Raw genomic sequence first — 112700 nt, 5'->3', positions numbered from 1 at the left:
ACACCTGCGTCCGGTGGAAGTTCATGAACGACCGCGAGGCCGTGGGCCCGCGCTGCCCCTGGTAGCGGGAGCCGTACCGCTCGCTGCCGTACGGGAATTCGGACGGCGAGCTCAGCCGGAACATGCACAGCTGGCCGATCTTCATCCCCGGCCACAGCTTGATGGGCAGGGTGGCGAGATTCGACAGCTCAAGGGTGACGTGCCCCGAGAACCCCGGGTCGATGAAGCCCGCGGTGGAGTGCGTGACCAGCCCGAGTCGCCCGAGGCTGGACTTGCCCTCCAGCCGGGAGGCGAGGTCGTCCGGCAGCGTGATGACCTCGTAGCTCGACGCGAGGACGAACTCCCCGGGGTGCAGGATGAACGCCTCGTCCCCCTCGGGCTCGACCTCGCGCGTGAGGTCCAGCTGCTCGACGGCGGGGTCGATATGCGGATAGCGGTGGTTCTCGAACACCCGGAAGTAGCGGTCCAGCCGCACATCGATGCTCGAGGGCTGCACCATGGATTCGTCGTACGGGTCGATGCGGACCCGTCCGGCGTCGATCTCGGCCCGGATGTCCTTGTCAGAGAGAAGCACGCCCCGAGGATACGCAGAGCACGCGGGCCCGCCCCAATCGGACAGCCCCGCGCGCTCCTGTGACCGCCGCCTTCTTACGGCTTGGCCGACTGCGAGTGCGGCACCGAGTGCGACTCCGGCTGCGACTCCGGCCGCGGTGGCGACTCCACGGGCACGACGCTGCGAAGCCGCGCACAGCGCGGACACCGGATGAGCCGCCCGGGCCCGATCCGGCCGGCGCCGAGCTGCTGCATCGGGAACGTAGTGGTGGTGAACACGTGCCCGTCGGCACAGCGGACGACGGTGCGCTCCATCAAGTCCATCGGGTCCCTTCCCCAACGAAATGCGGATGAACGACCACATTAGGGGATGTACGGGACACGGCCACACGCGGCACTCCGCCTTCCAACGGTACGCCTCAACTCCCGCGCCCCGCAGCGGTATCCGGGCCCGGAACAGCGCGAAGGCCCCGCGGCGAAATGCACCGGGGGCCAGCGATGAGGTACAGTGTGCGACGATGCGGTGCCGGTCGACGGCTCGCCGCGCGGGTGTAGTTTAATGGTAGAACATGAGCTTCCCAAGCTCAGAGCGCGAGTTCGATTCTCGTCACCCGCTCCATGCAGAAGGCCCAGGTCATAGACCCGGGCCTTTCTTGTTGTCTGGACCTGTCTAAGCGTCCCGTGCCACATCCGTGCCAGATGCTTGGTCATCCACTGCATGACGCCGCTGCCGGACGAGCCTGTCGAGGCCGGCCGCGACCTCCCGCTGACGCTCGACGTCCGAGTGCTGATAGATCAGCGCGGCCCGCTCGGTCGACTGTCCGGCCCGCACCATCGTGTCCTTGAGCGTCGCACCGGAGCGGGTCGTCAGGGTGTGTCCGGTGTGACGAAGGTCGTAGAAGCGGAAGCCGTCGGGGAGACCCACCTTCGTACGCCACATCGGGCTATTGCGGGCAGGTCCAGAGACTGCCCGATTCGCGACCAGCGTACGGGCCCCGATCTCTCGCCCCATGGCAGCTCCAGCCCAAAGCCGCTCCCGCCGACCTCATCGGGCCCGTGTGCGATCGTCACGCCTCCCAGGTACGTTGAGCCGTCAGCCGAGGGGGAACGCTCGCGAGGGAGCGCCCCGCAACGCGTGGCTGCGGGGCGCCGATCCACTTTCACAACGGGCCCTAGTGGGGTTTAGTCGACCGTCTGCCCGTTGTGCACACCGCCTCTGCAGGTCGGGAGCGGGGCCGTCGACCGATCGATCGTTCCGCCGCCGTCCGTGCACTCACCCGGCGTGACGCTGGCCGGGATGACGCTGCCGGCGGTGGCGGTCGCGGTGGCGGCGCCTGTGAGGCCGAGTCCGGCGAGGGCTGCCGTGGCGAAGACTGTGGCGAGGATTCGTCGAATGCGCATTTGGTTCGCCTTTCACAGATTGCCTCGGTTGGGGCACTAACCAGCTTGATCTTCACCCATATGGGTGGCACGTCATGTTGGGCCATTCGGGTGACAGTGTTGTCGGGTGCGGGGTCGGTGACGCGACCCGTCAGAGCGGATGGAAGCCCGTGCCACATCCGTGCCGGAAAGAGCGGATCCCAGCGGTCAAGAGCAGTCAAGCGCGACGCCTCGCGATTAATCACCAGAGGCCGTTTGCGCTGGTCAGCGTCAACCCCCTCCGTGACGGCCCGGTGATTCCCAAGCTCAGAGCGCGAGTTCGATTCTCGTCACCCGCTCCACGAGAAAGCCCCAGGTCAGCGACCTGGGGCTTCTTTATTGTCTAGACCTATTCGGGAGTCCCGCACCACTTGCGCACCACCTCGACGACGACAAGGTCACGCGCGCTCGGCCGCCCTCACGTCACGCAGGCGGAGACAAGAATGCGTACATGGCCTGGCCGTCAGCCTTCTCACCCTCGTCGGGTAGTTGACGCCACGCGGCATGCTGCGGATCGTGCAGAGCTTTCGCGAACGCGAGCTTCTTACGGTCGCCCTTGTCAAGCTGATCTCTGAGTTGCAGCGGGTTGGCAGGCAACGAGAGCAAGAACGCCAGATCGCGGTAGTGCCGCTCCGGTGAAGTGGTCTTGATGCTCACCGCTGCAGCCTTCGCCACGATCGCCCCCAACAGGCTGGGGCGACGGATCCGGCTGGTCCGCAGCCCCAGTTGCACACTCACGGACTCGGTTCTCTGCGCAGCCTGCCGGCCGCCCGGCACCTCCAGCGTACGGCCGGGCGGCGTCGTTGTGAGGTCTGCACGGGGGCCGAGGTTGTCGGGCGCCAACAGATCCACCACCAACCGCTGCGGCTCCACACCACGCTGATAGCGGTGCAGCAGGTTGCCCTGCGGCGACATGCCGGCAGGGGCGAATCCGAGCCGTTCCAGCGCCGCAACCAAACGGCGCAAGCTCTGCTGGTCCGACTGCACGTCAGCCAGGACATCCAGGTCGGCGCTCGCCGCCGGCGGGGTCCGACCGTGCTCCAGGCCGTGCAGGAGCACCATCTGCCCACCGATCAGCGACCAGGCATCCGGCACCTGCCCCGAAAGGTCGAACAGCACGCCCCACAACTCCACCAGCGGACCGGTGAACAGGTCCGACTCCAGTCGCACGTCGGGCAATTCAGCCGCCATGATCACACCCTCCGAGGCTGTGCGTAGCGAGTCAGCAGAGGCTCAAGCAACCCAGCTGCGGCAGCGTCGGCTCGGCCCTCGTGGCGGTCCAGCAAGTCGGCCGCCACTACTGACGCGGGGGCGTGGCGGCCCTGCCCAGGCGCTTCAGACCTTGAGGTCAGGAACGACCACATCTCCGCCGGGGGAATTCGGACCGCGACATTGCCCCGCTCTTCATCACGGACCATGCCGAACTCAGCTTCCAGCTTGTCGACCCTGTCGGGATGTACGTAGATCTCCGCACGACCGAGAGCAATGTAGTCCGCCCCCGCCTGCGCCGCGGCGCTCACTCCCCCCCTCACCACATCCTGAGCAGCGAGCAGAACCGGCAGTACGCCTGAATGAACGCGGTACGAGCGAACCTCGGCGCGGGCGGCAAGAAGCTCCTGGAGCAGGGCCGGAGCTAGCTGCCCGTGGGCAAGGAGATTCCGCAACCGCATCCTCACCCGGGACTTCTCGGCATCGGACAGACTCACCGGCTGATGGCCGTCCAGCACCGCCAGAACGCCCCATGCATTGCGGGCCGACAGCGGTCTCCGTGAACGAGGGCCCCGGTCCTTGCGATCCCGGACACTGTCCCCGGCAACCAGCCAACGACCACCGACTCGCTGCCCTTGGAGCTTCCCGTCATGCAGCAACTGACGGACACGGGAATCATCCACCCCGAGCAGGGCCGCAGCCTCTTTCACCGACAGCAGTTCCATGACCATCTCCTTGCGCCTCCTCTCACGCAATCAGGAGGGAACACGCAAGCAGTCTCCTACCCAGATTCCCTTGCGTCAAGCCTCACGCAGTCAGGAGGCAAGACGCAACCATCGAGGCAGGGACGTGCCGCGCGACCCAGACCAACGGACGCGTGCCCCATCCGTGCCCTTCGAGCGGCGAACAGCGGTCAATACGGGTACGGGCGAACCCTCGAGGCAGCTCTTTCGGCAGACTGTTTCCGCAGGTCAGATGCCATATGGGCGGCCTGCACGTCATAGATTCCCAAGCTTATAGCGCGGGTTCGATTCCCGTCATCCGCTCTTCTACGGAGCCCCAGGTCAGCGGCCTGGGGCTTTCGTGTCACCTAAGGCTTGTCCCGTAAATGATCTTGGGTGGGTGCGGGCGTGGCTGGTGGCCGGTCCGGCCGCCCGCCTATCCGGCGAGGTTGAGGTTGTGGAGGCGGGCGATTCCGAGCATGGCGTGGTGGACGCCATCGCCCTTGAGGCGGCAGTCGCGGAGGATCTTCCAGGTCTTCATGCGGGCAAAAACGTGCTCCACGCGGGCGCGAACCTGTTTGTGGGACTTGTTGTGGGCCTGCTTCCAGTCAGGCAGTTCTTCACCTTTGCGCCGACGGTGTGGCATGACGAGTCCGGTGCCCGGATAGCCGCCGTCGGCGATCGTCATGGCCTTGCCGACGGCGGCCTTCGCGCCGGACTCCTCCCACGCCCTGCAGTCGTTGCGGTTGCCGGGCAAGGGCCGGCCGACCACGACGACCAGGCGGGTATCGGCGTCGATGACGACCTGGTGGTTCGTGGAGTACCGGTAGTTCTTGGACTGCTCGGCGATGCTGTGGTCGCGGGTGGGCACCAGGGTGCCGTCCACGATGAGCACGGTGTCCTTGCGGAACCGTTTGCGGGGCTGGAGCGCCAGCGACGGGCCGAGGTGGTCGATGATGCGGTCCGCCGCGGACTTCGATACACCGAAGAGCGGAGCGAGTTGGCGCATTGTCAGGTTCGTGCGCCAGTAGGCCGCGACGAGCAGAACCCGGTCCTCCAGCGGAAGTCCCCACGGGCGGCCCTTACGGACCGGATCTGCACCTTCGCGGCGCAGTGCGGTCACCAACCTGCCGAAGGAACGCGGGCTCAGCCCGGTGAACGGGGCTATCCAGGACGGCTCCGACGCCGTGATCACACCAGACACCCGAAGATCATCTCACCCGTGACCAGCAGTTACGGGACAAGTCTTAGACCTCTCAGGGTCGGCTTCGGCGTCCATCGCTCGCCCGCCGAAGCGCGCGCAGCGCGCTCACCTCTGCACTTCGCTGACCCAGGCCGTGAGCCCTGTCAGGAATCCCGCCTTCTCATCCGGCGACAGCCCCTCCAGCGCGCGTAGCAGCGGCTCGGTCCGCCGAACGATGAAGGCTTCGAGCGGCAGGCGGTATTCCGCGGCCAAGGACACCAGGACGCGGCGGCGGTTCGTCGGATCCTCGGCCCGATCCACGATGCCGGCCCGGCTCAGCGCTCCGACCAGTTCACTGGCAGTGGACAGTGACACCTGAAGCCGTCGGGCGACCTCACTGACGGCCAGCGGCCGTCCGGCCAGCAACTGGGGCAGTACGGCGCCGTGGCGCGGCGTCAGGCCATGCGCCTCCATGACACCCCGCAAAGGCTCCGGCATCAGATCCCGCACGACCGAACCCCGGAAGAACGGCTCCAACAACGGCACAAGACCAGCGACTTCAAGCTCATCCGGGGTCGGCTTCCGTGACGCCTTCACGGCGTTCTCGCTCTGCGGCATGCTACAAGTGTATATGGTTCTGATTTCCAAACCATTGGGCAACCCGAAGGGTCTTCGATGTCGTCGATCAGCTACAGCGATGCACTCAATGACGCCCTGGAACGCATGGACGATCTGGGGTACGAGCGAGGACAGGGGGTGGATCTCGCCAACCACGGCCCAATGGGCGCCGAGGCACTCGCCCTGCTCGGACAAGTGGACGAAGTCGCCCGGTGGGTAGGGCGCTACCGGAAGGCGATGGAACACCACGAGCCTCCCGCCGCCCGCTTCGCCCTGGACCCCGCGGACGAGTCCTCGTGGCGTCCCGCCCTCGGCGTCTTCCGGCGGGCCGGGGACTGGGAGCGGCTCTTCGTCCGCGAACTGGCCGAGGCGCACTGGCGCGAGGTGCTCGTGCGCTGGTGGCCCCGCCTGCTTCCGGGGCTGTTCGCCGGCCTCACGCACGGGGTCATCCGCACCGCGCACGCCGTACGCGGCCTGTACGCGACCGGCGACGGAACCACAGCGCTCCAGCTGAAGGAACTGGCCCGGGGCCTGGCCTACTGGGCGGCCCGCTACAGCGAACTCCCCGGCCGCCCTCGACTGCACGGCCCCCACGAGCTGCCCGAGGCGGTCGCCACACTGCCCCGCGTACCGCTCGACGGCCCGATGGGTCCGGGTACCGCCCGCCACCGCCTGGACACGCTCGCCGAACTCCCCGGATACAGCCAGTCCTTGGAGACACTGGCCCCGCAGCAGGCACCCCGGCTGCTGAGCGAGATGACAGTCCAGTTCGCCGATGTCTACCTCGGCCACCCCGAGGTGTACCCCGTCCCACTGATCCACGGCGTCACGGCCCCCGCCGCCGTCCGCCTCATACTCCCGCATCTACCGCACGAGCTGTACGAGCCGACGCTGGCCCGGCTCTGGCAGGTGCAGTCGGCGTTCCTGTTCGCCTTCACCTCGGACCGGCGCGACGAGGGAACGGCGGCCTGGCCGTCGGAGATACCGGATCTGCCCCCGCTGGACGAGCTGGGCGCCCGCGCCGCCGAGCACGGCGACGAGCACGTCATCAAGTTCACCGAAGCGTGCCTGCGCGAATACGCCCTGCGGCCCGACCCGCGCTATCCGGCCGCCGCCTTCGCCGCACAGCGGCGCATCACCCGCCTCGACGCCGGCGGCGGGGTCAAGGGAGCCGCTTCATGATGCATGGACTGCCCTGCCTGTCGGCCGGCGAAGGACCGCCGTTGATCGTCCTGCTCTTCACCCCGGAAGCGGCCGTCCCCACGGGCGCGAGCCGTCGGCTCACCCTGCGGATGCTGCGACCCTTCTCCGAGCGGTTCACCACTCACCTCCTCATACGCCCGCCCGGCCTGCCGCCGACGACGACAATGACCCAGCTCGCCGCAGTGCACGCCGACGCGATCCGGGAGACCTTCAGCGGGCCGGTGAACGTGTTGGGCCTGTCCACCGGTGGATCGCTCGCCCTCCAGCTCGCCGCCGACCATCCCGGGCTGGTCGACCGTCTCGTCCTGGGCGGTACGGCCTGCACCCTCGGCCCGGTCGGCAGGCGCGCCCAGCGCCGCTACATCGAGCGCGCGCGGCAAGGCAAGCGGCCGAGCCCTGCACTGGCCGAGATGCTCACTGGTTCGACGATCGGCCGGACGGCACTCAAGGGCCTGCTCTGGCTCATGGACGGCAGCCGCGAACACCTCGACGCCGCCACCATGCTGGGCGCCGAGGACGGCTTCGACCTGCGCAGTCGTTTGCACGAGATCAAGGCGCCCACGCTGCTTCTCCAGGGCGGGAAGGACATCGTCTACCCACTCGACCTGGCCCGGCAGACCGTCCAGGGCATTCCAGACGCCCGGCTCGTCGTCTACCAGGACCGCAGCCATAGCGGAACCTTCACGGACAAGCGGTTCTCCGCCGACGCCCTGGACTTCCTGCGGAACGATCAGCCTTGAGGCCTTGAGTTCCAGTCACCAGAGCCCGGGCTTCCTGGCGTGCCACTACGTGCCAGTCGGACCGGTAAGGAGCGGTCAACAAGGGTTCCTCAGGGACCGCTCACACGAGGCCACCAGGGGACGTTTTCCCAGGTCAGTGGCCACGCGGACCTCAAGTGCCGGGTGATTCCCAAGCTCAGAGCGCGAGTTCGATTCTCGTCACCCGCTCCATACAAAAGCCCCAGGCCAGCGGCCCGGGGCTTTGTTGTTGTCTAGACCTCCCGTGGGGCGGCGTGCCCTCCGCGTGCCCCAAGTCGCCAGAATCCGCGCCCGAAGGGCATGAGGCAACCCGGATTCAGCGGCCGAAAGCCGCGTCACCCTGTTTTGGGGTCTCGCGCTGCGCCTGAGTCGGCCGGTACCGGCACGTCCTTCATCCCTGGTTTTCCGGGATGCTCCGGACTCTTCTCCGCCGGGTTCGCCCCGGTCTTCTTCTGCTGCTCGCCCGCCAACCGCTGCTCGCAGTAGACCGGTATTGCCTCCCGGTTGCCCGCCGCCTCCTCAAGCCGGGTTGCCGCCGCGTCCCCGGGTGCCTTACCCCGCCCCTCCACTGCCGCCAGGTAGACGCGACAGTGCGCCACGGTGTCCTGCGCCATGCCCGGGCGCTCCCTCGGGGATTCGTACGAAGCCGACGGGGAGGGCCTCGACGGGCGCTGTGGTCCCCGCCCCCAGCGCCCGTCACGAACCGATTCCTCGCCCGCGCCGGGTACCGTGGGCGCGCTCTGCCTGGGCCTCGGCTCCGCGCCACCGCCGAACGGCAACGAGATGGCACCGTCCCCCGCCGCAACCGCGACCCCGCCGAGCGCCGCCGCCGTGACGACACCCGCCAGCAGCGCCTTGAGTGCCCGTACCCAGCGACGCTCACCGTCAGGTCGCCAGTCGTCCCGTCTGCGCCGCCACCGCAGCGGCGCCGCGTGCACACCTTCCTCACGCGCCGTGCGGAAAGCACGGAGCGCCTTCTCCTCGGCAGCCGGACTGAGAGCGCAGGGCCGGCTCGCCGCGTCGAACAGCGCCTCCAGCTCAGGGGGACGGGGATTTTCCCGTTCGGGATTCATGTCTCATCCTTCAGCGTGCGCTGTGCCCCAGGCGTCACACCGCCCACTCCAGCCCGGGTGAATTGCCCCGCCAGTCCCTTCAGTCCCCGGTATGCCGCAGTGCGAACGGCCCCGGGGCGCTTGCCCAGCACCCGCGCGCTCGCCGGCCCGTCGAGCCCGACGACCACGCGCAGCAGTACAGCCTCCGCCTGGTCGCGCGGCAGACTGCCGATCAGCTCGAGAGCCTGTTCCGTGGAGAGCTTCTCCAGGACCGCGGCGGCCGTGTCGTGTCCGCCCGGCATTTCCAGCATGTCCAGTTCCAGCAATGATGTACGCGGTCGCCGTTTCTGCCTGCGCAGATGGTCCAGGGCACGGTGACGGGCGATCGTCGCCGTCCAACCCCGGAAACCCGCGCCGTCGCCACGGAAGCGGCCCAGGTCGCGCGAGATCTCCAGCCAGGCTTCGGAGGTCACGTCCTCGGCGTCGTCGCCGACCAGCCCTCGGACGTAGCCAATCAGGCCCGGCTGCACCAGCCGATACGCGATAGCGAACCCTTCGTCGTCCCCCTGCTGAGCTCGCTCAACAGCAGCGCCGAGCTCCGCGTCGTACGCCCCCACACTTCCCTCTCCGTACCAACGCCCCGTCCAACCTGCCCCTCCATCTCTGCGTTCGGAGGCGCAGAAACGTCACTGGCGAAGCGTCACCGTCCGCAGGTGGTCCTCGGGTCGGCGGTCCTGCCCGCCGTGCGAGATCGCCGCCGGTCTCGTCATCGTCGGCCGCGTTGCAGAGGACGGGCGGTGTTGGCGAAGTCGAAGCCCTTGGCACTGTGGGACGGATACAAAGTCCACCTCACCGAGACCTGCGGGCCCGGCAGTCCGAACCTGGTCACGAACGTGGCCACCATGTCGCCACCGTCCACGACAGCGTGACGGTCCCTGAGATCCATGACTCGCTGGCTGAACGGGACTGCCTGCCCGGTGAGCACTGGGTCGATGCCGGATACCCCACCGCCGGCCAGGTCGTGACCGCCCGCCGGGACCACGGCATCGACCTGCACGGGCCGATGGCTGCCAGCACCGCAGCCGGGGCTGACGGCCCCTTCGGGCAGGACGCGTTCACCATCGACTGGGACCGCGAACGGGTGACCTGCCCCCACGGTGTCACCAGCACCCAGTGGCACCACCGGAACTCGCAGCAGGGCCTGCCCGTCATCCGGGTCCGTTTCAACCCGGCTGACTGCCGCACCTGCCCCCACCTGCGTGACTGCGTCAACTCACCCACAGCCCAGCGCCGCGAGCTCAACCTGCGGCACCGCGACGAACACGAAGTCGTCCAGGCAGCCCGGACCGAGCAGCGGACCGACGCCTGGAAAGACCGCTACAAGATCCGCGCCGGAGTCGAAGGAACCATCTCCCAGGGCGTTGGGCGCTGCGGCCTGCGCCGATCCCGCTACCGCGGCCTCGCCAAGACCAGCCTCCAGCACCAGCTCACCGGCGCCGCGATCAACCTCGCCCGCATCGACGCCCACCTCACCGACACACCCCGGGCCCGCACCCGCACCAGCCACTTCGCAGCACTTCGCCCCGCCGACCAAATGATCGACGGGGCGAATTAGCCAGGACCCCAACTAACCAACATCATCCGGCTGGTTCGGGGCCTTTGGTGGGGTGCTCAGGGTGGCTACTTGGTGATCGTCACCGTCGCCTGGGTCGTTGCGGACATGTGCTGGCCGTCGCCCTTGTAGGTGGCGGTGTAGGTGATGTCACCCGTCTCGCGCGGGCGTTGCGTGATCGTGAACTCGCCCGTCGCCGTGGAGACGGGGAAGGTGCCGACCGGAGTACCGGTCGGGTGTTCCGCGTCCGTGCGCGTCACTTCCACCGTCGTGCCGGCTGGGAAGGGCTCCGCTGCCCACAGCTGTCCGGTGACGGTCAGGTCCTTGCCCTTGTGGGAGGTTGCGGGGGCCTGGAGGCTGAGGATGGTGTCCAGTTTGCCGGCGTCCGGGAGGACATGGAGCGTGGGGGCACTGCCGTAGGAGAAGCCGGTGATTGCGAACAGGCGGTTCTCGTCCGGGGCCCAGGCGAGGCCGTCGCGCTGGAGGTCGTTCACGACGTACTCGCGAAATGCCGGCCAGGTGGAGCCCGGGCGGTAGGTCTTTACGAAGTCGCCCTCTGCGCCCGTCGCCACTGTTCCGTCGGCCGCCACGGCCACCGCGTTCGGGAATTGCCAGCTCGAGTGGTAGCCGTTCGACGACAGGTCCGACAGGCGGACGACCTGGTGGTCGGACGGGTTGTTCGCCGCGACGACGATGTTCTGGCCGTCCGCCGTCACCGCGAAGTCGTTGAGGTACGAGATCGACGGCGACGAAATGAAGGAGCGCTCGGTGCGCTTCTGCAGGCCGCCGGCCGCCGTGTCGTAGACCGCCAGGGAGGCCGGGCTGACGCCCTCCTCGCCCGCCACCAGGACGTTCGGGTCGGCAGGGGACGATGCCAGGGCCGGGGCGTAGTGCCAGTACCGACCGCTCGGGACAAGCGTCGCCGCCGGGGCCGAAGAGGCCACGTCGAGCGAGCCGATGCCGCCGGTGCTGTCGACCGTGTAGCCGAACCACAGCTTGCCGCCCGCCATCGCCAGGCTCTGGGGCGAGGTGTCCGCTCCGGTCGGGTAGCGGTCGGTCTCGGTGAGGGTGACGGTGTCGATCTCGGCGATCGCGCCGACCGTCGACAGGGCCACGTACAGTTTGCTGGAATCCGCCGAGAGCACGAGGCCCGCGGCCCCCTCCTCGGCGGTGATCTGCTGGACGACCGCGCCCGTGTAGTCGGTGACGACGATGCTGCCGCCAGTCGGGTCGCTGACGAACACCCGATCGTGCACTCCGTCGACGACGATGTCCCGGAACGAGGCGCTGGGCAGCGCCACGCTCGTCTCCTCGGCCGTGGCCGTCCCTGCTCCCGCCCCGATCAGGGGCAGCGAGCCGATCAGTGCCGCGGCCAACGCGACGGCGGTGCGTTTGTGGATGCGCAAGTGAACAGAACCTCCTCGAATGGGGACGGCCGTTTTCGACCACCCGGTAGAAGAGCGCTGGGCGGTGGACATGTGTCACTGGGAGGTCGCCGACACCTCGCGCGCCGTAGCTTGATCTTTAGGTTCCTCGTCGGTTCCGCCGCGTCGAGGCATGCACGGATCAGATGCTCCCCCCGTCACTTCCGCGCCAGATCGGGCGGGGAGCCACGGGGAACAGCAGTAGCCGGCAGTGGCCACAGGCCGCGTCCGTCCATGTCGTCCTGCCGCCGGTCAGAGCCCGACCCGTCCCACCTCGCTCCTGAAGCGGGTGTCGACCTGCCTGGCTCGCCTCCAAGAGCGTTGCCCTCAGGGGCGGTGGGCCATGTGCGGGCCACCGAGGCGTCATCGGAGATCAGTTGCAGCGAATGTGCAGGTCAGCGATCCAGCGCACCTTCGGTGCGCGCCGGGGGCGTGGTAAATGCCGTGGCGTGCGCCGGAGGTGCTTCTGTCTGCCCTGACGTGGGCTGATGCCGGTCCGGGATGCTGGAGCGGTTCGTTCCGGCCGAAACCGATGCCTCTGTGATGCCGGTGAGCTCGCAGGTCAGCGTGGTGCTGGGGACCGTCCACGGGAACCGTGGAGTGTTGCTGCGAAGCACGTGCGTCAGAATTCCTGATCCACCCTGGTCCTCCCGGAACGGCGTACGACGGGTCCGTCCGCCAGGGAGGGAGCAAGGCCGTGGACGTACTGCACGAACGCTGCGCCGGCCTCGACATCAGCAAGAAGGACGCCAAGGTCTGCGTCCGCACCCCGAGTACGAAGCGGCGGGGGTCCTTCACGACCGAGACCACGACGTGGGGATCAACGACGAACGCGGTCCTGGATCTGCGGGACCATCTGCTCGCCGCACAGGTGACGCTGGTAGTGATCGAGGCGACCAGTGACTACTGGAAGCCCTTCTACTACGTGCTGACCGAGGGCCTGGACGTGGTCCTGGTCAACGCGCGGCAGGTCAAGAACCTACCCGGCCGCAAGACGGACGTCTCGGACGCGGCCTGGCTGGCCCAGCTCGGCGCCCACGGCCTGGTCAGGCCCTCCTTCGTGCCGCCCGAGCCGGTCCGCGAACTGCGCGACCTGACCCGGGCCCGGACCACCGCCACCCGTGAACGCGGCCGTGTGGTCCAGCGGCTGGAGAAACTCCTGGAGGACACCGGCATCAAACTCTCCGCGGTCGCCTCCGACATCATGGGCGTCTCCGGCCGGGCCATGCTCGAAGCCCTCATCCGCGGCGAAGCCGACCCGCGGGTCCTCGCGGACCTGGCCAAACGCAAGCTCCGCAACAAGATCCCCGAACTCACCGAGGCCCTGACCGGACGGTTCCGCGAGCACCACGCGTTCCTGGCCCGACTGTATCTGGATCAGTACGACCAGCTCACCACGATGATCGACCAGCTCACCGGACGCATCGAGGAGGCGATGGCCCCCTTTCGTGGCGCCCTCGACCTCCTCGACACCATCCCCGGCATCAACCAGGCCACCGCCGAAGTGATCATCGCGGAGACCGGCGGGGACATGACCCGGTTCGCCTCCGCCAAACACCTCGCGTCCTGGGCCGGGGTCTGCCCCGGCCACCACGAGTCCGCCGGCCGTACCAAGAACACGAAGGTCCGGCCCGGCAACCCCTATCTCAAAGGCGCCCTCGGCCTCGCGGCATTCGGCGCTGTGAGAACCAAGGACACCTACCTGCAGGCCCGTTACAAGCGGCTGACCGCCCGCCGCGGCCCGCTCCGGGCACTGGTCGCCGTCGAGCACTCGATCATCACCGCGATCTGGCACATGCTCACCGACAACGTCGCCTACCAGGAACTCGGCGGCACCTACTTCACCCAACGCGACCCCGAACGCGCCACCCGCCGAGCCATCACCCAGCTCAACCAGCTCGGCTACACCGTCACCCTCAACCCGAGGGAGAACGCAGCCTGACCGACAGCCCCGAACACCCGGCAGCCCTCCACGGCCACCGGGCACCCAGTCCTGCCCACACCCACCCTGACCTGCTGCTATTTACGCGTCAGAGGATCGAACGTTCGCGGATGCAGGCGGTCTTGAAAGCCGTTCCTGTGGCGCTGGCGACCTGGCCCCTTCCCATGTGGCCAGGCTGATGTGTCCCTGCATTACTCGTTAGCCGTGCATCGCGGTGCTGTAGACGTACAGGGCGATCACACCGGCGACGCAGGCGAGGATCACCCATGAGCCGAAACTGGTGTGTTTCCCACTGCCTTTGGGCCGCGCGGCCTTCCCGGACTGATCGGGCCGCCCGGGCACTGCCCGTCCCGGAGCGACCCGCACCACATCGGCCGCCGCCTCGGCGAGCAGGCGCCGGCAGGTCGCGGCGAGCACGTCTGTACCAGCGGAGAGGGGCACCACGGCCTCCGAACGCGCCGGAGCGGTGGTGCCGCCGTCCAGGATGCGCCCCGCGCGTACAAGGACCTCGTCCCGGCTGCCCGCCGGAGCGAGGCTGATCCACCGCCGTACATGCTCACCCCGGATGACCACACCGCCGGACCGCTCCCGGTACACGGTGTGTTCCCGCCACAATATCTCCGCCAACTCCTTGGCGGTGCTGCTCAGTTGTACGCCCACAACCCCTCCCCCTCCGCCTCGCGGCGAATCGAACAAGCATCGCACTCTCGTGGCAGGCGCAGAGAGGGGGCCAGCAGCCCCCACCGCGACGGCCCCCTGCGCCGGCCAAGACCGTGCAGGCCCCCGACCCCACCCGGATCGCGACCGTACCGGGCCCGACCAGAACCATCCGGGAGCGCACATGCGTACGTCTGTCACAGCAGGTGAGGGCCGACATCTCCCTTGATCGCCCGGCGATTCCCAAGCTCAGGCGGCAACGTCGGAGGACAACACGGCCTCAACGAAGTCCGCCGGCGGCAAGTAGTCGTGCACCTCGACGTAGTGGGCGATCAGCTCGGGGGCCGCGTACGCGACGCCGTTGCCCTCTACTCGAATCTCGGCACTTCCCCTGGGACCGTCGACACGCGCTCCAACTCGTCGCGCAGGACACCAAGGGCAGAAGTGGTAGCCGCGGGTCTGCTGGGCGCGATGCGCGCGGGTCATCCCGTTCAACGTCTCCACCAGCCCTGGCGGAGCAGTTGCCTGTGGGTACGTTTCGCCACGGTCGAGCCAGCCCACGTTCAGCAGTGGGACGCCGCGTGATTCCCGCTCCATAGAAAAGCCCCAGGTCAGGGACAGGATCCCCCACCCCAGGCCTTTGTGTTGTCCAGTCCGGTTCAGGTGTCGCGCACCACTTCCTCACCACTTGGGCCCTCTTCCGGCTGGTCAGAGCCCTTCTTCCGCGCGGCGGGGCCATCTTGTCCAGCCCACTCGCTACCTCCTTCTGACTCTCGCGGTCTGAGTGCTGTCGATCAGCGCGGCGGCGAGCAACTCCCGCATGCGTTCCGTGTCCTGCGGCGCGCTCAAGCCGCGCTTGGGCAGTATCAGCACTCCGGCGCCCCATACATCTGGGGTGAGCAGCACGAAGACCCGGCGACCCTCGATGCAGCGCCCGTAGAACTCCCAACCTGTGTGGTTCGTATGGCGTTCGGACACAGTGCCGATCCCTGATTGGTCGACCGTGACGCGATGTTCGCCCAGGTGCCTGGCGTATCCGAGCAAGCCCAGAGCCATCAGCCAGCGGCACGCGATCATGATGACGATGACGGTCACAGTGAACTGCAACAGCCCCAGGGCAGGGGAGTCGATGCCCTTGGCCGCAACGTTGATCGCGATCACCAGGGCAAGGAAGATGCCCACGACCCGCAGGACGCGATAACCCCACCGGCCAACCGGACTGTGCCGCAGCTGAAGTTTCAACCCGTCGGCTATCTCCCGCAGTGTCACCGTGTACGTGAACTGCACGGATACGTCGGCGGTCATGCGTCCTCCCCAGGGCTGATGGACAAGGGATCGTACTGGGAGGCGATCAACGGCTACGCATCCCACCGCAGCCAGATGGCACATCTCGGTGGACTCGTGCCCGATGCCTTGCCGTCGGGCACGTCCACGGCCTTCTCCCGCTCGGCGCGCCGGCCGCTGTCGTATGCCGAGGTCAGGCAGACGTCACGTCACCTCTTCGACTACTGATCCAGTGCCTTCGCCCGGCCTCTTCGCGGCCAAGAAACGCATGCACACACGCTGTCGGGCGCGCGGTCAGCCCCCGAAGGACCCGCCGGAACGGCACGTGCAGCGTCGACCGATCGGCGACGGGCTGAGCCGCCAGCGCCGCCAGCATTCCGACACATGGGGCCTGCCGGACGGCGAACTTGATCGACCTGTTCGCGGCGCTCCCGCTGCGGGGGAGCTCTCGGCCTGATGGACCGTGCGTCGGGTTCGGCGGCTCAGGACAGCGGTGTCCTGTGACACTGAACCTTGAGCGTGTGTCATCGAAGTGTGAGCCGGCCACGGCGGCATGGAGTACTCCGCCGTGGCCTTGGTGTCGCTATCGGGGTGCCCTTCTTGCCCCTGGCTATCCCGCCAGTGCTGCAAGTCCACCCAGGACTCGGGCCGCTGGCGCCGGGTCGACCAGCCACTTCAGGTGGCTGCCCTCCAGGGTGCGGACGTCGTACGGGTTGTCCGGCGTCAGCGCGTTGCCCTCGCTGATCAGCCGGTCCTGTATGGCGAGCGGCAGGCTCGTGTCGTCGGCCAGGCGGACGTAGGTCTTCGGGATGCGGCCCCAGGTCTCGGCCTGTGCCCGGTCGGTGGAGGTGCCGGCGTCCAGGTTCTCGTCGGGCTGGAAGGTGTTCAGGAAGGTCAGGAACTCCTCGTCGGTGCCGTCAGCCAGGAAGGCCGCCTTGAAGGCTGCGAGGGCGTCCGGATTCGCGGTTCGGAAGTTGACGCGGAGCAGGCCGAGTTCGGCCGGGTTCCCGGCCAGCGCCAGGCCCAGGGAAGCGGCGTCAACCGTAGCCATCTCCGGCTCGGCGTAGTAGTCGCTGACGTCGAGATCGACAGGGCACCAAGCCGAGACGTAGACGATGCGGTCGATCAGGTCCGGCCGTACGTTGGCTGCGGCGGTGGCCGCGATGCCGCCGCGGCTGTGGGAGACCAGGATCACCGGCCCGTTCTGCTTGGCCCTTTCGAGGATCCCGATCAGGTGCGCGGCATTGTCGGCGAGCGTGACGCCCTTGATCGAGCCGGGTGCCGTGGCGAGCCCTCCGAGATCTTGTGGCGCCTGGTAGGCGCGCGTGTAGGTCGCCTGGAATCCATGGCCGGGCAGGTCGACGGCGACCGAGCGGTGCCCGAGGAGCCCGAGTTCGGCCTGGAGTGGCGCGAATGAGAAGGAGTTCGAAAAGGCTCCGTGAACCAGTACGAACGTCGGTTGCATCTGTCTACTCACTTTCTGACGTCCTGTGGCATCGGCGGCACGCGTGTCGCTGGTCCCGGCCCGCAGCCACCTGCTCGAACCGGACGTCGCAGCAGGACCAGAGCGAGCGTCGTCACCGCGACGCCGCCTTCAAAGGAGCCAAGGCCAAACGCCCCCATAGCCGGATCCGCGTATGCACCCGCGAGCTCCCCCACCGCCACCCCCGACACACAGGCACCCCGTGTCACTCGAAATTCGATGGCACAAACCTAATGATCACCAAGGTGCGGTGGCAATGATCAAGGTTCGATGACATAGGACAAGCGGTCGAGGCACTGGCAGCGCCCATCCTCGCGCCTGAAATCGAACATCACGGACCGAACCGCGTTCACGCGACCCCAGAGCGGCAGGACCGCCCCGCCGGGCGGGACGCGGCCGAACCTACCCCGCCCAACGTGGTCACGGAGTGGGTCCGAGGCCTGTCTGCAGCCGTCGGCGGTCGGGCCGGCCGACGGCGTCCGCGTCGGTCAGCGGGTGCGGAGACTGCTGGTGTACACGTCCGTACGGTTCTGTGGTGCGCCGGAGTGGGTCTCGGTGAGCACCGCCCGTACTCCCTTGCCGTCTGCCACCAGGCCTTGGTAGTCGCCGAGGAAGTAGCCCCCGGCGAACGGCGCCTGCAGCCAGTCGAAGACCCGCGAGATCCGTCGTTCGGTCCGGAGCTTCGGGTTTCCGTGCTGCAGCGTGGCCAGTTGGTAGGCGGTGGGCAGGGTGGTGGTGTTGCCGGGCTTGAGGAAGCGCAGGTCGTAGTAAGTGAGCGCGACCGTACCCCGCTCGGCGACCGCGATCGACGGTGAGAAGGCCGGAACGCCCTTGGGGCTGATCAGCTCCGGGGTCCCCCAGGTGCGTCCGCCGTCGGTGGACCGCACAAGCTGGACGGAGTCGAACTTTCCACCGGAGAAGTCCGAGCCCTCGTAGGCCATGTACAGCGTGCCTGTCTTGGGGTCGACGGCCGGGCTCGGCAGGGTGGCCGCGGCGCGCAGCAGTTTGGTGGGGTCGTTCGGGTCGACCTCCGGTACGGAGGTGTCCCGGGCCACGGTGACCGGGGCGCTCCAGGTCTCTCCGGCGTCGGTCGAGGTGACCACCTCGTAGCGGGCTTCGACGACGGTGCTCAGGTCGTCGAAGTAGGTGATCCGGTCGAAGAAGTCGTACAGGGTGCCGGTGCGCCGGTCGGCGACGATCAGATGGCCGATGGTCTGGGTGTTGGGCACGGTGCTGGTGTCGACGAACGGCCGGGCCTTGCTCCAGGTGCGGCCGCCGTCGCGGGTGAGGGAGATGTAGCCGGGACCGTCGAGGGAGCTGGGACCGGGTGGGTCGTTGTCGAGGCGGTTCCAGACCTGGTAGGCGGTGCCCTTGCGGATCGGGTCGGCGGTGAGTGAGGGCTTGTCGTTGAAAAACGGCTGCTCGTCGACGTGCGTGGTGGTGAGGTTCTGCCAAGTGCGGCCGCCGTCGCGGGACGTGACTGCCAGGAGGGCGCTGCGCGTGCTCTTCGTGAAGTCGACGCCCACCCCGCCGGCGTAGACCGTGCCGTCCGGTCCGGTGCTCACCCAGGGGTCGGAGGCCCGTTCGTAGTCCGCGCCGCCGGGGGCGCACAGGCTGAACGGCAGCGTGCTCCGGTGGAAGGTGTGGCCGTCCGTGGTCCAGCCGGCCGCCAGGCCACGGGCGCCGCCGTCGTTCCAGCGGTCCTGCTGGAACACGGTGACCACGCGCTTGGGGTCGCGCGGATCGACGGACAGGTACGGCTCGACCTCGGTGGCCGGGTAGACGATGCTGTCGGGGGACCTCGCTCCGATGGTGCACTTCGCGTACGGGTCGCCGTGGGACACCTTGACCAGTGGTGTGCCGTCGGGGTTCCGGCCTGCTGCGGCGGGAGTCGCGCCGGTGACCGTGACGAGCAGGAGCGCGGCGGTGGTGACGGCGGTCAGGGGCAGGAAGACGCGCATGCGGGATCTCCTCCGGGCCTGTCGGCCGGGGCACGGGACCGCCGTCATCGGGGCGGCCTGGGGCGCGGAGGCGTACCGGAACGCGAGGGTGGGGCGACTCCGCTTGGTCCTTTTCGGCGTTGCAGCCGGTGCCCTTGATGGGCCGAACGACGGAGTCATCCCCGGGCCGTCGAGGAGCACGGCGGAGCCGACCGGCGGGTGCACCGTGCCGGTCGGCTCCTTGGTCGTGCTGTTACGGCGCCGTCTCGTAGGTCCCCGGAGAGGGCCGTGGGCCGCGTGCCGGTTGACGATGCCGGCGGGGTCGGCCTTGGCTCAGACGGGTTGGTGGAGCGGGATGACCTGCTGGACCTCTTCCACGGTGAGGACGAGTCAGGGCATCGGCAAAGGGCCAACTCAATGCGGACAGCGGTGCGATCATCGCCCGCGCCAGAAGGAAGACTCCATCACCGTCGGCACATCCAGGCTCGAGGCCGGCGGGACTGCTCGTTCTTCTGCGCCTGTTCGAGACCTGCCGAGTGTCAACAACGCTCGTGATCAATACAGCTGGGAAATCCGAATTCAATACAGCCAGGAAATGCGAACGACCTCGTCGGTCACTGTATGACGACATGGCCGAGGCCGTTCAGGACGGCGGCGAGCGCGGTGTTGAGGACGGCACGGACCGTCTCGAAGCGGTGACGGCCTTGGCTTCGAGACGGTCGGCGTCCACCATCGCGAGTGCCGCGGTGTCGAGACGGGCACGGGCAATCCACCCAACGGTGGACCGGGGGCCGTCACCCCATACGCACCGCGCCGGGTGCACCGGCCGGACTGGTTGCCCAGCCGTGCGCCGACCGGTCAAGTGATCGCCGGCGTGGTCCCGTCAGGCAGCGCACAGGCGTAGCCGGCGTAGGGGCGTGAAACGATCTGTCCGCCGGCGGCCGTGCAGTCGTCTCTGGAGATGTTCGGAGACGAGGCGGCCCCGGCGCCGACAGCGCCGACGGCGCTCACGCCGGCAAGGGTTGCCGCGGCCAGGGCGAGGCCCAGGATTCTTCGCATGCGCACGGCTTCCTCCTCCTCTCAGGCGCCTTCGTTCGGCCTTCGGGAAGGACAAGTCTCAAGACGACGGCGCCCTCTTACTCAGCATGGGCGCTCCGCATGAGGCCCGCGAGGCGAGGCTGGGCGCCGCGCCCGGGCGGTGACTGCCCGGCCCAGGAGAGGCATGACGTCACCGACCTCGACCGGCCGCATCGGTACGCCGCGTGCGCGTCGGTAGAAGCGGGGCGACGTCGATGTCCTTGGCGTCGAGGCTGCCCACCGGGGCCGCGTTGTGTCCGGGCAGGCCGGGGGTTGAGGAGGAGACGGGCCGTACCTGCCTCCGACCGGTGCCGGCGGGCGGCTGCCGCGCGCGGTCCTCTAACGCGGTTCGTGGGCCGCCGCCCGGCAGGCACCGGTCGCGGCGCCGCCCGCCACTCCGGCCCCGGTCAGCCCGGTCACACAACTCTGCAGGTCTCCGACCACGCCACGGCTGCAGGCCGCTGTGACGGAGTCGGAAGCGGTGGCACCGGCCAGTTCGGCCATCTGTGTGCAGGCGGGGATGTCCGCCCGGACCGCGGGAGCGGCGAGGACTGCACCGCCGAGGGTGAGGGTCAGGCCGGTGAGGGCACCGGCGATACGGGTCGACGTGCGCATGGGACGCACCTGCCTTCCGGGTTGGTCGCGCGGTCCTGGTCCCGGCGGGCCGGATCCACGCGGTAAGGCCGCCTGGCGACGCTCGGTGAGTGGTGCCCCCGGCCGGCGGGCTCACAAACTGACCGCACGATTCTGCGTCGCTTCCAGAGCCGCACCGGGACATGGTCGCCAGGCCAAGAGAGGGCCGCGGACCGGATGGGACGCACTCGGACCTCCACTCGCGGGCCCCTCACTCCAGCGTCGCATCCTCTCCCCCGCCCGTCCTGGGCACCCGGGGGGCGGCCGCGCTGAGTAACTGCGATTGTGCGAAGCGCGGTAGCCGGCCCGTCCGGCCGACCCCTGACCCGGCAAGCCATGCTCAAGCGGGTCCATCAGCGTGCGACTGCACTGCGTCGGCTCATGCCGCAGTTGCTCAGTGCCGAGGGCCAGCGGCTCATTGCCCGTTGTCGTCAAAGGTGAGCCGGCATGGGCGCACCTCGACCTCGTTCACCTCACAGGCCATCTCGTTGGGCATGTCGCCAAGTTGCTGCGGTGATCGTTGAGCGGCTGGTGCCGGATGTGCTGTGGGAGTTGTTCCAGCGGGTGGTACCGGAGTCGCCGACCCGACCGCAAGGCGGAGGCCGGCGTCGGCATGGTGACCGGGAGGTGCTGGCTGCGATCGTGTTCATGGCCACGTCAGGCTGCACCTGGCAGCAGCTGCCGTCCGCCTCGTTCGGGCCGTCGGCTACGACTACAACCACTTGCAACGATGGTTACGCAGCCGCGGAATCACGCCTCGGATCGCCCGCAAGGGCACAGTCTCCAGCGAACGGCTGGGCAAGCACCGCTGGACCGTCGAACGCACCATGGCCTGGCTCGCCGGATGCCGACGTCTCCACCGCCGCGACGAACGCAAGGCCAGCCACTTCCTGGCCTTCACCGGCATCGCCTGCACCCTCATCTGTTATGGACGACTCGCCCAAGCAGACGACTTCTACGATGCGTCGGCGTAGGCGAGATGGGCGCCGCAGACGGTGCAGCGGAAAAGCATGGCGGTCGCCCCCTCGCCCAGGTTGGCCAGGAAGTGCTCAAGCTGGTTTTCGTCGTGCCAACCGTCGATGCGCATGTCGGCCCGCAGCTGGTCGAGGGCTTCGGGATGCGCCGCCAGCTCGGTGTACCCGACATCGCCTACGAAGGCGGCCGCGTCCTGGCAATGGACGAGCCAGCGCGGATCCTGCCAGGCGTGGAAGCCAGGGGTGCGGCGGGTGACCTCATGCAAGACGTCCTCGCTGACACCGTCGAGTCCGTAGGAGTCGGTGAATTCACCCGCGAAGCGTTCAGCAGCGCTCCCGTCCGCGATGCACCATGGACAGAATCGTCCGCTGACGTCCTGGGCGGTGTAGAAGGTGGCCGTGTAGATCCAGCCCGTGTTGCGCTGGCAGCAGGCGCACGTCTCGGGGGCCGCCCGGACGGACCCACTTGCGAGGGGGTCTGGATGATAACGAAAAAAGGGCAGGTCGGCACTCATCGCCGGTTCCCGGCCTGCGCCCTGATGGCCATGCCTACTGATCTCATGGAGAGCAGTCTGTCCAGGAGCAGGTCCCTGATCAAGCGCGGTGTCGGACTCCTCCTGGCCCAGGCAATTGAGACAGCTTGTAAGGGCGCGTTTCCGCAGGTCAACACGGCTCTTAGCATGGGGCCGGTTGCGGACGCTGCCCCCTCCGGAACAACGAAGAGACCACCCATCCGCCGGGGTGGTCTCTTCGTTCGAGGGCCTGTCCGACGGGTCGCGTCACCGACCCCGCGCCCGACAGCACTGTCACCCGAATGGCCCAACATGACGTGCCACCCACATGGGTTAAGACCAAGCTGACTAGTGCCCCAACCGAGGCAATCCGTGAAAGGGAAACCCAATGCGCATTCGACGAATCCTCGCCGCAGTCTTCGCCACGGCAGCCCTCGCCGGACTCGGCCTCACAGGCGTCGCCGCCACCGCCACCGCCACCGCACAGGGTGCCCCATCCTACGTCACCCCTTCTGAGTGCAAGCAGGGTGGCGGAACGGCCGACCTGACGGACAACCTCTGCAAGGGCGGTACGCACGACGGGGAGAAGATCGACTAAACCCCACAAGGCGCCCCGCAGCCACGCGCCGCGGGGCGCTCCCGCGCGAGCGTAGCCGGGAGAGTCGCAGGGACTGTGCCGACCCGTCGGGCGCGCTAGGTCCGAGTCGGCCCGGAAGTACGCGGCGGGCGGGAGCTCCCGAACACCGTCGCGCGCGAGCGCAGCAAGCTGCCAAGGTTTGCGCGGCCGTAGGCCGCACCTTCTTACTGAGGCAAGAAGCCGGGGGTTCCTTGCCCAAGCTCGCGGAGGCGAGCGAGGTAGTCCTGAGCGGCAGGCTCGGCCGCGTATCGGTTCCTCATCTTGGCTGCCGAATCGACTATGAGGTCTGGCGCAGTCGCGGGAGCCTCACATGTACGTGAAGTAGCGGTCGTACCAGACCGGAGGCAGGTTCTCCTCATTCCCCTCATCGTCGTCCCCACCGTGCTCGGCCGCCAAGGCCGCCAGGAGCGGCTCGGCGTACATCTGTTCAAGGACAGACGGGCCGTCATACGGCTTCAGGAGCAGCTCGATCGGGACGAAGACGCAGCCCAACTCCGTGCAGACGCGGTCGAGCCAGGTCAGGAACTCCTGGTAAGGCCCTCCTCGGAACCGGGCATGCCCTCACCGTCGCCCGTTCCGGCGGTGATGAAGCCGCCGAAGTTGCTCAGCAGTACCCACAACGGCCGGTCGAGGCCTGACACGTCCGCGGGGACCGTGATGCCGCCGTACGTACTGGAGTCCTGGGACAGGGCACTTGAGCAGGCCGGCCCGAAGCGTTCCTCAAGTGCGTGTACGAGCCCCGCGAAGCGGTCTCGTGAGGTGACCAGTTCGAAGGTCGGGGGCCGTTCCAGGTGGTGGGGATCGTCGTGCTCCCTCAGGAGCGCCCGAATTTCGTCAGTGGGAAGCATGGCCATGCCCTTTCATGCCCTGGGATCTCCGGAAACTGGCTGTATCCCACGTGATCGCGCTCCCTGGAAGTACGAGATGCGCCCATCGCGCACGCGCAAGGTTGGTTGTCCGACGAAGACCGACCCGAGCCCCTCTGCACTGGATGTGCACCAGAACAGGCGGCAATCTGCGGTCAACGCCGGTCAGCGCATGCGGAATCCGAAGTCTCGGCACATCGACGTACGCCCAGGTCAGAGGGGCCATGCCGCACAGACGATCAGTGATTCCCCTACCCTGCCCCCGCGCCAGCTGGTCAAGCCCGGCAGCGAGCTCTTTCTGACGCTCCAGATCCGAGTGCTGGTAGATCAACGCGGCACGCTCCGTCGACCGTCTGGCGAGAAATACCAGGTGGCGACCGCCCTGGCAGCTCCTACCGGAGTCGCGTCCCGGTGCTGCCAGGCTGAGTACGACGAGCTGCACAGACTTGTTGCAACCCAGCCTTCGCAGCTGAGAATGTGCTTATAGAGACATGAACAGAGGCACCGGAATCAGATCTCGCCCACTGAACTGCCCTAAGGCTTGTCCCGTAAACGATCTTGGGTGGGTGCGGGCGTGGCTGGTGGCCGGTCCGGCCGCCCGCCTATCCGGCGAGGTTGAGGTTGTGGAGGCGGGCGATTCCGAGCATGGCGTGGTGGACGCCATCGCCCTTGAGGCGGCAGTCGCGGAGGATCTTCCAGGTCTTCATGCGGGCAAAAACGTGCTCCACGCGGGCGCGAACCTGTTTGTGGGACTTGTTGTGGGCCTGCTTCCAGTCAGGCAGTTCTTCACCTTTGCGCCGACGGTGTGGCATGACGAGTCCGGTGCCCGGATAGCCGCCGTCGGCGATCGTCATGGCCTTGCCGACGGCGGCCTTCGCGCCGGACTCCTCCCACGCCCTGCAGTCGTTGCGGTTGCCGGGCAAGGGCCGGCCGACCACGACGACCAGGCGGGTATCGGCGTCGATGACGACCTGGTGGTTCGTGGAGTACCGGTAGTTCTTGGACTGCTCGGCGATGCTGTGGTCGCGGGTGGGCACCAGGGTGCCGTCCACGATGAGCACGGTGTCCTTGCGGAACCGTTTGCGGGGCTGGAGCGCCAGCGACGGGCCGAGGTGGTCGATGATGCGGTCCGCCGCGGACTTCGATACACCGAAGAGCGGAGCGAGTTGGCGCATTGTCAGGTTCGTGCGCCAGTAGGCCGCGACGAGCAGAACCCGGTCCTCCAGCGGAAGTCCCCACGGGCGGCCCTTACGGACCGGATCTGCACCTTCGCGGCGCAGTGCGGTCACCAACCTGCCGAAGGAACGCGGGCTCAGCCCGGTGAACGGGGCTATCCAGGACGGCTCCGACGCCGTGATCACACCAGACACCCGAAGATCATCTCACCCGTGACCAGCAGTTACGGGACAAGTCTTAGGCTGACCCTGCCAGTTGACAAGCCAGCAAGGGGGACGGATGGCAGGCGCACGCGGATTGCCGCCGGACGAGGTCCTGGTCCAGCGACTGCGTGACGGTGACGAGCAAATGTTCGCCCTGGTACTGGACACCTGGTCAAGTGGCATGCTCCGGCTGGCCATGTCGTTCGTGTCGACCAAGGCCTCTGCAGAGGAGGCCGTCCAGGACACATGGCTGGCGGTCATCAAGGGGATCTGCGACTTCGAGGGCCGTTCGTCCCTGAAGACATGGGTGTACCGGATCCTGGTCAACACGGCCAAGGCGCGCGGCACGAAGGAGAGCAGGACCATTCCCTTCGCCAGCCTGCTGCCGGAGGAGGAAGGGCCAACAGTGGACGTCTCGCGGTTCCGCGCCCCCGGCGAGCGATTCGCCGGACACTGGGCCGTCGGGCAGGAACCGCGTCCCTGGCACGTTCCCGAGGACTACGTGCTGCGCGGCGAAGTCCGCGAGGTAATCGCGAAGGCACTCAACGAGCTCCCGCCCCGCCTCCGCACGGTGATCACGCTTCGCGATGTCGCAGGATACGGCTCGGAGGAAGTATGTTCCCTGCTGGAGATCTCGCCGGGAAACCAACGCGTCCTCCTTCATCGGGCCAGGGCCGTCCTGCGCCGTAAGTTGGAGGATTACTTGTCCGGTGCCCATGACGTCGCCAGCGGGAGGGAACGACCGTGAACTGCGTTGACTTCGTGGAGCTGGTGACCGAGTTCCTCGAGGGCGCCTTGCCCGAAGAGGACGAGCGGCGCTTCATCGAGCACCTGGCGGAATGCTCCGGGTGCGAGAGCTACCTCGATCAATTCCGTCAGACGATCGCCACGGCGGGCAAGCTGGCCCCGGACAACATCTCACCAGATGCCAGGCAGCAGTTGCTCACCGCTTTCAGGGACTGGCAGCAGCGCTGATCCCCGTGCACCTCTGGCGCACGGCAGGCAGCAGTCGTGACCAGCGCGTGGTGGTCAGATACCGCCTGACCACTGCGCTCGAAGTTGTGAGCCTCGGCATCCGGCCAGGTGCGGCGAGCTGACTGTGCAGGACAACCTGCGTCTTGGTGCATGGCGCAGGGGGCGAGTGCCATCCGAGCCGTATCCACCAGGCGCCGGCCGACCTTCGCGAGCTGCGCCGCAGGCGAGCCTCGGCCCTTTCCGGCGGAATGCAGCATCTGGTCGCGCCAGGGCGGGACTGATGTCCGTTCCCCAGCTGATCGCGATCGACCAGGTGGCTCTGCCGTCGCCCCTGCCGGCAAGCCGGTTCGTCGTGGGCGCCCGGGTCACCGGGCTGGTCAACTCGCCGCGCTCGTCGGCGTCCCCTGCTGCGCCTGTGGGGCTACAGCCTGACCTTCGCCGCGCCGGCCATCCAGCCCATTCTCTTCTCGCTGATCATCCAGGGTGTGCCGCCGCTCAATCGGGCGGTGTGGGCCGCGACAAGCCGGCCGTCTTCGGTCTGACAGCCGACTGGCGCGCCTGGTCGGCGGGATCTACGCCGTCTACGGGGCGATCCTCATCCCCGCCGCTCCGCGTTTCCTGCCCGGCGGACTTGTAACGCTCGAGAGGCGCGTCGGCTCTGAACGTCTGAACCGGGCGCTGGAGCCCCCAATCTCGCATGGCCTTCGCCCTCGTTCCCCCCTGGGCGGAGGCCATGCGACTACCGGAGATATCCATGACTCTGCTCAGAAGACTCTTGTTCGGCATCATCGCCGGACTGCCCGGTGGCGCGCTCGTGGCGGTCGTGACGAACCCGCCGTGGATCCCGTGGGCGGCGCACACGGCGGTGCTGGGAGCCGTGCTCGGCCTCCTCTTCGGCGAGCACAGGCAGAGCAACGGCTCGTCCTTCTCCGTCGGTCTGCTCATCGGCCTGCTCGACTGGGTGACCTGGACACTCACCCTCGCTCCCGCGCTGGAGGGGAAGACGCCGTCATGGACGATCGCGGTGGCCGTATCGCGCTTCCCCGAACTCGTGGGCGCCGCCCTGTCCGGCGCGATCGCCGGGCTCGCCTTCCACGTCCTTTCGGCCTGGCGCCCGCCTCGGCCGGCGCCCCCGCGGGCCAAACCCCACGTGGTGATCGTCGGTGGTGGTTTCGGTGGGGTGGGAGCCGCGCGCGAACTGGACCGGCGGGTCGGCCGCGGGCTCGACGCTCACGTGACGCTGATAAGCGACTCGAACTTCCTGCTGTTCACCCCGCTGCTGGTCGGCGTCGCCTCGAGCACGGTGGAGGCCAGGCACGTGAGCGCCCCGGTGCGTGTCGGGCTCGACCACGCCTCCTTCCTGCACGGGCGGGTGGTCTCGATCGACACGCAGACGCGCAATGCGTACGTCTCCGTCGGCAAGGAGGGGATGATCCGCGTGCCGTACGACGAGCTGGTCCTGGCAGTTGGCGCGGTGCCGCACTTCTTCGACCTGCCGGGAGTGGGCGAGCACGCCTTCCCGATGAAGTCCGTCGAGGACGCCACCGGGCTGCGCAACCAGGTGCTGAGCGCGCTGGAGCGGGCCGACCTCGAACCGGACCCGGCCGAGCAGGCCAGGCTGCTGACGTTCGTGGTGGCAGGCGGCGGATTCGCCGGGACGGAACTGGTGGCCGAACTGTTCGACCTGGTGCATGACGTGCTCCACTTCTATCCGCGTCTGCACGGGTTGCGCCCCAGGTTCGTGATCGTGCACGCGGGTGAGCGGCTGCTGCCGGAGCTGTCGCCGAAGCTCGGCTCCTACGCTCAGCGCAAGCTTCACAGTCGCGGCATCGAGTTTCGCCTCGGCGCGCGCGTGACCAGGGCCACCGCCGAGGACATCACGCTCGACTCCGGCGAGACCGTCGCCACCCGCACCCTGGCCTGGACGGCGGGCAACCGGCCGAACCCACTGGTGCAGCAGGTCATGCATGGGCCCCTGGTCGTGGATCCCACCATGGAGGTCCCGGGCATGCCCGGCCTGTGGGCGCTGGGCGACTGCGCGAGGATCCCCGACCCGGCGGGCGGGGCCTACCCTCCGACCGCGCAGCACGCGATCCGTGAGGGCAGGGCAGCAGCGAGGAACATCGCTGCGGTCCTCGTCGGACGCCGTCCCGTCCCGTTCCGCTTCGGCGGGCTCGGTGTGCTGGTCTCGCTCGGGCACCGCACGGCAGCCGGCGAGATAGGCGGGCGGCGAGTCTCCGGTTTCCTCGCCTGGGTCCTGTGGCGCTCGGTCTACCTGAGCAAACTGCCCAGTGCGGAGAAACGGCTGCGCGTGCTCGCCGACTGGACCCTCGACCTGGTCTTCCCCAGGGACATCGCTCTCTCGACCAAGGATGATCGTCATGCGTAACGCTGGATTCGGAGCCGTCGCCGGGCTCGCGGGAGGGCTGGTCTTCGGCGGGGTGATGGTGCTGATCGGGTTCCTGCCCACCGTTGCGGCGATCGTCAGAACCGACTCGTCTGTCGTGGGCTTCGCCGTCCACATGCTGCTCGCGGCGATCATCGGGAGCATCTTCGGCGTGCTCGTGGCGCGGCAGCGCGAGTTGCTGTTCTGGGGGCTCGCGTACGGCGTCCTGTGGTGGTTCCTCGGGCCGTTGACGCTGCTGCCGATCCTGCTGGGCAGGCCGGTGGCCTGGGACGTGGCAACGGCACAGGCGCTGATCCCCAGCCTGCTCGGCCACCTGGCTTACGGAGCGGTCACGGCCGCCGTCCTCGCCCTGCTGTCGCGCAGGGAGCGGCAGTTCAGGCCCGGTCTCGTGGTGCGCGCGTCGGTCGCCGGGCTGCTCGCCGCCGCGGCGCTCGGGCTCGACTGGAACGGGCTGATCGTCGGGGGGCTGATCGGCGCCTCCTACGCGGTGGTCTTCGGCGACCCCGAGGAGGGCACCGGCCCCGCCCTGATCCGCGGCGCCGCCTTCGGCTTCGCCTGGTGGGTGCTCGCCGCGGTGACGATCTCGCCGCTGCTGGACGGCCGCGGGCTGCAGTGGGCGCCGACCGCGGTGCGGGCCGCCGTGGCATCGCTGCCCGGATATCTGCTGCTCGGTGCCGGTACGGCCCTGCTCACCTGCTGGCTGGGCGGCCTGTCGCGGGCGGTGTTCTCCGATGATGTACGGCACACCCTGGAGGGACGCCTCGCCGGTGGGCGGGTGATCTCGATCTGGCACGGCGTCATCGCCGGGCTGGCCGGCGGCGTGATCTTCACCGGTGTCATGGTCGCCGTGGGATACCTGCCGGTCGTCGCCGCCCTGGTCGGCTCCCAGTCCACGATCGTGGGCCTCGTCATCCACCTGCTGATCTCCCAGGTCGTCGGCGTCACCTACGCGGTCTTCTTCCGCCGTCGCAGCTTCGACCCGGCCTCGGGGATCGGCTGGGGTGTGTCCTACGGCTTCCTCTGGTGGGTCCTGGGCAACCTGACGCTGCTTCCCGTGCTGCTCGGCGCCGCACCCAGGTGGAGCGCCGCCGAGCTGGCCGTGTCCTTCCCCTCCCTGGTCGGCCACCTCGCCTACGGCGCCGTGCTCGGCCTGCTGTACCAGCGGCTGGAGGAGCGGGTCAGCCCGTGGCACCGGACCCGCAGTGAGGCGACCGCGCTGCGGGCGGCCGCGCGTCACGAGCAGACGCTGAGCGCGGCCCCCGCGCTGTGGAGCCTGATCACTTGCGTGGCCTTGCTCATCCCCGTCCTGGTGCCCTAGTCGTCCGGGCTGAAAGGACCTGGAAAGCCGGGGAGCGGGTGGCGACGCCCACCCGCTCCCGTTCCTCCCGCGCGACCTGGGTCCGTCAGCTGCGCTGCTTCAGCTCGGCCGCGCCGAACGACACACTGAAGCGTTCGCACCAGATCGTCACCGTGGAGTACGTGTTCAGGTCGGTGCCTCGCGGGATCGCGTAGTTCTGGTTGCCCTCGTTGCCCTTGAGTTCGCCGAGGTCGACGTGCTTGCCGTCGTCGAGGTTGCCGCCGCCGTCCTGCTTGACCGGCTGGTCGCTGAGCCACACGTGCAGGGCCGGACCGTCGGAGGTGCGCAGGTTCGTCAGGCGCAGCGTCGCGTTCCCGTCTTCGAGCTGCTGGATCTCCACTGAGCCGCTGGTCTCGTGCTCGTGGGTGGTGAAAGTACCGTTCGCCAACGGCCTGGCCGCTGACCCCTGCTGGTTGGTGGCCACCGGTGCCGCCTCATCCACGCGGACCGTGGTGAACAGCCGCCAGGGCTGGAAGAGGTAGAGCCCGACGGCCGCCGCAAGGACGACCACCATGGTGCTGATCCACAGGACAGGGCGCTTGGTTCGGGACATGAGGATTCCGTTTCTGTTGGGTATGCACACCGACTCGGTGGCCGGGGCGTGGCGCTGAGGCCACCGTCGGCGATGGCCTCGACGTCGTGGCCACATCGCCCTCAGAGACGGAAAGACCGGCGAACGTTACACGTAACGTCGGCCGCCCTCCTCGACGTCCCGCAGGACGCGGGCGGCGAGTCGGGAGTGGTCACGGTGGCGGAGACCGGCATGGGGACGTTCCAGCAGTCGGTCACGTTGGGCCGGCTCGGCCGCAAGCACCTCGATGGCGTACGGGCGCGCAGCGGCCCTGCCGGTTCGCCGAGTTGGCGCTTCCTGCCGGAAGGGCGGCTCGACGACGGCACGCACAACGGCTGGGCGAGCACGCCGTCCGGCTCGTGGCGGAGCAGGTGAACGCTCGGGGCGGGTGACGATGGAGGTCCGCCCGCCCCGCGCCACCGTCCCCGGCTCCACCACCAGCACGTCGAGTCGAGGAGATGGCGGGGCAGGTTCTCCTTGCAGTACTGGCCCTGTCCGAAGCGATACGGCTGTCTGCCGACTCACGGGACCGACTCGGGGCGGTAGCCCCGAGTCGGTCCGAACATTGCTTACCGCCAGCTCCAGTTGACGGCTCCGTAGGTTCCCCTGGTGGTGATGTCGATGCCCCGCTTGTCGTCGTAACTGAACCCGGCGAAAAGATGGCTGCGGCTGGAGGGCCACTGCAGCCCCTGGACCGCGTAGAGCTTGACCGGCTCGTTGGAACTCGTGGCCACATGCGTGGTGGTGCACTTTCCGGCCAGCACGCGGAACGCGTAGCCGCCCCTGTTCGGGAACTCCACGATGGTGTCGTAGCCGCGGCCGTAGTTGCAGAGACGGAACTGCTGGGGGGTGCCTGCCTGGGCGGTGGCGGCCGGGACGAGTGCGGCGGTCGCTGCGATCACGGTGGAGGCTGCGATCCTGGCGGACCACTTCTTGAGTGTGCTCTTCTGCATCGTCTTCCTTTGTCGGGTCAACGCTGACGTGTTGGACTACATGGCTGGCTCCTGCGCCGACGATTCCTTGCGGTGACGCTGCCGCGCCCTGCGGGATTCCCGTCGCCGCCGGGGGCGAGGATCACGGCGTCCGCTGTGCTGCCGACCGGAGTTCTTGATCGGAACGCCGAAGTCTGGCGGGCCGACGACCGTCAGCACTGCTGAGCGGGGCGCGGCCGCTCAGGTTCGACAGAGCGCATGGCCTTCTCGCGGCGCAGCTCATCGGCCTCGTCGCGGACGCTGTCGAGCCTGACCTCAAGCATGCCGACACGCTCGCGGTAGCGCTCCAGCTCGGCCCGGACGAATTCGGCGTCTGCCACCTGGCGGGCCGTCTCTTCGCGGATCGCAGCGGTCTCCTCGGCGAACTTCTGCTCCGCGGCTTCGAGCGCGGCGATGGCCATCTCGGCAGCCTCCTCAGCGAGCGTGGTGCGCTGCTCGGCGGCCAGGATGCGCTGCGCGGAGGCGCGGGTGACGGTCTCGATCCTGGCCTCGGCCGCCGCGGAGTCCGTGATGATCGCCAACTCCTCGATATAACCGGGCAGGTCGGTGGCGAGCTGGTTGACGTGGGTGACGAGCTGGTTGATGAGCGCGACGAGGGCGTCGCGTGACTGGGCGGCAGGGGCGTCGTCGACAACCGACATTTCCATCATTGCCGTTATTTCGTTGTGCACGGCCTCCGCAGGCGTCTGCTCGAATCCATCGGCGGCGGGAGCCTGTCCGAGCTCCTGGGGCACCACTTCGGCGCCGGGGACCTGCCCGAGCGCACTGGGCGCCGCACCAACACCGGAGGCCTGCCCGAAGGCGGCGGGCGACGACGGCTCGACGACCGACGCCTGGGCCCCCTTCGCATCGTCCTTGGCCGCCTTCTTGGCCTCGGCTGCCGCGCGCTTGTCCTCCTTGCGCTGCATCCGCTTCGCGCGGAACTTCTTGAACGCGCCGAGCGCGTTGTGGTCGGGGTGCGGGCAATAGCGGGGCGCCGGACCCTGCACGCCGGGTGCGGGCGGCTCGGGCGGATTGGTACAGCCCGGATAGGCGCAGGTGGGGACGGTCTCGACGGTTGCGACGGTCATTTTCGGCCTTTCGTTGCTGACTTAGCGATATTCCGGATTCTCGAAGTCGAACCGGCACCCGGCGTCCCACTGCGACCGCTGGTTCCCGTGCGCCGGAACGCCACCGGCGTCCTTGAGCAGCCGGGCCAGATGCAACAGGTTCCATGTCATGAACGTGGTGTTCCTGTTGGTGAAGTCGTTGGTGGGACCGCCGGAGCCCTGATCGAGATAGGAAGGGCCTGGCCCGGCCTCTCCCATCCAGCCCGCGTCCGCCTGCGGCGGGATCGTGTATCCCAGGTGCTGCAGGCTGTACAGGACGTTCATGGCGCAGTGCTTGACGCCGTCCTCGTTGCCGGTGATCAGGCAGCCGCCCACACGCCCGTAGTAGGCGTACTGACCGGCATCGTTGAGCAGGCCCGAGCAGGCGTAGAGCCGCTCGATGACCAGCTTGGTGACCGAGCTGTTGTCACCCAGCCAGATCGGCCCGGCGATGACGAGGATGTCGGCGGCCATCACCCGCTGGTAGATCGACGGCCACGCGTCGCGCTCCCAGCCGTGCTCGGTCATGTCCGGCCACACCCCGGTGGCGATCTCATGATCGATCGCCCGCACGTGCTCGACCTGAACGCCCTGCTTCTCCATGATCCGCGAGCTGAGGTCGATCAGGCCCTGCGTGTGGCTGCGCTCCGGGCTCTTCTTCAGCGTGCAGTTCAGGAACAGCGCACGCAGGTCGTCATGGCTCATACCCCTCAGTGCGGCCGGCGCGTCAAGCGTTACAAGTAGCTCTCAACCGTTCGCGCCCGGCGCCGGCCGGGCCGGGCACCGCCCGCGCCCGCCGTAGACCCGGGCCTTCTTGTTGTCTGGACCAGCTGGGCGTCTCCTGCCCGGTGCGTGCCCGATACCTTGTCGTCTGCCTTGTTGGCAGCCTTCTCGCAGCTGCCCCGTACAGCTGCGAGTACCGCAATCACCTTCGATCACGGCCGGTAGTGTCCCCCGGGGCTCGTAGCAGCCGGTATGGACGTCGCCGACCGATCCGGCCAGAGCTACGGATCAGAAGTTCCCCGTGCCGCATCCGCGCCAGATCGGGCCGGGACTCACGGGGAACGGGGTCGCCGGCGAGGGCTCTGGCCAGCAGACCCCGGAGTCGGCATCCCGCAGGTCAGGCCCCAACTCGCCCCACCTCGCTCCCAAAAGCGGGTGACGCAGGTTTCCGCCCCAGCGAGCCTTCGCCTGATGTGCGCAGGCGTCCGCAGGCGTCCGCAGTCGGCTCCAGGAGGAGCCGTGCAGGAAGACAACAGCAGCGACCGCATCGGGGGGCACTGTGAGTAGGAGGCGGTACGTAGCCAGAGGCGTACCGGGCGGCTGCCGCATCTGGGACAACAGAGGGCGTCGGTGGTGGGGCGACCACTACGAACTATGCCCTGACGACCTCCTCAGCGAGCTGAACGGTGATGCAAACCAGGAGAAGATCACCGCGCTTCTCAAGCGGGACAGGGCCCAGAAGCGATAGGCGCCGGCTGGTACGGCCGGTTCGGGGGACCTGGCTGTCACAGCACCGCCCCATGACCTTGTTCCGGCCCGTGCCGGATGCGTACCAGAACGAGGGGACAACCGCGGTCAGTAGCGACCGTGACACCGGGAGCCGGCCAGAGGTTCAGTGGGGTCGGTGACGTCAAGCGCCGCCAACCGGCTGACCTCCGAGGCGGGTCGCGGATCAGCCCCCCGGGACCGCAGGGACGATACGGCCATGACATCCCGGGCAGGCACCCCTGAGATTTCGACGACGCCGCGACTCGTCCTGCTGACACTCGCCGCGGGGCAGTTCCTGATGGCGCTCGACAGCTCTGTCATGAACGTCTCGATCGCGACGGTGGCCGACGACGTCGGAACAACGGTGACCGGGATCCAGGGTGCGATCACGGCCTACACGCTCGTGATGGCGATGTTCATGATCCCTGGCGGCAAGGTCGGCGCGATCATCGGCCGTAAGCGTGCGTTCATGATCGGCTGCGCCATCTACGGCTGCGGGTCACTGACGACGTCGCTCGCCCCGAACCTGCCGGTGCTGCTGTTGGGCTGGTCGTTCCTGGAGGGGGTCGGGGCGGCGCTCATCCTGCCGGCGATCGTGGCGCTCGTTGCCGGCAACTTCGCTGTGGAGCGCCGGCCCGCCGCGTACGGGCTCGTGGCGGCCGCCGGGGCCGTGGCGATCGCGGTGGGGCCGCTCATCGGGGGTGTCGCGACGACGTACTTCTCCTGGCGCTGGGTGTTCGCCGGTGAGGTCGTCATCGTGGTCGGCATCCTGCTGCTCGCCCGCCGCATCGCCGACGCTCCACGCGACGAACGCCACCGCCTCGATCTCGTCGGTGCCGCGCTCTCCGCCCTCGGGCTCGGGATCTTCGTCTACGGCGTACTCCGCTCGGACGAATGGGGCTGGTTCCGGCCGAAGCCCGACGCGCCCGCCTGGCTCGGGATCTCTTTGGTCGTGTGGCTGATGCTGGTGGGTCTGCTTCTGATCTGGCTCTTCCTGCGCTGGGAGGCGCGCGTGGTGGAGCAGCGCAAGGAGCCCCTCGTAGACCCGGCACTTCTGCAGAACAAGCAGCTCACCGGCGGCTTGACGATGTTCTTCTTCCAGTACCTCGTGCAAATGGGCGTGTTCTTTGTCGTACCGCTCTACCTCTCGGTCGCACTCGGCCTGTCCGCGCTCACAACCGGCGCACGCATCCTGCCGCTCTCGCTGACACTGCTCGCCGCCGCGATCCTGATCCCGAGGTTTTTGCCGGACATCTCGCCGCGGCGCGTGGTGCGGCTCGGGATCCTCGCGCTGCTCGTGGGTGCGGTGGTACTGATGGCCGCGCTCGACACGGACGCCGGTGCGGAGATCGTCACCATCCCGCTCTTGTTGATCGGGCTCGGCATGGGAGCTCTGGCGTCCCAGCTCGGGTCGGTCACCGTGTCCGCAGTGCCGGAGGAACAGAGCGCAGAAGTCGGCGGCGTCCAGAACGCGGTCACCAACCTCGGCGCCTCGATCGGCACGGCACTCGCCGGGTCGATCCTCATCGCTGCCCTGACCACGTCGTTCCTGACCACAATCGAAAAAGATCCGGCGATTCCGGCTGAGGTAATAAGCCAGGCGACCGTCGAACTCCAAAGCGGCGTGCCCTTCCTGTCGGACGCCCAGCTCAAGGCCGCCCTCGAGGAGGCGGGCACGAGCACAGACGTCACCCGAGCCGCGCTCGACGCGAACGCGGCAGCCAGGCTCGACGGCCTGCGCGCCGCACTCGCCATCCTCGCCCTCGCCACCGTCCTCGCGATGTTCTTCACCCACCGGATCCCGACGACCCAGCCCCGCTCGCCCCAGCCCCGCTCGACCGAGCCATAGCCGCGGCGACCCGGTGCCCGAGGAACACCCGGACAGCGGGAGGCCCTCCGCACGACGAAGCGGCCGCGGCTGGCCGCGGCGGGTCATTGCGGGTACCAGACCTCCTCGATGTTCTCCTGGGTGTCCTCCGGCCGGGAGACCTTGAACACCGACACCATCAGCGTCTCGTTCGCCAGCGGCATGTACAGGCCGCAGGCGATCAGATCGAGGTACTCGCCCCAGTTCAAGCCGTCCGGGTCGTCGAAGTCCAGGCCCTCCGCGCCGGGCCTTTCCGGGTCGATCCCGCACGCCCGCAAAGCCTCCGCCGGATTCCCGCTGACGATCATCTCGTCCCACCCGTCCGCGCTCACGTCCGGCACTCCGGGGACATGGACCAGGTACTTGCCGTAGGTGAGGGAGAAGTCCATCTCGCACGCGCCGATGATGCGGGCATCGGGGTGGGCCTTGACCTGCCCGTCGAAGACCGGGTCGAGGTTGCAGGAGCCGGCGCCGTCCTCCCCGAACGCGGGGTCGGTGATCTGCACGACGCCGCCCCAGCAGCCCACGGTGACGTAGTCCAGATCATCGAAGGTCGTCGGCGACCGGACGTCCAGGCGCGACATCGGGGCCAGCTCCTCCACGCCGGCCACCGTGGGCAGCTCGCGCACGATCGCGCGGGCGCGGGCCTGGTCGTGCGCGGGGGCCCGGTCGATGGTGCGGTAGGTGTAGCCGGCCGGGGACGGGGGGTGTACGCGGGTGATCTGAGTGATGCTGTGGCGGCATCTGGTGGCACGGTCGAGGCTCATGAGGGGCGAGCTTAGGGCAGGGCGCCATCAGGCAACGATCAGCGCGACATCGGCCAACTCCATTGCTTCAGAAAGGAGTTGAGGCACCAGTTCCACCACCGCGGACGGAGCTGCATCGTTTCCGTCAGCCCAAACGCCTTGCTCGTGAAACCAGGTGGGAACGGCTATCGCTTCTGGTCGCTCACGGCTGCCGCCACGGTCAGCAAGGTGCCGGCAAGGGGCGGCACAATCATTGCGGCAATCAGCCATCCCGTCACTTCCTGCTCAGGCATGGAGCGCCACAGCACTCCACAGCCGACGAGGAATGAGATGCCGATACACACGTTGAGCACCAACAAGGCCCGTGCGGTTCTGCGTGCCGAGGCGCGGCTACCAGGCCGGTTGACCAGAGAAGGGGGCATCTGCCGACCGGCGAACGGTACCGCGGCCCTGTCCGGCAACTCGTTGCGTGCTGTCATCCGCAGCATCAGCTCCGCGCAGGCGGTGATCAGCACCGTCACCCCCGCGTACAGGAACACCAGCACGAACGCACCGCCGATCGACCGGTCCGCCCAGGCGTCCACGCCATCGATGCCAAAGTGCTTCGGTATCCGGTCCGGCAGGCGCGGGTAGCGGATCGCGCCCCAGATGGCCAGCGTCGCAAGCAGCGCAACGTTGGGAAGTAACCACAGCCGAAAAGGAGGCGAGAGCACCATGGGACTGATTGTCCGACGTGAGGACAAGGCTGGAAAGGGCTGATCAAGACTCCACCGATCCGGCCGAACGTCGTCTCGGAGCTGCGCGTGTGCCCCCGGCGGCCACGCCTTCCCCAGTGCTCCTCCTTTTACGATTGTGCCCGCCAGATGGTGAATTGACGATCAGTTGGGGAACGCGGCGTGCGGTGACGGCGGGGGAAGCGAACGGTGGAGAGCTGATCGGGAAGGTGCTCGGGGGCGTTACCGGGTGACTGCGAGGGTCGGGCGCGGTGGCATGGGAGTGGTGGGCCGGGCGGTGGACGAACTGCTCAACCGGGAGGTCGCCGTCAAGGTCCTGCGGGCCTTCCCCTCCAGAGCGGCCAGCCGGTCCACTGTCAGCGCATGGGTCCGACCCGGCGAGGCCCCTGGACGGACCCGTTCGCGGGTCGAAAGGTCAACGTTGAGCAGGTCCTCCGCGTGCCCCAACTCCCGCAGATGCCCTCACTGGAGAGCCATGACATCGCATCCCACCCTCAAGCTCAGGTGCGTGCCGCTCGGCTGCTGCCGTGAGCCCGGCTGCTAACAAAAGGAACCCGTGCGGTGGTCGACAACCGGCTGCGAACCCAGCAGGAACCGGTCAGCAGCAGGCCGGCGAGCAGCAGTACGCCATGGACGACGAAGGAGGTGTTCATGGCATTGTGCAGCGGCGAGCAGACATATCAGAACGACGAACACGTCTACGACGCCCTGCGGGCCGGCGCCAGCGGGTTCATCCGCAAGCGGGCGCCGGCCCAGCAGATCGCGCACGCCATCCGGCTGGTAGCCGGCGGTGACTCCGTGCTGTTCCCGGACGTCGTGCGCCGCCTGGCCGCAGCCAGGCCCGTACGGCGGGATGCCGCCACCGGCAGGGCCGCCCTGCTCACCGGCCGCGAGATCGAGGTCCTGCGGCTCATGGCGAAGGGGCTCTCCAATCAAGAGGCCGCCACCGACCTGCGGGTGAGCCTGGAGACCGTCAAGACGCACGTGGGCAACGTGCTGACCAAGCTGAGCGCCAACAATCGCACCCAGGCGGTCGTCATGGCCTACGAGCGGGTCTGTTGGGCACCGGGTCAGACGACCAGTAGCGCCGGTCGGCGTCAGTACGTCCACCGCGCGCCGGACCACCGCCCTGCGCAGCGACCTGGACCTGCTTCGTTGCCCGGACTCCCGACGGCTTCCGCGCTGTTCGCGTTCGCGCGCATCGCTGCCCTCACGCGTGCGCCGGATCGAAACGCCCGGTCCACAGATCAGCGTGTCGTCCTGGGCTGTGCTCATCACCGCTAGCGCGGCGCACTGTCGTCGGCCGGGAACGCGGCGCCGTGGCCGGGCACGATCAGGTCCGCGGCGGCAAGTACCCGGAGCCGGGATGCCAGCAGTATCTCGTGGTCCGGGGCCACCGGGTCCTCCACCGGGCCGTTGGGGCGCCACCACAGGTCACCCACGAAGGCCACAACACCCGAGTCCGTGCCTGCCAGCAGGGTGATGTCCTCGCGGCTGTGTCCCGGGGTGCGGATCAGCCTGAGCGAGGGGGTCAGTTCGTAGCCCTCGGCGTCGCGGTCGGTCCACTGGTCGTTCTGGTAGATCGCCTTGTGGTCGTGGACGCGAGCCCGGCCGAAGAGGCCGACGTTCATGGTGTTGTCCGGATGGTGGTGGCTGAGCACCACATCGGTGATGTCATCGGGGCCGATCCCCGACTCCGCGAGCGGGCCGAGGATCCGATCGCGGCCGGCCACCATGCCCGGGTCGACGATCACGTGGCGTTCCCCGTCACTGATGTAGGAGACGGTGGCGGCCACCCCGGGGCCGGTGGAGAGGGTGTAGCCGGTGGTCAGGATCTTGTATGTGGCGCTGCGGCCGAGCGGTGCGTCTGTCATGGCCCCAAGTCTTCCGGGCAGAACCCTCGTTCACGAGTGGCCGCACTGCCACTGATCGCAGGAATCGTGCCACACTGCCCGCATGCCGCCCTTCGTGACCGTCGCCGCCTACGCCCCGCCCGGTGTCGGGATGCTCGGAGCCGGCATCGTCTCCGAGGTGTTCGACGCGCGCGGTCAGGACCTGCCCCGCTTCGACTTCGCCCTGTGCACCGACCGGCCCGGACGGATCCGCAGTGATGTCGGGCTGCCGATCGTGGTCGAGCACGGCCTGGACCGGCTGGCCGCGGCCGACCTGGTGATCGCCCTGCCCTGGGCGGACTTCCGTACACCGCCGGAACCCGCCGTGCTCGGCGCGCTGACCGCCGCACATGAGCGTGGCGCGCTGGTCGCGGGACATTGCGTCGGCGCTTTCGCGCTCGCCGCGGCCGGCCTGCTCGACGGGCGGCGCGCCACCACCCACTGGCGGTTCTCCGGCCTGCTGGCCGACCGCCACCCGGATGTCACCGTCGAACCCGACGCCCTGTACATCGACGAAGGCCCGATTGTCACCGGCGCGGGAGCCGCTGCCGGCTTCGACCTGTGCCTGCACCTCCTGCGGCGGGAGTACGGCGCCGCCACGGCCAACGCCATCGCCCGAGACCTGGTCCTGCCGCCCCACCGCGACGGGGGACAAGCCCAGTACCTGGCCACCCCGGCCCCCGAGGACTGCCATGACGATCGGCTTGCCGACGTGCTCGCCTGGGCCCGCGAGCACCTCCACGAGTCGCTTCCCGTGGCGGAGTTGGCCCGCCGATCCCTGATGAGCAGGCGCTCCTTCGCCCGCCGCTTCGCCGCCTCGACCGGCACTACCCCGCACGCCTGGCTGCTCGGCCTGCGGCTCAGTCGCGCCGAGGAACTCCTGGAGACCACGGACTTCCCTGTCGAGGAGATCGCCCGCCTGGTCGGCTTCGGAAGCGCGGCCGTCCTGCGTTCACAGTTCGTACGGCGTCGGGGAGTGCCGCCCCGCTCCTACCGCCGGTCCTTCACCCGCACGCCGTAGCCGGCGAGTGCATGCCCCGGGCCGACGGCCCGGGGCTTCTTTGTTGTCCGGACCGCGCCAAGCGCCTTGCACCAGATCCGCGCCGGAAGGCGCATCGTCGCTCGCCTTACTGCCCTCTGACGCTCAGAGCTTGCTTCTGACGCTCAGGGCTTGCCGGATCGGGACCGTCTTGCCGCACAGGTGCACTTCGCGAAGCAGGAAGTTGCCCGGAGCCGGGCTCAGGAGACGATGCCGGCCATTGCGCCGCCGCCGGTGGCGACGCCGCCGCGCGGCTTGGGTGCGAGGAAGGGGGGCCTGTCCTGTCGGCACACGGTTCCGGCCGGCGGGAGGGTGCCGTCGATGATGTAGCGGCCCTCGTGGGCCTTGATGCAGCTGCTCGGGTTGATCAGTGCGGTGTGGCCGTACCCGTTGTTGGTGAGCAGGCGGGCGTCGGCCAGTTCTTCGGCCATGGCCTGCGAGTTCGAGTAGGGAGTGGAGGGGTCGTAGGTGGTGCCGACCACCAGGACGGGGTGTGCCGTCGGCTTGTTCCACGGGCCGCGATAGCGGTTGGCCGCTACGGCCGGCCAGTCGGCGCACCCCGAGGTGGCCCAGGTCCAGAAGCGTCCGGCGTCGCCCGCACGGGTGACGCTGGCCTCTTCCATGGCGTGGTAGGCGGCGGGGTCACGCGGATTGGGACTGTCGCTGCAGAGCACCGCACCGGCCTGTTCATCGCCGAGGTACGGATTCGGATTCGGAACCGGTGGTGCGGGTGGGGGCGTGGACGGCTCCGGGGCGCGGCCCTCCCACAGGCTCTGCAGCCTGCCGGCGACGTCCGTCCATCCGGGGTGGACGATGTAGAGGCCGCTCACCACGTCACCGACCGTACGGGCATAGGTCCACTCGCCCACGGGATGCTCCCGGAGCCGCCGCAGCAGCTGGTCGAACTTGTCCCGGGTCGCCTTCGGGCTGCCGGCGGAGAAGGCACACCGGGCGGTGGTGGTGGACCCGCACCGGGCGAGGAACTGGTCCAGGACTGCTGCCGCGCTGCGGTCCGAACCCATGCGCAGGAACGTCGGCAGCCGGGGGGCGTCGTCGGAGGCGTGGTTCGTCCAGGCCTGCGGGTCGATGTTGCTGTCGAGGACCATGGCGCGGACCTTGCCGGGGAACAGGTTGGCGTAGGTGGCGCCCAGGATTGTGCCGTAGGAGATCCCGAGGTAGGTGAGTTGTCGGTCGCCCACCGCCCGACGGAGCTGCTCGAGGTCGAGAGCGGTGTCGGCGGTCGACACATGGCGCAGGAGCTCGGGGTCACGCTGCTGGCAGCGGTGGGCCAGATCCTTGTACGCGGCGATCCAGGCCGTCCGCCCCTTTTCGCCCACCGGGAAGGCGCCGGCCGGTTTGCTCGCATTCCATGCTTCGGCTTCCTCGGGACTCGCGAAGCAGTTCACCGCGGTGCTGTTGCCGATCCCGCGTGGATCCCAGCTGACGATGTCGAACCGCTCCCGCACCTCCTGGGGGAAGGCCTCGTAATTCTGTGGCATCTGCACCGTTCCGGGACCACCGGGTCCGCCGGGGTTGAACAACAGGGTGCCGATGCGCCGTCCGGGGCCGGTCGCCTTGCGTTTCACGACCGCCAGCTCGATGGTGCGACCGCGGGGGTTGCTGTAGTCCAGCGGCACCTTCGCGGTCGCGCAGTCGAACTGACTGCCCTGGACGCAGGCTCTCCACTCCAGCTTCGGGGCGGGCACCGAAGGTGTCGGCGCGCCGCCGGCGGCGGCGAGGTCCTGCCCGGTGAACACGGTCGAGCACATCACCGCCGAGGCTATGACCGTGGCACATCGTCGGCGGCCCGCTATGGGTCCGGGTATGAGCATGCGCTGTCCTTTCACGGCTGAGCGCCCGATCACCCATGCTGTGGTGCTATGGACGTCGGCACGCATCCGTGTCAACAACACTGCGGCCCTACCGGGCGCGCCAGCGGACCGCCGCCGAATGGCCGAGCTCCTCGAGGCGTGTACATCGCCGGCCGGGACCAGCATCGGGTGGATGCCCTCTTCGCTCGGGTGGCCGCAGCCCGGATCACTACCGCCGTCCCCCGTGCATGCCCGATGGGGCAGTGGGCCGCGGTCAACCAGGGGCGTCGACTGCCTGAACGGCAGCCAACGCCGGCAGGTGAGCGATCTCCTGACGAGCAGTCGCCCCGAGCAGTACGCGGCCCCGCCATGGCGTATCCAAGCAGGCGTGTTCAGCGTCAGCGGGTGGTGAGCACCATCCGGAAGCGGGCGGCGCCGGACATCATCTTTTGGTACGCCTGATCGGCCTGGTCCAGCGGCACGGTCTCGATCATGGGGCGGATGCCGTGCAGGACGCTGAACGCCATGGTGTCCTGCACATCCTGCGCGGTGCCGGACGGGTGACCACGGATGATCTTGCCGCTCATGAGCAGTTGGTTCGGGCTGATTCCCAGCGGCCCGGCGTCCGCGCCGATGACCACCAGCTCGCCGCGGGGGCGAAGCCCTTCCACGGTCGCCGTGATGGCGTCGGAATTTGCGGCGGTGGCCAGAACTGCCCTGGCGCCGCCGAGGGACTGCAGAGCGTCTGCGACGGCGGTCCCCGCCGTGCTGTCGATGTAGTGGTGCGCACCGAGCTGGTGGGCGAAGTCGGCCTTGTCGGATCCGCGGGCGATGGCCACTGTCTCGAAGCCCATCGCGACCGCATACTTCACCCCCAGGTGCCCCAAGCCCCCGATGCCGAGTACGGCGACCAGATCGCCCGGCCGTGCGGAGCTGCGTCGCAGCCCGTTGTACGCGGTCACCCCCGCGCAGGCCAAGGGCGCCGCATCGGTCGCCGCCAGTGCGTCGGGGATCCGGGCCAGGGCGTCGGCCGGTGCGATCACCGTCTCGGCGAAACCGCCGTCGTATGCCCATCCGGGAACCTTCAGGTTCTCGCACACGATGAAGTCGCCCTGTCTGCAGGGCGTGCAGTGGCCGCAGCTGCCGCCGAACCAGCCCACCGCCACCCGGTCGCCCACCTGCCAGCCGCTGTATGTTCCCTCGCCGACCTCCTCGATGCGACCGGCGATCTCATGCCCGGGGACCAGCGGAAACCGGATGCCCGGCACCAGGGCGTTCACGAAAATGACGTCGCTGTGGCAGACCCCGCAGGCCTCCACGGCAATCCGTACGTGGCCCGGGCCCGGCTGCGGCACCTGCCGCTCGACAATCTCCAACGGACCGCCCGAGGCGGCGACCTGCGCAACTCGATAGGTACTCATCTGGATCTCTCCGGGGTAGGCGTACAACGGCGCCCCATAACCAGCAGACCAGCTCCGGCCCCACCGCGCGCGCCGAAAGGAGCGGGCGAACCCCCGGCGTCAGACCAGGCACGGGAGACAAGGGTCCTCCAGCACCGCCAACACACCGACGACAGTGACGGCCGTGACGGCTGTGACGGCTGTGCTGACGGCAACACAGGCAGACGACGGCAGCAGTCAGCACCTGGCCGGGGGTGAGGCGGCCGGTCGGCGGCCACAACGGACCGCTGCTCGTCGTCGACACCAAGGGGGCCGGGAGCGCCGAGGGCCCGGCCCGGCGGACCGCCGAGGGTGCGCGGCTCGTCACTCGTTCACCGGAGGCCACCGACGCTCCACCGGCCGAACTCGTCCGCAGCTGACCGCACCGGGTCCCGGCCGCAGCTGACCGCGCCGGGTCCCAGCCGCATCAGCCGGCCGGGACCCGGCGCGCCGCCGGTCCCGGGAACAGCAAAGCGCCGAGGGGTGCACGGGCCGGCGGACGGGGCGCAGGCTGCCCCATGGTCGGCATGCACAGGTCAAGGGCTTGATTCCCCTGGGCGGCTCGAGGAAAGCCCGGGTCAGTCTCTGCCGACCCGGGCTTTCGCTTCACTCCTGCCAGCGGCGGATCAGCAGCACCGCGTTGTGGCCGCCGAAGCCGAACGAGTTGCTCATCGCCACCTCCACGTCCCGGCGCTGCGGGACGTGCGCGACATAGTTCATCTCCTTGTCCAGCGGGTTCTCGCAATTGATCGTGGGCGGCACCATTCCGGTGCCGAGGACGTGGACGGAGGCGATGAGTTCCACCGCCCCGGCTGCCCCGATCATGTGTCCCGTCATGGATTTGGTGGAGCTGACGGGAATCGTGGTGGCGTGCGGCCCGAGGACGTCGCGGATCGCCGCCGTCTCCACTTCGTCGTTGAGCGGAGTGCTTGTGCCGTGCGCGTTGACATAGCCGATCTCCTCCGGCTCGATGCCCGCGTCGTCGATCGCCGCGCGCATCGCCTGCTTCATTCCCTCGCCCCCCTTCCGCGGTGCCGTCCAGTGGTACGCGTCCGAGCTCGCGCCGTAGCCGATGAGTTCGGCGAGGATCGGGGCGCCGCGCCGTACCGCTGCCTCGGCCTCCTCGAGGACGACGATGCCCGCGCCCGCGCTCATCACGAATCCGTCCCGGTCCGTGTCGAACGGCCGTGACGCCTTCTGCGGTTCGTCGACACGTACGGACAGCGCCTTCGCGTTTCCGCTGCCCGCGATGTCGACCCGGGTGATGCAGTCCTCGGCGCCGCCCGTGATGGCCGCGTCGGCGAGGCCGTATCTGATCCATTGGGCGGCCTCGCCGATGGCGTCGGTGCCGGAGGCGCAGGCCGTGCTGAGAGCGCGGGAAGGGCCGCGGGCGCCGGTGAGCATGCTGATTTCGCCTGCCGCGCTGTCCATCGCTCCGGTCACCTGGGAATACGGGGTGATGAAGCGCGGCCCTTTGTCCCGCAGGGTGAGCACCATGCTGTGATTCGTCTGCACGGGACCGTAGCCGCTTCCGACCAGGACGCCCGTACGGTCCGCGGTCCCGCTGTCCAGCCGCAGTCCGGACGATTCCAGCGCCTGCACGGCGGCGCCGACCGCGTACTGCGCGTACGAGTCCATCCTTCTGCTGACCCGGTGCGGCACATAGGCGCTGGGGTCGAATCCCCGGACTTCGCCCGCGATGGAGGTGGGCAGGTCGGAGGCGTCGAAACCCGTGATGGTACGGATGCCGCTGCGTCCTTCGAGAAGCGCCGCCCAGGTCTCCTCTGCGGTGAGGGCGAGCGGGGTGACCGCGCCACAGCCCGTTATGACGACGCGGCGGCGCGCCTTCCTCAGCTCTTCAGGGAGCATCGTCTTTCCTCTCCATCGCGGTCGTTTGCATGGTGGTCTCCGGCGTTGCCGTCAATGCGGAACGGGGGTGTCCGACACCTCGCTGATGCCGGGCGGGACGTCGTCGAGGCCCACCGGTACGTGCACGACGGCAACCCTCCCGGCCGTGCACTCCTTCAGCGCCGTGGAAAGGGCGGATGCCAACTCCCCTTTTCCGGAGACCACGTGCTGGTACACGCCGGGCAGGTGGCCCGGCTCCGGAATCCCCGGTTCGTCACGGACGAAGGAGAACCGCTGCGCGGCGTCCCCGAGCTGGTCGAGCTGCGACTGGAGCCAGCCGTAACCGCCGTTGTGCAGGACGACGTAGAGCACCGCGGCGCCCGCGTCCGCCAAAGTGGCGAGATCGCTGCGGAACAGGCCGAATGCCCCGTCACCGACGAAGGCGGCCACCGTCCGTGCCGGGTCGGCGAGTTTCACGCCCGCGGCAGCCGCCGCGCCGAAGCCCAGGCTCGTCTGCTCCGAGGGCACGACCGAACCGCCGAGCGCGCCGGTGCTGTAGTACGGGAAGAGATAGGACCACATGTCCTGGAGCCCGTTCTCCTGCACCAGCACGTGGTCGGCCGGCAGCACCGCCGTAAGGGCGGCGAGCACCTCCGCGACATGCAGCCGGTCCGAAGCGGCCATGCGCCGCAGCTCGCGGTCCGCCGCCTCGGTCATCTCCCGCCGCGCCTGCGTCACCGCGCCACGCCAGGCGTCATCCCCTCCGGCCCCGGGAAGCAGCCCGGACCAGGCGGCGAGCGTGCCCGCGGCGTCGCCGATCACCCGCGGACCGGCGAACTCGGCGGAGACGTCGGCGGGGTCCGTGTTGACCTGGACGACCGGTGTGTCCGGCGGCAGGGACTCCCAGCCGTAGGTGGCGGTCTCCTCCAGCCTGCTGCCGACGGTGATCACCAGGTCGGTGTCGCGCCAGAGTCCGGCGGTCTCCGGGCGCCGGTAGAGGCCGGAGAGGCCGCAGAACAGCCGGTGGTCCTCGGCCACGGCACCGCGGCCGGAGGCGGTACTGAAAACGGCGGCGCCGATCTGCTCGGCAAAGCGCTCCACCAGCCGGTCCGCGTTACCGTGCCGCATGCCGCCGCCCGCCAGCAGGATGGGGCGGCGGCTCCGCCGGATCGCCTCGAGCGCGTCGCCGCCCGCGTGCGCGGGGTCCACATGACGGAGCGTCTGGGGGAGCCGGGCCCAGGGGCGTCGCCGTACGATCTCGGTCTCGAGGAGGTCGTCGGGGAGTTCGAGATAGACCGGGCCGGGGGCCGGGCCCGTCGCGATGGCCAGCGCCTTCTCCAACGCCGGCGCCAGCCGCTCCGGGTGGTCCACCCGGTAGGCCCACCGCACCAGCGAACCGACCAGTGCCATCTGATCGGCCTCCTGGAATGCCGCGGCACCCCGGCGTGCGGCCGGTGTGCCGGCGGCGAGCAGCAGCACGGGGGCCGCCGAGTACCGCGCCTCCAGGAGGCCGGTGACGGCGTTGGCGGCGGCGGGCCCCTTGCCGACCACGCAGACCGCGGGCCGTCCGGAGGCGAGAGCGTGACCGGTCGCCATGAAGAGCGCGTTGCGCTGGTCCCGGCAGAGCACCATGTTCACGCCGGAGCCGGAACCGGAACCCGAACCCGAACCGGAGCCGGAAGCGTCCAGCGCCCGCAGCAGTTGGACGTCGTCTGCGGGAAGGCCGAATACGGTGTCGATTCCGGACGCGGAGAGAAAGTCGACGACCGCGTGCCACGACCCCGGATAACTCTGCTGCCTGGGCCCGTTCATGGGATCCTTTCGTACGGTGTTCAAGCGGCCCGGGAGGGCCGGATGCGGTGATGAGGTCCTGCCTTCAGCGGCTTCGGAGAAGTGGCCGCCGCAGGCGGCCCGGCTTCGTCAACGGGACTCCTCCGATGCGCGCAGGGCGAGTACGGACGGGAAGTGCTCTGCCACCACATGGGAGAGCAGCAGCGGTTCGGCGATCCGCGTTTTCCCGTAGGCGAGGTAGTTCGCGATGACGCCGCGGCCGCCGAAGGGCCGGTTTCCGTCCTCGTCGTCCAGCAGGGTCCGGTTCACGCAGGTGTGGTGCCGCTGGGCGAGAAGTTCGACGGTTTCCGGGGCGTCGCCGTAGACCATGGCGCCCATGGCGCGCTCGTTGAAGAACGGGGAGGACAGGCGGCGGTGCAGCTGTTCGGTGTCGTCGTACGGGATCACGTTGAAAATGGGTGCGAACATCTCAGGCAGCGAGCCCTTGTCGCTGAACGGACGCACGAGCACGGTGGGTGCGATACGCCGCCGCCGGAAGTCCACCTCGCCGCCGTGCACGATCCATTTGGCGTGACGCCGCAGATGGTCGGCCGCCATCTCCATCGCGCCCTCGTAGTGGACCGGCCCGTACTCGGCCGCCGGGTCGGTGTGTTCGCCGAATCGCAGGGCGTCGAGCAGGCCGGTGAGGCTGTTGAGGAACCCGTCCAGCTCATCGGCGTGTACGAAGAAGACATCCGGCCCGTAGCAGTCCTGCCCGGAGTTGTACATCCGGATGGAGACCGCGCCCTCCGCGGCCTGCAGTGGATCGGCGCCCGGCGCGACGATGTACGGGTTGATGCCCTGTCCGAAGAACACCAGCAACTGGTCGCGCCGCAGCCCCTCCCGTACCTTTTCGCCGTTCTTGTAGGTGCCGGTGAAGACCAGGACGTCCGCGTCACTCGCGGGCCCTTCGACGAATGCGCGCTGGCCGAGGGCGGACAGCGTGACCGGAAGGCCGTGCACCGGTGCCAGATGTTCGTGAAGACGCCTGGTCTGGTCCGCGACCTGGCTCGACGGACGGAAGACGACGTCCTCGGAGTAGAGCGCGGGTATCAGCACGAACAGCGCGTAGGAATAGAGCAGGACGTTGGACGGCATGAAGACGGCGGTTCTGCCGACCCGGCCGGGCCGGTAGGTCTCGATCTCCCGCGCGGCTCCTTCGAGGGTGGCGAGAAAGGAGGCGACATCGGATTCCGCGGCCCGGTGGTTGGAGATCTCGGTGAGAATGCTGAGCAGCGGCGCCGGGTCCTTGGCGACATGTCTGCGTACGGCCTCCAGTGCGTCGAGCCGCCCGGGTATGGGCGTCGTGCGGGAACTGGCGGTGAGATTCATCGGAGTTGCCCCTGCGATCGTGCGGATGAGAATTCCGGCCGGTGCTCCCGGCCCTCCATGTGCTGCCGGTCCTCGAGGTCCTCCATGTCGTCACGGTCCTCGATGTCGTCGCGGTCGTCGAGACCGTCGCGGTCGTCGAGGTCGTCGCGGTCCTCGAGACCGTCGCGGTCCTGCCGGCCGTCCGGGCTCTGCCCGCCTGCCCGGTCCTGCTGCGCCACGCCGCCCGGTGCGGGGGAATCCGCCGGTGCGGAGTGCTGTCCGGCGGCTTTGCCGACTGCCCTTTCGGCCAGCTGTCTCAGGCGGTGGGTGTCGGTCTTCCCGTTGCGGTTAAGGGGGAGTTCGGGAATGACCACGACGACGTTCGGCTGCCCGTGGGACGGCAGGTGCGGTGCCATCGCCCGCCGCCAGTGCCGGGCGTCTTCGCCGGCCTCGTCCTCGACGACGAACACGAGCCGACAGCCGAGACGTTCGTCGTCCACGGGCACGACGCGCACCGGGCGCCCGCACGCCTCGGCGGCTGCGGCGAGTGCTTCGGGGTAGAGGGTGTGGCCGAGCCGGTGCACGGCGCGCTTGCGCCCGATCACATGGACATTGCCCTCCGCGTCGCGGTAGCCCAGGTCACCGGTGCGGTACCGGTCGTCGCCGCGGGGCACCAGGGCACCCTCGGCACTGAGGTAGCCGCTCATCAGGCCGGGCGTGCGCACGGAGATCTCACCGGCCGCGCCGGGCTCCGCCTCCGTGCCGTCCTCGGTGTGTATCCGCAGGTCGACGCCGTCCAGTGGCTTTCCGCAGCCGACCGGGTCGGCCTGGGTGGCGAGCGCGATGTTGCCCGCCTCGGAACTTCCGTAGCCGTCGAGCAGCGGCCGGCCCATGCGCTCCCGGAACTCCCGCGCCAGCCGCTCCCCGAGCGGGGCGCCGCCCACGCAGAACATCCGCACCTTCTCCAGCCCCGCACCGAGCGCGGGCCTGCGCGCCATCAGCTTGAGCAGGCTGTGGTATGTGGAGGGGGCCGCGTCGACGACCGTGACCCCGGCGTCCACGGCGAATTGCACGGCGTGGTCGAGGCGGCTGTGCGGCGGAATCACCAGCGAGCAGCCGGTCATCCACCACAACAGCACGAGGGAGAGCCCGTATTGGTGGGAGAACGGCAGCAGCGGCAGTAGTACGTCGTCCGCCCGGTATTCCATTCGGCGGGCGGTGCTTTCGATATTGCGCAGCACCGAATTCCCGGGACGCACAATCCCCTTGGGCTCGCCCGTCGTGCCCGAGGACCAACAGACGACCGCGTCACGGCGACTGCGCCAGTCCTCCAGCCGTAATCCGCCCGCGCCTTCGTCCGCCGGCGCCCCCTCACTCAGATAGGCGCCGCACAGTTCCTCAACACACAGCGGTACAGGGCCGGTCGAAGACAGGGAACGGAGAGGGTCGCCGGCATCGTGCAGCATCCAGCCCGCCCGGGTGCGGTCCTCGATAGCGGCTTGCTGCGGCGCGGTCCGCCGGCTGTCCACCAGGACGATGGAGGTATCCAGGTGCATCAGCGCCAGCAGTGCCACGACGTGCGGGACCGAATTCTCCGTGCTGAGCAGTACGCGGTCGCCCGGTCGCACGCCGCATGAGCGCAGCGCCCCCGCCGTACGCAGGGCCGCCGTCGAAACCCGGGAGAGCGGGTGGCGGCCTTCTCCCGTGATGATGTCACCGGTCACCGGTGCCTCCGTGACCTTGTGATCCTTCGTTCCCTGTACATATGGCACGGGTCATCTGTGTGCCTTTCTGCGTTCGGTGCGGTGGTGCGCTGGATTCCGGCGCCGGTGCGCGGGACCGGACTCCGATCGATTTGTGCGTGCGAAGACCGACGTCTGTGGGGCGGTGTGCGGCGCGTTACAATCAGTCGACAGCGGTCAGCTCGCCTCGATCGCTGCGTGGACCAGGAGAGGGGTGACCGGGATGGCCAGCCCGGGGCAGCACTACTTTTCGGCGGATCCCGGGGTGACGTCGGAGCGCGGCCTGGTAAAGGTCAAGCTGCCCGATATCGAACTGGACCTCGTCACCGACCGCGGCGTCTTCTCCCACTCCAAGCTCGACGCCGGGACGAAAGTGCTGCTGGATCACGCCCCGCCGCCCAAGGTGCGCGGTGACATTCTGGACATCGGCTGTGGTTACGGCCCCATCGCGCTGACCTTCGCGTCCCGCCGTAAGCGGCTGCCCGTCTGGGCCGTGGATGTGAACGAGCGGGCACTCGGCCTGGTCCGGGAGAACGCGGAAACCGCGAAGCTCGGCAATGTGCGGGCGTGCCTCCCGAATGAGGTGCCGGAGGACGTGCGGTTCGGCGCCATCTATTCCAATCCGCCGATCCGGGTCGGCAAGGCGGAACTGCACTCCATGCTCAAGCACTGGCTCCCCAGGCTGCTGCCCGGCGCCGCCGCCTATCTCGTCGTGCAGAAACACCTCGGCTCGGACTCGTTGGCGAAGTGGCTGACCGCGCAGGGTTTTCCGACGACCCGGCTGGCCTCCGAGCGCGGATACCGCGTACTTGAAGTGCACCATCACCAAACCTCTCCTAGCGGATAAGTGAATGCAGCAGCTCAGAGGTACAGATCTCAAGCGTTTGCACAGGTCCTGGCGACGGCGGAGCTCGTCCCGGGTGGCCCTGCTCCTCGAGTCTGTGCAATCCCCTTTCAACGTCGGTGCGATCGTGCGCACCGCCGCCGCACTGGGCGTCGGACAGCTCTATCTCGTCGGCGCCTCCGCCTCACCCCGCAATGCCAAGGCGCAGAAGACGGCCATGGGGACCGACCGGTATCTGGATGTGCAGACGTTCGGCGAACTCGACGAGGCGGTGGCGAAGGCGCGGGCCGACGGGTACCGGCTGGTCGGACTCGAAATCGCCAGCGAGGCCGTTCCGACGCACGAGACCGACTTCTCGGGCAGCGTCTGCATCGCCGTCGGAAACGAGGACCGCGGGCTGTCGGTCGAATGCCTGGCGGCCTGTGACGCGGTGACCTACATTCCGCAGCTCGGCCGGGTCGGCTCGCTCAATGTGGCCACGGCCGTCGCCGTCTGCTGCTACGAGGTGCGCCGCCAGGAGTGGACTGCCGGGCCCGAGACGGACTGACAGCACACCGGGGCCACCGGCTTCGCATGTCATGCCCACGCCTCCAGGGAATTGTGGAACACCCGGGGGTGCACGACCCGCATGGGCAGCGGGCTTCCCGGGGACTCCTCGAAGCGCCCGGCCGGTACGCTGCCGTCCGCGAACAGCACCATGTTCTGGGCATACCAGGGTTCGACGTCCTCGTTGTCCCAGACCTGGCTGCGGATGACGTCGTGAAGCCGGTATCCCCGCCTGGTGAATTTCTCCGCCCAGTAGTCCAGCCACTGCTCGTTCACATGCCCCACACCGCCCTGCCCGGGGACGGCGGCGGAGAAGAGGATCGTGGGGGCTGCGGCCGTCAGATAGGAGACGAGCTGCTCGGAGCTGCTGTCCGGAAGGTGCTCGGCGACCTCCAGGCAGACCGCGAGATCATGTGACGCGGGGGGCTGCCCCAGGTCGCTGATGTCCAGCGCGGTGAACCGCTCCCGCGGAATGTGCAGACGCTCCACGTCGACCCATGGGCCGTCGAACCCGGAGATACGCCCGGTCCCGTGCCGGGCGAACTCCGCCAGCCACGCCCCGGTGCCGCAGCCGAGGTCCAGCACCGATTCCGGGGCGGCGATCTTGGAGACCATCGGCACGATCACCCGGGCCGAGCTGAGAATTCCCTCCTCGATGTCCGAGTAGAAATCACCGCTGTAGATTTCTTCGTCCTGTGCAAGGCCGGCGGTGTCGGCGGTTTCTTCACTCATTGACCTCATACCTTCCGAGCGGGATCATGCGGAACCATGGTCGGCACCGGGTCCGGTGTCCGTCGAAGGACTACGGCGGGAGTGCCCGCCACGACGGATCCCGGCAGTACGTCCTTGAGCACGGTGGCCCCCGCCCCGGCCACGCTCCACGCGCCCAGCCGGACGCCGGGCAGGACCGCGCAGTTCAGCCCGAGCGTCACGCCGTCCTCCAGCACCGCCCTGCCGCCGAGCCTGGCGCCAGGGGCGAGGGTGCAGTAGGCGCCGAGTACGTCGTCGTGGCTGACCGAGGCGCCGACGTTGATGTGGGTGTGCCGGCCCAGGACGCAGTCCGTGGTCAGCGTGGCGTTGGCGGCCACGTAGCAGCCGGGGCCGAGGACCGCCCGCGGCCCCACCGAGGCCGCCGGGTGCACCACGGTCGCGGGCGTACGCGAGGACCGGCGGGCCATCCGGTCCAGCCGTTCCCGGACCGCGCCGTCCCCGATGCCGATGACGTACCAGGCGTCCAGCATGCCGACCAGCGACGTCGGGCCGAGGAACGGCGCTCTGACCTCCGGTCCCGGCTCGGTGGGGCGGTCGCCGTCGTCCAGGACGCCGAGCAGGTCCCAGGTCGGCCGCACGGCGTTGACCGCGTGGATGGCGTCGATGAGCTCACGGGCGTGCCCTCCGGCACCGAGCAGCACGAGCCGTTCCGGCCTGCTTGCCGTGGTCATACCTGTACCCCCTTCCCGGCCGGGCGGGCCGCCGCGGCCGCGGAGAGCGTCTCGCGGGCCACGCCCACCACGAGTGCGACCGACGTGTCCGGGATGACGCCGCTGACCGGTACGCCGACCATCCGCCCCGCGGTGGCGGCAGCGACCGGCAGCGGCTGTGCGGCGAAGCGGGCGTACGGGGCCGACAGATGCAGCGGCCGGTGATAGGTGCCGGACTCGATCCGGTGGTCGGCCAGCCGGCGGGTGAGCCGTTCCGCCAGGGAAGCGGAGGCTGCCATCAGCGGCACCTCCGCCCACGCCGGTGCCGACGCACCGGAACGGGGCCCGACGAGCTGGAGCCCGGGCACGTCCGCGAGTAGCTCCCCGTACAGCGCGACCGACCGCCGCCGCGCGCTCACCTCGGCGTCCAGCAGCGGAAGCCCGGCCAGCACCTGCGCGGCGTCGGACTCCGGCAGACAGCCGGGGGAGTCCGGGTCCTGGTGCGCGCCGTCCGCCCCGCGGCGTACGAGGCGCCGTAGCGCGGCGGCCCACTCGGGGTCCCGGAGGCCGATCACGCCGCCCGCCCCGCAGCCCAGCGGCGTGCCGGGGCCGAAGCCGAACACCTCCGCGTCGCCGACGGAGCCCGTCCGCACGCCACCGGTCGCCGACCCCAGCGCCGTCCTCGCATCTCCGATCAGGAACGCCCCGTGTGCATCGGCGAGTTCGCGCAGCTCGCTCATGTCGCAGGGAATGCCGTGGACGTGGACCGGCAGCAGGGCCAGCGTCCCCCGGGTCGTCACCGGCTCGGCGGTCGATGCGGTGACGGTCAGCGTCCCCGCGTCGACATCGCAGAACACGGGGGTGAGACCGGAGCGCACCACCGCCTCGGCCGTACTGGGCGGGGCGTAGCTGGGGATCACCACCTCGGTCCTGTCCGGGCAGCGGTCGCGCAGGACGCGCAGTACCAGGCCGAGCCCGGTGTCGCCGTCCGGTACGGCCACCGTCTCGGGGACGCCGAGATAGCGGGCGAGGGCGGATTCGAGCTCCGTCGTACGCGGGAGAGGACGCCGAGCGGCCCCGTGGCCGCCGTGGGCGGTGCCGGGATCCGCCGCGATGGCCTTCGGCGGCGGGGAGAGGCGCAGAACTCCGTCGAAGCTGTCCCCGTAGTAGACGGCCTGGGCGGACGCCGTGCCGACGAACCGCGCGCCGGCCCGGTGCATCGCCAGCCACTTGCCGTGGTCGGCGGCCCGCTTCCCGTCGGTGGGATAGGGCGGCTGCTTCCACTTCGCGCGGTAGGCGACGCTCGGTGTGTAGAGCACGTTCTCGGTGAGAAAGGAGTCGAGCGTGCCGGGGGCATCCCACGGGTGGTAATAGTCGGAATCCGTGCCGGAGTTGACGTCGTGGAGCCGCACCAGGCCGTAGGCGAGGTCGGCACCGGTCTCGGTCAGCATGCGGACACAGTCCGCCAGATGGTTCGGAAGAAAGGCGTCGTCGTCGTCCAGCAGGGCGATGATCTCGCCTTCCGCCAGGTCCTCGGCGCGGTTCCGCGCGGCGGCGCCCGCGATGAACCAGCGCCCGGTGGGACCGAGCCCCGAATAGTCCGGCCTGGGGATCTCCGCGTATCTGATCCGGCTGTCCCCGGTTCCGCAGGCCGCGGCGCGTACGGCGTGGTTGTCCAGGCCGTCGCTGACGACGATCAGCTCCCAGTTCCGGTACGTCTGCTCCAGCACCGAGGGGATCGACCGGTGCGTCATCAGATAGGGCCGGTTGTAACAGGGCATGAGGATGCTGACCAAGGGTTCCGACGCGGTCATACGGGATTCCTCCTTCCCTTCTGGTCGGGCACGGCTTCCTCCCCGGCCTCGTCCGGGGTGGCCTCGGCGCCCGGCGAGATTCTCCGGGCGATGTCCACGAGGCGGGTGAGGTCCTGAATGATGGACGGCAGCTGGTCCAGGCTCTCGGTGTAGGTGCGGACGTAGGAGATGACCGCGAAGATGGTTCCGGCCTGTGCCTCGGGCGAGTTGGTCGCCTGGAAGAACACCAGAACGCACAGCGCGATAACGAAGATCTCCAGCACTCCCCAGTTCTTCGCCTCGGCGTCGGAGAGCTTCACCTCCCACTTCCGCAGCAGGCTGTAGTGCCGGCGAACCGTGGGCTCGGGCTGGGAGGTGAGGATGTGCACCTCCCGCTCCTGCTGGTCGTTCAACTCCTTGTTGAGCCGGTAGGCGCGATGTGAGTACCACCAGTTGACCGCCACGATCGGCACGATCAGCAGAACGCAGTAGAACGCGCTGCGCACGCTGTAGGTGAACAGCATGAACAGCGAGCCCACGATGGCGAGAACCCCCGAGACCATGGCGGGAACATGGGTCTCGGCGAATACCACGAACTCCCGGGACAGCGTCGACCTGGCCACCACGACCGAGTCCGGAAGATTCCGCTTCCGCTGCTCCATGACCACGTCACCGGCGAGCTGCGCGTACATGCCGGTGAAGACGCGGGTGTCGTAGAGATGCCGCACCATCCCTGTCACCGCGTGGAGGGCCCAGATCGACACGAACGGAATGATGCTCGCCTTATCGCCCTTCAGCAGACCGTTGATGGCCACGCCGATGGCGAACGGGTAGAGCAGATTGCAGAGTTCCTCCAGTACGACCAGTGCATACGTCAGACACACCTTGCGGCGGTACTGGCGATAAATGCGGCGCAGTATGCTTGGCTCCGGAACCTCGGGTTCCGTGACGCTCACCGTCTACGTTCCTTTCTGAGCCGCCGGATCCACTGCCCCGCGGAGGCCGGATACCCGGCCTTTTACCGGAATTACGCCGCTGCTCCATCGGGAGCAGATGTGTAGCAGACCCAGCATTCCCAGTAGTCGCGGTCCCAGTCGAACATGCCGGCCCGCTCGAAGACCTTGAGCGCACCGGTGGGGTTGCCGGAATCGACTGTGAAGCCCAGGTGGTCGTACTTCTCGCGTCTGGCGGCCTGGTCCACGGCCGCTGTCAGATGCCTGAAGAATCCCCGCCCCCGCCAACCGGGCGGAGTTCCCAGGTAGTTGATGCGCAGTTCGCGCTGAGTCGATCCGTCGCTCTTCCACTCGTTCGTCTGGGTGAGGACGTACGAGACGATCGCGCCGGTGGGGTCGAGTACGAGGTACGAGAGACCGGGTTGGAACAGGGGGTCATTCTCGAAATCCTGCTGCCACTGCTCCGGCGATACCGCACCGTCCTCCCACTGACCTTTGAAACTGACGTTGTGCACCTCACGGAGTCCCGCCATGTCGGCGGGCCGCAGCGTGCGCAGAGTGAACCCCGGGGGCAGCTCCGGAATCTCCAGCGCAGACACCTCGTCCAGCTGGCAGGACACCTCGTACCACCAGCGGGTGGACTGGAACCCCTGCGCCTCGGCAAGCGACCGCAGATCCGCGTTCTGTTCCGGCGACCACACGATGGCCGACGACCGCCGCCCACTCGAGAGGGCTGCCTGCCGTTCTCGTGCGCGCCCACAGGACCAGCGCATCAGCTGCGTACCGATTCCCCGGCGCCGATGTCCGGGGGCGACGCCGCCTTCCAGAATGACGCGGTGAGCGCCGTTCGAGGTGAGTTTCGCGTGGACGACGGCGAATCCGGCCAGTGCGCCGTCCTCGAAAACGCCGACGGAGTCGGTCACCGGGTCGATCCGGCCGTCCAGGGCGGCGTCCAGGAATTCCTCCGGGTAGAAATTGGCACTCGCCCCGTCGGTCCGCTCGGACTCCTCCAGCAGCTCGTGCCAGGCGGCGGCGTCATCAGCCGTCAGCGACCTGACCCGGTATCGAGGGGGCAAGCGCAGGGCGGGCGTGCTCATGCCGGCCTCTCCTCCTTCCGTCCGGCGCCGGAACCCGCCGGGTGGTGCGCAACGTGCACCAGCCTGTCGAGGCCGGCTTTCACATGGTCCGACTCCCGGTGTACCGGGGTCAGTTGATAACGGTCGGACAGTGGGATCACCAGATCCACCTGGGAGCCGTACCGGATCTGGGAGAAGCGGGCGCCCTGCTGTACCGGGATGTTCTGCTGGAGCCGGAAGGGCGTGATGCAGCTGACGTCGTAGTCGGCGATCTGGAGCATCCGGTAGGTCTCTCCGAGGGCCGGTGCGTACACCCGGTTCACCATGCGCTGGTTGGGGCGCAGATAGCTCGCCTCGGACAGGTCGATCTGCAGGTCGTACAGCAGACGGTTCTCCACATCCAGCATCGGCCGGTTGTACGTGTGGATCGGGGGGAGCTCCCGGTAGGACAGCGTGCCGCGGTACGGGACCCGGTTGACGTGCACGTCGAAGAAGGTCATGAAGATCCCGATGACCAGGCTCTCCCGGTGGTATTCCGGCTCACGCAGCGCGTCCCGGAGACTGTACGACTCACCCTTGATATCGAGGATGGGCTCGTCCGGTTTGACGGTCCGCTGGTAGAGAATGACACCGTCCGCGGGCGAGAAGAAGTACGAGGAATCAACGGTTCGAGGCCGTCGCGGGTCGCGGAAGAAGTAGACGTCGGACAGCCATGCAGGCGACCGGTCATCGAGCCGCAGAACCTCGTTCTCCACCCACTCTTCCAGTGACTGCGCCATGTCCCAACTTCCTGACTGGACTTCACAATGGTGGCTGCGCGGAATGGGGAGTCGCCGCGCAGTGTTCGCCAATACTCAACATCAACCGGTTCTACCGGGCGACCAGGTGCTCCGTCACCACCGATGGCACCTTCCTGCCAGGTCTTTGACATTGGGTTCGGCGCCCGGCCAACGTGATGGCACGGCAGGCGGATGCGCGGATTACGGGGACGAGGCCCGGATCCATTCGGGACCGTCCGCCGGGATCCCGGAACTCGCCGGGGTGAATGCGGACTTCTTCCTCCGCAGCCGACCATGCAAAGGGCGATATGGCGCAGAGCATCGAAGAGTGGGTGGCAGCCGAGGTCAGAGGTCTGAGCGACAAGTCGCCCCAATGGCTGGCGGAGAACCACTTCTTCCGCGACCCGCGACGGCCGCGGTACGTCGATCCGCGGTTCTTCTACGCGCCGGCGGACGGCATCCTCCTCTACCAGCGGAAGGTGAAGCCGGACGAGCAGGTCGTCGACCTCAAGAGCGTCGACTACACGCTGCGGCAGGCGCTGCGGGATCCGGATTATCAGCAGGAGAGCCTGGTCATCGGAATCTTCATGACCTTCTTCGACGTGCACACCAACCGGATCCCGTACGGCGGTTATCTCAAATACCGGCTGCTCGACCCGGTCGCCACCTACAACCTGCCGATGATCGCCATGGAGAACTCGATACTCGACGACCTGCGCATCGATCTGAGCACCGCGGCGTATCTGCGACAGAACCAGCGGATGGTCTCCACGGTTCACTCGCCGCGGCTCGGCGGCAATTACCACATGCTCCAGATCGCCGATTACGACGTGGATTGCATTCTGCCCTACCGGCTCAAACAGAACTCGGCGTACCGGCAGGGGGAGCGGTTCTCGCAGATCAGATACGGCTCACAGGTGGAGCTGGTCGTGCCCCTGTCCGACCGGTACGAGCTGGAGGTTCTGCAACCCGACGGCTGGCATGTCAAGGCCGGGCTCGACCCGCTGATCCGCGTGCACCACAAGGGAACAGACGGCTTCAAGTGATGATGGAGGACATGTGACGGACACAGCAGGCACGTCGACGGCGGTCGAGGCAGCCCCCTCGGAGATCGCCAACCCGAGCCATCTGGAATACCCCGCCTTTCTGGTCAACGCACCGTTCTCGCTCTCGGCAGAGGTGCCCAACAACGTATGGATGGAGGAACTCGCCGAGGGTGATCGTGAGATCAACCGCAGCCGCGCGATGGTGCAGTTCCTGGAGGTCTTCTCGGTACTGAGTGCCGGCGCCCTGGTGTATGTGCTGCCGACGCCGCGCACGACGGGGCTTCAGGACCTGGTCTACACGGCGAACCTGGGAATCGTGCCGACCCATTTGCCGGACGTGCGTGACGTGATCATCTCGAATTTCACCTCCGAACCGCGGCGCGGGGAAACCCAGGTGGGCGTGGACTTCTTCCGCTCCATGGGATACCGACCCGCTGTCTCCCCGTTCAAGTTCGAGGGCGAGGCCGATCTCAAGCATCTGCACGGCAACGTCTACATCGGCGGTTACGGGCAGCGCTCGCAGCGCGAAGCCTACGAGTGGATGGAGCGCGAGTACGACATGCGCGTGGTGAAGGTCGAAATGACCGACGCGCATCTGTACCACCTGGACTGCAGCATTTTCCCCATCACCGAGCATGCCACGCTGGTGCACACCGCCGCGTACAGCAAGGCAGACCTCGCCGAGATGGAGAAGCACACGGAGGTCATCGACGTTCCCGAAGCGGCGGCCTACTCCGGCATCTGCAATTCGGTGCGGTCCGGCAAAACCATCATCAACTCCTCTTGTCTGCACGACCTGAAGGCCGGAACCGATGCCTATCAGGAAGAGAAGCAGAAGCTGGACACGCTGGAGCGGATCGCAGGACAGCAGGGCTTCGAAGTCGTCCTGGTGAACATCGACGAATACTTCAAGAGCGGCGCGCTGCTGTCGTGCATGGTCATGCACCTCAACAGGTTCTCCTACGGGCTTGCGCTGATGTGACGCGCTTTCCGCCGGTGCGGCGCGCGCACCGGGCCGCCCACCACGGAGGAGTTATGGAATCGAACATCAAGCGAAGCAACGGTGAGATGCGATGGCCGTGACTACCACAGCCGCCCTCCCCGACCACAGGGCGCTGCTGAGCGACGCCACCGGGGCGGCGGCCCTTCGGGGCACGGGGCCGCAGCGGGTCCTGGTCGTCGTACCGACCAAGGGCCGCCCGGAACGCGTGCGCCGCCAGGTCGCCGCACTGCCCGCCGGCTACGACGTGGCAGTGCTCGCGACCGCGGCCGAGGACCTTCCCTCCGACCTCCCCGAGCGCTCGGGACTGATGCGGCGGACGGGCCCCTACCCGAACGTGGGCCGGTCCTTCGGCACTCCTCATCCGGACCTGTCGGCCAAGCGCAACATCGGGCTGGCGATGGGGCGATCGGGCGGCTATCAGGCGGTGGTGTTCATCGACGACGACGTCGAGGTGACCGCGGCCGACCTGGAGGCGATGGTGGCCGCGCTCGGCCGCTACACCGTGGTGGCCCGGCCTTCCGTCGGAGTCGCCGACCATTCGATGCTCTACAAGGTGATGGGCCACGCCGGCCTCGTCACCCCGTTCATCTCGGGCAGCTGCCTGGCCACCCGGACGACGTACGACGGCGTCTTCCCGGACATCTACAACGAGGACTGGTTCTTCATGTGGCCCGCGCTGTGCCGCCACGAGATCGGGCGGCTCGGTGATGTGCGTCAGGTGGAGGTCGGTACGGGCCCGGGCGGCACCGGCCGCCGGGCCGCGGCGGAGGAGACCGGAGACGTACTGGCCGAAGGATTCCTCCGGAGCCTGCACGAATTACCCGCCGTGTCCTGGGCGGAGGAGGCGGAGCGGACGGTGCGGACGGAGCAGTACTGGTCCCGCGCCCTGCACCGGCGCCACTTCCTCTACGAACTGGCCTACACGGTCCTCGACAGATTCCCCGGGCCCGACCGTGAGGCGATGACGGACAGCCTGCGGGCCGGACACAACAGCCTGTCGGAGCTGGACGCGCGGGAACTCGCGGACATCGCGGCAGAGCTCTGCGCGGGCCCGGCGCACACATTCGGCGACGGGGACGTCGCGCAGATGGCGGCGAGCGTGATGAGTGAGCGGGTGAGGTCATGAGGATTCTGCTGACGGGCGCGCTCGGCTATATCGGCCAGGTCGTCGGGCCGAGTCTGAGGCGTGCGGGCCACGAGGTGACATCGCTCGACATCGGGCTGTTCCAGGACCGCACGGCCGACGGTGACCACGCCGCGGGCCACCTCTTCCAGGACGTCCGCGACCTCACCGTCACCGATCTGACCGGCTTCGACTGCGTGGTGCACCTTGCCGGCCTGTCCAACGACGCGTGCGCCAACCTCCAGCCGGAGGCCGCCCATTCCGTCAACGAGATAGCCGCGGGCCGGCTGGCCGCCACCGCACAGCAGGCAGGCGTACGGAGTTTCGTCTTCGCTTCGAGCTGCAGTGTGTACGGACGGGCCGAGGTGGCCCGCGCGGAGCACGACGAGCCGTCGCCGCTGAGCCGCTACGCACAGACGAAACTCGGCGCGGAGCGGCGCATTCTGGCCCACCACGGCGCCGGTTTCCAGCCCGTGGTGCTGCGCTTCGGCACGGTGTACGGACCCTCGCCCAGCATGCGCACCGATCTGGTGGTCAACCGCATGGCCGCCTGCGGAGTCTTCGACGGGAAGGTGGTCGTGCACGGCAACGGGCTGCAGCGGCGCCCGATGGTGCACGTACGGGAGATCGCGACGGCCATCGAGGGAATTCTCGCCACGCTCCCGGAGGCCGCCGGGGAGATATTCAACGTGGCCGGCGAGCACGGCGCCGTGCAGATGCGGGACATCGCCGCGCACATGACCGCCCTGCTGGACGTTCCGGTGATCAGCGAGGCAGTCATGACCGACGCCCGCGACTACATCGTGGACAACAGCAAGCTGCGTGCGCTGGGAATCCGCCTGGACGAGGACTTCGGAGCAGCCGTCGCGGCGACCGTGCAGGACATCCGCGGCCGTTTCACGTCCCTGGACGAGGCGTTGGGCGCGCCCCAGAACCGGGCGGCTGCCGTCATGAATCTGGTGGGCGAGGGCGCCGTGGACGCCGGACTGCGGTGGCATGCCCGGAAGCAGTACCGACCGATGAGGGAGACGGTCCGATGACAAGATTCGATTCGCTGGTGAGCGTGCTGCTCAGCAGCTCGGGGCGGCCGCATCTGCTGGCCGAGAGGGCGATACCGTCGGTCCTCGCGCAGAGCTATCCCCACTGGGAACTCATCGTGGTGAGCACGGTTCCCGATGGCGGGCGGACGGCGCGGGTGGTCGCCTCCTTCGGCGATCCGCGTATCCGCTGTCACGAGGCGTTCCCGCAGGAGTCCGGTCCGCCGGACGGCGGGCAGGACGCCGCGGAAGCGCTCGCCGTGAGCAGGCGCCGGGCCGAAGAAGTGGCCAGGGGCGAGGTCCTGGCGCTGCTCGACGAGGACTGCGAGTTCCTGCCGAACCATCTCGACGACTGCATCGCGGCGCTGACGAGCACCGACGCCGACCTGGTGTACGGCAAGGTGCGCACGGTCGACCCGAATCTGGGGCGCCGGGCGGCGGTGTACCTCGACTGGGAGTCCCCTCAGACTCGAGGGCAGTTCAGCGAGGGGCCGGTCTTCTCCGCCTGCTCGGTGGCGTACCGGGCGGCATGGCGGGAGACCGGCGTCCCCGCGGGCACCGACGCCGACCCCGACCACGCGAAGTGGGTCGCCATGCGCGAAGCCGGTGCGCGGTTCACGAGCATCGGCGTGGAACAGGCCATCGACCACGGTGGCAGGAACGCGCGCCGCATCCAGGTCTCCCTGCCGAGCCTGCCTCCCGTCGAGGAACTGCACGCCGCGGTCGACCGGATCGCGGAATCCCATTACGTCTCCAACTTCGGTCCCTACAGCCGTGAGTTGGAGAGCGTCCTCGCGGAGTATCTGGGCGTCGACAACGTCATCGCCACCGCCAGCGGAGACACCGCTCTGGGAATGGCGTTCACCGCGGTGCGGCGTGCCATGCCGGGACGCCGCGAGGTGGTGGTTCCCAGCTACACCTTCCCCTCCACGGTGAACGCGATTCTGCGCGCCGGTCTCGAACCGGTCTTCTGCGATGTCGACCCGCTGTCGCTCGGCCTCACGCCGGAGCTGGCGGAACGCCGGATCGGCCCTGCGACCGCGGCCGTTGTGCCGGTGCATTCGCACGGCATTCCCGCGGACATGCCGGCGCTGGAGAAGCTGGCGGAGCGGCACGGCGTCATGCTGGTCAGCGATGCGGCGGCGGCCCTCGGGGCGAGCATCGACGGCCGCAGGATCGGCTCCTTCGGCGACATCGAGGTATTCAGCCTCAGCGGCACCAAGGTGCTCACCAGCGGTGAGGGCGGCGCCATCGCGTGCCGCAACCCGGAGCTGGCACAGCAGCTGCGGGGGCTGGGGCGGTACGGGCTCGGGGAGAACTACGAGTGCGTCGACGCCGGGGGCGTGAACGGCCGGATGCCCGAACTGGCGGCGGCCATGGCGCTGGCCGGAATGCGATGCCTCGACTCCTGGCTGGCCCGCCGCCGGGATTCGGCGGCGCTCTACCGGAAGCTGCTGGACACGGGGCAGGGACTGCGCGTGGTGGCGCCCGCCGACGCCCGGTCCGAACCCACGTGGAAGGACATCTCCGTGGTGACGCCCTCGGTCGAGGTGACGGAGCAGCTCGCCGCGAGGCTGGCGGCGTACCGGGTGGAGACCCGTCCCTATTACCGGCCGCTGCACCGGATGCGCGCGTACGCACATCTGGCCGCCGAGGACCTGCCCGTCACCGAGCAGATAGCGGACCGGCTGATCAGCGTCCCGATCTCCAATGAGATCCCGGACAGCACGGTGCGCCTCGTCGCCGGAATCCTGCTCACCGAGTTCGGCGAGCTGACCGGACAACACCTCATCTGAATCTGCGGAGGAGTCACATTCCATGGGAGTCCACGTAGGGCTGTACGACGACCACAATTCCGGCTTCGCCGCCGTGGATGAGCAGGGCATCGTCGGATACACCGAGTTCGAACGCATCACCCGCATCAAGAACCAGGAAGGCTGGCTGCCGGAACTGGTCGGCACCTGCTTCGACAGACTGCCGCTGGACCGGCTCGAGTCCGTCACCGCGCCCCGCCCCGAGCTGGTGAAGGAGCTGCTCGGGGAGCGCTACGGCGCGGTGCGCAGCGGCCCGTCCACGATGACGCTGGACGGCCGTACGGTACGCGTCATCCCCCAGCCCGACCTGCACGGCTACTTCCATGTGCTCGCCGCGACCACGTTGCCGCTGGCCGGGCCCGGGATCTATCTCTCGATCGTCTTCGACGCGGAGCAGCCCCGCTTCGGCTGGATCGACCTGCGGAAGCCGCTGGATACGCCGCGTCCCGTGGAACTGACTCCGGTGTCGTCGGAGCGATGGTTCAACGGGGCGGTGTTCGGCGACCTGTTCGGCCGGATCTTCTACGGCTCGGGAGATCTGAGCAACTGCGGCAAGCTCATGGGTCTCTCGGCCTGGGGCTCGGCGAAGCTGAAGCACGTGCAGGAGCTGGAGCGCGTCGCCCAGGAGTCCTTCGACCCCGACGTGGAGACCTGGAACGGATACTGCCTCGGCTCCGCCGACGATGCGCCGGCCGCGATCGAGGAATACCTCGGCGGCTCGCCCCGCAACCACGAGCTCTCCGCGACGCTCGATCTGGCGGCGTCGGCGCAGGAACTCTTCACGCACCACTTCATCGAGGAGGTGAGGGAGGGCGTGGCGCGGACCCGTAAGGCGATACGGGCCGCCGGAATCACCGACGAGCCGGTGGGAGTGATCTACGGCGGCGGCTGCGCCCTGTCCGTGGTGTCCAACCGGGACGTACGGGAGGTCGCCGGGCTGCCGGTGTTCATCCCGCCCTTCGCTCACGACGCCTCACAGTTCGTCGGCGGCGCGGTGTGGGCCGGCCTCAAGTCGGGGATGCGGTGGCCCGGGGGACTCGGCTGGGCCGGAGTACCGGAGCACACCGAGGACCATGTCAGCGTGGCCGCCGCCGTGGAGGCGGGCTACGGGGCCACCCCCGCCACACCCGCGGAGGTCGCCGGGATCATCGCCTCCGGTGGTCTTGTGGCGCTGGCCAGGGGCGGGGCCGAGGCAGGTCCCCGGGCGCTGGGCCACAGGTCGCTGCTGGCCAGGGCGAACGACCCCGCAATGCGCGACCGGCTCAACGACCACGTCAAGAAGCGCGAGTGGTACCGGCCGTTCGCCCCACTGCTGCCTCGCGAGGAGTTCCCGCGCTATTTCGGGGAGGAGGCGTCCCCGGCATCCCGGTACATGCTGGACTCGTACCGCGTCCGGCCGGAGTTCCGGGGCCGGCTGACCTCGGTGACCGGGCCGGACGGTGTCGCCAGGCCGCAGTGCGTCGACCCGGACAGCGACCCGTTCCTGTACGAGGTCTGCCAGGAACTCGGCAGGCTCTGCGGGGACCCCGTGCTGCTGAACACCAGCCTGAACGCACCGGGCCGCACCATCGCCCATGATCTCGGCCAGGTCGTCGAGGACGTGGTCGAACTCGGCCTGGACGCTCTGGTGATCGACGATTCCTTCATCGACCTCAAGGGCCGCATCCGATGAACGCCGCGGACACGCCCGGACCCGATGTCGTCCTCTCCGTCTGCCGGGACGAAGAGGACGTCATCGAAGCCTTCGTCCGGTTCCACCTGGACATGGGCTTCGACGCGGTCTACATCGTGGACAACGGAAGCACCGACCGTACGGTCGAGATTCTCCTGGCACTGGCGGACGAGGGGCTGCCGGTCCACCTGAGGTTCGACCACCGAGTGGGCTACGACCGCTATCTCACCGATCACTACCACTGGGCCGGAGAACACTCCGGCGCGCGCTGGCTGTTCTTCCTGGACTGCGACGAGTACGTGTACTTCCCGCACGGCGCGAAGCACCTGCTGGACCGCATCGACCCCCAGGTCAACCTGATCAGGCTGCCGCAACGGCAGATGTTCCAGGACACACTCGAGGCGGACGGGGGAATCTACTCCTTCCTCGGAACCACGACGTGCTCCATCGGCTTCGGGGACGAACCCAGCAAGGTGGTCAGCCGCTACACCGCCGGCGCCAAGGTGTACGGAGGGAAGCACCGGATCGATGTGCCCGGTGCCTGTGAAACGTCGCCCCCGGACCTCTTCATCCGGCATTTCAAATACCGCAGCGTGCGGCAGGCGCGGACGAAGGAGATCAACCGCGTCGACAGCGAGCAGGTGTTCACCGACGACGACCTGCGGGAGCTGTCCGCCTTCGACCCGACGGAGACCAGGAACTGGATCGAGGAGAGCAGGCAGCTCGCCGCGGCCGAACACTGGCGCACCTGGTTCTCCCCCCAGTGGCCCACCACCTACGACGACGTGCTGGCGCGTTGGGTGAACGCCCGGACCGGCAATCCGACGCCCGCGTTCCCCGGGGGTACGGCGAGCCATCCGGTACCGGAGGAACGGCTGCTGCTGCACGAGACGCTGCGCAGAGCCGTCGGAGCGGACGGAGAACTGCGGCTGCATCTGCGCGGCGGGTCACCCGATTTGCGCGAGCGGCTGAACAGCGAGCCGGCCGTCGTGCTCTGCGACGAGGAGAAGGCCGACGGGATTCTGCTCGCCGCGCCGGATCCGGCAGCGATCGGGGACGTCGTCGCGATCGGCCTGCGGGACCCGCGGGAACGCCGCTGGATCCTCACCGCGGCGCCGCACCCCGAACAGGACGCCCTGGTGGCGGCGGTGCGCCGGGAAAGCATGCACGCCGCGGTCTTCGGCGCCGACTACTACGGGGCGGAACAGATGCGCCAGTGCGGCGCTTTGGAGAACACCGCGGTGCTCAGCGTCGTCCCCCACCCCCACGGACGCGCGGAGAACGGCGTGCTCTCCGGCACCGGCCCTGTGACCGCCGGAAACCGGGTTCCGGAAATTCGGACGCCCGGCCAGGAAGACTGACACGAGGAGAAGACAGCACTGATGGCTGATGAGGAACTGACGACGGTGCAGATCGGCGCGCGCGACATAGCCCTGCGGACCGGCTATTCCGTCCGGGAGAAGGGCATAGGGATCTTCCCCAGCGAGGGCGAGTACCCGGTCTACAACGACGACACCTATGACGCGATGAACGACGACATGTGGTGCGACGCCGCCTACATGGAGGCCATCACGAGGTACGTGCCGGGCCGCATCGTGCTCGACATCGGCACCGGCAGGGACGCCAACTGGGCCGTCGCGGCGGCCCGCGCGGGCGCGAAGAAGGTGTACGCCGTCGAGGTGCTGCCGGAGTGGGCACAGGCCGCGGCGAAGACCGTCGAAGAGGCCGGGCTGAGTGACACCATCACCGTGCTGACCTGCAGTTCGACGGATGTGCAGCTGCCCGAGAAGATCGATGTGTGCGTGTCCGAGATCATCGGCACGATCGGCGGGTCCGAGGGCGCCGCCTCGTCCATCCGGGACGCCCGGCAGCGCTTCATGGAGAACACCGGGATATCCATTCCGCACCGCTGCACCACCGGCATCGCAGGGGCCTCGCTCGCCGCGCACTTCCCGGACGGCATCGTGCTGGACCCGGACGGCGTGGAGACAGTCGAGCGCATCTTCGCCGCGGTCGGGCACCCCTTCGACGTCCGGCTGAGCCTGGACGGGCCGGTCCAGGAGACCCTGGTGACCGAGACGTCCGAAGTGGAGGAACTCGCCTTCAACGGCGACCTGTCCACCGAGGGAGAGGACCGCATCAGCCTCACGGTCACCCGGGACGACCGGCTGACGGGGCTCGTCCTGTGGCCGCTGCTCCTGGCAAGGAAGGACGGGGTGGCTCTGGACGCGATCCGCATGGACACCAGCTGGCTGCCGCTCTATGCCCCGCTGTTCCTCGGCGGCGTCGCGGTACGCCGGGGCGACGTGCTCGAGGCGGTCTTCCGCCGGCAGCTCAGCGACGACCTCCGGCACCCCGACTACCACATCACCGGCACGGTACGGCGGGAGGGAAGGGACGACATCCCGTTCGAGTGGCGGTCGCCCCATCACGCCCCCGCGTTCCGTACCGACGACGCCTACCGGTGGCTCTTCCCCGAGCAGTGACGCGCGGCTCCCGCCCCTCCCCGCGCCGCGGAAGGCGTCCCCGACACGTCAACGACAGGGCACGGGAGCGCGTGCGGGCCGGCCAACTCGGCAGGCCCGCACGCGGTTCCCGGATGCGGCCGCTCCGCGGTGGCCCGTACTGCTCAGCCCAGCCACCCGAGGCGGTGGGCCGCGGCGCCCGCCTGGAACCGGCTCTCGACGCCGAGCTTGCTCATGATGTCCGCGACATGCCGCCGGTAGGTGCGCAGCGAGATGTTGAGCGTTCGTGCTCCCGCGCTGTCGGTCAGACCGCCGCTCATCAGGCGCAGTATTTCCCGGTGCCTGCTCTGGAGCACGGTGGTGGCCGTCGCACTCAGCGGGACGGCGGACTGCCACATGGAGCCGAAGACGGAACGCATGTTGCTGACCACCACGGGGTTGCGGATCAGCATCGTCCCGCCGCGCGGGTTCTGCTGGTCGGCGGGCACCAGGGCGATGCGCCGGTCCAGAATGACAAGCCATCCGGGAACCCGGGCCGACACCCTCACCTCCGCTTCCTCGCATCGCTCCACCGTGTTGTCCTGCGCACCTGGTCTCCTGCTCGGCGTCCGGCTCAGAATGCCTCTGTCGTACAGCAGCCGCGCATGGAAACCGGGCTGCTTCTGGGGGAGGCGTAATCCGCACCGCGGATCGTCGGGACGAATGGTTCCGGGGCGGTCCGGAATCATCATCAGCAGTTCCTGGTCGGCCATCCGGGCATACTTCTCGATCAGTTCGCCCATGCTTTGAGGGAGCCGGGACATATCGCTGCCCAGCAGTGGGCCACGCGGCGTCCGCGAAGTATCCGGTGATGTTTTCGAGCGGCCTTGCAGGGCGCGTACCGGGCTGCGCAGCCCGGTACGTACCGAAGTGGTCACTGCGCGTTCATCGGTGTTTTTCGGGGCGATCGCCGCTTCTCTCGGGATGCCCCGGCGCAGCGAGAATACGGTGGGCGTCGGATCATAGGAGATCAGGAGTGCTGCGAGGATGAGGCCGGTGGTCAACGGCAGTCGTAACAGCATAGTGCGGAGTTCCCCTCATACGCTGCTTAAGTTCAGCGACAACAGGTTGGTAAGCGACGGATGCACGGCCGCCGCGGGCGCACACCGCCCGCAGGGCGATATGCGCCGACGGAACATCGCCACCGTTCCACCGGGCCGGCCGACGGCCGGGACCGGGAGAGAGTGTGACGCGAGGGAATCGGATGCGGAGGGCAGCCGGGGCGGCCCGGCTTCCCGTGGGGTCGGCAGCGGCCACGGCTGTGGCAGAAGTGCGCGGAGGCCGCAGGGCATTGATCAGCCTCCGGATCGGGACCACTTCCGCGAATCAGCGGCGCTTCATCTGTGGCACGTCTTGCCAAGGTGTTTCACCCGGCAGGATTCTGCGGGTCTCAGCGTCGCGGCGAGAGAAACCCGCATGCGCGGCCGTGCTGCTCGGATTCGACATTCTTGCCAAGTTGACATGACTTCCCCCATTGCACAGGCATATGAAAGGGAGAGCGCATTCCAGATCACTCCACGGACCACGGCCCGGAACGCTCCTGTTTCCGTGCGGCGGTGGCAGAATTCTCCGAGAATTGGTCGAATTCCCGTAACAGGCATCATGGCTGGTCAGGCCACGACACCTTCATACGCAGTGCCATAAATACCTTGTGGAACCTCGCGGGTGCACGGCTCGCACAGTCCGGCGCGCCCACGTACAGCGGTGATCCAATCTATAACCCTTTCGGAGCATCTGCAATGCCCGAGGCCGCCGGTAGGCCCTTACTCCTGAATCACCGGGCCTGGGGAACGAGCGATGCGGGACCCCTGGTGGTGAATGTCACACCGCCGATGCCCGTTCCGGGGAATGCAGGGGAAACACTCCCGTAAATAGCAGTTGTCCGTCGCGTAGCCACGGGCTCACGTTCCGATTCCGCCGGGTGTCCTCCGCGTCCGCGGCGCGGCCCGAGGGGCGGGCGCCGATCGACCGCGAACGGTATGTCCCCGTCTCCAGGACCTCGCCGTCACGGCCCATGAGCGGTGCCGGAGGCAGCCGACCGCGGCTCGGGGTGGCGCCGCGCTCGCCGGCTGTTCGTTTCAGCAGCCCGGAGCGGATTTCTCGGCTGCCGGCCCAGGTGATTCCCAAGCTGGGGCTACAGCGCGCACATCGCCGTTCAGGTCGAACATCAGCCACTCGAGCCAGGACGCCGTGACCTTCAAGGAACCCGCCCAGTCGTGCATGGATCTGACGTAGGTGGCGTATCGGATCGCCCAACGGCGCGTCCCCGCGGCCTCCTCGCTGGACCAGCCAAGCGCGTTGAGGGAGCAGAAGACGCGATCATCCAGAATCAAGGCACACTCGCATGTGGCGTCCCGGTCGTCGACGGCAGCAAACCACTTGGTGAAGAAAGAGCGCCTCACCCCGCGCAGGGTGAACTCGGCATACGCCCGGCTCAACTCGCCGGCGCGAACGGCGGCACGTGTCGCCTCCAGCACGTGCGGCAGCCGGGCATCGCCCAGAGCAGCACTGGTGCAGCGCGGTGCCCGCCCGTTGGTTTTGCCCCCGCCCCAGATCATGACCGCGACGAACAGATCGCGCTGAGCGTCCGCCTGACCGTCCGCCTGATCGTCCAGCCCTTGTCGCGCCGCTACAAGGTCGTCGCGGCCGATGAGGCGGTGCCCTGGCGATGAGGTCCTGTCCACCGCCCCGATCCCGAGCACGTGCTCCGCTCCGTGGGTCTCCAGCCAGGGACGCCAAGTCGATGGACGAAAGCGAACAGGAGCCTGCTGACGGCCACGATGCGCCTCGACGAGCGGTCGCAACCGCTCCACCATGTTCCCCTGTGATGCCATGAGAACAGGATGCCGTCCCGGGGCGTCGCACATGCGGTGCAGCAGCGAAGTACAGCAACCCCCGGTACCGGCCGCCGCGGTCGGCGCGCCCGGCCCCGAAGCCGGTGAAGAGCAGGGCGCAAAACCAGTGACCGGGTGGGGTAGTCGGTCAGGTCATCCGGCCCGCCGGAGCCAGGACTGTGGCGAGGGCCGGCCGCGACCGGTGGATATCGGCCGTAGCACGGTGGCCGCGTACGCGGCGGTCGGCAAAGGCGCGGTCACCACATCCGTGCCAGCGCGAACAGCTGGTGGGCAGTGCCCGGATGCTCCAGGCCAAGTGTGCGTACACCACACCACCGGCCGGCCCGATGGGGAAGCCGACCCACTGCAGCCGCCGCGGCACCCGCTGGTGGCGGGTGACATCGGCCAGGAGCCCGTGCTGACCCGCGGCGAGGCCGAGCAGGCAGCCCGCGGGTATGTCGCTCACTCCCCCGGCCTCCGTGTGCACCAGCGCGGGTCGGGATCGCCGGCCGCGCCTTCGGCCATGCCGTCGGCCGCGCGGCGCAGCGCGGCAACGCCCGGGGTGTCGCGGCGCGCGGCCGCCCAGGCCAGCACCGCCGTACACGTCGGCGCGTCGGCCACGTCGACGTAACGGATGCCCGGGCGCGGAAACAGCTCGCGGCAGGCGGACGAGACGAGGCGGATGCCGTGGCCCTGGCTGACCGCCGAGATACTCGACTCGAACGTCGTTGCCCCATGGGAGGTGTACGTGACGGGCGCCCCGTCAGGGCGAGGGTCGGCCGCCCAGAAGTCGCGCCACTCCCGGTGCACGCCGGGTGCGAGCCCGACGACGGGCAGGTCCGCGAGCTCCGCCAGTGTCACCGAGGTGCGGGCGGCCAGCGGGTGGTCGTCCCGGATGCAGACGGCCCGGGGCTCGATGCCCAGCCGCAGGGTCTGAACACCGGGCGGTACGGGCTCGTAGCAGAGCACGGCGTCGACGCGGCCGTCCAGCAGCGCACCGGCCTGCTCGACGAAGTCGACCTCCCGCAGTTCGACGTCCAGGCGTGGATGGCGACGGCGGACCAGGGCGACCAGTTCCGTGATGACGGGAAGAGCGGTGATGTAGCACCCGAGCACCACTTGCCCCGTGACAGCCCGGACCTGGGTGAGCACCCCGCGCTGCAGCTCGTCGGCGGCCTCCACCAGGGAACGCATCGGCGGCAGCAGGGCCTCCCCGGCGGCGGTGAGCTGCACGCGCCTGGTGGAACGCTCCACGAGAACGGCTCCGAGATGCTCCTCCAGCCGTCTGATCTGCCGGCTGAACGCCGGCTGGCTGATGTAGACACGCCTGGCCGCGCGACCGAAGTGCAACTCCTCGGCCAGCACCAGGAACAGCCTCAGCTGATGCACGCTCGGATCGGACAAGCCCGCCTGGTCCATACCCGGCACGGTATCAATCCCGGCCGCCCACGCATCAGTTGTGCCTTCCGTGCCGCCATCATCGCGGTCCAGGATGGATGCGGAACCTTTGGTGAGGGAGTGGACATGCCATCACGTCGTATGTTTCAGGGTGTTCTGACACTGCTCGGGGTGATCTTGATGGGCACCGGCACACCGGACATCATCGTCGGAGTGGCCGCACTGCCCGGAAGCCCGGACGCGAGCACGACCGTCGACAGCAACTACCGCTTCTTCGCCGGAGTCTGGTTCACCCTCGGAATCGTCCTGCTCGCGGCCGTGCGGCGCCCGGAGAGCCACGGCCTGGCCCTGCGCGGGATCTTCGGCGCCGTGTTCGTCGGCGGTGTGGCGCGCGGTGTCTCGTATCTCGCGGTCGGCGCGCCACACGTGATGCACACTGCGTTCATCGGCGTCGAGCTGCTTCTGCCGCCGCTGCTGCTTCTCTGGTACGGCCGCCTGACGCGTACCGCGGTCCCGGCCGTTACGCCGTAGCCGACGCCTCCGGGCGGACGCGGCGGCAGCGGCTTTTCGCCGCAACGCCTCAAGTCGGCTGTCAGTGGCGGCTCAGAACTACCGAACCAGCCTCGCCGGGATCCATTCCGCGACCGCGTTCACAGTCCGCGGTGAAGGAGCACGTGCCCAGTGCGTCCCGCGCCACTGCCGTAATCGGTCCTCGCCTCTGGTTGGTCAGGGAGTCGCCCTGCGCAGCGACAGCGCGAAGGCGCAACTGGTGAGGGTGAGGACGGCGATCGGCGGCGGGGGCAACAGCCGGATGGATATCGCCAGGGCGACCAAGGAGACCGCGAGGGCGATCCATCCGAAGGCGGTGCGGCGCTGGACGAGTGTCGGGGCGTGGCGGATGGCGGCGAGGGCGAGCAGGCCGCAGGCGCCGGCGAAGAGGGCCATGACGATGCTGAAGCCGTTGAAGGCGTCGAGGAGGGTGCGTTCCAGACCCAGCAGGGTGACGGTGGACTCCCGCATCGCGGTGTCGGCATCGCGCTGCTGCGGGGTCTGGGTGGCCAGCGCCGCTGCGGTGGCGAAGGCGAGGTGGCCGATGCCCAGGGCGACGAAGCCGTAGGCGCCGACGGCGAAGGGGCGGACCGAGTCGGCCCGGCGGACGGGGCGGGATGTGTCCGTGCTGTTCACCCTTGCTCCTTAGACGTTGACGTTGACGGGGGCGGGGGCGGAAGACAGCGCCGGCGCCTCCCGGTCCGGACCGGGAGGCGGGGTCCAGCCAAGGACCGTGTCCAGGGCTCTCAGCGACAGTGCCTGCGGCGTGGCCCGTACGGCCAGGTTCCGGATGGACGTGGCGAGCGGGTGGGAGAGCTGGACGAGTTCGCCGATGCGCCGGGAGAGACGGCTGATCCGGTTGGTCCGCCGGTATCTGGCTCTCGTACAGGCGGCGAGCGCGGCCGGTACGTTTTCGGATGCGAGAAGGTGCGCTGCGACGACCGCGTCCTCGATGGCCTGGCAGCCGCCTTGGCCCATGTTGGGCGTCATGGCGTGGGCGGCGTCGCCGAGCAGGACCACCCGGCCGGCGTGGAACCCGGGCAGGGGCGCGGCCAGTTCGCAGAAGTCGTGGTGGAGTACGTCGGCCGGGTCGAGCCGCTCCAACCGGTCCAGCAGCGCGGGTATCGGGTCGTGCCACGCGGAGAAGCGCCGGACCAGTTCCGCGTGGTGGTCGATCGGCCGCCCGCCGGGTTCGGCGGTGGCGGTGGCATAGAGGTAGATGCGGCCGTCGGCGAGTGGAACGACGCCGAACCGCTCGCCTCGCCCCCAGGTCTCGGCGGCCACCTGGGGCGGCAGACCCTCACCGGGCACAACCGCTCGCCATCCGGCCTCACCGGCGCGCCGCAGCCCGGGGTGCTGGGGGAAGAGCTGCCTGCGGAGCGAACTGCGGATGCCGTCCGCCGCCAGTACGACGTCGGCACGCAGGTCGCCCGCCGACGTACGCACGATCGCGCTGTCACCGGCGTCGTCCACGCCGGTCACCGAAACGCCGAGGTGCACGACGTCCGCCGGCAGGGCATCCGCGAGGGCCGCGATCAGGAAGCCGCGGTGCACAGCGCGCGCGGGGAGCCCGTAACGAGCGGACAGCGCGCCGCCGTCGGACCGGCTCAGCCATCTGCCGTCGGGCGTGCGCAGCCCTGCGCCGGGCAGGGCGTCACCCGCCCGCAGCACAGGTCCGAGGCCGATCGAGTCCAGGGCGCGAAGGGCGTTCGGGGCCAGCACGATGCCGGCGCCGATGCCCGTGAACTCGGCGGCCCGTTCGCACACAGTGACGCGCCATCCGCGTCGACGCAGGGCCACCGCGACGGTCAAGCCTCCGATTCCACCTCCGGCCACAACGGCGTGACGAACGCCCATGTCGGCTCTCCTTCTTCCACCCCTCCGCCATCCTCTACATCCGTAGAGGATGTGCTGCACTCTACACATGTAGAGTGGCCGCGTGTCCATCCCCGACCGACAAGACCGCGAAGACGGGCAAGACCGCGAAGATCGGCAAGACCGCCGAACCCTGATCGCCGACGCCGCCATCAGCACCGTGGCCACCGCCGGACTGCGCGGGCTGACCCATCGCGCGGTCGACTCCGCCGCAGGCCTGCCGGCCGGAAGCACGTCCTACTACTTCCGTACGCGCAGCGCTCTGATCAGCGCCTGCTACCTCCGACTGGCCGAGCTCTCCGTCGCCGACGTCGATCGCTGGGAAGCGGGCCGCGGACGACTGGACGTGGAGTCCGCGGCGGACGGGCTGGCCGCGCTGCTGCACCACTGGCTGACGGCGGCGCGCGACCGCCAGCTCGCCCGTTTCGAACTCACCCTGGAGGCAACGCGCCGACCGGAGCTGCGTGCCGACCTGCACACCGCCGGCCTCGCCGCGCGATCCAAGGCCGCCACCCTGCTGGCAGCACTCGGCGCTCCCCATCCAGCACCGGCAGCCGAGCTGCTCGTCGCCTGGACCGACGGCCTGCTGTACGACAGGCTGGCCGGCGCCCTGGCCGAGACCCGCCCGCTTCCCGATGTGACCGAACTGGCCACAGTGGCCCGGCAGATGCTCAAAGCCGCGCTTTCCACCTGATCAGCGACTGCCCTGCGGAGCCTGATCGATGACAGCACGCCGACCGGGGCAACGGTCGCGGTGGAAAACCAATATCTATGGCCGCGAAGTGAGAAATAAGCGCAACGCGCGGTGAGGGTATCTCACACAACGAGCCGAGCGGAATTAGTCACCGTGCGGCGCCGCTCTCGCCGTGCTACTGTCGATCGAAGTTGCAGTTGTGGTTCCCAAAAACTCCAAGTGCCCCACCGGCTTTCCTGCCGTTGGGAGCACTTTTGTATTTCCGGTCATTTCCGGGCGGGGCAATCATCGCGGCGACGCGGAGTCCGCACAGTGCGGACTCCGGGCACTGCCCCAAAGGAGATTTGACATGGCATCTGGCACCGTGAAGTGGTTCAACGCGGAAAAGGGTTTCGGCTTCATCGAGCAGGACGGTGGCGGCGCTGACGTGTTCGCCCACTACTCGAACATCGCCGCCCAGGGCTTCCGCGAGCTGCAGGAAGGCCAGAAGGTGAACTTCGACATCGCGCAGGGCCAGAAGGGCCCGACGGCCGAGAACATCGTTCCCGCCTGACGCTGAAGCGTAGTACGAGCTGGGGCCCGCACCGTGGAGTGCGGGCCCCAGCTCGTTGCGTTTGAGGGGCACTGCCCTCCCCCGCATCCCGCGGCGATTACAGCCGCGGCAAGAACCTCGAAATCCGCAGTCCCCTCGCGCGGCGGACGCCCCACAGCTCCGGATGCATATTCCGTACGAGCTTCCACTCCGGAACCCCAGAAGTCCGGAGATCCGACCCTGACGCCCGGATCACTCTGCGCTTTGAGCGACTGACCCGCTGCTTCTTCTGCCGGCCGGACCGCTTTGGATTCCGGCCGGTTCCGGTTCCGGTTTCGGTATTCGGTATTCGGTATGGATCGTTCTCGCGATTCTCCGTGCTGCTCATCTGCTTTCGGGAATTCCCTGATGCGTGCCGCATCGAGGAAGGTTCCACATGAACCGCACACACACGTACGGCCGCAGGGCCTTCGACGCGCGGGGGCTCAGTGGTCGGAGTAGCTGAAGTCGCCCATGGTCCAGGCGCTGACGTCCTCGATCGCGACGCGGTACATCCCGCCCGTCTCCGGGATCCCCACAGTCCCCTGCAGGATCCGGGCGACATGGAAGTGCAGATGCGTGGGCGGCCCGTCCGTCCGCGTGGAGGCGGTGAAGATGCGGGAGAACTCGCCCAGGTGGGCCGAATCCGTCAGGACCTCCGACACACGCTGCCTCCACACGGCTTCGGGAGCCAGTCGACCGGTGATGACAGCGCCACCGGTGACCACGGTCAGGGACATCTGATTGCTATGCCCGGACTCCACCAGAGCGGCGACGTCAACGAGTAGCTCGTCAGGCTTCGACATGAGAGCCCATTCTATTTCTCTTCAGGGCCCTACCGGGCAGCTTCGCTGATGGGATTTCGGGTGGGGAGGGCGCGGGCCGACGAACTTCCCCGCGCGCCGAAAGCCGCTCACGGCCGGGCGCCGCCGCAATCGGCCGGGCCGAGGGCCATCGGCAGCCCGTTCGGGGACCACCGAACCCGGCCAGGGTCCCCGAAGGAGCACTCGGCAGAGCGCGCCGGTCAGCCGGTGGTCCGCCGGTGGCCGGCGCGCGGCTCGGGCACCGTGCGCAGGCGGCGTGGGCCTCGCGGTGCGCCTGTGTCACGGCGCCGGCCGACGGCCTGCTCGGGCCGGGGCACGCGCCGGTTCGGACGGACGCCCGTCCTTGGCCGCGTTACCGGTGGAGCGAGCACGAGAGCGGTGATGATCGCTGCCACCACGCTGAGGATGATCACGGTACCCACGGACATGTGTCCCGCCTTCCGCAGTGCCTGACGAACTCTCATCACCCAGTGTTACCAATAGTGGACCCGGTAAACACGTTGCGTGATCGAAGGTGTGCGGCCGCGCCCTCGTCACGGCGCGCCGGGGCCGCAGGCACTGGACAGGGACGGGGCTGACGGCCGTACCGGGTGGCCCGCAGTGTTCAGTGGCCGCCACGAGCAGTACCGCAGTACCGGTGAGGCAGGCAGTCGGTTCAGAGGGAGGAACCGAGGAGTTGAGCGCCACCAGGATCGCCCGGACGGAAGAACTGAGCCCGGGTACCGCAGGACCTCGGACAGGCAGGTGGTCTCCGGTCACGTATCCGCGATCCCCGCACTTCCCGTCCCCGTTCGGGCGGGTCTGCGGACACAGGAGGCCGACGCAGTAGCAGGGCCGACAGGTGGTGTAGTAATTCCTTCGGGGCCCTGGTGCCGTACGGCACCAGGGCCCCTCCACGCGTTCCCCGATCTCCGTGTTCCCTCCATGGAGTCCTGGCAGAGGTGCAGATGACAGCAGAGAAGAACCCTTCAGGCCCGCTCGGCGGTCACCTGGACGACGACGACTACCCCGCCTACACGATGGGGCGGGCGGCCGAGATGATCGGCACCAACGCCGGCTTCCTCCGCGCCCTCGGAGAGGCCCGTCTGATCACCCCGCTCCGCTCCCGGGGCGGCCACCGCCGCTACTCCCGGTACCAGCTGCGGATCGCGGCCCGCGCCCGCGAGCTCGTCGACCAGGGCACCCCGGTCGAAGCCGCCTGCCGCATCGTCATCCTTGAGGACCAGCTCGAGGAGGCCCAGCGCATCAACGCCGAATTCCGCCGCGCCGCAGCACAACCGGACGAGAGCTCCGACTGAGCTCGTCAACGCGCAGACCCGGCAGACCGGTTGCACGCAAGCGTTCGCAGAGCCGGCGGGCGAGGGCGGCACGACGCCTCCCCCACCCACCGATCGTCACGCTTCCCTCACCGGTTTCTTCACCGCCCCCTTGTCACGCGCTCGCGGGCGTTCCGAGCAGGGCTGACGCGGTCTGGAGCGGGGTGGGGACAGTGGCTGGGACAACCGGCGGGACAGCACGGCATGTGAAGCCGAGCCGCATCAGCGCCCTGGTCACTTCACTGGCGGTGAAGTCGCGGCGGTCCTGCCTGGTGATCACTTCACCCACTTGCTTGACGGGGTAGTGGCGGCGCCCGATGATCACGGACTCCCCTGTGACGGGTTCGGGCTTGATTCCCTTCATCGACGCCTGTACCTCGCTCTTGACCAGGTCGAAGGGGAAGCGGGCGATGACGCAGCGCATAGTGCCTCAGCAAGGTTGAAGAGGGCCGGAAGAGTTGCCGGCTGGAGGGAGATCAGCGTGCGAGGGCGAGGACGCCCAGGGTGTAGCCGTCCTCGTCGATCACTGGTGAGGCCGCGAGTTTCCGGCTCCTCATGACGCGTTCCGCTTCGTGCACAGAGGTGACGGACGAGGTGAACGGTCCCCGGTCGTGGACGATGTCCCGCAGGCGGGTGCGCTCGGAGTACCAGGAGCCTCTGCGGTACGCGGTGAGCTGGGCCCGGGTGACCAGGCCGGCACACCGACCGTCCTCGTCGCGGACCAGAAGGTGCCCGACGCCGGCGCCGATGAGGACCGACAGAGCCAGATCAACGATCATGTCGTCGCCGACCTGCGGCCCCGGCGAGCCCATGGCGTCGCCGGCCGTCAGACCGGTGCTGTCCGTCTGCCACGGCTGCGCGAGAAACAGCGTCACTGGACACCTTCCGTATTCGGTGGACCAACGCGCCGGGCGCGTCGGCTCTGACTCAGGCGGCGCTGCTGAAAGAGGACCGCTGTGAGGTGGCGGTGCGTGTCTGGGGTGCGGCGTTGTTGCGTCGGGCCTGGGCGGGGCGGCTGCGTCGGCCGCGCGTTGAGGAGGTGCTGCGCTTGGGGCGTTCGGTGACGGGTGCGGTGATGGTGACGGGGATGCCGGTGGGTGCCTGGGCGCCGGTGATGCGGTTGAGTTCGGCCTCGCCGGAGCGGACCTGGGTGGTCTGCGGGGTGATGCCGGCGTCGGCCATCAGGCGTGTCATGTCGCGGCGCTGGTTGGGCAGGACCAGGGTGACGACGCTGCCGGACTCGCCGGCGCGGGCGGTGCGGCCGCCGCGGTGGAGGTAGTCCTTGTGGTCGGTCGGCGGGTCGACGTTGACGACGAGGTCGAGGTTGTCGACGTGGATGCCGCGGGCGGCGACGTTGGTGGCGACCAGGACGGTGACGTGGCCGGTCTTGAACTGGGCCAGGGTGCGGGTGCGCTGGGGCTGGGACTTGCCGCCGTGCAGTGCGGCGGCGCGTACGCCGCTGTTGAGCAGGTCCTGGGTGAGCCGGTCGACGGCGTGCTTGGTGTCCAGGAACATGATCACGCGGCCGTCGCGGGCGGCGATCTCGGTGGTGGTGGCGTGCTTGTCGGCGCCGTGGACGTGCAGTACGTGGTGTTCCATCGTGGTGACCGCGCCGGCGGAGGGGTCGACGGAGTGGACGACGGGGTCGTGCAGGTAGCGGCGGACCAGGAGGTCGACGTTGCGGTCCAGGGTGGCGGAGAACAGCATCCGCTGGCCCTCGGGGCGTACCTGGTCCAGGAGCGCGGTGACCTGGGGCATGAAGCCCATGTCGGCCATCTGGTCGGCCTCGTCCAGGACGGTGATCGCGACCCGGTCCAGGCGGCAGTCGCCGCGCTCGATGAGGTCCTTGAGCCGTCCGGGGGTGGCCACGACGACTTCGGCGCCGCCGCGCAGGGCGCCGGCCTGCCGGCCGATGGACATCCCGCCGACGACGGTGGTCAGCCGCAGCCTCAGCGACCGGGCGTAGGGGGTGAGTGCGTCGGTGACCTGCTGGGCCAGCTCCCGGGTGGGGACAAGGACCAGCGCCAGCGGCTGGCGGGGCTCGGCGCGCTGTCCGGCGGTGCGGGCCAGCAGCGCCAGGCCGAAGGCGAGGGTCTTGCCCGATCCGGTGCGTCCGCGGCCCAGGACGTCACGGCCGGCCAGCGAGTTCGGCAGAGTCGCCGCCTGGATCGGGAACGGCACGGTCACACCCTCGGCGCTGAGCGCCGCCAGCAGCGGGGCGGGCATGTCGAGATCGGCGAACGCCTCGACGGCGGGCAGGCCCGGAGTGATCGTCTTGGGGAGCGCGAACTCGCCCTGCACCGCGGCGGGACGGCGCCCGTAGCCGCCGGAACGGCCCGAACCGGCCGGCCGGCCCGTCGCCTGCGAGCGGAAGCGGCCGTCCCGGCCGGAACCCCCAGAGCCTGCAGAGCCGGCGGAACCGCCCGTACGGGAGCGGGAGTAGCGGTCGTTCGTGCGGGCATTACGGTTCATGCAGAACCTTCCTCGATGCGGCACGTATCGAGGAATTCCCGGCAGCACTGAACAGCGCAGAGAATCGCAAGAACGAGCCGAAGAAAAGACGAAAACGAAGCCGGGCCGACAAGGAAAGAGCTCGGGCCGACGCGTTGAGATGACTGGCATAATCCGGACAGAGCGGCCCGGGGTGCCGAATCAGGGGGCTCTGACGGACCTACGTCCGGAGCCATGGGCGGAGCGTCCGCCATACGGGTGAGACAACAGGGCAATACGCTGGTCGCGCCGCTCGTGAGACCGTCACGGCGCACAGGGCAGGCCCTGGAAGAGCAACGAGCTGGGGCCCGCACGCGATGGTGCGGGCCCCAGCTGCGCCGTACGCCTCAGCGTCAGGCGGGGGTGATGTTCTCCGCCTGCGGGCCCTTCTGGCCCTGCGTGACGTCGAAGTTCACCTTCTGGCCTTCCTGCAGCTCACGGAAGCCCTGGGCGGCGATGTTCGAGTAGTGGGCGAACACGTCAGGACCGCCACCCTCCTGCTCGATGAAACCGAAACCCTTTTCCGCGTTGAACCACTTCACGGTGCCAGTAGCCATGTCATATCTCCTTCGGGGCAGTGCCCAGGGGCCCGCACTGTGCGAGCCCCGAGTCGCCGCGATGATTGCCCCGTCCGGAAAGCAACACCGGAAATACAAAAATGCACCCACCGGCACAGGAAGCCGGTAAATGCACTTGAAGTCTTTGGGAACCACAACTGCAACTGAGACCAACGGTAGCACGACGCAAGCAGCCGAGCGCGGCAAGTAATATCACTCCGCCGGTCAGGCCATAAACCCTCACCGCACATTGCGCTAATTTCTGCGTCTGCGGCCATAGATATCTGCTTGCGCGGAGCGCAGCGTTCTGCGGCACTCCAAGGGGCGGCGGCGTGCGACGACGCCCCTTGGAGTGCCGCCCGCCTGTTTCCCCGGCCGGCGAACACCGTGCTCCGCCCGGGCGGCCCGTGGCCGGCCCGGCGAGCGAGGGTTCGCCGATGCACGGGCGTTCAGGATCCGGTGGTGCCGCCCGCGCCTGCTGTGGGCTTGCGCAGTTCCTCGTTGAGGCGCAGGGCTTCTTCGAGCTGGTCTTCCAGGATGACGATGCGGCAGGCGGCGTCGATCGGCGTGCCGGCGTCGACGAGTTCACGGGCGCGGGCTGCGATCCGCAGCTGGTAGCGCGAGTAGCGGCGGTGACCGCCTTCGGAGCGCAGAGGGGTGATCAGACGGGCTTCGCCGATGGCCCGGAGGAAGCCGGGTGTGGCGCCGATCATCTCGGCGGCGCGGCCCATGGTGTAGGCGGGGTAGTCGTCATCGTCGAATCGATCGCTGGTGCTCGATGGGATTTCTGGGGGCATTTGCACCTCTTCTGGAACGCGTCGAGGGGCCCCGGTGCCGTACGGCACCGGGGCCCCGAGGGGTTTCAACACCATCTATCGGCGCGGGGCGCCGACCTTCGGTTTCCGCATGTCCGCCTGGGAGGTCGGAGAGACGGGGATCGCGGATGCGTGACCGGGGACCACCTTCCATTCCGGGGCCTGCGGTACCCGAGCGAACTGGAACCCCGCTCGGGCGATCCTGATGGCGTCTTCTCCTCTCTTACTCATCTTCTTTCGGGCCGGTACTGCTCTGAACACGGTGCCGCTCGGCGACCCCTGGGGCCGCCCGACCCGGCAACCAGCCGCGGGACCTCCCTGCACTTCCTGGCCCCGCAACTCCACTGCCGTGCCGTGTACTGCTCGCGCCAGTTCGTCTCTGCCGCGCCGTGCTGACTCCGTTGGCTACGTCAGGAACTCTAGCCATGCGAGCACGCAATGTCTACCGCAGCCACGATAGATTCCTCCGAGTCGGGGCGAGAAGTTATCTGCTCTTCACGACATGCGGCGGAGACCCGTGCAATCAGGCCTCACCCTGGAGGAGCGGGTTGGCATGTACGGGCACGAGAGCCCGAATCCACCACGGGCACGAGAGCCCGAATCCACCCGCCCGCCCGCGGCTGATCGCCTTCACTGCCCGTAACGGTCGACGGACTGCGGCCCGCCGCTGTCGGTCGTGCCCTGTCCGGGTCCTGCCCGTGCCTTCCGAGCGGCCGATCACGGTCATCAGCGGCGCCGTCACACTCACCCAGCCACCGTCCCGGGACACGTTTTCGCAGTTCAGCGGCGTCAACGCGGAACCACTTCACGATGCCTGCCGCCAGCAGTCCAGGTCTGCCGTGTGATCGTCCGGCGTACGGTGAACCTCCGGCAGCATTTGGGCGTCTGACACGTCGGAGTACGCCGTGGCCGTGGAGCCGCCACACCGCTCGGGAACGAACGACACTGGCCGCGATGCCGGCACACAGCCGTGTGCAGGCACCATCCGCAACCACCTCCACCGGAAGGACACGGAACGCATGGCGACGTTCGATCCGATCACCCGCCGACTCCGGCAGCTCTTCGCGGTCCTGGACACCGACGAAGACGGATTTGTCACCTGGGACGACCACCAGCGCATCGTGGACAAGTACGCGACCGGCTATGCGTTGACGAAGAGCGACTCCAGGATCAAACCTCTGGAGAAGGCGTACTGGTCGCAATGGCTGGGGCTTCTGGCGCAGACGACCCCCGGGCAGGACCGTCTGTCCCAGGACGAGTTCGTGGCGGCGCACCGCGCCGCGGGCTACGGCACGAACGCGTCCCACCTGCTCGAGGACCTGGCGCAGGCCATCTTCAATGTCCTGGACGCCGACGGCGACAAGCGGATCAGCAGGGACGAGTTCGCCAGGTACCTGGCCTTCTGCGATATCTCCGGCGCTGACGCCGCGCTCGTCTTCCGGCGACTGGACCTGGACGGAGACGCGTTCATCTCCCAGCGGGAGGTCGCCAGGTCGCTGCGCGCATTCCACCTCTACAACGACGACCTCAACACACCGGGCGGCATCTTCCTCGGCGTCTACTGAGCCGATGCCACACGCCCCTGACCGTGGGCGGCCGTCTCCCGGCCAAGGGACGCTACCGGCGCCGAAAGCTGTGCCTGAGGCGTCGGCGTACCATCCGCCGCATCCGCCGCATCGGGCGTGCGGGCCGGCCCGTCGGGTCCGCCGCTTCTCCGTGGCTCAGCGGCACGTCGGGCATCGGACGGCTCGTCCCCTGTGACTCCATCACGCAGACGGGCACGTCTCCAGCGCCTTGAGGCCAGTCGACGCTGATCGTGAATGGCTGTGGCGGCTCACCGGGCAGTTCTGCGTCCAGCCGTACGTTTTCTTTGCCGTGCCCCCGGCGGTACCCGACCACCTTGCCGTCGACCAGGAGCTCGGTCTCGCCCGATGCCGGCCTCAGTTGCACGGTGATCGAATGCCCCTCCCGGTCCAGGTGAAAGCGGTGACCGCCCATGGGGACACCTCCAGTGTTCGGACGGGTGTCTTTCGAGCGTACGCACTCGGGTACCGGTCCCGTGACCTGGCCATGGCGTGATCGGCCCCCCGGAGCTGCGGGCGGCCTCATGGCGGTCATGGTGTCGTGCGCGGTTCGGGATGCGCGGTTCCGGGATGCCTCTTGATCACGGATTCAACCGTGCATTTATGCTGCCGTGAGCATGCCAGATCATCGTGCGGAACACATGCGCACCAATGCCCGCCAGGACGGAACAACGGGGACATGAACAAGTACACAGTGATGGCCGCAGGCCTCGTTCTGTCGCTCGGACTTGTCGCAGGCTGCGGCTCCTCCGACGACTCGGAATCCAACGCGCAGGGCAAGAACGGCAGTTCTGGAGCCCCGGCGAACGACGCGAAGGCCAAGGGTCCGGTCTACGACGGCCCCACGATACCCGGCCTCGCCGCCAAGCAGGCCTGGAGCCTGCCGCCCGCCGACGCCATCGACCTCGGTGACACCCTCCTCTTCATCAAGGACGCCGACGGCGGATACTCAACCGGCGGGCTGTACGAGAACGAGCCCGTCGACGGCACGACGGGCACCCTTCACAGCAGCGACGAACCCGAGTCCCTCACCCTGGAGTTCCGGGACGTGAAGACCGGTGCCGTACGCAAGAACCTGAAGGTGACGGCCACCCGAGTCGCCGCCGCAACCTGGCGCGACGGTGTTCCGGCGCTGGAGGTGCGCACCAGCAGTACGTCGGAGTCCGACGGGCTGAGCGCGGAGAAGACCATCACCACGGTCACCGTCTACGGAAGCGACGGCGCGCAGCTGGGGAAGGCCGAGCACGAGGGCGGCGACTTCCACGTCCACGAGGGGCACATCATCGAGCAGGCCGACCAGGCGAGCCTGCAGCTCACCCCCATCGAAGGCGGCAAGCCCCGCAAGGTCACCTGCACCGGGCTCCAGGCAAGCTGCTCCTTCGATCCGCGCAACAAGGACATCGACGGCGGGCAGGCGCACGCCCCGCTGATCACCGGCAAGTACGCCTTCCACGTGGAGAACGCGTCCACGTACGAGGACGCGCCGGAGCAGCTCGTCATGTCCGACCTCGCCACCGGCCAGAAGGTGTGGAGCACCGCGGACGTCACCCCGCCCCAGGGCGTGGAGCTGAACGACGACAAGGAGCGGACCAGCGGTTCCGTCCGCGTACTCGACGTACGCGACGGCCGGATCCTCACCGCGTGGGGTGCCGGCGCCTTCTCCACGGACACCTGGATCACGGCGACGTACGACCTGACGAGCGGCAAGCAGATCGGCGGCTCCACCAAGTACGCCTACGCCGACAGCCCCAACGACACGATCAACACCGAGGGTTCCTCCGTCATCTCCCCCGACCGCCTGCTGGCCGCGGCCGCGACGGAGAGCGGCACCGCCGTATGGCAGCTCGCCGACGGCAAGGAGGTGTGGGCGCAGCAGGACGGCGAGAACCTGATGACACCGCTGCGCTTCTCGCCGAACGGCGTGCTGTACGGCACCGCGGACGGGGGCGGGGAGGCCGTGCTGGCTGTCGACTCCCGCACGAAGAAGGTGCTCTCCAAGAGCCTTCCCGAGGAGAACGTCCCGCTGTTCTCCCGGCCCTCCGGTTACGGCTACTTCAGCACGGACAAGGGCTTCTTTGTGTTCCCGTCGCAGGCCGGGTAGTCCGGCGCGGGCCGCGTAGTCCCGGGGGCCCGGTCGCGGGAAGGTCTTCACCTCGACCCGGCTCCCGGCACGGCACTGTGCGTTTGGACCCGGTGGCCGGGGCGGGCGGCGCGAAGCCGACCCGCATGCGTCCGGGCACGGCGCAGCCGACGGCAGCCGCTGACCCCGACGTCGAAGCAACGGCCGCCTGTCAACGACAGGCGGCGGCGGTTCCCGTGGGACACGAACAGGGTGGGTGCGTGGCATGGAGCCCGGAACACCTCCACCAAAGCGTTGCCTTCGCCGTGATCAAGGCACGCGACCGTGAACAACGCTCGCGATCAATACACTTCGGGCGTGACAGTGTCGTGCAGGCTCCGTCGGCTCCTTCGCAGCGCCAAGCCCACGACACACGGATGAACGAGGGAAATCACGTGCTGACGCACATACGGGCCGAGACAACGCGACGTTCCGCACGCACCGCCGGAACAGCACTCGCCCTCCTGCTCCTGGCCGCCTGCGGAACCTCCACCGGCCCGAACGGCGACAGCGCCGAAAAGCCGTCGAAGGCCTCGTCGGCCCCCGAGAAGCCGCTGCGCGTCGGGCAGCCGAGCCGGGAGACGGTGGAACTCGACAGCAAGGGGAAGACGGGCAAGTTCACCATCACCCCGCAGCGGGTGGTCGTGGGCAAGGCAGCCGACCTGGACGAACTGGATGATCCGAAGTACAAGGGCTGGGCCCCGGCCTGGGTGTACGTCAACGCCAAGCTCGTCGGAGGGGACGCTCCGATGACAGGTCCGATGGTGATGTCGGATGTCGGCGTCCTCATCGAGGGCGACCTGCCGGTCCAGCAACTGCTCATCCTCGGCCTCGACCTGAGCAGCAAGCCCGCCGACTGCGAGGACGACGATCCCGACGCCCCGTGGCAGAAGGGCGAAGACCACACGAGGTGTGCGCCGTTCCTGGTGCCCGAGGGCAAGACGGTCACGAACGTCACCTACTCCAGGGGCTACTACCAGCCCCCGCTGAAGTGGGCCGTGAAGTAACAGCCAGGCCATGCTGCAGTCCTACTGCTGCCACTGCACAGCTCGGCAGCAGGAAGCAGCGGCCCGGGCCGGCTGACTTCCGCGGCTGCCCGACTGCTGTCGCAGCTTGCCGAGCTGGTACGCCATGCGCCGAAGCCCGTCCCATTCCACAGCTGGCGCTTGACGTCAAGCCCCGAATTCCCGGGGCTGGCCCGCGGCTGATCACGTGGAGAACCTTGAGCCAATGCTTTCCACCCCGATCAGAAGGGACCTCCCCCATGACCACGACCAAGACCTCCGCCCGTCGGCGGACGCTTCTGGCGGTCCTCGGCCTCGCCACCGCTGCCGGTGTGCTTGCCGGGCCGGCCACAGCCGCTCAAGCCCTGCCTCCGCAGCCCGGTGGTGGGCCGGGCGCGGCGACCTGCACGTGGGGAAATAAGAACTACAGCGAGGGCGGCGTCGTCAATAGCGATGGCCGCAAGTACGAGTGCAGGTCGGATGGGCGATGGCATGACGTCGGTCCGGCCGCCAGAAAGGTTTCGGTGAAGAAGCCGCCGATCACACCACCGCGCAAGTGAAACGACGCGACAGCTCGCAGCTTCCGTTCGGCTGTGGGGAGGGGCGCCTCCCCACAGCCGAACGGGCCTCCCCACGGGCACGCCTTCACCTGCTGGCGCAGTTCGGATCGTGAGTTCGATGTCAAGGGCAAGATCATCTCACCCGTGACCAGTAGTTACGGGACAGTCCTCAGTCAGCCTTCACTCGGAATCACTGTCACACGCAAGAACGCCTCGGCATTTGCGATCATGCGAGTGATTTCGATGGGAAGGTGCTCGAACTCCTCCATGACAACGCCATAAGGCTCGACCTGATACAGGTTCCCATCAAGCCCGGCGGCTTCAATGACATATCGATAGCCGACCGGCGACTTTTCGTCGTCGATCAGTTTCCAGCAGCCCCCTCGTCGACGCACCAGCACATCGCCCAGGACCGACACGAGATCCGTGTGGAGCGTGATCCAGTCCGACTGCTCGAACTCGCCCAGCGGCAAACGTGAGACGTAGCTCTGAAGTCCAGGTAGAGCCGCTAGTGTCTCGTGATTCCGTCAGCGTTACTTGATCTTGTATGGCAGGGTCTTCTGGTGTGGAGCTCTCCGTGGAACAGGCCGCCGAGTTGCGGGAGTTGGTGAACAGTCGGGATGTTCCTGCGGACATGGCAACGCGGGGCCGGATCGTGCTGTGGTCGAGTGAGGGGCGTCGGCGCAAGGACATTGCCGAGCTGCTCGGGGTGTCGCTGCCGACCGTGGACCGCTGGAAGATCCGCTATGCCGAGCAGGGCCTGGCCGGGCTGGAAGGTGAGCGTCCTGGTGGCGCGCGGGAGCAGGTGCCGGCGCGGGTGCGGGCCCGGGTGATTGCGCTGACGCGCATGACGCCGCCGGACCGTACGGGGCTTTCGCACTGGTCCACGCGGGAGTTGGCGAAGTATCTGGAGCGGGCCGAGAACATCACCGTGTCCTGGCACTACATTGCGCGCGTCTGGCGGGAGGAGAGCCTGAAGCCGCACCGGTTGGGTACCTTCAAGATTTCCAAAGACCCCGCGTTCGCGGAGAAAGTGGCCGATGTGATCGGCCTGTATCTGGCTCCGCCGGGTGGCGCGGTGGTCCTCTCGATCGACGAGAAGACGCAGATCCAGGCTCTGGACCGGACCCAGCCGGTGCTGCCGGTCGCCTTCGCGGCGAGCGAGCAGCGCACCGCCGACTACGTCCGGCACGGCACCACGAACCTGTTCGCCGCCCTGAACGTGACCACCGGTGAAGTGCTCGGCGAGTGCAGGCCGACCCGGAACGGCAAGGATTTCCTGGCCTTCTTGAAGAAGGCGGTGAAACCGTACGCCGGGAAGGACATCCATGTCGTCCTGGACAACCTCTCGACGCACACCACACCCGAGGTCAAGGAGTGGCTGGTCAAGAACCGGCAAGTCCACTTCCATTTCACTCCCGTCGGTTCTTCGTGGCTGAACCAGATCGAGATCTGGTTCGGAATCCTCACCCGGCAATCCATCCGCCGCGGCACGTTCTCCAGCGTCAACGTCCTGATCAAACAGATCCGCGACTACATCAACTCCTGGAACACGACAGCGAAACCGTTCACCTGGACCGCGACCTCCGGCGAGGTCCTCGCGAAGGTCCGACTCGTCGCGACCAACGTGAAGAAACTCGTCAATAACAACTCGAACTGACATGAACAGAATCACGAGACACTAGTAGTACTTCGTTAGGTTGAGTCGGGTGGGGGGTGTTGTTTCCTCGTGGGTGTTGGTAACTGGCGGTGGCAGGTGGGGCACGCGCCGGTCCAGCACAACAGCAGGTCCTGCAAGGTGTGGAGGACTTGGTAGAAGGTCAGGCCGGCGCTGTTGCTTTTGGGTCGAGGCGGCGGAGGGTGAGGAAGGCGTGGGCGGCGGTGACGAGGGTGGCGTGGTGGTGCCAGCCGCGCCAGGTGCGGCCTTCGAAGTGGTCCAGGCCCAGGCCGTGTTTCATCTCTCGGTAGTCGTGCTCGATACGCCAGCGCATCTTCGCCAGACGGGCCAAGTCTCGCAACGGGGTGTCGGCGGGCAGGCTGGTCAGCCAGTACTCGGTCGGCACCTTCTCTCCGGTGGGCCACTCGCTCAGCAGGGTGGTCGTAGGCAGAACGCCGTCCCAGGCGGTGGAGCCGCCCGCCTGGGCAATCGCAACTCTGCGGGTCGCGACGCCGGCCGGACGCACCGTGTGGACCTTGAACCGCGAGCGCATCGGGCCTTTGGAGCCCTTGCGCCAGGTCGCCTGGCGGTAGCTCCTGCGTCCCTCTGCAGGGGCCAGGGCCTTCAGCGGCAGCGCCGGGGTGCGGTAGCGGGCAGCCGGTTTGCGTCCCCTTCCGCTCCAGACCGGCGCCGTGGGCACTGCATCGTGACGGTGGGCGGATTCGTCGGCCCGCACGGCGACGATGAAGTCCAGACCGCGGTCGCACAGTGCCTGACGGAACGCGGTGTTCTGGCCGTATCCGGCATCCGCAACGATCACCCTGGGCGCCAGGCCCCAGGCGATCGCCTCGTCGATCAGATCCAGAGCCAGGCGCCACTTCTCCCGGTGCCCCACCTCCTCGGGCACCCCTGCCCTGGCCCGGCGCTCAGCATCCTGATCCCACTCGGCCGGGACGAACAGCCGCCACGAGACCGGCACGGAGGCAGTGTCCGACGCGGCATGCAAGCTGACCGCGACCTGGCAGTTCGACTGCTTCCCCAGGGCCCCGCACCACTGCCGGGCCACTGCCACCGACATCTTCCCGTCCTTCGGGAACGACACGTCATCGATCACCCACACCATGGGATCGACGACCGGCACCGTCTTGACGGCAACCGCCCGCAGCACCGCTGCGTGGTCCCACGGCGACTGGTTCACGAACTGCTGCAAGGCTTGCATATCACCATCCGGCAGCCGCTCAGCCATCGGCTGGATCGACTTCCTCCGCCCGTCCAGCATCAACCCACGCAGATAGCAGTCGCCCTTCGCCCGCTGATCCCGGCGCGGCACCGAAGCGAACACCTCAGCCACGAACGCAGCCAACTCGCCCCGCAGTCCCTCAACTTCCCCCAAGTCCACCGCACCACCATGCCCGAACCAACACCACACCCCCAAATCGACCTAACGAAGTACTACTAGTGGGTCAACTTCGAACTGCTCTTGCGTTACACCAACCATCGCGGCGAGGTTGGCCGCGTTGCGTTGCGCCCCCTCAGCCCAGTTCGATACATCCGCGGCCGACCCGCCTGATGTGTTGCTCTGCATGATGCTCAGTCCTCCAGTCCAGTCAGGACTGGTCCACTTCGGCGGAACGCCCCACTGATCCTTCTTTGATGCCGGCCCGTACTCAAGGAACACGATCTTCGCCTCTACCAGTGCCGGGCTGAAGCGCCCGGCGTTCCGCCATGCGCACCGCACCCTCACATGTGCGCGTGAGAGCTGCCCGGGACGATGCGCAGGGGTATGTCTTCCTCGGCACCGATACGGCAGAAGACCTCGCCACCTGGCTACGCACGCGCTCGACTGGACAGAACTCACTATGCGGTCGCGGCGTGCAGACGACGCATGATGGCCATCAGCTCGTCGGGCGGGGCGATGGAGAAGGAACGCGTCTCGTCGTCGATGTGAGTGAGGCAGGACACCGTGCCCTTGTTCCACCAGTACAGCCGCGGCGAGAGCGGTCCCGGATTGTCCTGGTAAGCCCCGAGACCGAAGGCGGACAGGTCATTGACCGCATCGACCACTTCATGGTCCGCCAGCGGGTGGAAGACGAGGTAGTGCCGACTCGGGACGGTGAACAGAGCTCCGTGTTCGGGAAGTTCACGCCCGGTCACGGTGCGGACGAGGTCGTCGAGAACCAGCGCCTTGCTTGCTATGAACATCGACTGGCCCGACACGATGTGCATGCTCGCGCCGCTCTGTGCGCGCGTGACGTCGTACTCGACGGGCTCCTTGATCAGGTTGGCGCGACCGGCGGCCCTCAGTTGTTCAACGCCCGCTCGGGCCACGGCCTGGTCGTCGAGGATCCGCACTGCATCGGGCAGGTCCAGTGCAAGTGTTTCAAGCAGTCCGGGCGCGATGTGCCGGGCGTACTGGAATGAGGGTGCCGCCTCCGGTGGGATGGCGTCCTCGGGGACGAGGCGGAGATAGGTGTCCTGAAGTATCTGGTCGGGGGTGTCCAGCGTCACCCGAGAGGCGCTGTCGAGGGCACTGAAATGCTGGTCCACGAGCTGAGGCCAGACCCGCGCGTCGGCGCGCCGACACATCTCGGCGAGGTTGTGCAGGGCCCTGGTGCCCTGCGGCGCGTGGACGGTGTCACCGGTGACCGTGACCGGTGTGCCGCGGCCGGAGTGGTGAAGGCGTACCAGTTCACGCAGGTGCTCGGCCTGATCGGTCGTCAGCGCGGGGAGGTGGGGGTCGTGCGAGGCAGAGGCTTTGGACCTGAAGAACTTCATGGCTTGGCTCCTTTTCCTGGGTTTGTCAGCCGGCGGGCGGTGGGGTTGCCGCGTCTGGTCGTTGGGTGCCGCGGCCGGCGCAACGCTGGTGGGCAACCGGCGCGATCTCAGAGACGATCTCGAGGATTCCTCCGGTTCCGACGCCCCGTACGGGCAGCGGAGGACGTGAGCCGAATGGTTGGCCTCCCATCGGACCGTGGCGACGCCTCGCGGTCGGGTGTAGCTGCCAAACCAGGCCGCCCGGCTCTTGGAGCGGGGCGCAGCTCTCTCCTAGGGCTTCGCCCGCCAGGGCCAGGGGGTGGCCGGAAGAGGCGTACGAGTTCGTCGATGGCCGTGTTCATCAGGGCACCCCGTCCTCAAGGAGTCCGGGGCACCGCCGGTGGAACGTGTCGCGGGTCCCGCGAACCTGAGGGTGCGACACGCCGACCACACCGTGGGTTCGGCGGTATGGCCCATGTGGGCAAGGAGCGCCCATTCACCTCGCTCCGGGCCTACGCATACGCCTGGGCGCTCGCCCGAACCTGCTGCCGGATTTCACGAGCGCCCTGACGGCGCACCGAAGGCGAAACGGGTGAAATACCGAAATCACGGCAACGAATCGCCCTGTTGATTGCCCGCTCCACACCCATCCTTATGTTCCTATTATCAGGCCTAGTGAGTGAGTTGCGGTACATCACTACCCCGTAGGCATTCACACCGTGGTCCGCCGCTTGCAACAAAGCTTCGCGGAAATCGAAACGAGTACGGGGGTTTGTGGCCTGACCAGAAGTCACCACGGGCGCTCGGAACCCCCATGCCGAGCCACTGAGCTCAGCAGCCACAAGAAAGGTCTGTCCTATGGCTGTGGATGCCACCCTGTCCGCCCCGTCAGGCCGCGGACGAAGACGCACTCGACTCATGAAGCGCCTCCTCCTGCTGCCCGGAGCGGTGTTGCTGGCGGCGGTCACGCTGGTCCCGAGCATCGCTCACGCCGCAGAAGCCCCCGTGGGACTGGGAACCGCCACCAGTTACGCGGTCCTGGCCGGTTCGACAATCACCAATACGAACCCCACCGTCATCAACGGCAACCTGGGGCTCCATCCGGGCACAGCGGTGACCGGCTTTCCGCCCGGCATTGTCAATGGAACGCAGAACGTAAACAACCCCGCCGCCGCACAGGCGAAGTCCGACCTCGTCATCGCCTACAACGACGCGGCAAGCCGGGGACCCGGAACCGCCACTTCAGCCGATATCGGCGGACAAACACTGACGCCCGGCGTCTACACGGCCTCGTCGTCACTGGGAATCACCGGGATGGTGACTCTCGATGGCTTGAACGACCCCGAGGCCGTCTTCATCTTCCAGATCCCCTCGACCTTGATCACGGCTCCGGGGAGCGTCGTGGCCCTCACCAACGGAGCAGCGGCCTGCAACGTGTTCTGGCAGGTGGGCAGCTCCGCAACCCTCGACACGACCACGCAATTCAAGGGCAACATCCTGGCCCTGACGTCCATCACGCTGAACAACAGCGCCGTGATCGAAGGCCGCGCCCTGGCGCGTAACGGCGCGGTCACGATGGACAACAACGTCATTACGAGGGCGGCCTGCGCCGTTGGCCCGCCTGGAGCTGCCGGACCGAGCGGTCCTCCTGGACCGACGGGCAGCCCCGGACCCACCGGGTCTCCTGGACCCGCGGGCTCGCCTGGTCTGCCTGGGGCTCCCGGCCCGGCGGGTAGCCCCGGCGCCCCCGGTTCCCCCGGCGCTCCTGGTCCGAACGGCTCTCCCGGCCCGGCGGGTAGCCCCGGCGCCCCCGGTTCCCCCGGCTCTCCCGGCCCGACGGGTAGCCCCGGCGCCCCCGGCGCCCCCGGCTCTCCCGGCCCGACGGGTAGCCCCGGTTCCCCCGGCGCCCCCGGCGCTCCTGGTCCGACCGGCTCTCCCGGCCCCACCGGTTCCGCCGGACCCACAGGTTCCGCCGGACCTGCCGGCCCCGAGGGAGCTGAGGGACCTGAGGGACCTGAGGGACCTGAGGGACCTGCCGGACCCGCTGGACCTGCCGGACCCGCTGGACCTGCCGGACCTGAAGGGCCCAAGGGACCTCCCGGTGACAAGGGCGAAAAGGGCGACAGCGGCGACAGCGGCGACCACGGTCACGGTCACGGCGACCACGACAAGGGCGACCACGACGAAGGCGACCACGACAAGGGCGACCACGACGAAGGCGACCACGACAAGGGCGACCACGAAGGAGGCCCCCACGAAGGAGGCGACCACGACGAAGGCGACCACGAAGGAGGCCCCCACGAAGGAGGCGACCACGACGAAGGCGACCACGAAGGAGGCCCCCACGAGCAAGGCAACCACCACGGTGATCAAGACGGCGAGGGTGACGGCCGCGCAATCAGCAGCATCAAAGTCGCCGGCGTGAGCGGCACCATCGGCCGGCAGTCGGAGGAGGTGTCGCCAGACCTCGCCGAGGCCAGCGCAAGCAGCGATATCGGCATCATGGCCGCCTCTGCGGCCGCGCTCGTCATCGGAGGCTCGGTCGTCATCGCCATGAGGAGAATCCGGCGAGGTACAACCACTCGACAGGATTAACCATCGCAGGCGTGACCGCCTCATGCCCCTGACCAGTCCGTCTCCAGCGCTCGGCAGGATCGCCGGACCACCTGCCTTCCCGTCACCGGCGGCTGGTCACGCGCCGACGACAGGTAGCTGACGCTCGATCAAGCACATAGGAGGTCCTGGCCGCAGTTCGGCGGCTGAGCCCCTGGACACAACGTCCGGGGGCTCAGCCGCCCTCGCGCAGGCGAACGGTGGCGCCGGCACCCCGGAACCTGCCGTCGCACCCTCCCCATGCCATGTCATCGACCGCGGCAGTCGACATGCATGCCGATGCATCCATCCGATGCCGCGGGCCGTTCATCTCTTCCGTACGGACGGCTGCGCCGCGTGATCCGCCAACTCGCCGGTCAGGCGCGGGTGGAAGCGTTTCAAAGCGGTTCAACGACCTCGAACTGTGGTCGTGTGCACCGGGTTTCGCGGCGCTCGGGCTCCTCACACTGGTGCCGCTGCTGATCGTTGTTTCCGCGGCCGCCCCGGAGCGCGGGCGGGGGTGCGCGCACTGGCTGGGCGACGGCGAGAGCTTGAAGGACACCGGGCCCTGACCGGATATGCATGCCGCCGGCCGCGCAATGGGTTCGGGGGCCGGTGAAAGATGGCCTCGCCGGGGCCGACTGGCCGTTGGGGTTGATATGACGTCGCCGTGGAGGGCTGGAGCCCACGGCCGGCGCCGACCTTCGGCGGCGGACCGCTGGCTAACCTTCTCTGGTGACCACCGAGCTGACGCTGCTATCGCAGGTCTCCTTTCGCGACCAGGAGATCACCGCCCCCCGGCTGCGCGGCCTGCTGGCCCTCCTCGCGGGCGAGCTGCGGACAGGGTGCAGCACCGCTCTCCTGGTGGACGGGCTCTGGCCGGACGAGCAACCGGACAACCCGACCAAGGCGCTGCAGATCCTTGTCTCGCGCGCCCGGGCACGCCTCGGCGCCGACGTGATCGCCAGCACCCCCACCGGCTACCGACTCGCCCTCGGCGAGGACCAGGTAGACAGTTCCGCCGTCCTTCTCCGCGCCTCCGCGGGCGCGGAGCGCTCCCGCGCCGGGGACCACGCGGCGGCGCTTGCGCACGCCGAGGCGGGGCTTGCGTTGTGGGGTGTCGACGGCGCGTTCCGTCAGGACTCCATACCCGGCGACCCGGTGTCCGCGCTGCGTGCCGAGCGGGCACCGACGCATCGGTCGCTCATACGGGTCCGCGCCGTGGCCCTCGCGCGGCTCGGCCGCCGGGCCGAGGCCGTCGAGCCGCTCACCCGCCTGGTGCGGGAGCTGCCGCGGGACGAGGAGGTGCTGCTCGAGCTGGTGCGCTGCGAGGCGGCCACCGCGGGGCCTTCCGCCGCCCTGGCGACGTACGACAGCTATCGCCGAACGCTGCGCGACGAGCTCGGCACCGACCCGGGGCCCGCGCTGCAGGCCGTGCACGAGGAGCTGTTGCGCGGGGAGGCGCCCGCGGTCCGCCGCGGGGTGCCGTACGAGCCCAACCCGCTGCTCGGCCGCGACGCCGACATCGCCGCGGTTGCGGAGCTGCTGCGTACGTCCCGGGTCACCTCCATCGTCGGGCCGGGCGGCCTGGGCAAGACCCGGCTCGCGCACGTGGTGAGCCGCGAGGCGGAGCAGCGGGTGGTGCACCTCGTTGCGCTCGCCGGTCTCACCAGCGACGACGACGTAGCCGGAGAGGTTGCTTCGGTTCTCGGCGTCGGTGAGTCGCTGCGCATGCCGGTGAGCCACTTCGCCATCCCGGCGGATGTCCTCACCTGCATCGCGGGCGCCCTCGGCCCCGGTCCCGCGCTCCTGGTGCTCGACAACTGCGAGCAGGTCGTCCGCGGCGTGGCAGAACTGGTGCAGGCCCTGGTGTCGGTGACCCGCGACCTGCGGGTGCTCACCACCAGCCGGGCCCCTCTCGGCATCTCCTCCGAATCGGTGTATCTGCTGCCGGAGTTGAATCTGCCGACGACCGTCGAGCTGTTCGAGCAGCGGGCGCGGGCCGCCCGACCCGGTGTCGAACTGCCCCCCGAGACGGTGGCCGAGCTCTGCCGCCATCTCGACGGGCTGCCGCTCGCCGCGGAGCTGGCAGCGGCGCGGGTGCGGGTCATGTCGGTCGGCGAGATCGCCCGCAGGCTCGAGGACCGGTTCGCCCTGCTGCGGGGCGGGGCGCGGGACGCACCGCAGCGCCACCGCACTCTGCACGCCGTCGTCGACTGGAGCTGGAACCTCCTGGACCCGCCCGGACAGGCGGCGTTGCGCGCCCTGTCGTTCTTTCCCAGCGGCTTCACGGCGGACGCGGCAGAGCGACTGCTCGGCGACGACGAACTGTTCGCCGGCCCGGCCGGCAGCGACGTCCTGGGGGTCATCGAGGACCTGGTCGACCAGTCGCTGCTCAAGGTCGGTGACACCGCGACCGGCACGCGCTTCGGAATGCTGGAGACCGTACGCGAATTCAGTACGGCCCATCGGGCGGAGGCCGGCGAAGACGCCCGTGTGGCCGGGCAGTTCATGGCGTGGGCACGGGACTTCGGGGTGGCTCACCACGATGCGCCCTTCGGGCCCGACCCGTTTGCCTCGTGGGAGCGGATCAGGGCCGAGCAGGAGAACCTCGTCCAGGCCCTGCGCCTCGGCCTTGCCCGGGGCGACGGCGCCACGGTCGCGGCGACCACCGCGGTGCTCGGGACCCTGTGGACCACCGAGGCCAACTACACCCGCCTCGTCCCGCTCACGGAGGACACCGGACCGCTGCTCTCCCACTTCCGGCCCGGGCCCGGCTTCGTCGAGGTCACCCGGACCGCCGCGGCCGTCTGCACCACGAATCTGTTCCTCGGCGTCGGTCCCGCGGCCGTACGTACCCTCGTCACCCTGCGCCGGCTGCCACCGGCCTCGCCGGACACGCTGATCGGGGCCCTCTCGACCGTGCTGTGCGCCGCACCCGAGCTCCTGGGCCCGGATCACTCGGCGCTGAACGCGCTGTGCGACAGCGACGAGCCCCTGCTCGCCGGCGTCGCCAACTGCATGGCCAGCTTTGTGTGGGAGAGCGAGTACGACCTGGACCGGGCGCTGACGGCGGCCCGCCGCATGATCGCGGCCTTCGAGGACCAGGGCATCCCGTGGATCCAGGTCATGGCCCCCTCACGGATGGGCGAACTCTGCCTCCAGGCGGAGCGGGGGGACGAGGCACTGCCCCACATGAAGTCGGCTCTGAACGTCCTCGACAGGCTCGGGGTGTGGACCGACACGCTCGGCATCCGGTGGGGAATAGTGCTCGCCAACCTGCAGACCGGTGACCTCGACGAGGCGGAGCACTGGCTGGAGCAAGCGGTGCTCAACCAGCCGAAGGAGATGTTGGAGGTCCTCACGCCCCGCCTCGGGGCGCGCGCGGAGATCTCACTCGCGCGTGGCGAGACCGAAGCGGGCCTGCGCCTGTGGCGCCGGTCCGTCGATCAGGTGAGGAACAGCGCGGGCCCGGTCTTCGGCGCCGAACTGGACCTGGAGCCCTGGGCCCTGGAGGTCCAGGCCGCCGCCGTGGTCGCCCACGCACGGCACGGCCGGCTCGACCTCGTCGGGGAGATCACCGGCGTTCTGCAGCACAGGCTTTCCACGCTGCTGACGGGCGGCGCCACCCTGCCGGCCCTGGTGATCTTTCCGGTCTGCGGTGCGCTGCTGCTCGCGCTCGGCATGGTCGACCTCGACCACAGTGTGCGTACGGGCGACGAGCACCGCAGGAGGTCGGGGACGCGGCTTGTCGCCCTGGCGGAACGCTTCCGTTATGCGCGCAACTTCCAGCCCACCATGTCTTCCACCCGGGCCCGGCACACGGCCGAACAGGCCGACAGGGCGGCGTACGCCGACGCGGTGTCGGAGTACGCCGCCCTGGACCGGGACGAACTGCGGGCTGCCGCGCTGACAGTGCTGCAGGAGCGGGAGCAGGCGCAGGTCCCGCTCTGAGGCGGATGCGGGGGGCCGACGGGTGTGGGGCTCTGGGGGGTCTGGGAGCTGGAGCGTCATGCCGGGTTGCCCTACAGACGTACCGGCAACCGGATCAGGTGGAAGCCGTCCCCCGGCCAGTGGCCGAACTCCAGCTCGTCGCGCCCCACAGCGAGCGACAGACCTGGTCGCTGGATGAGCAGCTGATCGAAGACCACACCGGTCATCAGGCGCCCCAGGGTGGCCCCGAGGCAGTAGTGGGGGCCGTGCCCGAAGGCGATATGGCCGTCGCCGCGGCCGAACTCGCGGCCGATGTCCAGCCGTTCGGGGCCGTCGAATTCCTGCGGATCATGGTTCGCGGCGAGCAGGGCGGCCGTCACGGCTTCACCCCGCCTGAGGGGAATCCCGGCGAACTCGAAGTCCTCGGTCGCGTACATCGTGGCCCCGATCCGCACGAGGGTGACCCAGCGCAGCAACTCGGCGACGGCACGCGGCAGTAGCTCCGGTTCCGCGCGCAGCCGTGCCAGCTGGTCCGGATGGTCGAGCAGGGCGAGTACCGCGTGGGCGAAGAAGAGGGCGGGCGGAGTGATGCCGGTGTTGATCAGCAGGAAGACGATCGAGATGATCTCGTCCTCGGTGAGCGGGCCCGGGCCCCCGCCGGAGCCCTCATCGCCGGAGTTTCCCTCGCCGGCCCGGATCAGGGCGGAGATCAGGTCGTCGGTGGGTGCGGAACGGCGTCTCGCTATCAGCTCCTTGGCATGGTCCACGACGCCTGCGAGGCCGGCGATGCTGCGGTCGGGGTCACCGAAGGCGAAGTCATGGATCCATGCGCCCACCTGCCGCCGGTCCGCTTCGTCGACGCCGATGAGCTCGCAGATGAGGGAGGTCGCCAGGGGGTAGGCGAAGTCACCGAGCAGGTCGGCCTCCCTCTTTTCGGCAAGGGCCCGCAGCAGGTCCGCCGTGGTCCGTTCCATGTGCGGGCGCAGCGCGTTGACCCGTCGGGCGGTGAACGTACGTGTGAGGTGGGTGCGCCGGCGGGTGTGCTCGTCGCCGTCGAACAGTGCCAGGCCATCCAGATACTTGATGTATTCCGGCGGGAAGGCATGCGTCACCTCGATCAGCTCGGCCGTGGCGTCGGGCCCCTCCTCCACATCGGGGATCTTGCTGCGGTCCCTGACCAGCCGCCGCTCGCTCAACGCCGCTTTGACGTCGTCGTAGCGGGTGGCCAGCCAGACCGGGGTCTCGAGCCCCGGCAGGGTCACGCGGACGAGCGGGGCCTGCTCCCGCAGCTGTGCGTATCCAGGAACCGGGCTCTCCACGAGCTCGGGCGTGAGGTGGACGACGGACTCGGACATGGCTGTCCCTCCTGGGCTGGTTTCCGGGGCGAGTTGCGGTTCTGGTTCCGAGGCAAGGGGTTCCGGGGCAAGGGGTTCCGGGTCGCGGTTCGGGTTCCGGGTCGCGGTCCCGGGTCGCGGTTCGGGTTCCCCGCTGGGGTCCCGGGCTGGGGTCCCGGTTCCGGGCTATCGGGGGTCGCGGTTGAAGATCTTCTGCGACCAGAGGTAGCCGACCACGGTGAGGGCGAGGCACCAGGCGACGGCGAACAGCCCGTTGTTGCCGATCTCCGTGCCCGTCAGCAGGCCGCGCAGGGTCTCGATGACGGTGGTGAACGGCTGGTACTCGGCGAACCAGCGGATCCAGGACGGCATCGAGTCCACCGGTACGAAGGCGCTGCTGATGAAGGGCAGCAGGAAGGAGAGCGGCAGCACGGCATTGCTCGCCGCCTCGGGGTTCGGGCTCTTCAGGCCGAGGCCGACCGCAAGCCAGGTGAGCGCGATGGCGATCAGAGTCAGGATCCCGGCCGCAGCCAGCCACTCGACGGGCGTCGCGCTGGACCGGAATCCGATGGCGAGAGCGACACCGACCACCAGGGTCAGGCTGACCACCGTCTGGATCACACTGCCGACCACATGGCCGATCAGGACAGAGGCGCGGGAGATCGCCATGGTGCGGAAGCGGGCGACGATCCCTTCAGCCATGTCGGTGCAGACGGCCACCGCTGTCGGCGTCGCCCCCGAGCCCACGGTGATCAGCAGGATTCCGGGTACGACATAGGCGATGTACGCGGCGCGGTCCCCGCCGCCGCCGAGCCCACTGCTCAGCGCGCTGCCGAAGACGTACACGAAGAGCAGCAGCATGATGATCGGCATGGCCACGACGCCGATCGTCATGGAGGGGTAGCGCCTGGCGTGCAGCAGATTGCGCCGCAGCATGGTCGCGGAGTCGCGCAGGGCGTAGGACGGAGTGGTCTTCGAGCTCATCGGGCTTGCACCTTCTCGTTGTCGGGGCGGCCGGTGACCGCGAAGAACACGTCGTCAAGATCGGGGGTGTGCACGGTCAGCTCGTCGACCTGGATCGACGCGGCGTCGAGCACGTCGAGGACGGCCCGCAGTCCGCGTACGCTGCCGTCGTTCGGGACGTGGAGAGTGAGCGCGTCGCTGTCGTGCAGACCCACGCCGAAGGCGCGTACGGCCGCTTCGTATGCGGTGCCGTCGCCGAACCGCAGCCGGACATGACCGCCGGGGATGAGGCGCTTGAGCTCGTCCGGGGTGCCCTGGGCGACCAGCTTCCCCTTGTTGAGGACCGCGATCCGGTCCGCGAGCTGGTCGGCCTCCTCCAGGTACTGCGTCGTCAGGAAGACCGTGACACCGCCGGCCACCAGTTCGCGGATGATCTCCCACATGTTGTGGCGGCTGCGCGGGTCGAGCCCGGTCGTCGGCTCGTCGAGGAAGATCACGCTCGGGGAGCCGACCAGGGTCATCGCGATGTCGAGCCGGCGGCGCATACCGCCGGAGTAGGTGGAGGCGGGCTTCTTGGCCGCGTCGACCAGATCGAACCGCTCGAGCAGCTCGGCGGTGAGGCGCCGGCCCTCGCGGCGGCCCAGGTGGTGCAGGTCCGCCATGAGGATCATGTTCTCCTCGCCGGTGATCATGTTGTCCACCGCCGAGAACTGCCCGGTGACACCGATCTCGGCACGTACCGCCTGGGGGTCCGTGGCCAGATCGAGCCCGGCAACGCTCAGCCGTCCGCTGTCGGCGCTGATCAGCGTGGACAGGATCTGGACCGCGGTGGTCTTGCCGGCGCCGTTGGGGCCGAGCAGCGAGAAGATCGTTCCCTTGGCGACATTCAGATCGATGCCGTCGAGCACGACCTTGTCGCCGTACGACTTGCGCAGCCCGGTGGCCGCGATGGCCTGGGTCGGGGTGAGGCGTTGGTGTGAAGTCATGCCGCAGAGCGTGCGTGCGGTCGGCTTCACCGCGGTTTCACTGCGGTTTCACGCGGTACGGCACCCGTGAACCGGACAGGGAAACCGGCTGCCGGCCCGGCGCTTCCGCAGGCCGCCCGCCCCGCTCCTCCGCCGGCCGGACGGCCTCTGCACTACGCGCATCTGATGCTGGGCAGCACGCTGGAGCGGCAGGGCAGGGCAGGGCCGGGCCGGGCCGGGCCGGGCAGGCGGGGCCGCGGAGGCCGCGCCGCGTCTGCGGATGGCCGCCGCCATGTCCGGCGCCTGAGCGCCGCAGTGCCTGTCCGCTTCAGGTCAGCAGCCAGGCGATCAGCGACAGCGACCCCATCGACAGGAGGGTGGACAGCAGCACCGTGTCCCTGGCCAGATCGGAGTCCAGCCGGTACTCGGACGCGAAGATGAACGCGTTCTGCGCTGTCGGCAGCCCCGCGCACAGCACCACCGCCAGCAGGTCACGCCCGTCGAGGCCGAACGCCCACCGGGCCAGCGCGTAGGCGAGCAGCGGCTGGACCACGATCTTGAGCGCCACCAGCACCCGGCGCTCGGTGCGGCCGTCCGTGGCCGAGCGGCCCTCACAGGCACCGCTCGTACGGGCGCCGCTCGTACGGCCGTTGAGGGACATCCCGAGCGCGAACAGTGCGGCGGGCACGGCCGCGCCGCCCAGCATCTGGACCGGCGCGGTCACCTCGGCCGGCAGCCGCCACCCCATCATCGCCACGGCCACCCCCGCGGCGGACGCGGCGATGATGGGGTTGCGCACCGGAAGCAGCAGAATGCGGCTCCACCGGTCGCGCGCCTCGCGCCGTACGTCGAGGTCTATGAGGATCAGGATCAGCGGCGTGATGAAGAGCGTCTGGAACAGCGCCGCGGCGATCACGAACGAGGTGTCGTGCAGGACGTGCACCGCCACGGGGATGCCCAGATTGGCCGAGTTGACGTACGCGCCCGCCATCGCACCGATCGCCCGGTCGGCCTGCCGTCGCCGGAAGACCCAGCGCCCCAGCGTCAGCCCCAGCCCGAACACCAGGAGCAGGCTCGCGGCGAAGACCGCCACTCCCTCGGTGGCCAGTTCGGACACCCGCGCCCTGGACAGCGTCAGAAACAGCAGCGCCGGCATGGCGAAAGCGAAGGCGAACCGCCCCAGCACCGTCTGCGCCTGGCTTCCGAGCACATGGAAGCGGCCGGCCGCCCAGCCGACTGCGGTGATCGCCCAGATGGGCAGGAAGCCGGAGAGCACGGTCATCGCGCCAGCATGCCTGAGAGCGATCAAGGGGCCGCGGCCACCCCGGGCACACGACAACCAAGGCGGCCTTGCTGTCCGACGTGCCGTCGGGCCCGCTGTCCGGCTCGCTGTCGGGTTTGACGTCCGGTCGTCCGGTCGTCCGGTCGTCCGCGCCTGCCCGGAGACGCCTGCGCTCGGATGTTCGGATGTACGGCGTCAGCCCGGATTCGCTCCGTGGCCGTCTTGGGCGGCGTCCGCTTGGAGTGCGGCCTGCACGATGTTGCGGGCCATGCCGCCGAACACGACCGCATGGAACGGCGACACGCTCCACCAGTAGACATGCCCGAGCAGACCGTGCGGGTGGAACAGCGCCCGCTGCCGGTAACAGGACCGGCCCTGCTCGTCCCGGTCGGAGTACATCTCCAGCCAGGCGAGTCCCGGAAGGCGCATCTCGGCCCGCAACCGCAGCAGCCGCCCCGGTTCGATCTCCTCCACGCGCCAGAAGTCCAGCGAGTCCCCCACCCGCAGTCGTGCGGCGTCCCGGCGGCCCCGGCGGAGTCCGACGCCTCCGACCATCCGGTCGAGCCAGCCTCGTACCGCCCAGGCGAGCGGGAAGGAGTACCAGCCGTTGTCACCGCCGATCCCCTCGATGACCTGCCACAGTGCCTTCGGTGATGCGTCGACGGCGAGCGCGCGCCGGTCGACGTAGAGGCTTCCCCCGGCCCAGTCCGGATCCGACGGCAGGGGATCGCTCGGAGCGCCGGGCAGCGCGGCGGAAGACCAGCGGGTGGTGACCTGAGCGTCGCGTACGCGCTGAAGAGCCAGAGTGAGGGCCTGCTCGAAGCCGATCGGGGCACCAGGCGGATCGGGTACGTACCGAACGATCTCGTGCTCGCGGCAGACGACCTCATGACGCAGCGACTCGGCCAGCGGCCGGGCGAGGGAGGGGGGAACGGGCGTGATCAGGCCGATCCACAGGCTGGAGAGACGGGGTGTCAGCATCGGTACGCGCAGGATGAAGCGGCGGGGCAGGCGGGCCACCACCGCGCACTGCCGCATCATCTGCTCGTACGTCACGACGTCGGGCCCGCCGATGTCGAACGCGCGGTTCACCTCGTCGGGCATCCGTGCACTGCCCACCAGATACCGCAGCACGTCCCTGACGGCGATCGGCTGGATGCGGGTGCCGACCCAGCTCGGGGTGACCATGACCGGCAGCCGCTCGGTGAGGTAGCGCAGCATCTCGAAGGACGCCGAACCGGAGCCGATGATGACGGCGGCGCGGAGCACGGTCGCGGGTACGGCCGAGCGGAGGAAGATCTCGCCGACCTCGGCGCGGGACCGCAGATGGGGGGACAGTTCGCGTTCCGGCACATCGGCCGGGGTCAGTCCGCCCAGGTAGACGATGCGCCGTACGCCTGCTGCGCGAGCCCGATCGGCGAACACCTGAGCCGCCTTCCGGTCGGTTTCCTCGAAGTCGCCCCCTCTCCGCAGGGCGTGCACGAGGTAATAGGCGACATCGATACCGCGCAGAGCGTCGCCGACCGACTCCGGATCGGTCATATCTCCGCGTACCACCTCGGCGCGTCCTGCCCAGGGGTGATCGCGCAGCTTGTCCGGAGACCGGGCCATGCACCGTACGCGGTGGCCGGCGTCCAGCAATTCGGGCACCAGCCGGCCTCCGATGTACCCCGTCGCGCCTGTCACCAGACAGTGCAGGCTGCGTGTGTCCGGGCCGCTCATGGAAGCCTCCGATCCGCGGGAGTACGCCCATGCCACTCTCGCTCCTGTCGAGGGATTCCGCTCATGGGGCGGCCGGATGCCGTGCCGCCCTCCCTGCGCACTTGCCCAGGTGGCAGGGACGGGGGGCCGTCGGTCCTCGGTCGGCTACCCCCGAATATTGAGCGTCATCGAGGAGCCGGTTCCTGTGGGGGGATGGCGACGTGTGTGGCGGTTCTCGGTGGCGCCGAATCGCCAGTTTCTGTCGCCGGCATATCACTTACGAAAGGGCGTCGGGTTACGATTCATTCGCAGCGATTTCGCCGGAATCAGTGAGCAGATAGTGAAATACAATGAAAGCTGCCACTGGGCACATCCTCGCTCCATTCGACGCTCCGTACCTCACCTCCGTATTGAGCAATTCACAGTTCTCCCCAGAGGGGGCAGACATGGCATCACTGGCCGAGCGGAAGGCGTACCGCGAGAAGATCATGCAGGCGCTGTACGAGACCACTGAAGGCAATCGCCTCCTGGGCGTCACCGGGGCCAAGCTGGTTCACGATCTCGGGATCCACGAAGAGGATCTGGCTGCCGCCTGCACTTATCTGGTGGGCGAGGAAATGATCACGGTCGACTGGGAAACGGGCAATACACCCGCCATGGTCTCGCTGACACACCAGGGAATCCGGCGCATGGAGGCCGAAGAAGAGCATGGTTGACGTGACACTCGGGCCGCGTCCGAGCCACCGTCCGAACCTGGCTGCACGCCATCCCGCCGCCCTTTCCGTGGACGACCGGGTCTTCTGCGTGCCGTTCAATCCGTGTCTCGCAACGGTCCGTCGGGCAATCCGCGTCTCGCAACGGTCCGTCGGGCGCCGGTCAGGAGTATCCTGAGGGTACCGAGAACATTTCGTACACCAGCGTTCACGCTCGTGCCGTTCTCGGCGAATTGCAACACCGGGCCGGTGCAGACCGGCCCGGGGCAGGGTCCGCGTCATGACCGCAACCATGCTGTACAAGCCAGCGGCCGGAGACCGGACCTCTTCTCTGCCCCTCCGGATGGCGCTGGCGCCGACCGGCACCGCTCCGGCTCTCATCGACGGTGCATGGTGGCCACGCTCGCGCGACCTGTCGGCGGAACTCCCCGCGCTCACAGCAGTGCTTGACCCACTGTGGGGACGGATCACCCGTGTCACGGTGAACCCGACGTTCTGGCCGGTCATCCCACGGAGAGTGCCCGTCGAAGGGCATGTGGTGCATATCGGCTGGTTCAACGCCGAGCAGGACCCGCACAAACTGTTGCTGCTGTCCTACACCAGCGGCCGCTGGGACCTGCTGGTCATCCCGCCGGAGACAAGTCCGGCCACAGCCGCCCGGCTGATGTCCGCGGCCACTGATCCGGCCAGATGTCTCACCGCGAGCGGCCTGATCCAGGAGGCGGAGTTCTTCCGGGTCGCGGCCGAGGCCGACTGGGACTCGACCCGCGAGACGGTCTGGGACTCCGAAGGCGGGCATGGCGCCCGACCGGCGGTCATCCACCACGTGCCGACTCCGGCGGAAGGAATGTGAAAGGCATGGAGACCTTCGCGACGGTGATCGTGCTGCTGGCGATGATTGCCATCGGCGTTCTCATGATCCAGCTGTTCAGCACGCGGCACGACGATCACATCGTGACCCCGTCCTCCAGCCATTCCCGGCCGGGTAGGGGCGGGTGGCGGCGTCGGCCGTGGCATCGTTCCCAGAAGTGAGTCACCCTGCGCAACCAGTCCCGCAGAGGGGATCAGCGCAGGAGGCCAGAGAAGATCCTCACAGGAGATCGGCATGGCTGCCGATCTCCTGCTTCTCGTGAGGCTCCTGCACGACAGCGAGCAACCACGGACTGGATACGGGTTCAGTCCGGGTCCGACCGATCGCCCCAAGTGTCGTGCTGTGCAACAGATATGCGCACGCGGGACAGGCGCCTGCCGGGAAGTGCCCAGCCCATGAGACCGGCCCATGAGAATGGACGGCTGTCGGCCGCCCATGGGACCCGGGCGAGGACTACTCTGCTGTGCAGACGTCCCAGACCCCGGCGGCATGCTGTTGCTCAGCACAGATGACTGGCGGGTTGCGGATCTTACGTCCGGTTGCCCGGCGCCTCCCCTGGGGGAACCGGGTGGGTCCCGTGCCCTGGTGCACAGGCTGTTGGACCGGCCATTTGCCTACCTCCGCCGAAAGTACGCCCCTGACGGGAGCGCACCAGGAGGGGTCGGAACCGGCTCCTCCGGCTCCCGGCGGGTCTCCTGAACCGAGGCGTCATGCCCCTGCCGCAACTGACTGTCCACCGACACGACAAAGAGAGCCGGGCGTTGATCACCCTGGCCGGAGAGATCGACTTCGAAACGGTGCCGCCTCATGGGCACTGGACCTGGCCCTCGGGAGCCGAACAGCAGCCACCCCGGACAACCTCGCACACCATGCCCGGACGCAGCGATGACCGGTAACCGGTCGGCGCGGATCCAGGTGCTGGTGGCCGAGCAGGCGGCGCTGCGTGGCGCCCGGGTCGGCGTGATGGATGTGTGCACTGCGGCGGTGGCTGCGCTTCCGGTTGGCGGGGCCGGGGTGTCGGCGATGTCCCGCACCGCGGCCAGTCATCCACTGTGCAGCACCGATGACATCAGTGAGCAGCTGGAAGAACTGCAGCTGGCTCTGGGCGAAGGGCCGTGCGTGGATGCCTTCACCCTCGGGTCGACGGTTCTGGCCCCCGATCTGAGGACCGGTGAAGTGCGGGGCCGCTGGCCCGTGTTCGCTCCGGCCGCCACGGACGCCGGGGCGGGCGCCGTGTTCGCGTTTCCCCTGCGGGTCGGGGCGATCAGTCCTGGCGTACTGGATCTGTACGCCGGCGAGCCTGTCGCCCTGGACTCCGAGGAGCTGGCCGATGCCATGGCGTTCGCCGACACCGCGACCCTGGTGCTGCTCGACACCCGGACGGAGGAGTCGGACACTCTCCCCGGCGGAATCTCGCCGGCCGGACGCTTCGACGACCTGGGAGGCAGCCGGGCGGAGATCGACCAGGCCACCGGCATGCTCACGGTTCAGCTCGACGCCGGCATCGAGGAGGCGTTCATCCGGCTGCGGGCCTATGCCTATGCCCATGGACGGCGGCTGGCCGAGGTGGCCGATGACGTGGTCGCACGCCGGCTTCGCTTCCCCCCGGACTCGGATCCGACCGACGACGACGTCTGACGCGCCGTTGCGGGCGCGATGGGCGCGCGGCACCTCCCGCCCCTTCCCGGTGGGACTGGTCTCGACAGAGGGGGCACCATGAATGAACAGTTCCTGGCCAAGACATTCGTCGAACTGGCGGACAACCTCGTCGCCGACTTCGACCTGATCGACTTCCTGCGGCTGCTGACCGACCGCTGCGTCGGCATGCTGGGCGCGAGCGCGGCCGGAGTGCTGCTCGCGGACCGGGACGGCGGACTCCGCGTGATGGCCGCCTCCGACGAGCAGGTACGCCTGCTGGAGCTCTTCCAGCTCCAGAACGACCAAGGCCCCTGCCTGGAGTGCTTCCACACCGGCGCACCGGTCTCCGTCCCCGATCTGCGTACGGAGACCGACCGCTGGCCTCGCTTCGTCGCACAGGCCCGCCACAGCGGGTTCGCGGCGGTCCAGGCCCTGCCCATGCGCCTCCGGGACGACGTCGTCGGCACCCTGAACCTCTTCCGCGCCGCCCCTGGCCCCTTCGACCCGGCCGACACACCCATCGCCCAGGCCCTGGCCGATGTCGCCACCATCAGCCTCCTGCAACAGCGCTCCACCCACCGCAGCAACGTTCTCAACGACCAGCTGCAGACCGCGCTCAACAGCCGCGTGCTGATCGAACAGGCCAAGGGCAAACTCGCCGAACGCCAGGGCATCGACATGGAACAGGCATTCACCGCCCTGCGCGGCTACGCCCGCGCGCACAACCGCCGCCTGTCCGACCTGGCCCGTGCCTTCATCGACGAAACGGAACCCCTGGCCGGTCTCGGCATCTGACCTCATGTCACGGAAATCGCCGGCTGCCCGCGCGAGCGTCAGCGGGCGTTCCCGGACGACCGTCCGGGAACGCCCGCATCACAAAACCGTCCCGTCGGTCACCTGTGATGTTCGCCGTCCCGACGGTCCTGCCGAACCCAGCGGCCCCGGCGCTGTCGGTTGTAGCGGCGGTCCCAACGGTCCTGACGATCCCGGTAGTCCCGGTACTCCCGGTATCCGGAATCGCCGCCGGGGCCCGGTCCCCCGGCACCACCGCGGCCGTAGTGGACGAAACCGAAGACGAGCACGGTGCCGGCCACCCACCAGATGGGGTTGAGGAAGCCAAGGCCGAGCAGGGTCACGATGAGGATGAGAAGCAGGACGAACATGGCGGGCCTCCCGGAGCGGAGCAAATGAATCGCTGCCAGGGACCGGGGCTTCACCGAACAGCGTAGTCCTGCCCCAAGGCTGCGGATAGCGCCCCGCCTCAGCCCGTGAGGCCGGAACTGCCCCGTGTCGGCGGTACGTTGGCAGGGGACGTCCGCCGACAGGGCCACGAAGGCATTCAGGCCGTGGCCACGACCTTCAGGGCGGCGCCTCGCCACCTGGAGGTCACATACGAGCAGCGCAAGGCCCGCGGGGGCCACGCGGCGCCCGGGGGCCTTGCGCTGGGCGTGTCGTGCCCGGATTGCTCTGCAGACGCCGGCGGTTCCCTACGACACGAGCGGCCCCCGCCACGACGGGCCGCTGCTGCGGGGCCTACTTCAGGCCGAGCTCGTTGCAGTCGGCCTTGTACTTGGGGGTGCAGATCTCCTCGACGGTGTAGATACCGTCCGCGATGACGGTCTCCTCGATGTTGTCCTGGGTCAGCGGGATGACCGGGACGAGCACCGAGGGGATCTGCTTGGTGGTCGGGCTGTCGACGTCCGCCTGGGCCATGGCATCGAGCGACATGCCCCTGGCGAGCAGGATGGCCATCTCGGCGGCGGCAGCAGCCTCTGGGGCGTACGGCTTGTAGACGCTCATGAACTGCTCACCGGCGACGATGCGCTGCACAGCGGCGAGTTCGGCGTCCTGGCCGGTGACCGGTGGGATCGGGAACATGCCATCGGCCTTCAGGGCGGTGATGATGCCGCCCGCCATGCCGTCGTTGGCGGAGTAGACACCGATGACCTTGTTGCTGCCGAGCGCGGAGAGCGCATCCCTCATGTTGGCGCCGGCGTTCTCCGGCTTCCAGTCCTTGGTGTCGAACTCCCGGCCGATGTTCACCTTGCCGTCGAGTTCCGCGTGCGCGCCCGCCTTGAACTGTGCGGCGTTCGGGTCGGTGCTGGCACCGTTCATCATCACGATCTGGCCGTCCTTGGCCTTGTCGCCGAGGGCCTCCAGCAGCGCCTTGCCCTGGACGTGGCCGACCTCCTTGTTGTCGAAGGAGGTATAGGCAGAGATCGGGCCCTCGGCGAGGCGGTCGAAGGCGACGACGGGGATCCCCGCCTCCTCGGCCTTCTTGACGCCGACGGCTATGGCCTTGGCGTCGACCGCATCCACGATCAGCGCCTCGACCTTCTTGTCGATCATGTCGTCGAGCTGCTGTGCCTGCAGGGTGGCGTCCTGGTTCGCGTTGGCGTAGACGACCGTGCCCTTGCCGTTCGTCAGCATGCTGATCTTCTTTTCGATGACCGGCTTGTCGAACTTCTCATAGCGAGCGGCCTGGTTCTCCGGAAGGAGCAGACCGACGGTGATGTCGTCGCCCATCTTCACGCCCGAGTCCTGGGCACTGATACAGCCGGCGAGCGAGAAAGCCATCGCGGGAACAGCGGCCGCAACGGCAGCGCGACGCAGATGTGCGTTCATCGGTAGAAATCAGCCTCCCTGACAGGCCACGCCAATGCGGCCGAAGTGGCTGGAAGTCAAACCTGCCACGCGAAAAGCGTCAAGAAGTACGAAATTAACGAGATGACAACGGGTCCTGTTCGTTAGTTAAGTGAAGGGAGACGGATGGTCAGGAGGGTGCAAGAAGCATCGAATGACTCATTTCGGGAGCACGGGGGCACGGGAGCCGGGGTGACTGCCCAAATAGCCTGTTTCCCGCCCCATTGGACAGGAATCGCCTGTGCTCGGACAATTGAAGTGTCGGCGAGCAGTGACCTCGGCGGCGCCTGTGTCGTCGGCCGCGTAGACCCGCGCCGCGCAAGGAGGCGCCATGACCATCCGTATCGCCACCTTCAACGCCGAGAATCTCTTCCGCCGACCCCGTGTTTTCGCCCTCGAGGACTCGTCGGAGCGGCGGAAGACGCTGGAGGACTTCGCGATTCTGGTCTCCCTCCTCGACCACGAGACCTACACGGCCGAGGACAAAGAGAAGATCGTCGAAATACTCCGGAAGTACGACGTCCCCAACTCCCAGTCGAAAACCCGGCTGATCCTCGTGAACGAGACCCGCGGGGGCGCCAAACTCTTCCGCATCAAGCGGGGCGGCGCAATCGAGATCATCGCCAAGGGGCGGTCCCACTGGGTCGGTTGGGCCGAGATGGTCCGTGACGACCTCAACTGGGAGGCCGTCCAGAACACCGCCCTCGTGATCGCCGAGGTCGACGCCGACGTGCTGCTCACGGTCGAGGTCGAGGACCGGCTCGCCCTGCACCGCTTCAACGAGCAGGTGCTGGGCGACCTGATGGGCGCGAAACGGTATCCGTTCAACATGCTGATCGACGGCAACGACAGCCGCGGGATCGACCTCGGGCTGTTCAGCCGCCACCCCATCGCCTCCGTACGGTCGCACATCTTCGACACCGAATCCGGCCTGCCGGTCTTCAGCCGGGACTGCCCGGAGTTCGAGGTCGAGCTCACGGGCGGTAAGCCGCTGTGGATTCTGGGCAACCACTTCAAGAGCAAGGGGTTCGGCAGGCCCGCCGTCAGCGCCAACAGGCGCAAGGCCCAGGCCAAGCGGGTCAAGGAGATCTACAGGACCGCCCTCGAGCGTTCCGCGAGCGTCGTGGTCGCCGGAGATCTCAACGACACCCCGGACAGCGAGCCGCTCGGGTTCCTGCTCGGCGCCGGCCTGCGGGACGCGATGGACCACAGCAGCTACACGGGAGCGCCCGGCACCTACGGGACGGGCAACTCGCTCAGGCAGAAGCTCGACTACCTGATGTTCTCGCCGGACCTGTGGAAGCAGGTGGAGGCGGTGGACGTGGAGCGGCGCGGAATCTGGGCGCCCAATACCTTCAAGTCGTTCGAGACCGTGACCTCGAAGGCCAACCAGGCATCCGATCACGCCGCGCTGTACGCGGACCTCGACGTGTGAGACCTCGGCCCGGGCCGGGGACGGTCACCACCGGCCGGTATACGGTGTGACGTTCGCGAGTCGTCAACAGGTGGGGGTCTGTCATGGGTCTGTTCGGGAACGCGCACACCGTCGATCCGGTGGCGGCACAGCAGGAGTACGCGCGGCTGCTGGGACAGGGCGAGCAGGTGCACGCCGCGTACCTGTTGGTGCGCGACACCATGCTCTTCACCGACCGTCGGCTCCTCCTCGTCGACAAGCAGGGGATAACCGGCAAGAAGGTCGAGTACCACTCCATTCCGTACCGGAGCATCACCCACTTCGCGGTGGAGACCGCCGGTACCTTCGACCTCGACGCGGAGCTCAAGATCTGGATCTCCGGCAGCCCGGCCCCGGTCCAGAAGACCTTCACCAAGGGTGTCGACATCTACGAGGTGCAGGCCATCCTGACGCAGTTCGTGGCGCGGTAGTCGGTCAGTCGGTCAGGCAGTCGTACGGCGCCCCGGCACGGCCGGGGCGCCGGGCCGGTGACGCGCGAGCCCCACGGCAGCCCCTCGGCCGTGCCTTGCCCGCACCGGCCTGAGCGCTACCAGGACGTCTCGCGCACACTCGCCCGGTCCACCGGGACCGTCGTCGCCGTGACCTCCGAACGGTGTCCGCTGCCGCTGAAGGTCACCGTCAGCGTCTCGGCGGCGCTCTGCGTCGTGCCGGCCGTGAAGCCGCGGTTCGGTACGGCCGAGACCAGACACACCCCGCCGCTCCCGTAGCGCACGGTGACCTTTCCGCCCTGCGACGGGACGGTGTGCACGCCCGAACCGCCCTGCTCGCAGCCCTGGCCCTCGTTCGGCCCGGATGCCTGATCCGGCGGGCGGCTGGTCGTGCCGGTCGCGGGAGCCGGCGCCGACGTACGGGGTTTCTCCGGCTTCTTGGAGGGCGTGGGGTCCGCGGTGGGCTTCGCGGAGCGGCTCGGGGTGGGCGTCGGGCTCGGCGAGGGGGCGCGGTCGTCGGACGTCGCGGACGGGGACGGGGAGCCGAAGTCGGTCGCCGCCGACTGCGCGACCGGCGGAGTCGGCGTGGTCGTACCCACCACGAAGTGGACCGTGACCATGACGGCCGAGACGCTGGCCGCCGTACACGAGAACCAGATCAGCAGGTAGCGCAGGA

General features: G+C 68.6%; 106 protein-coding genes, 1 tRNA gene and 5 pseudogenes (2 of these 112 only partly in view). 49 read left to right on the top strand and 63 right to left on the bottom strand.

The features are described from left to right. Together dcd and OG883_RS33230 are read right to left on the bottom strand one after the other, a co-directional pair. Nucleotides 1-574, bottom strand: the 5' portion of a protein-coding gene (gene dcd / locus OG883_RS33235) for a dCTP deaminase (RefSeq protein WP_266548732.1). 2 nt of this gene lie to the left of the window's left edge; only the first 574 of its 576 coding nucleotides appear in the window; the start codon lies at nt 572-574; its stop codon straddles the left edge of the window (only 1 of its three bases is visible, at nt 1). Nucleotides 575-648: 74 nt separating this feature from the next. After that, the gene (locus tag OG883_RS33230; protein WP_266548729.1) at nt 649-876 is read right to left on the bottom strand and encodes a hypothetical protein; all 228 of its coding nucleotides are present in this window, start codon (nt 874-876) and stop codon (nt 649-651) included. Between the two features lie 221 nt (nt 877-1097). Here OG883_RS33230 and OG883_RS33225 point away from each other — a divergent pair. Continuing rightward, nucleotides 1098-1171 (top strand) — tRNA-Gly (locus OG883_RS33225). 51 nt (nt 1172-1222) lie between these two features. Here the strand turns inward: OG883_RS33225 and OG883_RS33220 are convergent. The 6 genes and pseudogenes from OG883_RS33220 to OG883_RS33195 form a co-directional block, all read right to left on the bottom strand. Beyond that, a pseudogene (locus OG883_RS33220) lies at nt 1223-1477 on the bottom strand (site-specific integrase); the annotation flags it as partial. Between the two features lie 257 nt (nt 1478-1734). Then, entirely contained in the window at nt 1735-1953 is a 219-nt protein-coding gene (locus tag OG883_RS33215) for a hypothetical protein (RefSeq protein WP_266548726.1), read from the bottom strand. Between the two features lie 441 nt (nt 1954-2394). Beyond that, the gene (locus OG883_RS33210; RefSeq protein WP_266548723.1) at nt 2395-3162 is read right to left on the bottom strand and encodes a hypothetical protein; all 768 of its coding nucleotides are present in this window, start codon (nt 3160-3162) and stop codon (nt 2395-2397) included. 2 nt (nt 3163-3164) lie between these two features. Beyond that, complete coding sequence (locus tag OG883_RS33205) at nt 3165-3905, bottom strand: helix-turn-helix domain-containing protein (protein ID WP_266548720.1); 741 nt, start codon at nt 3903-3905, stop codon at nt 3165-3167. 433 nt (nt 3906-4338) lie between these two features. Then, nucleotides 4339-5106, bottom strand: coding sequence for a transposase (locus OG883_RS33200; protein WP_266534967.1), 768 nt, complete (start codon nt 5104-5106; stop codon nt 4339-4341). 105 nt (nt 5107-5211) lie between these two features. Then, nucleotides 5212-5703, bottom strand: a complete 492-nt coding sequence (locus tag OG883_RS33195) for a MarR family winged helix-turn-helix transcriptional regulator (RefSeq protein ID WP_266548718.1) — start codon at nt 5701-5703, stop codon at nt 5212-5214. A 57-nt stretch (nt 5704-5760) separates the two neighbouring features. Here OG883_RS33195 and OG883_RS33190 point away from each other — a divergent pair, with 57 nt between their 5' ends. Further along, nucleotides 5761-6885: a questin oxidase family protein gene (locus OG883_RS33190; protein ID WP_266548710.1), complete on the top strand. Its 1125-nt coding sequence runs from the start codon at nt 5761-5763 to the stop codon at nt 6883-6885. Beyond that, nucleotides 6882-7646, top strand: a complete 765-nt coding sequence (locus OG883_RS33185) for an alpha/beta fold hydrolase (protein ID WP_266548707.1) — start codon at nt 6882-6884, stop codon at nt 7644-7646. Before OG883_RS33190 ends, OG883_RS33185 begins: the two co-directional genes overlap by 4 nt. 353 nt (nt 7647-7999) lie before the next feature. Here OG883_RS33185 and OG883_RS33180 read toward each other — a convergent pair whose 3' ends face one another. Next, nucleotides 8000-8737 (bottom strand): hypothetical protein, encoded by a 738-nt coding sequence (locus OG883_RS33180; protein WP_266548704.1) that lies wholly within the window; start codon nt 8735-8737, stop codon nt 8000-8002. After that, entirely contained in the window at nt 8734-9333 is a 600-nt protein-coding gene (locus tag OG883_RS33175) for an RNA polymerase sigma factor (protein WP_266548701.1), read from the bottom strand. Before OG883_RS33175 ends, OG883_RS33180 begins: the two co-directional genes overlap by 4 nt. Before the next feature lie 207 nt (nt 9334-9540). On the opposite strand from OG883_RS33175, the pseudogene OG883_RS33170 reads away from it, so the two are divergent. After that, nucleotides 9541-10331: pseudogene (locus tag OG883_RS33170) on the top strand (transposase); the annotation flags it as partial. A gap of 65 nt (nt 10332-10396) precedes the next feature. Here the strand turns inward: OG883_RS33170 and OG883_RS33165 are convergent. After that, nucleotides 10397-11734: a YncE family protein gene (locus tag OG883_RS33165; protein ID WP_266548698.1), complete on the bottom strand. Its 1338-nt coding sequence runs from the start codon at nt 11732-11734 to the stop codon at nt 10397-10399. Nucleotides 11735-12449: 715 nt separating this feature from the next. Between OG883_RS33165 and OG883_RS33160 the strand changes: the two genes are divergently transcribed. Further along, a complete protein-coding gene (locus OG883_RS33160; RefSeq protein WP_266533284.1) occupies nt 12450-13694 on the top strand; it encodes an IS110 family transposase in 1245 nt (414 codons plus the stop codon). Nucleotides 13695-13892: 198 nt separating this feature from the next. Here OG883_RS33160 and OG883_RS33155 read toward each other — a convergent pair whose 3' ends face one another. From OG883_RS33155 to OG883_RS33145, 3 genes are all read right to left on the bottom strand, one after another. Next, nucleotides 13893-14354 (bottom strand): hypothetical protein, encoded by a 462-nt coding sequence (locus OG883_RS33155; RefSeq protein ID WP_266548696.1) that lies wholly within the window; start codon nt 14352-14354, stop codon nt 13893-13895. A 246-nt stretch (nt 14355-14600) separates the two neighbouring features. After that, nucleotides 14601-14837, bottom strand: coding sequence for a hypothetical protein (locus OG883_RS33150; RefSeq protein ID WP_266548694.1), 237 nt, complete (start codon nt 14835-14837; stop codon nt 14601-14603). 270 nt (nt 14838-15107) lie between these two features. Next, nucleotides 15108-15656, bottom strand: coding sequence for a YcxB family protein (locus OG883_RS33145; protein WP_266548692.1), 549 nt, complete (start codon nt 15654-15656; stop codon nt 15108-15110). A gap of 18 nt (nt 15657-15674) precedes the next feature. Here OG883_RS33145 and OG883_RS33140 point away from each other — a divergent pair, with 18 nt between their 5' ends. Further along, the gene (locus OG883_RS33140; RefSeq protein WP_266548689.1) at nt 15675-15863 is read left to right on the top strand and encodes a hypothetical protein; all 189 of its coding nucleotides are present in this window, start codon (nt 15675-15677) and stop codon (nt 15861-15863) included. A 382-nt stretch (nt 15864-16245) separates the two neighbouring features. Here OG883_RS33140 and OG883_RS33135 read toward each other — a convergent pair whose 3' ends face one another. From OG883_RS33135 to OG883_RS33120, 4 genes are all read right to left on the bottom strand, one after another. Further along, nucleotides 16246-17100 (bottom strand): alpha/beta hydrolase, encoded by an 855-nt coding sequence (locus OG883_RS33135; protein ID WP_266548686.1) that lies wholly within the window; start codon nt 17098-17100, stop codon nt 16246-16248. A gap of 506 nt (nt 17101-17606) precedes the next feature. Then, nucleotides 17607-19079, bottom strand: coding sequence for a sialidase family protein (locus tag OG883_RS33130; protein ID WP_266548683.1), 1473 nt, complete (start codon nt 19077-19079; stop codon nt 17607-17609). An 837-nt stretch (nt 19080-19916) separates the two neighbouring features. Continuing rightward, nucleotides 19917-20117: a hypothetical protein gene (locus tag OG883_RS33125; protein ID WP_266549684.1), complete on the bottom strand. Its 201-nt coding sequence runs from the start codon at nt 20115-20117 to the stop codon at nt 19917-19919. A 357-nt stretch (nt 20118-20474) separates the two neighbouring features. Continuing rightward, on the bottom strand, nt 20475-20750 hold the full coding sequence (locus OG883_RS33120; RefSeq protein WP_266548680.1) for a hypothetical protein: 276 nt from the start codon (nt 20748-20750) through the stop codon (nt 20475-20477). 465 nt (nt 20751-21215) lie between these two features. Here OG883_RS33120 and OG883_RS33115 point away from each other — a divergent pair. Both OG883_RS33115 and OG883_RS33110 read left to right on the top strand, forming a co-directional pair. Continuing rightward, a pseudogene (locus tag OG883_RS33115) lies at nt 21216-21428 on the top strand (hypothetical protein); the annotation flags it as partial. Between the two features lie 44 nt (nt 21429-21472). Further along, nucleotides 21473-21742 (top strand): annotated as a pseudogene (locus OG883_RS33110) (transposase); the annotation flags it as partial. On the opposite strand, the gene OG883_RS33105 reads toward OG883_RS33110, so the two are convergent. Beyond that, nucleotides 21724-22257 carry a CbrC family protein gene (locus tag OG883_RS33105; protein WP_266548677.1) on the bottom strand — a complete coding sequence of 178 codons (534 nt, stop codon included), beginning with the start codon at nt 22255-22257 and terminating at the stop codon, nt 21724-21726. The pseudogene OG883_RS33110 and the gene OG883_RS33105 sit on opposite strands and share 19 nt — an antisense overlap. Before the next feature lie 385 nt (nt 22258-22642). Here OG883_RS33105 and OG883_RS33100 point away from each other — a divergent pair, with 385 nt between their 5' ends. Next, nucleotides 22643-22852 carry a hypothetical protein gene (locus OG883_RS33100; protein WP_266548675.1) on the top strand — a complete coding sequence of 70 codons (210 nt, stop codon included), beginning with the start codon at nt 22643-22645 and terminating at the stop codon, nt 22850-22852. Nucleotides 22853-23409: 557 nt separating this feature from the next. Here OG883_RS33100 and OG883_RS33095 read toward each other — a convergent pair. Continuing rightward, nucleotides 23410-23739, bottom strand: coding sequence for a hypothetical protein (locus tag OG883_RS33095; protein WP_266548672.1), 330 nt, complete (start codon nt 23737-23739; stop codon nt 23410-23412). 620 nt (nt 23740-24359) lie between these two features. Then, nucleotides 24360-25127, bottom strand: a complete 768-nt coding sequence (locus OG883_RS33085; protein ID WP_266534967.1) for a transposase — start codon at nt 25125-25127, stop codon at nt 24360-24362. Nucleotides 25128-25212: 85 nt separating this feature from the next. Between OG883_RS33085 and OG883_RS33080 the strand changes: the two genes are divergently transcribed. The 4 genes from OG883_RS33080 (at nt 25213) to OG883_RS33065 (ending at nt 29836) form a co-directional block, all read left to right on the top strand. Then, nucleotides 25213-25884 carry an RNA polymerase sigma factor gene (locus OG883_RS33080; RefSeq protein ID WP_266548669.1) on the top strand — a complete coding sequence of 224 codons (672 nt, stop codon included), beginning with the start codon at nt 25213-25215 and terminating at the stop codon, nt 25882-25884. Further along, nucleotides 25881-26111: an anti-sigma factor gene (locus tag OG883_RS33075; RefSeq protein WP_266548666.1), complete on the top strand. Its 231-nt coding sequence runs from the start codon at nt 25881-25883 to the stop codon at nt 26109-26111. The genes OG883_RS33080 and OG883_RS33075 overlap by 4 nt, the downstream gene beginning before the upstream one ends. A gap of 754 nt (nt 26112-26865) precedes the next feature. Then, complete coding sequence (locus OG883_RS33070) at nt 26866-28500, top strand: NAD(P)/FAD-dependent oxidoreductase (protein WP_266548663.1); 1635 nt, start codon at nt 26866-26868, stop codon at nt 28498-28500. Beyond that, nucleotides 28493-29836 carry a hypothetical protein gene (locus OG883_RS33065; RefSeq protein WP_266548660.1) on the top strand — a complete coding sequence of 448 codons (1344 nt, stop codon included), beginning with the start codon at nt 28493-28495 and terminating at the stop codon, nt 29834-29836. Before OG883_RS33070 ends, OG883_RS33065 begins: the two co-directional genes overlap by 8 nt. Before the next feature lie 85 nt (nt 29837-29921). On the opposite strand, the gene OG883_RS33060 is transcribed toward OG883_RS33065, so the two are convergent. Further along, entirely contained in the window at nt 29922-30428 is a 507-nt protein-coding gene (locus OG883_RS33060; RefSeq protein WP_266548658.1) for a DM13 domain-containing protein, read from the bottom strand. Between the two features lie 195 nt (nt 30429-30623). Here OG883_RS33060 and OG883_RS33055 point away from each other — a divergent pair, with 195 nt between their 5' ends. Beyond that, a complete protein-coding gene (locus tag OG883_RS33055; protein ID WP_266548656.1) occupies nt 30624-30821 on the top strand; it encodes a hypothetical protein in 198 nt (65 codons plus the stop codon). A gap of 194 nt (nt 30822-31015) precedes the next feature. On the opposite strand, the gene OG883_RS33050 is transcribed toward OG883_RS33055, so the two are convergent. From OG883_RS33050 to OG883_RS33040, 3 genes are all read right to left on the bottom strand, one after another. Next, complete coding sequence (locus tag OG883_RS33050) at nt 31016-31399, bottom strand: hypothetical protein (protein WP_266548653.1); 384 nt, start codon at nt 31397-31399, stop codon at nt 31016-31018. A gap of 191 nt (nt 31400-31590) precedes the next feature. Then, nucleotides 31591-32508, bottom strand: a complete 918-nt coding sequence (locus OG883_RS33045; protein ID WP_266548650.1) for a hypothetical protein — start codon at nt 32506-32508, stop codon at nt 31591-31593. A gap of 21 nt (nt 32509-32529) precedes the next feature. Further along, nucleotides 32530-33231, bottom strand: coding sequence for a flavodoxin family protein (locus tag OG883_RS33040; protein WP_266548648.1), 702 nt, complete (start codon nt 33229-33231; stop codon nt 32530-32532). 577 nt (nt 33232-33808) lie between these two features. Between OG883_RS33040 and OG883_RS33035 the strand changes: the two genes are divergently transcribed. Together OG883_RS33035 and OG883_RS33030 are read left to right on the top strand one after the other, a co-directional pair. Beyond that, nucleotides 33809-33997, top strand: coding sequence for a hypothetical protein (locus OG883_RS33035; protein WP_266548646.1), 189 nt, complete (start codon nt 33809-33811; stop codon nt 33995-33997). A 237-nt stretch (nt 33998-34234) separates the two neighbouring features. After that, nucleotides 34235-35866: an MFS transporter gene (locus OG883_RS33030; RefSeq protein ID WP_266548643.1), complete on the top strand. Its 1632-nt coding sequence runs from the start codon at nt 34235-34237 to the stop codon at nt 35864-35866. A gap of 83 nt (nt 35867-35949) precedes the next feature. Here OG883_RS33030 and OG883_RS33025 read toward each other — a convergent pair whose 3' ends face one another. Further along, the gene (locus OG883_RS33025; RefSeq protein ID WP_266548640.1) at nt 35950-36651 is read right to left on the bottom strand and encodes a DUF6333 family protein; all 702 of its coding nucleotides are present in this window, start codon (nt 36649-36651) and stop codon (nt 35950-35952) included. Between the two features lie 164 nt (nt 36652-36815). Then, complete coding sequence (locus OG883_RS33020) at nt 36816-37346, bottom strand: DUF1648 domain-containing protein (RefSeq protein WP_266548638.1); 531 nt, start codon at nt 37344-37346, stop codon at nt 36816-36818. 669 nt (nt 37347-38015) lie between these two features. On the opposite strand from OG883_RS33020, the gene OG883_RS46860 reads away from it, so the two are divergent. Further along, entirely contained in the window at nt 38016-38648 is a 633-nt protein-coding gene (locus OG883_RS46860) for a response regulator transcription factor (protein WP_323181022.1), read from the top strand. On the opposite strand, the gene OG883_RS33010 is transcribed toward OG883_RS46860, so the two are convergent. Beyond that, nucleotides 38645-39238 (bottom strand): MBL fold metallo-hydrolase, encoded by a 594-nt coding sequence (locus OG883_RS33010; protein ID WP_266548636.1) that lies wholly within the window; start codon nt 39236-39238, stop codon nt 38645-38647. The two genes, OG883_RS46860 and OG883_RS33010, sit on opposite strands and share 4 nt — an antisense overlap. An 82-nt stretch (nt 39239-39320) precedes the next feature. Between OG883_RS33010 and OG883_RS33005 the strand changes: the two genes are divergently transcribed. Continuing rightward, nucleotides 39321-40277 carry a GlxA family transcriptional regulator gene (locus tag OG883_RS33005; protein ID WP_266548634.1) on the top strand — a complete coding sequence of 319 codons (957 nt, stop codon included), beginning with the start codon at nt 39321-39323 and terminating at the stop codon, nt 40275-40277. Between the two features lie 218 nt (nt 40278-40495). Here the strand turns inward: OG883_RS33005 and OG883_RS33000 are convergent, their stop codons facing one another. Both OG883_RS33000 and OG883_RS32995 read right to left on the bottom strand, forming a co-directional pair. Next, nucleotides 40496-42127 carry an alpha/beta hydrolase gene (locus tag OG883_RS33000; RefSeq protein ID WP_266548631.1) on the bottom strand — a complete coding sequence of 544 codons (1632 nt, stop codon included), beginning with the start codon at nt 42125-42127 and terminating at the stop codon, nt 40496-40498. 377 nt (nt 42128-42504) lie between these two features. Then, nucleotides 42505-43527, bottom strand: coding sequence for an alcohol dehydrogenase (locus OG883_RS32995; RefSeq protein ID WP_266548628.1), 1023 nt, complete (start codon nt 43525-43527; stop codon nt 42505-42507). Nucleotides 43528-43760: 233 nt separating this feature from the next. On the opposite strand from OG883_RS32995, the gene OG883_RS32990 reads away from it, so the two are divergent. Next, nucleotides 43761-43925: a hypothetical protein gene (locus OG883_RS32990; protein ID WP_266548625.1), complete on the top strand. Its 165-nt coding sequence runs from the start codon at nt 43761-43763 to the stop codon at nt 43923-43925. Between the two features lie 226 nt (nt 43926-44151). Here the strand turns inward: OG883_RS32990 and fabF are convergent, their stop codons facing one another. The 4 genes from fabF to OG883_RS32970 form a co-directional block, all read right to left on the bottom strand. Beyond that, nucleotides 44152-45414, bottom strand: coding sequence for a beta-ketoacyl-ACP synthase II (gene fabF / locus OG883_RS32985; RefSeq protein WP_266548623.1), 1263 nt, complete (start codon nt 45412-45414; stop codon nt 44152-44154). 51 nt (nt 45415-45465) lie between these two features. Further along, nucleotides 45466-47205 (bottom strand): thiamine pyrophosphate-binding protein, encoded by a 1740-nt coding sequence (locus tag OG883_RS32980; RefSeq protein WP_266548620.1) that lies wholly within the window; start codon nt 47203-47205, stop codon nt 45466-45468. Nucleotides 47206-47313: 108 nt separating this feature from the next. Then, entirely contained in the window at nt 47314-48555 is a 1242-nt protein-coding gene (locus OG883_RS32975) for an aldehyde dehydrogenase family protein (protein ID WP_266548617.1), read from the bottom strand. Next, complete coding sequence (locus tag OG883_RS32970; protein WP_266548614.1) at nt 48552-50258, bottom strand: class I adenylate-forming enzyme family protein; 1707 nt, start codon at nt 50256-50258, stop codon at nt 48552-48554. The genes OG883_RS32975 and OG883_RS32970 overlap by 4 nt, the downstream gene beginning before the upstream one ends. 133 nt (nt 50259-50391) lie before the next feature. Between OG883_RS32970 and OG883_RS32965 the strand changes: the two genes are divergently transcribed. Beyond that, a complete protein-coding gene (locus tag OG883_RS32965) occupies nt 50392-51123 on the top strand; it encodes a class I SAM-dependent methyltransferase (RefSeq protein ID WP_266548612.1) in 732 nt (243 codons plus the stop codon). Nucleotides 51124-51127: 4 nt separating this feature from the next. Continuing rightward, the gene (locus OG883_RS32960; protein ID WP_266548610.1) at nt 51128-51667 is read left to right on the top strand and encodes a TrmH family RNA methyltransferase; all 540 of its coding nucleotides are present in this window, start codon (nt 51128-51130) and stop codon (nt 51665-51667) included. A 29-nt stretch (nt 51668-51696) separates the two neighbouring features. Here the strand turns inward: OG883_RS32960 and OG883_RS32955 are convergent, their stop codons facing one another. From OG883_RS32955 to OG883_RS32930, 6 genes are all read right to left on the bottom strand, one after another. After that, nucleotides 51697-52398: a bifunctional 2-polyprenyl-6-hydroxyphenol methylase/3-demethylubiquinol 3-O-methyltransferase UbiG gene (locus OG883_RS32955; protein ID WP_266548607.1), complete on the bottom strand. Its 702-nt coding sequence runs from the start codon at nt 52396-52398 to the stop codon at nt 51697-51699. A gap of 5 nt (nt 52399-52403) precedes the next feature. After that, the gene (locus OG883_RS32950) at nt 52404-53108 is read right to left on the bottom strand and encodes an acetyltransferase (protein WP_266548604.1); all 705 of its coding nucleotides are present in this window, start codon (nt 53106-53108) and stop codon (nt 52404-52406) included. After that, the gene (locus tag OG883_RS32945; RefSeq protein ID WP_266548602.1) at nt 53105-54901 is read right to left on the bottom strand and encodes a DegT/DnrJ/EryC1/StrS family aminotransferase; all 1797 of its coding nucleotides are present in this window, start codon (nt 54899-54901) and stop codon (nt 53105-53107) included. The genes OG883_RS32950 and OG883_RS32945 overlap by 4 nt, the downstream gene beginning before the upstream one ends. Then, on the bottom strand, nt 54898-55836 hold the full coding sequence (locus OG883_RS32940; protein ID WP_266548599.1) for an ABC transporter six-transmembrane domain-containing protein: 939 nt from the start codon (nt 55834-55836) through the stop codon (nt 54898-54900). The genes OG883_RS32945 and OG883_RS32940 overlap by 4 nt, the downstream gene beginning before the upstream one ends. A gap of 71 nt (nt 55837-55907) precedes the next feature. Next, nucleotides 55908-56930: a GNAT family N-acetyltransferase gene (locus tag OG883_RS32935; protein ID WP_266548596.1), complete on the bottom strand. Its 1023-nt coding sequence runs from the start codon at nt 56928-56930 to the stop codon at nt 55908-55910. Next, nucleotides 56927-57688 carry a phosphatidylserine decarboxylase gene (locus OG883_RS32930; protein ID WP_266548594.1) on the bottom strand — a complete coding sequence of 254 codons (762 nt, stop codon included), beginning with the start codon at nt 57686-57688 and terminating at the stop codon, nt 56927-56929. The genes OG883_RS32935 and OG883_RS32930 overlap by 4 nt, the downstream gene beginning before the upstream one ends. Nucleotides 57689-57996: 308 nt before the next feature. On the opposite strand from OG883_RS32930, the gene OG883_RS32925 reads away from it, so the two are divergent. The 8 genes from OG883_RS32925 (at nt 57997) to OG883_RS32890 (ending at nt 67869) form a co-directional block, all read left to right on the top strand. Next, nucleotides 57997-58734 (top strand): phosphatidylserine decarboxylase, encoded by a 738-nt coding sequence (locus OG883_RS32925; protein WP_266548591.1) that lies wholly within the window; start codon nt 57997-57999, stop codon nt 58732-58734. 13 nt (nt 58735-58747) lie between these two features. Further along, nucleotides 58748-59716 (top strand): dimethylarginine dimethylaminohydrolase family protein, encoded by a 969-nt coding sequence (locus tag OG883_RS32920; protein WP_266548589.1) that lies wholly within the window; start codon nt 58748-58750, stop codon nt 59714-59716. Nucleotides 59717-59813: 97 nt separating this feature from the next. Next, nucleotides 59814-60863, top strand: a complete 1050-nt coding sequence (locus OG883_RS32915) for a glycosyltransferase family 2 protein (protein WP_266548586.1) — start codon at nt 59814-59816, stop codon at nt 60861-60863. Further along, nucleotides 60860-61900 carry an NAD(P)-dependent oxidoreductase gene (locus OG883_RS32910; RefSeq protein ID WP_266548584.1) on the top strand — a complete coding sequence of 347 codons (1041 nt, stop codon included), beginning with the start codon at nt 60860-60862 and terminating at the stop codon, nt 61898-61900. Before OG883_RS32915 ends, OG883_RS32910 begins: the two co-directional genes overlap by 4 nt. Then, the gene (locus OG883_RS32905; RefSeq protein WP_266548581.1) at nt 61897-63693 is read left to right on the top strand and encodes an aminotransferase class I/II-fold pyridoxal phosphate-dependent enzyme; all 1797 of its coding nucleotides are present in this window, start codon (nt 61897-61899) and stop codon (nt 63691-63693) included. Before OG883_RS32910 ends, OG883_RS32905 begins: the two co-directional genes overlap by 4 nt. A 22-nt stretch (nt 63694-63715) precedes the next feature. Beyond that, nucleotides 63716-65383 (top strand): carbamoyltransferase C-terminal domain-containing protein, encoded by a 1668-nt coding sequence (locus tag OG883_RS32900; RefSeq protein ID WP_266548578.1) that lies wholly within the window; start codon nt 63716-63718, stop codon nt 65381-65383. Then, nucleotides 65380-66744 (top strand): glycosyltransferase family 2 protein, encoded by a 1365-nt coding sequence (locus OG883_RS32895; protein ID WP_266548575.1) that lies wholly within the window; start codon nt 65380-65382, stop codon nt 66742-66744. The genes OG883_RS32900 and OG883_RS32895 overlap by 4 nt, the downstream gene beginning before the upstream one ends. A 21-nt stretch (nt 66745-66765) precedes the next feature. After that, on the top strand, nt 66766-67869 hold the full coding sequence (locus OG883_RS32890; protein WP_266548572.1) for a 50S ribosomal protein L11 methyltransferase: 1104 nt from the start codon (nt 66766-66768) through the stop codon (nt 67867-67869). Between the two features lie 143 nt (nt 67870-68012). On the opposite strand, the gene OG883_RS32885 is transcribed toward OG883_RS32890, so the two are convergent. From OG883_RS32885 to OG883_RS32870, 4 genes are all read right to left on the bottom strand, one after another. Further along, on the bottom strand, nt 68013-68891 hold the full coding sequence (locus OG883_RS32885) for a LuxR C-terminal-related transcriptional regulator (protein ID WP_266548569.1): 879 nt from the start codon (nt 68889-68891) through the stop codon (nt 68013-68015). Nucleotides 68892-69965: 1074 nt separating this feature from the next. Beyond that, nucleotides 69966-70721 carry a hypothetical protein gene (locus tag OG883_RS32880; RefSeq protein ID WP_266548567.1) on the bottom strand — a complete coding sequence of 252 codons (756 nt, stop codon included), beginning with the start codon at nt 70719-70721 and terminating at the stop codon, nt 69966-69968. Between the two features lie 148 nt (nt 70722-70869). Beyond that, entirely contained in the window at nt 70870-71187 is a 318-nt protein-coding gene (locus OG883_RS32875) for a hypothetical protein (RefSeq protein WP_266548564.1), read from the bottom strand. Beyond that, complete coding sequence (locus OG883_RS32870; RefSeq protein WP_266548561.1) at nt 71184-72140, bottom strand: LysR family transcriptional regulator; 957 nt, start codon at nt 72138-72140, stop codon at nt 71184-71186. The genes OG883_RS32875 and OG883_RS32870 overlap by 4 nt, the downstream gene beginning before the upstream one ends. Nucleotides 72141-72245: 105 nt before the next feature. Here OG883_RS32870 and OG883_RS32865 point away from each other — a divergent pair, with 105 nt between their 5' ends. Further along, nucleotides 72246-72650 (top strand): DUF4345 domain-containing protein, encoded by a 405-nt coding sequence (locus tag OG883_RS32865; protein ID WP_266548558.1) that lies wholly within the window; start codon nt 72246-72248, stop codon nt 72648-72650. Between the two features lie 195 nt (nt 72651-72845). On the opposite strand, the gene OG883_RS32860 is transcribed toward OG883_RS32865, so the two are convergent. Both OG883_RS32860 and OG883_RS32855 read right to left on the bottom strand, forming a co-directional pair. Beyond that, nucleotides 72846-73304, bottom strand: coding sequence for a hypothetical protein (locus OG883_RS32860; protein WP_266548555.1), 459 nt, complete (start codon nt 73302-73304; stop codon nt 72846-72848). Between the two features lie 9 nt (nt 73305-73313). Then, nucleotides 73314-74525 (bottom strand): FAD-dependent monooxygenase, encoded by a 1212-nt coding sequence (locus tag OG883_RS32855; protein WP_266548552.1) that lies wholly within the window; start codon nt 74523-74525, stop codon nt 73314-73316. 82 nt (nt 74526-74607) lie between these two features. On the opposite strand from OG883_RS32855, the gene OG883_RS32850 reads away from it, so the two are divergent. Both OG883_RS32850 and OG883_RS32845 read left to right on the top strand, forming a co-directional pair. After that, the gene (locus OG883_RS32850) at nt 74608-75237 is read left to right on the top strand and encodes a TetR/AcrR family transcriptional regulator (RefSeq protein WP_266548549.1); all 630 of its coding nucleotides are present in this window, start codon (nt 74608-74610) and stop codon (nt 75235-75237) included. 349 nt (nt 75238-75586) lie between these two features. Continuing rightward, nucleotides 75587-75790, top strand: a complete 204-nt coding sequence (locus OG883_RS32845) for a cold-shock protein (protein WP_014047008.1) — start codon at nt 75587-75589, stop codon at nt 75788-75790. A gap of 464 nt (nt 75791-76254) precedes the next feature. Here OG883_RS32845 and OG883_RS32840 read toward each other — a convergent pair whose 3' ends face one another. Then, nucleotides 76255-76614 carry a hypothetical protein gene (locus tag OG883_RS32840; RefSeq protein ID WP_266548541.1) on the bottom strand — a complete coding sequence of 120 codons (360 nt, stop codon included), beginning with the start codon at nt 76612-76614 and terminating at the stop codon, nt 76255-76257. Nucleotides 76615-77579: 965 nt separating this feature from the next. On the opposite strand from OG883_RS32840, the gene OG883_RS32835 reads away from it, so the two are divergent. Next, nucleotides 77580-77930 (top strand): MerR family transcriptional regulator, encoded by a 351-nt coding sequence (locus OG883_RS32835; protein ID WP_266548538.1) that lies wholly within the window; start codon nt 77580-77582, stop codon nt 77928-77930. Nucleotides 77931-78063: 133 nt separating this feature from the next. On the opposite strand, the gene OG883_RS32830 is transcribed toward OG883_RS32835, so the two are convergent. From OG883_RS32830 to OG883_RS32810, 5 genes are all read right to left on the bottom strand, one after another. Continuing rightward, nucleotides 78064-78372 carry an SCO5918 family protein gene (locus OG883_RS32830; RefSeq protein WP_266548535.1) on the bottom strand — a complete coding sequence of 103 codons (309 nt, stop codon included), beginning with the start codon at nt 78370-78372 and terminating at the stop codon, nt 78064-78066. Between the two features lie 52 nt (nt 78373-78424). Beyond that, nucleotides 78425-78760, bottom strand: coding sequence for a CBS domain-containing protein (locus OG883_RS32825; protein ID WP_266549681.1), 336 nt, complete (start codon nt 78758-78760; stop codon nt 78425-78427). 115 nt (nt 78761-78875) lie between these two features. Next, entirely contained in the window at nt 78876-80420 is a 1545-nt protein-coding gene (locus OG883_RS32820; RefSeq protein WP_266548533.1) for a DEAD/DEAH box helicase, read from the bottom strand. Nucleotides 80421-80791: 371 nt separating this feature from the next. Then, complete coding sequence (locus OG883_RS32815; RefSeq protein ID WP_100580096.1) at nt 80792-80995, bottom strand: cold-shock protein; 204 nt, start codon at nt 80993-80995, stop codon at nt 80792-80794. Nucleotides 80996-81444: 449 nt separating this feature from the next. Beyond that, nucleotides 81445-81792, bottom strand: a complete 348-nt coding sequence (locus tag OG883_RS32810; RefSeq protein ID WP_266548527.1) for a MerR family transcriptional regulator — start codon at nt 81790-81792, stop codon at nt 81445-81447. Between the two features lie 1037 nt (nt 81793-82829). On the opposite strand from OG883_RS32810, the gene OG883_RS32805 reads away from it, so the two are divergent. The 4 genes from OG883_RS32805 (at nt 82830) to OG883_RS32790 (ending at nt 87076) form a co-directional block, all read left to right on the top strand. Beyond that, nucleotides 82830-83375, top strand: coding sequence for an EF-hand domain-containing protein (locus tag OG883_RS32805; RefSeq protein WP_266548518.1), 546 nt, complete (start codon nt 82830-82832; stop codon nt 83373-83375). 697 nt (nt 83376-84072) lie between these two features. Beyond that, on the top strand, nt 84073-85494 hold the full coding sequence (locus OG883_RS32800) for a hypothetical protein (RefSeq protein ID WP_266548515.1): 1422 nt from the start codon (nt 84073-84075) through the stop codon (nt 85492-85494). Between the two features lie 395 nt (nt 85495-85889). Next, a complete protein-coding gene (locus OG883_RS32795; RefSeq protein ID WP_266548513.1) occupies nt 85890-86519 on the top strand; it encodes a hypothetical protein in 630 nt (209 codons plus the stop codon). Nucleotides 86520-86776: 257 nt separating this feature from the next. Next, complete coding sequence (locus tag OG883_RS32790; protein WP_266548510.1) at nt 86777-87076, top strand: DUF1496 domain-containing protein; 300 nt, start codon at nt 86777-86779, stop codon at nt 87074-87076. A gap of 173 nt (nt 87077-87249) precedes the next feature. Here the strand turns inward: OG883_RS32790 and OG883_RS32785 are convergent, their stop codons facing one another. After that, the gene (locus tag OG883_RS32785; protein ID WP_266548507.1) at nt 87250-87549 is read right to left on the bottom strand and encodes a hypothetical protein; all 300 of its coding nucleotides are present in this window, start codon (nt 87547-87549) and stop codon (nt 87250-87252) included. Nucleotides 87550-87623: 74 nt separating this feature from the next. Here OG883_RS32785 and OG883_RS32780 point away from each other — a divergent pair, with 74 nt between their 5' ends. Further along, the gene (locus OG883_RS32780) at nt 87624-88736 is read left to right on the top strand and encodes an IS630 family transposase (protein ID WP_266540984.1); all 1113 of its coding nucleotides are present in this window, start codon (nt 87624-87626) and stop codon (nt 88734-88736) included. A gap of 160 nt (nt 88737-88896) precedes the next feature. Here OG883_RS32780 and OG883_RS32775 read toward each other — a convergent pair whose 3' ends face one another. Both OG883_RS32775 and OG883_RS32770 read right to left on the bottom strand, forming a co-directional pair. Continuing rightward, nucleotides 88897-90132 carry an IS701 family transposase gene (locus tag OG883_RS32775; protein WP_266548504.1) on the bottom strand — a complete coding sequence of 412 codons (1236 nt, stop codon included), beginning with the start codon at nt 90130-90132 and terminating at the stop codon, nt 88897-88899. A 458-nt stretch (nt 90133-90590) separates the two neighbouring features. Then, entirely contained in the window at nt 90591-91508 is a 918-nt protein-coding gene (locus tag OG883_RS32770; RefSeq protein ID WP_266548501.1) for a hypothetical protein, read from the bottom strand. 837 nt (nt 91509-92345) lie between these two features. On the opposite strand from OG883_RS32770, the pseudogene OG883_RS32765 reads away from it, so the two are divergent. The 4 genes and pseudogenes from OG883_RS32765 to OG883_RS32750 all read left to right on the top strand — a co-directional run. Then, nucleotides 92346-93023, top strand: a pseudogene (locus OG883_RS32765) (ice-binding family protein); the annotation flags it as partial. A gap of 565 nt (nt 93024-93588) precedes the next feature. Next, entirely contained in the window at nt 93589-93912 is a 324-nt protein-coding gene (locus OG883_RS32760; protein WP_266549716.1) for a hypothetical protein, read from the top strand. Beyond that, nucleotides 93909-94082 (top strand): hypothetical protein, encoded by a 174-nt coding sequence (locus tag OG883_RS32755; RefSeq protein WP_266549714.1) that lies wholly within the window; start codon nt 93909-93911, stop codon nt 94080-94082. The genes OG883_RS32760 and OG883_RS32755 overlap by 4 nt, the downstream gene beginning before the upstream one ends. 732 nt (nt 94083-94814) lie before the next feature. Continuing rightward, on the top strand, nt 94815-98033 hold the full coding sequence (locus tag OG883_RS32750) for a BTAD domain-containing putative transcriptional regulator (protein WP_266548498.1): 3219 nt from the start codon (nt 94815-94817) through the stop codon (nt 98031-98033). 71 nt (nt 98034-98104) lie between these two features. On the opposite strand, the gene OG883_RS32745 is transcribed toward OG883_RS32750, so the two are convergent. From OG883_RS32745 to OG883_RS32725, 5 genes are all read right to left on the bottom strand, one after another. Then, nucleotides 98105-99367, bottom strand: a complete 1263-nt coding sequence (locus tag OG883_RS32745) for a cytochrome P450 (protein WP_266548495.1) — start codon at nt 99365-99367, stop codon at nt 98105-98107. A gap of 165 nt (nt 99368-99532) precedes the next feature. Next, nucleotides 99533-100330: an ABC transporter permease gene (locus OG883_RS32740; RefSeq protein WP_266548492.1), complete on the bottom strand. Its 798-nt coding sequence runs from the start codon at nt 100328-100330 to the stop codon at nt 99533-99535. Then, on the bottom strand, nt 100327-101295 hold the full coding sequence (locus tag OG883_RS32735) for an ATP-binding cassette domain-containing protein (protein WP_266548489.1): 969 nt from the start codon (nt 101293-101295) through the stop codon (nt 100327-100329). The genes OG883_RS32740 and OG883_RS32735 overlap by 4 nt, the downstream gene beginning before the upstream one ends. 307 nt (nt 101296-101602) lie before the next feature. Next, entirely contained in the window at nt 101603-102556 is a 954-nt protein-coding gene (locus tag OG883_RS32730; RefSeq protein WP_266548486.1) for an AEC family transporter, read from the bottom strand. Between the two features lie 195 nt (nt 102557-102751). After that, nucleotides 102752-104278 (bottom strand): SDR family oxidoreductase, encoded by a 1527-nt coding sequence (locus OG883_RS32725; RefSeq protein ID WP_266548484.1) that lies wholly within the window; start codon nt 104276-104278, stop codon nt 102752-102754. 425 nt (nt 104279-104703) lie between these two features. On the opposite strand from OG883_RS32725, the gene OG883_RS32720 reads away from it, so the two are divergent. From OG883_RS32720 to OG883_RS32700, 5 genes are all read left to right on the top strand, one after another. Further along, nucleotides 104704-104973, top strand: a complete 270-nt coding sequence (locus OG883_RS32720; RefSeq protein WP_266548481.1) for a hypothetical protein — start codon at nt 104704-104706, stop codon at nt 104971-104973. 277 nt (nt 104974-105250) lie between these two features. Beyond that, nucleotides 105251-105823, top strand: coding sequence for a DUF5994 family protein (locus OG883_RS32715; protein WP_266548478.1), 573 nt, complete (start codon nt 105251-105253; stop codon nt 105821-105823). 5 nt (nt 105824-105828) lie between these two features. Continuing rightward, complete coding sequence (locus OG883_RS32710) at nt 105829-106002, top strand: hypothetical protein (RefSeq protein WP_266548475.1); 174 nt, start codon at nt 105829-105831, stop codon at nt 106000-106002. Nucleotides 106003-106726: 724 nt separating this feature from the next. Then, on the top strand, nt 106727-107479 hold the full coding sequence (locus tag OG883_RS32705; protein WP_266548472.1) for a GAF and ANTAR domain-containing protein: 753 nt from the start codon (nt 106727-106729) through the stop codon (nt 107477-107479). A 78-nt stretch (nt 107480-107557) separates the two neighbouring features. Continuing rightward, complete coding sequence (locus tag OG883_RS32700; protein ID WP_266548469.1) at nt 107558-108274, top strand: GAF and ANTAR domain-containing protein; 717 nt, start codon at nt 107558-107560, stop codon at nt 108272-108274. Between the two features lie 98 nt (nt 108275-108372). On the opposite strand, the gene OG883_RS32695 is transcribed toward OG883_RS32700, so the two are convergent. Both OG883_RS32695 and OG883_RS32690 read right to left on the bottom strand, forming a co-directional pair. Next, complete coding sequence (locus OG883_RS32695) at nt 108373-108642, bottom strand: hypothetical protein (protein WP_266548466.1); 270 nt, start codon at nt 108640-108642, stop codon at nt 108373-108375. Nucleotides 108643-109012: 370 nt separating this feature from the next. After that, the gene (locus OG883_RS32690; RefSeq protein WP_266548463.1) at nt 109013-110104 is read right to left on the bottom strand and encodes a sugar ABC transporter substrate-binding protein; all 1092 of its coding nucleotides are present in this window, start codon (nt 110102-110104) and stop codon (nt 109013-109015) included. 349 nt (nt 110105-110453) lie between these two features. On the opposite strand from OG883_RS32690, the gene OG883_RS32685 reads away from it, so the two are divergent. Together OG883_RS32685 and OG883_RS32680 are read left to right on the top strand one after the other, a co-directional pair. Continuing rightward, on the top strand, nt 110454-111557 hold the full coding sequence (locus OG883_RS32685; protein WP_266548460.1) for an endonuclease/exonuclease/phosphatase family protein: 1104 nt from the start codon (nt 110454-110456) through the stop codon (nt 111555-111557). An 83-nt stretch (nt 111558-111640) separates the two neighbouring features. Further along, a complete protein-coding gene (locus OG883_RS32680) occupies nt 111641-112006 on the top strand; it encodes a PH domain-containing protein (protein WP_266548457.1) in 366 nt (121 codons plus the stop codon). A 116-nt stretch (nt 112007-112122) separates the two neighbouring features. Here the strand turns inward: OG883_RS32680 and OG883_RS32675 are convergent, their stop codons facing one another. Next, nucleotides 112123-112700, bottom strand: the 3' portion of a protein-coding gene (locus OG883_RS32675) for a hypothetical protein (RefSeq protein WP_266548454.1). Its footprint extends 10 nt past the window's final position; 578 of the gene's 588 nt are visible here — the last part of the coding sequence; its start codon lies beyond the right edge, outside the window; its stop codon occupies nt 112123-112125.

The sequence above is a fragment of the Streptomyces sp. NBC_01142 genome, from assembly GCF_026341125.1.
In the GTDB taxonomy this organism is placed as follows: domain Bacteria; phylum Actinomycetota; class Actinomycetes; order Streptomycetales; family Streptomycetaceae; genus Streptomyces.
Note: the sequence above shows the minus strand (reverse complement) of the source record. Positions and strands in the feature narration are given on the sequence as shown.

Excerpts from the sequence above, each read along its gene's own strand:
- OG883_RS33230 (WP_266548729.1), bottom strand. The coding sequence starts at position 876 with ATGGACTTGATGGAGCGCACCGTCGTCCGCTGTGCCGACGGGCACGTG.
- OG883_RS33215 (WP_266548726.1), bottom strand. The coding sequence starts at position 1,953 with ATGCGCATTCGACGAATCCTCGCCACAGTCTTCGCCACGGCAGCCCTC.
- OG883_RS33210 (WP_266548723.1), bottom strand. The coding sequence starts at position 3,162 with ATGGCGGCTGAATTGCCCGACGTGCGACTGGAGTCGGACCTGTTCACC.
- OG883_RS33205 (WP_266548720.1), bottom strand. The coding sequence starts at position 3,905 with ATGGAACTGCTGTCGGTGAAAGAGGCTGCGGCCCTGCTCGGGGTGGAT.
- OG883_RS33195 (WP_266548718.1), bottom strand. The coding sequence starts at position 5,703 with ATGCCGCAGAGCGAGAACGCCGTGAAGGCGTCACGGAAGCCGACCCCG.
- OG883_RS33190 (WP_266548710.1), top strand. The coding sequence starts at position 5,761 with ATGTCGTCGATCAGCTACAGCGATGCACTCAATGACGCCCTGGAACGC.
- OG883_RS33185 (WP_266548707.1), top strand. The coding sequence starts at position 6,882 with ATGATGCATGGACTGCCCTGCCTGTCGGCCGGCGAAGGACCGCCGTTG.
- OG883_RS33180 (WP_266548704.1), bottom strand. The coding sequence starts at position 8,737 with ATGAATCCCGAACGGGAAAATCCCCGTCCCCCTGAGCTGGAGGCGCTG.
- OG883_RS33150 (WP_266548694.1), bottom strand. The coding sequence starts at position 14,837 with ATGACCCGCGCGCATCGCGCCCAGCAGACCCGCGGCTACCACTTCTGC.
- OG883_RS33145 (WP_266548692.1), bottom strand. The coding sequence starts at position 15,656 with ATGACCGCCGACGTATCCGTGCAGTTCACGTACACGGTGACACTGCGG.
- OG883_RS33140 (WP_266548689.1), top strand. The coding sequence starts at position 15,675 with ATGGACAAGGGATCGTACTGGGAGGCGATCAACGGCTACGCATCCCAC.
- OG883_RS33135 (WP_266548686.1), bottom strand. The coding sequence starts at position 17,100 with ATGCAACCGACGTTCGTACTGGTTCACGGAGCCTTTTCGAACTCCTTC.
- OG883_RS33130 (WP_266548683.1), bottom strand. The coding sequence starts at position 19,079 with ATGCGCGTCTTCCTGCCCCTGACCGCCGTCACCACCGCCGCGCTCCTG.
- OG883_RS33125 (WP_266549684.1), bottom strand. The coding sequence starts at position 20,117 with ATGCGAAGAATCCTGGGCCTCGCCCTGGCCGCGGCAACCCTTGCCGGC.
- OG883_RS33120 (WP_266548680.1), bottom strand. The coding sequence starts at position 20,750 with ATGCGCACGTCGACCCGTATCGCCGGTGCCCTCACCGGCCTGACCCTC.
- OG883_RS33105 (WP_266548677.1), bottom strand. The coding sequence starts at position 22,257 with ATGAGTGCCGACCTGCCCTTTTTTCGTTATCATCCAGACCCCCTCGCA.
- OG883_RS33100 (WP_266548675.1), top strand. The coding sequence starts at position 22,643 with ATGCGCATTCGACGAATCCTCGCCGCAGTCTTCGCCACGGCAGCCCTC.
- OG883_RS33095 (WP_266548672.1), bottom strand. The coding sequence starts at position 23,739 with ATGCTTCCCACTGACGAAATTCGGGCGCTCCTGAGGGAGCACGACGAT.
- OG883_RS33080 (WP_266548669.1), top strand. The coding sequence starts at position 25,213 with ATGGCAGGCGCACGCGGATTGCCGCCGGACGAGGTCCTGGTCCAGCGA.
- OG883_RS33070 (WP_266548663.1), top strand. The coding sequence starts at position 26,866 with ATGACTCTGCTCAGAAGACTCTTGTTCGGCATCATCGCCGGACTGCCC.
- OG883_RS33065 (WP_266548660.1), top strand. The coding sequence starts at position 28,493 with ATGCGTAACGCTGGATTCGGAGCCGTCGCCGGGCTCGCGGGAGGGCTG.
- OG883_RS33060 (WP_266548658.1), bottom strand. The coding sequence starts at position 30,428 with ATGTCCCGAACCAAGCGCCCTGTCCTGTGGATCAGCACCATGGTGGTC.
- OG883_RS33050 (WP_266548653.1), bottom strand. The coding sequence starts at position 31,399 with ATGCAGAAGAGCACACTCAAGAAGTGGTCCGCCAGGATCGCAGCCTCC.
- OG883_RS33045 (WP_266548650.1), bottom strand. The coding sequence starts at position 32,508 with ATGACCGTCGCAACCGTCGAGACCGTCCCCACCTGCGCCTATCCGGGC.
- OG883_RS33040 (WP_266548648.1), bottom strand. The coding sequence starts at position 33,231 with ATGAGCCATGACGACCTGCGTGCGCTGTTCCTGAACTGCACGCTGAAG.
- OG883_RS33030 (WP_266548643.1), top strand. The coding sequence starts at position 34,235 with ATGACATCCCGGGCAGGCACCCCTGAGATTTCGACGACGCCGCGACTC.
- OG883_RS33025 (WP_266548640.1), bottom strand. The coding sequence starts at position 36,651 with ATGAGCCTCGACCGTGCCACCAGATGCCGCCACAGCATCACTCAGATC.
- OG883_RS33020 (WP_266548638.1), bottom strand. The coding sequence starts at position 37,346 with ATGGTGCTCTCGCCTCCTTTTCGGCTGTGGTTACTTCCCAACGTTGCG.
- OG883_RS46860 (WP_323181022.1), top strand. The coding sequence starts at position 38,016 with ATGGCATTGTGCAGCGGCGAGCAGACATATCAGAACGACGAACACGTC.
- OG883_RS33010 (WP_266548636.1), bottom strand. The coding sequence starts at position 39,238 with ATGACAGACGCACCGCTCGGCCGCAGCGCCACATACAAGATCCTGACC.
- OG883_RS33005 (WP_266548634.1), top strand. The coding sequence starts at position 39,321 with ATGCCGCCCTTCGTGACCGTCGCCGCCTACGCCCCGCCCGGTGTCGGG.
- OG883_RS33000 (WP_266548631.1), bottom strand. The coding sequence starts at position 42,127 with ATGCTCATACCCGGACCCATAGCGGGCCGCCGACGATGTGCCACGGTC.
- OG883_RS32995 (WP_266548628.1), bottom strand. The coding sequence starts at position 43,527 with ATGAGTACCTATCGAGTTGCGCAGGTCGCCGCCTCGGGCGGTCCGTTG.
- fabF (WP_266548623.1), bottom strand. The coding sequence starts at position 45,414 with ATGCTCCCTGAAGAGCTGAGGAAGGCGCGCCGCCGCGTCGTCATAACG.
- OG883_RS32980 (WP_266548620.1), bottom strand. The coding sequence starts at position 47,205 with ATGAACGGGCCCAGGCAGCAGAGTTATCCGGGGTCGTGGCACGCGGTC.
- OG883_RS32975 (WP_266548617.1), bottom strand. The coding sequence starts at position 48,555 with ATGAATCTCACCGCCAGTTCCCGCACGACGCCCATACCCGGGCGGCTC.
- OG883_RS32960 (WP_266548610.1), top strand. The coding sequence starts at position 51,128 with ATGCAGCAGCTCAGAGGTACAGATCTCAAGCGTTTGCACAGGTCCTGG.
- OG883_RS32955 (WP_266548607.1), bottom strand. The coding sequence starts at position 52,398 with ATGAGTGAAGAAACCGCCGACACCGCCGGCCTTGCACAGGACGAAGAA.
- OG883_RS32950 (WP_266548604.1), bottom strand. The coding sequence starts at position 53,108 with ATGACCACGGCAAGCAGGCCGGAACGGCTCGTGCTGCTCGGTGCCGGA.
- OG883_RS32945 (WP_266548602.1), bottom strand. The coding sequence starts at position 54,901 with ATGACCGCGTCGGAACCCTTGGTCAGCATCCTCATGCCCTGTTACAAC.
- OG883_RS32935 (WP_266548596.1), bottom strand. The coding sequence starts at position 56,930 with ATGAGCACGCCCGCCCTGCGCTTGCCCCCTCGATACCGGGTCAGGTCG.
- OG883_RS32930 (WP_266548594.1), bottom strand. The coding sequence starts at position 57,688 with ATGGCGCAGTCACTGGAAGAGTGGGTGGAGAACGAGGTTCTGCGGCTC.
- OG883_RS32925 (WP_266548591.1), top strand. The coding sequence starts at position 57,997 with ATGGCGCAGAGCATCGAAGAGTGGGTGGCAGCCGAGGTCAGAGGTCTG.
- OG883_RS32910 (WP_266548584.1), top strand. The coding sequence starts at position 60,860 with ATGAGGATTCTGCTGACGGGCGCGCTCGGCTATATCGGCCAGGTCGTC.
- OG883_RS32905 (WP_266548581.1), top strand. The coding sequence starts at position 61,897 with ATGACAAGATTCGATTCGCTGGTGAGCGTGCTGCTCAGCAGCTCGGGG.
- OG883_RS32900 (WP_266548578.1), top strand. The coding sequence starts at position 63,716 with ATGGGAGTCCACGTAGGGCTGTACGACGACCACAATTCCGGCTTCGCC.
- OG883_RS32895 (WP_266548575.1), top strand. The coding sequence starts at position 65,380 with ATGAACGCCGCGGACACGCCCGGACCCGATGTCGTCCTCTCCGTCTGC.
- OG883_RS32890 (WP_266548572.1), top strand. The coding sequence starts at position 66,766 with ATGGCTGATGAGGAACTGACGACGGTGCAGATCGGCGCGCGCGACATA.
- OG883_RS32880 (WP_266548567.1), bottom strand. The coding sequence starts at position 70,721 with ATGGCATCACAGGGGAACATGGTGGAGCGGTTGCGACCGCTCGTCGAG.
- OG883_RS32870 (WP_266548561.1), bottom strand. The coding sequence starts at position 72,140 with ATGGACCAGGCGGGCTTGTCCGATCCGAGCGTGCATCAGCTGAGGCTG.
- OG883_RS32865 (WP_266548558.1), top strand. The coding sequence starts at position 72,246 with ATGCCATCACGTCGTATGTTTCAGGGTGTTCTGACACTGCTCGGGGTG.
- OG883_RS32855 (WP_266548552.1), bottom strand. The coding sequence starts at position 74,525 with ATGGGCGTTCGTCACGCCGTTGTGGCCGGAGGTGGAATCGGAGGCTTG.
- OG883_RS32845 (WP_014047008.1), top strand. The coding sequence starts at position 75,587 with ATGGCATCTGGCACCGTGAAGTGGTTCAACGCGGAAAAGGGTTTCGGC.
- OG883_RS32840 (WP_266548541.1), bottom strand. The coding sequence starts at position 76,614 with ATGTCGAAGCCTGACGAGCTACTCGTTGACGTCGCCGCTCTGGTGGAG.
- OG883_RS32835 (WP_266548538.1), top strand. The coding sequence starts at position 77,580 with ATGACAGCAGAGAAGAACCCTTCAGGCCCGCTCGGCGGTCACCTGGAC.
- OG883_RS32830 (WP_266548535.1), bottom strand. The coding sequence starts at position 78,372 with ATGCGCTGCGTCATCGCCCGCTTCCCCTTCGACCTGGTCAAGAGCGAG.
- OG883_RS32825 (WP_266549681.1), bottom strand. The coding sequence starts at position 78,760 with ATGGGCTCGCCGGGGCCGCAGGTCGGCGACGACATGATCGTTGATCTG.
- OG883_RS32820 (WP_266548533.1), bottom strand. The coding sequence starts at position 80,420 with ATGAACCGTAATGCCCGCACGAACGACCGCTACTCCCGCTCCCGTACG.
- OG883_RS32815 (WP_100580096.1), bottom strand. The coding sequence starts at position 80,995 with ATGGCTACTGGCACCGTGAAGTGGTTCAACGCGGAAAAGGGTTTCGGT.
- OG883_RS32810 (WP_266548527.1), bottom strand. The coding sequence starts at position 81,792 with ATGCCCCCAGAAATCCCATCGAGCACCAGCGATCGATTCGACGATGAC.
- OG883_RS32805 (WP_266548518.1), top strand. The coding sequence starts at position 82,830 with ATGGCGACGTTCGATCCGATCACCCGCCGACTCCGGCAGCTCTTCGCG.
- OG883_RS32800 (WP_266548515.1), top strand. The coding sequence starts at position 84,073 with ATGAACAAGTACACAGTGATGGCCGCAGGCCTCGTTCTGTCGCTCGGA.
- OG883_RS32795 (WP_266548513.1), top strand. The coding sequence starts at position 85,890 with ATGAACGAGGGAAATCACGTGCTGACGCACATACGGGCCGAGACAACG.
- OG883_RS32790 (WP_266548510.1), top strand. The coding sequence starts at position 86,777 with ATGACCACGACCAAGACCTCCGCCCGTCGGCGGACGCTTCTGGCGGTC.
- OG883_RS32780 (WP_266540984.1), top strand. The coding sequence starts at position 87,624 with ATGGCAGGGTCTTCTGGTGTGGAGCTCTCCGTGGAACAGGCCGCCGAG.
- OG883_RS32770 (WP_266548501.1), bottom strand. The coding sequence starts at position 91,508 with ATGAAGTTCTTCAGGTCCAAAGCCTCTGCCTCGCACGACCCCCACCTC.
- OG883_RS32745 (WP_266548495.1), bottom strand. The coding sequence starts at position 99,367 with ATGTCCGAGTCCGTCGTCCACCTCACGCCCGAGCTCGTGGAGAGCCCG.
- OG883_RS32740 (WP_266548492.1), bottom strand. The coding sequence starts at position 100,330 with ATGAGCTCGAAGACCACTCCGTCCTACGCCCTGCGCGACTCCGCGACC.
- OG883_RS32735 (WP_266548489.1), bottom strand. The coding sequence starts at position 101,295 with ATGACTTCACACCAACGCCTCACCCCGACCCAGGCCATCGCGGCCACC.
- OG883_RS32730 (WP_266548486.1), bottom strand. The coding sequence starts at position 102,556 with ATGACCGTGCTCTCCGGCTTCCTGCCCATCTGGGCGATCACCGCAGTC.
- OG883_RS32725 (WP_266548484.1), bottom strand. The coding sequence starts at position 104,278 with ATGAGCGGCCCGGACACACGCAGCCTGCACTGTCTGGTGACAGGCGCG.
- OG883_RS32720 (WP_266548481.1), top strand. The coding sequence starts at position 104,704 with ATGGCATCACTGGCCGAGCGGAAGGCGTACCGCGAGAAGATCATGCAG.
- OG883_RS32715 (WP_266548478.1), top strand. The coding sequence starts at position 105,251 with ATGACCGCAACCATGCTGTACAAGCCAGCGGCCGGAGACCGGACCTCT.
- OG883_RS32710 (WP_266548475.1), top strand. The coding sequence starts at position 105,829 with ATGGAGACCTTCGCGACGGTGATCGTGCTGCTGGCGATGATTGCCATC.
- OG883_RS32705 (WP_266548472.1), top strand. The coding sequence starts at position 106,727 with ATGACCGGTAACCGGTCGGCGCGGATCCAGGTGCTGGTGGCCGAGCAG.
- OG883_RS32700 (WP_266548469.1), top strand. The coding sequence starts at position 107,558 with ATGAATGAACAGTTCCTGGCCAAGACATTCGTCGAACTGGCGGACAAC.
- OG883_RS32695 (WP_266548466.1), bottom strand. The coding sequence starts at position 108,642 with ATGTTCGTCCTGCTTCTCATCCTCATCGTGACCCTGCTCGGCCTTGGC.
- OG883_RS32690 (WP_266548463.1), bottom strand. The coding sequence starts at position 110,104 with ATGAACGCACATCTGCGTCGCGCTGCCGTTGCGGCCGCTGTTCCCGCG.
- OG883_RS32685 (WP_266548460.1), top strand. The coding sequence starts at position 110,454 with ATGACCATCCGTATCGCCACCTTCAACGCCGAGAATCTCTTCCGCCGA.
- OG883_RS32680 (WP_266548457.1), top strand. The coding sequence starts at position 111,641 with ATGGGTCTGTTCGGGAACGCGCACACCGTCGATCCGGTGGCGGCACAG.